The sequence below is a fragment of the Ruegeria sp. F5 genome, from assembly GCF_056533845.1.
Window position 1 is genome coordinate 1 of the sequence record NZ_JBQFOU010000008.1, and the last position, 113955, is coordinate 113955.

Annotated in this window: 109 protein-coding genes, 1 tRNA gene and 1 pseudogene (1 of these 111 only partly in view); 56 read left to right on the plus strand and 55 right to left on the minus strand. The window is 61.6% G+C overall.

The genetic code is table 11. The annotated features are described in order from the left end of the window. Window positions 1–355 precede the first annotated feature (355 nt). Entirely contained in the window at window positions 356–2557 is a 2202-nt protein-coding gene (gene katG / locus ACR0K1_RS13470; protein WP_480851040.1) for a catalase/peroxidase HPI, read from the minus strand. Between the two features lie 258 nt (window positions 2558–2815). Next, window positions 2816–3661, minus strand: a complete 846-nt coding sequence (locus ACR0K1_RS13475) for an SDR family oxidoreductase (protein ID WP_480617294.1) — start codon at window positions 3659–3661, stop codon at window positions 2816–2818. An 89-nt stretch (window positions 3662–3750) separates the two neighbouring features. Between ACR0K1_RS13475 and ACR0K1_RS13480 the strand changes: the two genes are divergently transcribed. Then, complete coding sequence (locus ACR0K1_RS13480; protein ID WP_480617295.1) at window positions 3751–4383, plus strand: class I SAM-dependent DNA methyltransferase; 633 nt, start codon at window positions 3751–3753, stop codon at window positions 4381–4383. Here the strand turns inward: ACR0K1_RS13480 and ACR0K1_RS13485 are convergent. Genes ACR0K1_RS13485 through ACR0K1_RS13495 form a run of 3 tightly spaced genes read right to left on the minus strand, consistent with a single transcriptional unit; the run spans window position 4380 to window position 8316 of the window. Further along, window positions 4380–5159, minus strand: coding sequence for a carnitinyl-CoA dehydratase (locus ACR0K1_RS13485; RefSeq protein ID WP_480617297.1), 780 nt, complete (start codon window positions 5157–5159; stop codon window positions 4380–4382). The genes ACR0K1_RS13480 and ACR0K1_RS13485 overlap by 4 nt on opposite strands. Beyond that, window positions 5156–7159 carry an acetate--CoA ligase family protein gene (locus ACR0K1_RS13490; protein ID WP_480851043.1) on the minus strand — a complete coding sequence of 668 codons (2004 nt, stop codon included), beginning with the start codon at window positions 7157–7159 and terminating at the stop codon, window positions 5156–5158. Before ACR0K1_RS13490 ends, ACR0K1_RS13485 begins: the two co-directional genes overlap by 4 nt. After that, window positions 7156–8316: an acyl-CoA dehydrogenase family protein gene (locus tag ACR0K1_RS13495; RefSeq protein WP_480617300.1), complete on the minus strand. Its 1161-nt coding sequence runs from the start codon at window positions 8314–8316 to the stop codon at window positions 7156–7158. The genes ACR0K1_RS13490 and ACR0K1_RS13495 overlap by 4 nt, the downstream gene beginning before the upstream one ends. A gap of 77 nt (window positions 8317–8393) precedes the next feature. On the opposite strand from ACR0K1_RS13495, the gene ACR0K1_RS13500 reads away from it, so the two are divergent. Beyond that, window positions 8394–9335, plus strand: coding sequence for a GlxA family transcriptional regulator (locus ACR0K1_RS13500; RefSeq protein WP_480851046.1), 942 nt, complete (start codon window positions 8394–8396; stop codon window positions 9333–9335). Here the strand turns inward: ACR0K1_RS13500 and ACR0K1_RS13505 are convergent. Together ACR0K1_RS13505 and ACR0K1_RS13510 are read right to left on the minus strand one after the other, a co-directional pair. Further along, window positions 9332–10321, minus strand: coding sequence for a sterol desaturase family protein (locus tag ACR0K1_RS13505; RefSeq protein WP_480617303.1), 990 nt, complete (start codon window positions 10319–10321; stop codon window positions 9332–9334). The two genes, ACR0K1_RS13500 and ACR0K1_RS13505, sit on opposite strands and share 4 nt — an antisense overlap. 23 nt (window positions 10322–10344) lie before the next feature. Next, window positions 10345–11100 (minus strand): class II aldolase and adducin N-terminal domain-containing protein, encoded by a 756-nt coding sequence (locus ACR0K1_RS13510; RefSeq protein ID WP_480851048.1) that lies wholly within the window; start codon window positions 11098–11100, stop codon window positions 10345–10347. A gap of 111 nt (window positions 11101–11211) precedes the next feature. Here ACR0K1_RS13510 and ACR0K1_RS13515 point away from each other — a divergent pair, with 111 nt between their 5' ends. From ACR0K1_RS13515 to msrA (ACR0K1_RS13550), 8 genes are all read left to right on the plus strand, one after another. Next, a complete protein-coding gene (locus ACR0K1_RS13515; protein ID WP_480851050.1) occupies window positions 11212–12081 on the plus strand; it encodes a LysR family transcriptional regulator in 870 nt (289 codons plus the stop codon). 174 nt (window positions 12082–12255) lie between these two features. Then, complete coding sequence (ade, locus tag ACR0K1_RS13520; protein WP_480851052.1) at window positions 12256–14058, plus strand: adenine deaminase; 1803 nt, start codon at window positions 12256–12258, stop codon at window positions 14056–14058. Beyond that, complete coding sequence (locus ACR0K1_RS13525; protein ID WP_480851054.1) at window positions 14055–15518, plus strand: AMP nucleosidase; 1464 nt, start codon at window positions 14055–14057, stop codon at window positions 15516–15518. Before ade ends, ACR0K1_RS13525 begins: the two co-directional genes overlap by 4 nt. A gap of 130 nt (window positions 15519–15648) precedes the next feature. Next, window positions 15649–15936 (plus strand): HU family DNA-binding protein, encoded by a 288-nt coding sequence (locus tag ACR0K1_RS13530; RefSeq protein ID WP_050605937.1) that lies wholly within the window; start codon window positions 15649–15651, stop codon window positions 15934–15936. A 210-nt stretch (window positions 15937–16146) separates the two neighbouring features. Next, on the plus strand, window positions 16147–16674 hold the full coding sequence (locus tag ACR0K1_RS13535; RefSeq protein WP_480851056.1) for a GNAT family N-acetyltransferase: 528 nt from the start codon (window positions 16147–16149) through the stop codon (window positions 16672–16674). A 213-nt stretch (window positions 16675–16887) separates the two neighbouring features. After that, window positions 16888–17766: a DMT family transporter gene (locus tag ACR0K1_RS13540; protein ID WP_480617309.1), complete on the plus strand. Its 879-nt coding sequence runs from the start codon at window positions 16888–16890 to the stop codon at window positions 17764–17766. Between the two features lie 95 nt (window positions 17767–17861). Further along, window positions 17862–18311: a peptide-methionine (R)-S-oxide reductase MsrB gene (msrB, locus tag ACR0K1_RS13545; protein WP_480617310.1), complete on the plus strand. Its 450-nt coding sequence runs from the start codon at window positions 17862–17864 to the stop codon at window positions 18309–18311. After that, window positions 18308–18817, plus strand: coding sequence for a peptide-methionine (S)-S-oxide reductase MsrA (gene msrA / locus ACR0K1_RS13550; RefSeq protein ID WP_480617312.1), 510 nt, complete (start codon window positions 18308–18310; stop codon window positions 18815–18817). The genes msrB and msrA (ACR0K1_RS13550) overlap by 4 nt, the downstream gene beginning before the upstream one ends. Window positions 18818–18854: 37 nt before the next feature. Here msrA (ACR0K1_RS13550) and ACR0K1_RS13555 read toward each other — a convergent pair whose 3' ends face one another. The 9 genes from ACR0K1_RS13555 to ACR0K1_RS13595 form a co-directional block, all read right to left on the minus strand. Continuing rightward, window positions 18855–19022, minus strand: a complete 168-nt coding sequence (locus ACR0K1_RS13555; protein ID WP_480851058.1) for a YegP family protein — start codon at window positions 19020–19022, stop codon at window positions 18855–18857. Between the two features lie 253 nt (window positions 19023–19275). Then, on the minus strand, window positions 19276–21279 hold the full coding sequence (locus ACR0K1_RS13560; protein ID WP_480851139.1) for a hydantoinase/oxoprolinase family protein: 2004 nt from the start codon (window positions 21277–21279) through the stop codon (window positions 19276–19278). Between the two features lie 71 nt (window positions 21280–21350). Further along, window positions 21351–22388, minus strand: coding sequence for a tRNA epoxyqueuosine(34) reductase QueG (gene queG / locus ACR0K1_RS13565; protein WP_480617314.1), 1038 nt, complete (start codon window positions 22386–22388; stop codon window positions 21351–21353). Between the two features lie 69 nt (window positions 22389–22457). Further along, a complete protein-coding gene (fzlA, locus tag ACR0K1_RS13570; RefSeq protein WP_480617316.1) occupies window positions 22458–23123 on the minus strand; it encodes an FtsZ-binding protein FzlA in 666 nt (221 codons plus the stop codon). Between the two features lie 58 nt (window positions 23124–23181). Beyond that, window positions 23182–23916, minus strand: a complete 735-nt coding sequence (gene mtgA, locus ACR0K1_RS13575) for a monofunctional biosynthetic peptidoglycan transglycosylase (protein ID WP_480617317.1) — start codon at window positions 23914–23916, stop codon at window positions 23182–23184. 39 nt (window positions 23917–23955) lie between these two features. Continuing rightward, a complete protein-coding gene (locus tag ACR0K1_RS13580; RefSeq protein ID WP_480617319.1) occupies window positions 23956–24918 on the minus strand; it encodes a Hint domain-containing protein in 963 nt (320 codons plus the stop codon). Window positions 24919–25103: 185 nt separating this feature from the next. Further along, window positions 25104–29636, minus strand: a complete 4533-nt coding sequence (gene gltB / locus ACR0K1_RS13585; RefSeq protein ID WP_480617321.1) for a glutamate synthase large subunit — start codon at window positions 29634–29636, stop codon at window positions 25104–25106. Next, window positions 29633–30067, minus strand: a complete 435-nt coding sequence (locus ACR0K1_RS13590; protein ID WP_480617322.1) for a GFA family protein — start codon at window positions 30065–30067, stop codon at window positions 29633–29635. Before ACR0K1_RS13590 ends, gltB begins: the two co-directional genes overlap by 4 nt. Window positions 30068–30090: 23 nt before the next feature. After that, window positions 30091–31524: an NAD(P)-dependent oxidoreductase gene (locus ACR0K1_RS13595; protein ID WP_480617323.1), complete on the minus strand. Its 1434-nt coding sequence runs from the start codon at window positions 31522–31524 to the stop codon at window positions 30091–30093. Between the two features lie 230 nt (window positions 31525–31754). Here ACR0K1_RS13595 and ACR0K1_RS13600 point away from each other — a divergent pair, with 230 nt between their 5' ends. Further along, window positions 31755–32558, plus strand: coding sequence for an undecaprenyl-diphosphate phosphatase (locus ACR0K1_RS13600; protein ID WP_480617324.1), 804 nt, complete (start codon window positions 31755–31757; stop codon window positions 32556–32558). Here ACR0K1_RS13600 and ACR0K1_RS13605 read toward each other — a convergent pair whose 3' ends face one another. Then, window positions 32559–33542 (minus strand): complex I NDUFA9 subunit family protein, encoded by a 984-nt coding sequence (locus tag ACR0K1_RS13605; protein WP_480617325.1) that lies wholly within the window; start codon window positions 33540–33542, stop codon window positions 32559–32561. It lies immediately after the preceding gene. 201 nt (window positions 33543–33743) lie between these two features. Between ACR0K1_RS13605 and ACR0K1_RS13610 the strand changes: the two genes are divergently transcribed. Then, window positions 33744–33830: transfer RNA gene (locus ACR0K1_RS13610), tRNA-Leu, on the plus strand. A gap of 94 nt (window positions 33831–33924) precedes the next feature. Here ACR0K1_RS13610 and ACR0K1_RS13615 read toward each other — a convergent pair. The 11 genes from ACR0K1_RS13615 to ACR0K1_RS13665 form a co-directional block, all read right to left on the minus strand. Further along, entirely contained in the window at window positions 33925–34377 is a 453-nt protein-coding gene (locus tag ACR0K1_RS13615; protein WP_480617483.1) for an SRPBCC family protein, read from the minus strand. Between the two features lie 107 nt (window positions 34378–34484). Further along, on the minus strand, window positions 34485–35291 hold the full coding sequence (locus tag ACR0K1_RS13620; RefSeq protein WP_480617485.1) for an XdhC family protein: 807 nt from the start codon (window positions 35289–35291) through the stop codon (window positions 34485–34487). Between the two features lie 12 nt (window positions 35292–35303). Then, complete coding sequence (locus tag ACR0K1_RS13625) at window positions 35304–36494, minus strand: vWA domain-containing protein (RefSeq protein WP_480851140.1); 1191 nt, start codon at window positions 36492–36494, stop codon at window positions 35304–35306. After that, window positions 36494–37360: an AAA family ATPase gene (locus ACR0K1_RS13630; RefSeq protein ID WP_480851063.1), complete on the minus strand. Its 867-nt coding sequence runs from the start codon at window positions 37358–37360 to the stop codon at window positions 36494–36496. The genes ACR0K1_RS13625 and ACR0K1_RS13630 overlap by 1 nt, the downstream gene beginning before the upstream one ends. A gap of 99 nt (window positions 37361–37459) precedes the next feature. Continuing rightward, entirely contained in the window at window positions 37460–39877 is a 2418-nt protein-coding gene (locus ACR0K1_RS13635; protein WP_480617488.1) for an aerobic carbon-monoxide dehydrogenase large subunit, read from the minus strand. After that, window positions 39874–40368, minus strand: coding sequence for a (2Fe-2S)-binding protein (locus ACR0K1_RS13640; RefSeq protein WP_480851065.1), 495 nt, complete (start codon window positions 40366–40368; stop codon window positions 39874–39876). Before ACR0K1_RS13640 ends, ACR0K1_RS13635 begins: the two co-directional genes overlap by 4 nt. Before the next feature lie 12 nt (window positions 40369–40380). Then, window positions 40381–41214, minus strand: a complete 834-nt coding sequence (locus tag ACR0K1_RS13645) for an FAD binding domain-containing protein (RefSeq protein ID WP_480617490.1) — start codon at window positions 41212–41214, stop codon at window positions 40381–40383. A 139-nt stretch (window positions 41215–41353) separates the two neighbouring features. Further along, entirely contained in the window at window positions 41354–42442 is a 1089-nt protein-coding gene (locus ACR0K1_RS13650) for an MHYT domain-containing protein (protein WP_480617492.1), read from the minus strand. 84 nt (window positions 42443–42526) lie between these two features. Further along, a complete protein-coding gene (locus ACR0K1_RS13655) occupies window positions 42527–44008 on the minus strand; it encodes a heme biosynthesis HemY N-terminal domain-containing protein (RefSeq protein ID WP_480617493.1) in 1482 nt (493 codons plus the stop codon). Window positions 44009–44018: 10 nt separating this feature from the next. Continuing rightward, complete coding sequence (locus ACR0K1_RS13660; protein WP_480851068.1) at window positions 44019–45311, minus strand: COG4223 family protein; 1293 nt, start codon at window positions 45309–45311, stop codon at window positions 44019–44021. Between the two features lie 54 nt (window positions 45312–45365). Continuing rightward, window positions 45366–46079 (minus strand): uroporphyrinogen-III synthase, encoded by a 714-nt coding sequence (locus tag ACR0K1_RS13665; protein ID WP_480611816.1) that lies wholly within the window; start codon window positions 46077–46079, stop codon window positions 45366–45368. Window positions 46080–46175: 96 nt separating this feature from the next. On the opposite strand from ACR0K1_RS13665, the gene tsaD reads away from it, so the two are divergent. The 5 genes from tsaD to ACR0K1_RS13690 all read left to right on the plus strand — a co-directional run bounded on the left by tsaD (window position 46176) and on the right by ACR0K1_RS13690 (window position 50371). Continuing rightward, window positions 46176–47273 (plus strand): tRNA (adenosine(37)-N6)-threonylcarbamoyltransferase complex transferase subunit TsaD, encoded by a 1098-nt coding sequence (gene tsaD, locus ACR0K1_RS13670; RefSeq protein WP_480851070.1) that lies wholly within the window; start codon window positions 46176–46178, stop codon window positions 47271–47273. Then, window positions 47270–48229: an NAD(P)H-dependent glycerol-3-phosphate dehydrogenase gene (locus ACR0K1_RS13675; RefSeq protein ID WP_480611817.1), complete on the plus strand. Its 960-nt coding sequence runs from the start codon at window positions 47270–47272 to the stop codon at window positions 48227–48229. The genes tsaD and ACR0K1_RS13675 overlap by 4 nt, the downstream gene beginning before the upstream one ends. Window position 48230: 1 nt before the next feature. Continuing rightward, window positions 48231–48500 carry a YciI family protein gene (locus tag ACR0K1_RS13680; protein WP_480611818.1) on the plus strand — a complete coding sequence of 90 codons (270 nt, stop codon included), beginning with the start codon at window positions 48231–48233 and terminating at the stop codon, window positions 48498–48500. Beyond that, window positions 48500–48922 carry an EVE domain-containing protein gene (locus tag ACR0K1_RS13685; RefSeq protein WP_480611819.1) on the plus strand — a complete coding sequence of 141 codons (423 nt, stop codon included), beginning with the start codon at window positions 48500–48502 and terminating at the stop codon, window positions 48920–48922. Before ACR0K1_RS13680 ends, ACR0K1_RS13685 begins: the two co-directional genes overlap by 1 nt. A 165-nt stretch (window positions 48923–49087) precedes the next feature. Further along, the gene (locus tag ACR0K1_RS13690; RefSeq protein ID WP_480851071.1) at window positions 49088–50371 is read left to right on the plus strand and encodes a hypothetical protein; all 1284 of its coding nucleotides are present in this window, start codon (window positions 49088–49090) and stop codon (window positions 50369–50371) included. Between the two features lie 214 nt (window positions 50372–50585). On the opposite strand, the gene ACR0K1_RS13695 is transcribed toward ACR0K1_RS13690, so the two are convergent. After that, window positions 50586–50927: a DUF2853 family protein gene (locus ACR0K1_RS13695; protein WP_480611821.1), complete on the minus strand. Its 342-nt coding sequence runs from the start codon at window positions 50925–50927 to the stop codon at window positions 50586–50588. 214 nt (window positions 50928–51141) lie between these two features. Between ACR0K1_RS13695 and ACR0K1_RS13700 the strand changes: the two are divergent. Next, window positions 51142–51789 (plus strand): annotated as a pseudogene (locus ACR0K1_RS13700) (DUF899 family protein). 7 nt (window positions 51790–51796) lie between these two features. On the opposite strand, the gene ACR0K1_RS13705 reads toward ACR0K1_RS13700, so the two are convergent. The 3 genes from ACR0K1_RS13705 to ACR0K1_RS13715 form a co-directional block, all read right to left on the minus strand. Further along, window positions 51797–52543: an extensin-like domain-containing protein gene (locus ACR0K1_RS13705; protein ID WP_480611823.1), complete on the minus strand. Its 747-nt coding sequence runs from the start codon at window positions 52541–52543 to the stop codon at window positions 51797–51799. Between the two features lie 13 nt (window positions 52544–52556). Beyond that, window positions 52557–53945, minus strand: coding sequence for an adenosylhomocysteinase (gene ahcY, locus ACR0K1_RS13710; protein WP_480612389.1), 1389 nt, complete (start codon window positions 53943–53945; stop codon window positions 52557–52559). A 104-nt stretch (window positions 53946–54049) separates the two neighbouring features. Further along, entirely contained in the window at window positions 54050–54364 is a 315-nt protein-coding gene (locus ACR0K1_RS13715; RefSeq protein WP_480611824.1) for a hypothetical protein, read from the minus strand. A gap of 208 nt (window positions 54365–54572) precedes the next feature. Between ACR0K1_RS13715 and ACR0K1_RS13720 the strand changes: the two genes are divergently transcribed. Together ACR0K1_RS13720 and ACR0K1_RS13725 are read left to right on the plus strand one after the other, a co-directional pair. Beyond that, window positions 54573–55166: an HD domain-containing protein gene (locus ACR0K1_RS13720; RefSeq protein WP_480611825.1), complete on the plus strand. Its 594-nt coding sequence runs from the start codon at window positions 54573–54575 to the stop codon at window positions 55164–55166. Between the two features lie 79 nt (window positions 55167–55245). Continuing rightward, window positions 55246–55788 carry a hypothetical protein gene (locus tag ACR0K1_RS13725; RefSeq protein WP_480851072.1) on the plus strand — a complete coding sequence of 181 codons (543 nt, stop codon included), beginning with the start codon at window positions 55246–55248 and terminating at the stop codon, window positions 55786–55788. 89 nt (window positions 55789–55877) lie between these two features. On the opposite strand, the gene ACR0K1_RS13730 is transcribed toward ACR0K1_RS13725, so the two are convergent. After that, window positions 55878–56432 carry an ActR/PrrA/RegA family redox response regulator transcription factor gene (locus ACR0K1_RS13730; RefSeq protein WP_050604676.1) on the minus strand — a complete coding sequence of 185 codons (555 nt, stop codon included), beginning with the start codon at window positions 56430–56432 and terminating at the stop codon, window positions 55878–55880. Window positions 56433–56517: 85 nt separating this feature from the next. Beyond that, window positions 56518–57135 (minus strand): SCO family protein, encoded by a 618-nt coding sequence (locus ACR0K1_RS13735; RefSeq protein ID WP_480851073.1) that lies wholly within the window; start codon window positions 57133–57135, stop codon window positions 56518–56520. Window positions 57136–57226: 91 nt separating this feature from the next. Between ACR0K1_RS13735 and regB the strand changes: the two genes are divergently transcribed. The 8 genes from regB (at window position 57227) to trxA (ending at window position 69041) form a co-directional block, all read left to right on the plus strand. Further along, the gene (gene regB / locus ACR0K1_RS13740) at window positions 57227–58624 is read left to right on the plus strand and encodes a sensor histidine kinase RegB (RefSeq protein ID WP_480611828.1); all 1398 of its coding nucleotides are present in this window, start codon (window positions 57227–57229) and stop codon (window positions 58622–58624) included. A 67-nt stretch (window positions 58625–58691) separates the two neighbouring features. After that, window positions 58692–60188 carry a PAS-domain containing protein gene (locus tag ACR0K1_RS13745; protein WP_480851074.1) on the plus strand — a complete coding sequence of 499 codons (1497 nt, stop codon included), beginning with the start codon at window positions 58692–58694 and terminating at the stop codon, window positions 60186–60188. Window positions 60189–60229: 41 nt separating this feature from the next. Next, window positions 60230–60703, plus strand: a complete 474-nt coding sequence (gene tsaE, locus ACR0K1_RS13750; protein ID WP_480611830.1) for a tRNA (adenosine(37)-N6)-threonylcarbamoyltransferase complex ATPase subunit type 1 TsaE — start codon at window positions 60230–60232, stop codon at window positions 60701–60703. Continuing rightward, a complete protein-coding gene (locus tag ACR0K1_RS13755; protein WP_480851075.1) occupies window positions 60700–61704 on the plus strand; it encodes an aminoglycoside phosphotransferase family protein in 1005 nt (334 codons plus the stop codon). Before tsaE ends, ACR0K1_RS13755 begins: the two co-directional genes overlap by 4 nt. Then, the gene (locus tag ACR0K1_RS13760; protein ID WP_480611832.1) at window positions 61701–62387 is read left to right on the plus strand and encodes a nucleotidyltransferase family protein; all 687 of its coding nucleotides are present in this window, start codon (window positions 61701–61703) and stop codon (window positions 62385–62387) included. Before ACR0K1_RS13755 ends, ACR0K1_RS13760 begins: the two co-directional genes overlap by 4 nt. Further along, window positions 62380–65304 carry a double-strand break repair protein AddB gene (addB, locus tag ACR0K1_RS13765; protein ID WP_480851076.1) on the plus strand — a complete coding sequence of 975 codons (2925 nt, stop codon included), beginning with the start codon at window positions 62380–62382 and terminating at the stop codon, window positions 65302–65304. The genes ACR0K1_RS13760 and addB overlap by 8 nt, the downstream gene beginning before the upstream one ends. Next, a complete protein-coding gene (addA, locus tag ACR0K1_RS13770; RefSeq protein ID WP_480851077.1) occupies window positions 65301–68660 on the plus strand; it encodes a double-strand break repair helicase AddA in 3360 nt (1119 codons plus the stop codon). The genes addB and addA overlap by 4 nt, the downstream gene beginning before the upstream one ends. A 60-nt stretch (window positions 68661–68720) precedes the next feature. Further along, the gene (gene trxA / locus ACR0K1_RS13775) at window positions 68721–69041 is read left to right on the plus strand and encodes a thioredoxin (RefSeq protein ID WP_480611835.1); all 321 of its coding nucleotides are present in this window, start codon (window positions 68721–68723) and stop codon (window positions 69039–69041) included. Window positions 69042–69123: 82 nt separating this feature from the next. Here trxA and ACR0K1_RS13780 read toward each other — a convergent pair whose 3' ends face one another. Beyond that, window positions 69124–69480 (minus strand): hypothetical protein, encoded by a 357-nt coding sequence (locus ACR0K1_RS13780; RefSeq protein WP_480851078.1) that lies wholly within the window; start codon window positions 69478–69480, stop codon window positions 69124–69126. Between the two features lie 192 nt (window positions 69481–69672). Between ACR0K1_RS13780 and ACR0K1_RS13785 the strand changes: the two genes are divergently transcribed. Then, complete coding sequence (locus tag ACR0K1_RS13785; protein WP_480851079.1) at window positions 69673–70023, plus strand: Lin0512 family protein; 351 nt, start codon at window positions 69673–69675, stop codon at window positions 70021–70023. Then, window positions 70020–70382: a Lin0512 family protein gene (locus ACR0K1_RS13790; protein WP_480851080.1), complete on the plus strand. Its 363-nt coding sequence runs from the start codon at window positions 70020–70022 to the stop codon at window positions 70380–70382. Before ACR0K1_RS13785 ends, ACR0K1_RS13790 begins: the two co-directional genes overlap by 4 nt. Window positions 70383–70442: 60 nt before the next feature. On the opposite strand, the gene ACR0K1_RS13795 is transcribed toward ACR0K1_RS13790, so the two are convergent. Then, window positions 70443–70637: a DUF1127 domain-containing protein gene (locus tag ACR0K1_RS13795; protein ID WP_480611839.1), complete on the minus strand. Its 195-nt coding sequence runs from the start codon at window positions 70635–70637 to the stop codon at window positions 70443–70445. Between the two features lie 197 nt (window positions 70638–70834). Here ACR0K1_RS13795 and hslV point away from each other — a divergent pair, with 197 nt between their 5' ends. Next, complete coding sequence (hslV, locus tag ACR0K1_RS13800) at window positions 70835–71386, plus strand: ATP-dependent protease subunit HslV (RefSeq protein ID WP_480851081.1); 552 nt, start codon at window positions 70835–70837, stop codon at window positions 71384–71386. Between the two features lie 96 nt (window positions 71387–71482). Here hslV and ACR0K1_RS13805 read toward each other — a convergent pair whose 3' ends face one another. Further along, complete coding sequence (locus ACR0K1_RS13805) at window positions 71483–72724, minus strand: MFS transporter (protein ID WP_480851082.1); 1242 nt, start codon at window positions 72722–72724, stop codon at window positions 71483–71485. A gap of 105 nt (window positions 72725–72829) precedes the next feature. Next, window positions 72830–73231: a DM13 domain-containing protein gene (locus ACR0K1_RS13810; protein WP_480851083.1), complete on the minus strand. Its 402-nt coding sequence runs from the start codon at window positions 73229–73231 to the stop codon at window positions 72830–72832. A gap of 198 nt (window positions 73232–73429) precedes the next feature. Here ACR0K1_RS13810 and hslU point away from each other — a divergent pair, with 198 nt between their 5' ends. The 3 genes from hslU to ACR0K1_RS13825 all read left to right on the plus strand — a co-directional run bounded on the left by hslU (window position 73430) and on the right by ACR0K1_RS13825 (window position 77155). Beyond that, window positions 73430–74737, plus strand: coding sequence for an ATP-dependent protease ATPase subunit HslU (gene hslU / locus ACR0K1_RS13815; protein WP_480611843.1), 1308 nt, complete (start codon window positions 73430–73432; stop codon window positions 74735–74737). A gap of 100 nt (window positions 74738–74837) precedes the next feature. Continuing rightward, window positions 74838–75938, plus strand: coding sequence for an alpha/beta hydrolase (locus ACR0K1_RS13820; protein WP_480611844.1), 1101 nt, complete (start codon window positions 74838–74840; stop codon window positions 75936–75938). Beyond that, complete coding sequence (locus ACR0K1_RS13825) at window positions 75935–77155, plus strand: MFS transporter (protein ID WP_480611845.1); 1221 nt, start codon at window positions 75935–75937, stop codon at window positions 77153–77155. The genes ACR0K1_RS13820 and ACR0K1_RS13825 overlap by 4 nt, the downstream gene beginning before the upstream one ends. Here the strand turns inward: ACR0K1_RS13825 and ACR0K1_RS13830 are convergent. From ACR0K1_RS13830 to ACR0K1_RS13840, 3 genes are read right to left on the minus strand one after another with little or no spacing between them, the layout of a single operon-like run. Next, window positions 77152–77739, minus strand: a complete 588-nt coding sequence (locus ACR0K1_RS13830; RefSeq protein ID WP_480611846.1) for a Smr/MutS family protein — start codon at window positions 77737–77739, stop codon at window positions 77152–77154. The genes ACR0K1_RS13825 and ACR0K1_RS13830 overlap by 4 nt on opposite strands. Further along, complete coding sequence (gene mltA / locus ACR0K1_RS13835) at window positions 77739–78779, minus strand: murein transglycosylase A (RefSeq protein ID WP_480611847.1); 1041 nt, start codon at window positions 78777–78779, stop codon at window positions 77739–77741. The genes ACR0K1_RS13830 and mltA overlap by 1 nt, the downstream gene beginning before the upstream one ends. Further along, a complete protein-coding gene (locus ACR0K1_RS13840) occupies window positions 78776–79435 on the minus strand; it encodes a Tim44/TimA family putative adaptor protein (RefSeq protein WP_480851084.1) in 660 nt (219 codons plus the stop codon). The genes mltA and ACR0K1_RS13840 overlap by 4 nt, the downstream gene beginning before the upstream one ends. A 108-nt stretch (window positions 79436–79543) precedes the next feature. On the opposite strand from ACR0K1_RS13840, the gene ACR0K1_RS13845 reads away from it, so the two are divergent. Both ACR0K1_RS13845 and secB read left to right on the plus strand, forming a co-directional pair. Then, a complete protein-coding gene (locus ACR0K1_RS13845; protein ID WP_480611849.1) occupies window positions 79544–80035 on the plus strand; it encodes an FxsA family protein in 492 nt (163 codons plus the stop codon). A gap of 64 nt (window positions 80036–80099) precedes the next feature. Next, complete coding sequence (gene secB / locus ACR0K1_RS13850) at window positions 80100–80600, plus strand: protein-export chaperone SecB (protein ID WP_480611850.1); 501 nt, start codon at window positions 80100–80102, stop codon at window positions 80598–80600. 24 nt (window positions 80601–80624) lie between these two features. Here the strand turns inward: secB and dnaQ are convergent, their stop codons facing one another. The 4 genes from dnaQ to ACR0K1_RS13870 are packed head-to-tail and all read right to left on the minus strand — an operon-like array spanning window position 80625 to window position 83359. Continuing rightward, on the minus strand, window positions 80625–81347 hold the full coding sequence (gene dnaQ / locus ACR0K1_RS13855) for a DNA polymerase III subunit epsilon (RefSeq protein ID WP_480611851.1): 723 nt from the start codon (window positions 81345–81347) through the stop codon (window positions 80625–80627). Further along, entirely contained in the window at window positions 81340–81933 is a 594-nt protein-coding gene (gene coaE / locus ACR0K1_RS13860) for a dephospho-CoA kinase (protein WP_480851085.1), read from the minus strand. The genes dnaQ and coaE overlap by 8 nt, the downstream gene beginning before the upstream one ends. Beyond that, entirely contained in the window at window positions 81930–82763 is an 834-nt protein-coding gene (locus ACR0K1_RS13865) for a shikimate dehydrogenase (protein WP_480851086.1), read from the minus strand. Before ACR0K1_RS13865 ends, coaE begins: the two co-directional genes overlap by 4 nt. Continuing rightward, window positions 82760–83359: a Maf family protein gene (locus ACR0K1_RS13870; RefSeq protein ID WP_480851087.1), complete on the minus strand. Its 600-nt coding sequence runs from the start codon at window positions 83357–83359 to the stop codon at window positions 82760–82762. The genes ACR0K1_RS13865 and ACR0K1_RS13870 overlap by 4 nt, the downstream gene beginning before the upstream one ends. Window positions 83360–83764: 405 nt before the next feature. Between ACR0K1_RS13870 and hemJ the strand changes: the two genes are divergently transcribed. The 7 genes from hemJ (at window position 83765) to ACR0K1_RS13905 (ending at window position 91135) form a co-directional block, all read left to right on the plus strand. Next, on the plus strand, window positions 83765–84214 hold the full coding sequence (gene hemJ / locus ACR0K1_RS13875) for a protoporphyrinogen oxidase HemJ (protein WP_480851088.1): 450 nt from the start codon (window positions 83765–83767) through the stop codon (window positions 84212–84214). Between the two features lie 120 nt (window positions 84215–84334). After that, on the plus strand, window positions 84335–85606 hold the full coding sequence (gene rho / locus ACR0K1_RS13880) for a transcription termination factor Rho (RefSeq protein WP_480611856.1): 1272 nt from the start codon (window positions 84335–84337) through the stop codon (window positions 85604–85606). Window positions 85607–85637: 31 nt separating this feature from the next. Beyond that, window positions 85638–86924 (plus strand): tRNA uridine-5-carboxymethylaminomethyl(34) synthesis GTPase MnmE, encoded by a 1287-nt coding sequence (gene mnmE / locus ACR0K1_RS13885; RefSeq protein ID WP_480611857.1) that lies wholly within the window; start codon window positions 85638–85640, stop codon window positions 86922–86924. 12 nt (window positions 86925–86936) lie between these two features. Then, window positions 86937–88805, plus strand: a complete 1869-nt coding sequence (mnmG, locus tag ACR0K1_RS13890; RefSeq protein WP_480851089.1) for a tRNA uridine-5-carboxymethylaminomethyl(34) synthesis enzyme MnmG — start codon at window positions 86937–86939, stop codon at window positions 88803–88805. Then, the gene (rsmG, locus tag ACR0K1_RS13895) at window positions 88802–89422 is read left to right on the plus strand and encodes a 16S rRNA (guanine(527)-N(7))-methyltransferase RsmG (protein ID WP_480851090.1); all 621 of its coding nucleotides are present in this window, start codon (window positions 88802–88804) and stop codon (window positions 89420–89422) included. Before mnmG ends, rsmG begins: the two co-directional genes overlap by 4 nt. Then, window positions 89415–90218, plus strand: coding sequence for a ParA family protein (locus tag ACR0K1_RS13900; RefSeq protein WP_480611860.1), 804 nt, complete (start codon window positions 89415–89417; stop codon window positions 90216–90218). The genes rsmG and ACR0K1_RS13900 overlap by 8 nt, the downstream gene beginning before the upstream one ends. 20 nt (window positions 90219–90238) lie before the next feature. Next, window positions 90239–91135, plus strand: a complete 897-nt coding sequence (locus ACR0K1_RS13905; RefSeq protein WP_480611861.1) for a ParB/RepB/Spo0J family partition protein — start codon at window positions 90239–90241, stop codon at window positions 91133–91135. On the opposite strand, the gene ACR0K1_RS13910 is transcribed toward ACR0K1_RS13905, so the two are convergent. From ACR0K1_RS13910 to rph, 4 genes are read right to left on the minus strand one after another with little or no spacing between them, the layout of a single operon-like run. Then, complete coding sequence (locus ACR0K1_RS13910; protein ID WP_480611862.1) at window positions 91125–91478, minus strand: YbaN family protein; 354 nt, start codon at window positions 91476–91478, stop codon at window positions 91125–91127. The genes ACR0K1_RS13905 and ACR0K1_RS13910 overlap by 11 nt on opposite strands. Window positions 91479–91481: 3 nt before the next feature. Next, window positions 91482–92636: a radical SAM family heme chaperone HemW gene (gene hemW, locus ACR0K1_RS13915; protein ID WP_480851091.1), complete on the minus strand. Its 1155-nt coding sequence runs from the start codon at window positions 92634–92636 to the stop codon at window positions 91482–91484. Then, window positions 92626–93240, minus strand: a complete 615-nt coding sequence (gene rdgB / locus ACR0K1_RS13920; RefSeq protein ID WP_480611864.1) for an RdgB/HAM1 family non-canonical purine NTP pyrophosphatase — start codon at window positions 93238–93240, stop codon at window positions 92626–92628. The genes hemW and rdgB overlap by 11 nt, the downstream gene beginning before the upstream one ends. Next, window positions 93237–93950 (minus strand): ribonuclease PH, encoded by a 714-nt coding sequence (gene rph, locus ACR0K1_RS13925; RefSeq protein ID WP_480611865.1) that lies wholly within the window; start codon window positions 93948–93950, stop codon window positions 93237–93239. The genes rdgB and rph overlap by 4 nt, the downstream gene beginning before the upstream one ends. Window positions 93951–94062: 112 nt before the next feature. On the opposite strand from rph, the gene hrcA reads away from it, so the two are divergent. Further along, window positions 94063–95127: a heat-inducible transcriptional repressor HrcA gene (hrcA, locus tag ACR0K1_RS13930; RefSeq protein ID WP_480611866.1), complete on the plus strand. Its 1065-nt coding sequence runs from the start codon at window positions 94063–94065 to the stop codon at window positions 95125–95127. Between the two features lie 10 nt (window positions 95128–95137). Beyond that, a complete protein-coding gene (locus tag ACR0K1_RS13935) occupies window positions 95138–95701 on the plus strand; it encodes a nucleotide exchange factor GrpE (RefSeq protein WP_480611867.1) in 564 nt (187 codons plus the stop codon). Between the two features lie 58 nt (window positions 95702–95759). Here the strand turns inward: ACR0K1_RS13935 and mutS are convergent, their stop codons facing one another. Further along, the gene (gene mutS / locus ACR0K1_RS13940) at window positions 95760–98372 is read right to left on the minus strand and encodes a DNA mismatch repair protein MutS (RefSeq protein WP_480612391.1); all 2613 of its coding nucleotides are present in this window, start codon (window positions 98370–98372) and stop codon (window positions 95760–95762) included. Window positions 98373–98533: 161 nt separating this feature from the next. Here mutS and ACR0K1_RS13945 point away from each other — a divergent pair, with 161 nt between their 5' ends. Together ACR0K1_RS13945 and ACR0K1_RS13950 are read left to right on the plus strand one after the other, a co-directional pair. Further along, complete coding sequence (locus tag ACR0K1_RS13945; protein WP_480612393.1) at window positions 98534–100789, plus strand: NADP-dependent malic enzyme; 2256 nt, start codon at window positions 98534–98536, stop codon at window positions 100787–100789. 3 nt (window positions 100790–100792) lie between these two features. Beyond that, window positions 100793–101665: a ribokinase gene (locus tag ACR0K1_RS13950; RefSeq protein WP_480611868.1), complete on the plus strand. Its 873-nt coding sequence runs from the start codon at window positions 100793–100795 to the stop codon at window positions 101663–101665. Here ACR0K1_RS13950 and msrA (ACR0K1_RS13955) read toward each other — a convergent pair. After that, the gene (gene msrA, locus ACR0K1_RS13955) at window positions 101662–102333 is read right to left on the minus strand and encodes a peptide-methionine (S)-S-oxide reductase MsrA (RefSeq protein WP_480611869.1); all 672 of its coding nucleotides are present in this window, start codon (window positions 102331–102333) and stop codon (window positions 101662–101664) included. The genes ACR0K1_RS13950 and msrA (ACR0K1_RS13955) overlap by 4 nt on opposite strands. A 177-nt stretch (window positions 102334–102510) precedes the next feature. Between msrA (ACR0K1_RS13955) and ACR0K1_RS13960 the strand changes: the two genes are divergently transcribed. The 6 genes from ACR0K1_RS13960 to ACR0K1_RS13985 all read left to right on the plus strand — a co-directional run bounded on the left by ACR0K1_RS13960 (window position 102511) and on the right by ACR0K1_RS13985 (window position 108757). After that, on the plus strand, window positions 102511–103518 hold the full coding sequence (locus tag ACR0K1_RS13960; protein ID WP_480851092.1) for a GlxA family transcriptional regulator: 1008 nt from the start codon (window positions 102511–102513) through the stop codon (window positions 103516–103518). A gap of 101 nt (window positions 103519–103619) precedes the next feature. Then, window positions 103620–104759: an aromatic ring-hydroxylating oxygenase subunit alpha gene (locus tag ACR0K1_RS13965; protein ID WP_480851093.1), complete on the plus strand. Its 1140-nt coding sequence runs from the start codon at window positions 103620–103622 to the stop codon at window positions 104757–104759. Beyond that, window positions 104756–106291 carry a choline-sulfatase gene (betC, locus tag ACR0K1_RS13970; RefSeq protein WP_480851094.1) on the plus strand — a complete coding sequence of 512 codons (1536 nt, stop codon included), beginning with the start codon at window positions 104756–104758 and terminating at the stop codon, window positions 106289–106291. Before ACR0K1_RS13965 ends, betC begins: the two co-directional genes overlap by 4 nt. Continuing rightward, window positions 106288–107079 (plus strand): SDR family NAD(P)-dependent oxidoreductase, encoded by a 792-nt coding sequence (locus ACR0K1_RS13975; RefSeq protein WP_480851095.1) that lies wholly within the window; start codon window positions 106288–106290, stop codon window positions 107077–107079. Before betC ends, ACR0K1_RS13975 begins: the two co-directional genes overlap by 4 nt. Further along, window positions 107076–107825: an SDR family NAD(P)-dependent oxidoreductase gene (locus ACR0K1_RS13980; protein WP_480611874.1), complete on the plus strand. Its 750-nt coding sequence runs from the start codon at window positions 107076–107078 to the stop codon at window positions 107823–107825. The genes ACR0K1_RS13975 and ACR0K1_RS13980 overlap by 4 nt, the downstream gene beginning before the upstream one ends. Then, entirely contained in the window at window positions 107825–108757 is a 933-nt protein-coding gene (locus tag ACR0K1_RS13985; RefSeq protein ID WP_480611875.1) for a 3-hydroxyacyl-CoA dehydrogenase NAD-binding domain-containing protein, read from the plus strand. The genes ACR0K1_RS13980 and ACR0K1_RS13985 overlap by 1 nt, the downstream gene beginning before the upstream one ends. Here the strand turns inward: ACR0K1_RS13985 and ACR0K1_RS13990 are convergent. The 3 genes from ACR0K1_RS13990 to ACR0K1_RS14000 all read right to left on the minus strand — a co-directional run bounded on the left by ACR0K1_RS13990 (window position 108754) and on the right by ACR0K1_RS14000 (window position 110768). Beyond that, entirely contained in the window at window positions 108754–109035 is a 282-nt protein-coding gene (locus ACR0K1_RS13990; RefSeq protein ID WP_480611876.1) for an SCP2 sterol-binding domain-containing protein, read from the minus strand. The two genes, ACR0K1_RS13985 and ACR0K1_RS13990, sit on opposite strands and share 4 nt — an antisense overlap. A gap of 75 nt (window positions 109036–109110) precedes the next feature. Beyond that, window positions 109111–109515: a DUF1810 domain-containing protein gene (locus ACR0K1_RS13995; RefSeq protein WP_480612395.1), complete on the minus strand. Its 405-nt coding sequence runs from the start codon at window positions 109513–109515 to the stop codon at window positions 109111–109113. 26 nt (window positions 109516–109541) lie between these two features. Next, window positions 109542–110768 (minus strand): argininosuccinate synthase, encoded by a 1227-nt coding sequence (locus ACR0K1_RS14000; protein ID WP_480611877.1) that lies wholly within the window; start codon window positions 110766–110768, stop codon window positions 109542–109544. Between the two features lie 137 nt (window positions 110769–110905). On the opposite strand from ACR0K1_RS14000, the gene ACR0K1_RS14005 reads away from it, so the two are divergent. After that, complete coding sequence (locus tag ACR0K1_RS14005) at window positions 110906–111676, plus strand: hypothetical protein (protein WP_480611878.1); 771 nt, start codon at window positions 110906–110908, stop codon at window positions 111674–111676. 59 nt (window positions 111677–111735) lie between these two features. Next, window positions 111736–112962 carry a threonine ammonia-lyase IlvA gene (gene ilvA, locus ACR0K1_RS14010; RefSeq protein WP_480851096.1) on the plus strand — a complete coding sequence of 409 codons (1227 nt, stop codon included), beginning with the start codon at window positions 111736–111738 and terminating at the stop codon, window positions 112960–112962. A gap of 75 nt (window positions 112963–113037) precedes the next feature. Here the strand turns inward: ilvA and ACR0K1_RS14015 are convergent, their stop codons facing one another. Then, a complete protein-coding gene (locus tag ACR0K1_RS14015) occupies window positions 113038–113388 on the minus strand; it encodes an Hpt domain-containing protein (RefSeq protein ID WP_480851097.1) in 351 nt (116 codons plus the stop codon). Between the two features lie 126 nt (window positions 113389–113514). Here ACR0K1_RS14015 and ACR0K1_RS14020 point away from each other — a divergent pair, with 126 nt between their 5' ends. Further along, window positions 113515–113955, plus strand: the 5' end (the start) of a protein-coding gene (locus ACR0K1_RS14020; RefSeq protein ID WP_480851098.1) for a PP2C family protein-serine/threonine phosphatase. It continues 852 nt past the right edge of the window; 441 of the gene's 1293 nt are visible here — the first part of the coding sequence; it begins with the start codon at window positions 113515–113517; the stop codon falls past the right edge of the window.

Consider the following 113955-nt stretch of genomic DNA (forward strand, 5'->3'; position numbering starts at 1 on the left):
CACCGTCTCTCCGATGTGTCCCGCCGTCTTTCCAGCGCGTCTCGCCGTCTCCAGCAACCCAGCAACCGCCTCAGCAGCGCCGGTGAAGGGGTATTTACGGATTAGGTTCGGGACCTGCAACCCCCATTTTGAAAAAACTTCACATTTCTCAGCGGAAACACACTCATGTTAATGAAAACAATAGGTTGGCTTAATAATTCCGGTCACCAAACCAGCCAAACATGGTTTCAGACAGGCAAATGAATGACCGTTCGGAGGAATCGCAGCCGGTCACGGCCACCCGTCCCGGACTCACCCAACAGAAAACGCCGCCCGAGGCCCCCGGGCGGCGTCGTTTCGTGAGTGGTAGGGGTGATTACTTCAGATCGAACCGGTCCGCGTTCATCACCTTGTTCCAGGCCGAGACAAAGTCGCAGACGAACTTGCCACCCGCATCTGCCTGCCCATAGACCTCGGCCAGCGCCCGCAGTTGCGAGTTCGAGCCGAAGACCAGATCGACGCGGGTACCGGTCCACTTGACATCACCGCTGGCGCGGTCGCGGCCTTCATAGACGCCATTGCCCGCTGGTTTCCAATCGGTGCCCATGTCCAGCAGGTTGGTGAAGAAGTCGGTGCTGAGCGTTCCGACGCGGTCAGTGAACACACCGTGCTTGCTGTCGCCGAAATTCGCGCCCAGAACCCGCAGGCCGCCGACCAGCGCCGTCATTTCGGGCGCAGAGAGCGTCAGCAGTTGCGCCCGATCTACCAGCAGTTCTTCGGGCGAGACGGTATAGTCGGTCTTCTGGTAGTTGCGGAACCCGTCGGCGATGGGCTCCATTACGGCGAAGCTACCCACATCCGTCTGGTCTTGGGACGCATCCGTGCGGCCCGGCGCAAACGGCACGTCGACATCATGACCGGCGGCTTCTGCCGCCTGCTCAACGCCGAGGCTACCTGCCAGAACGATCACATCGGCCAGCGACACTTTCTTGCCGCCCGACTGCGCGTCGTTGAACGCGGTTTGAACGCCCTCCAGCGCATCCAGCGCCTTGGACAGTTTCATCGGCTCGTTGACGTCCCAATCCTTTTGCGGCGCAAGACGGATGCGCGCGCCATTGGCACCGCCGCGCTTGTCCGACCCGCGATAGGTCGAGGCCGAGGCCCAGGCAGTCGAGACCAGTTCCGAGACCGACAGGCCGGTGGCTGCGATCCTGGCTTTCAGGTCAGCCACATCCGCGTCGTCCACCAGATCATGATCCACGGGCGGGACGTTGTCTTGCCAGATCAGCTCTTCGGTTGGGGCTTCCTCACCGATGTAGGCCGCGCGCGGACCCATATCGCGGTGGGTCAGTTTGAACCACGCGCGGGCGAAGGCATCGGCGAATTGGTCCGGGTTCTCGTGGAAGCGTTTCGAGATCGGGCCATAGATCGGGTCCATGCGCATCGCCATGTCGGCGGTAGTCATCATGGTCTTGACCTTTTTCGACGGATCATGCGCCGCCGGGGCCATGTCTTCTTCTTTCACGCCGATCGGCTCCCAAATCCACGCGCCCGAGGGGCTTTTGGTCAGGTTCCACTCGTATCCGAACAGCAGGTCAAAATAGCCGTTGTCCCATTTGATCGGGTTTGCGGTCCATGCGCCCTCAATGCCCGAGGTCGTGGTGTCGTCACCCTTGCCCGAGCCGAACTTGTTGATCCAGCCAAAGCCCATATCCTCGATCGGGGCGGCTTCGGGTTCCGGGCCGACCAGATCGGGATCGCCCGCGCCGTGGGCCTTGCCGAAGGTATGGCCGCCCGCGACCAGAGCAACGGTTTCCTCGTCGTTCATCGCCATCCGGCCGAAAGTGTCGCGAATGTCGCGGCCCGAGGCCAGAACGTTCGGTTCCCCATCCGGTCCTTCGGGGTTCACATAAATCAGACCCATCTGCACAGCGGCCAGCGGGTTTTCCAGATCGCGCTCGCCGGAATAGCGGCTGTGCGGGTTGTCGGTGGGGGCGAGCCATTCGGTCTCGGTGCCCCAATAGATGTCTTCTTCGGGCGCCCAGATGTCTTCACGGCCACCGGCAAAGCCAAAGGTCTTGCCGCCCATGGATTCAATGGCGCAGTTGCCCGCCAGAATATACAGGTCAGCCCAGGAAATCTGGTTGCCGTATTTCTGCTTGATCGGCCACAGCAGGCGGCGCGCCTTGTCGAGGTTGCCGTTATCCGGCCAGCTGTTCAGCGGCGCAAACCGCTGGTTCCCGGTCGAGGCGCCACCACGACCATCTGCCGTCCGGTACGTCCCGGCGCTGTGCCAGGCCATGCGGATGAACAACCCGCCATAGTGGCCGTAATCCGCAGGCCACCAGTCCTGCGAATCCGTCATCAGCGCGTACAGGTCTTGTTTCAGCGCCTTCATGTCCAGCGCCTGGAATGCCTCGGCATAGTTGAACTCGGCCCCCAGCGGGTTCGAGGCGGGCGCGTGCTGATGCAGGATCGACAGGTTCAGCTGGTTTGGCCACCAGTCCCGGTTCGACCGAGTGCCTGCACCATGCATGACAGGGCATCCGCCCGTGTTGGGGTTATCACTTCCGTCCATATCGATCTCCAATCCTGGCTCAGGTCTTGCCGTTTTGCGTGGTCAAATCTGTAACGAACAAGATCACAGCAAGATGTCGGTACAACCCTTGCCCGGATTAAAATCCCGAAAACAGGGATCTTGTGGCACCGGGCATTACCGATTCTGCCGTCTTTCGTCCCGCAAGACATAGCAAATCAAATTCATGCAAATAAGTTTTGTTTTCGGATCACAATCATAGGTTTTGATTATGATCAAGCCTGAACCGAAAATCCCACATCAACGCGTACTCATCAGCGCCTCGAGCCCGGCGCGGTAATTGGGGTAGAGCAGTTTCACCCCAAGCTCATCCTTGATCCGATCATTCCGCACCCGCTTGTTTTCATTGTAGAAACTGCGCGCCATCGGGGTCAGATCGGCGTCTTCGAAAGGTACGGCGGGCGGCAGAGGCAGGCCCTGCAGCTCGGCGGCGTAACCGATCACATCCTGTGGCGGCACCGGTTCGTCGTCACAGACATTGTAGACAGCGCCCGGATTAGGCGCGGCCATCGACGCGGCCAGCACCTGCGCGATGTCATCCACATGGATGCGCGAAAAGACCTGCCCCGACTTGATGATCCGCCGTAACCCGCCGCGTTTCAGCTTAGAAAACGGTCCCCGACCGGGACCATAAATGCCTGCCAGCCGGAAGATATGCACCGGCAGGCCGGGAATGGCCGACCATTGCTGCTCGGCCAGCATCCGCCAGCGGCCCCGTCTGGCGGTCGGCGCGGGTGGGGTGCTCTCATCCACCCAGCCGCCCTGATGATCGCCGTAAACCGCAGTGGTCGACAGATACCCCACCCATTTGAACTGCCCGGCGCGGTCGGCAATTTCGTTGCCCAGCGCGGCCAGCACCGGATCGCCCTCCGCCCCCGGAGCGGTCGAGACCAGAAGATGGCTCACCCCGTCCAGATCCACGGCCTCTCCCGGCCAGACCAGCGGATCGGCCCCCGAGGCCCGGACTGCGGCGGTGCCTTCGGCGTCGCGCGTGGTGCCGGTGATGTGCCAGCCTTTGGGTTTCAGAACCCGCGACAAAGCCTGCGCGGAATAGCCGTGGCCAAATGAAAACAACGTCTGTGTCATGCCCTTCTTGATGATCTGCGCAGGCCGGGGATGCAAGCGCCGGATGGACGCACTTGATTCGAATCCCCCGATGCGCCTTTCTTTGAAGTATGAGCCAGAAAACACCCGACCTGCACGCCGCCTATGCCCTGACCTCACCGGAAGAGAACAAACGTCTCTATGCCGAATGGGCCGGGGATTACGACGAAGGCTTTGCCGCGATCGAGGATTATCAGCTGCACATCCACACCGCCCGCGCCTTTGTCAGCGCCGGGGGGCAAGGCCCGGTTCTGGATGTTGGCGCGGGCACCGGGCTCTGCGGTGCCGTACTGGCGGGTCTGGGTGTCGGGCCGATTGACGCCACCGATATCAGCGCCGAGATGCTGGATCAGGCCATGCGCAAGGACATTTACCGGGATGCGATCGAGGCCGATCTGAACGCGGGCATCCCGGTGCCGGATGACAGCTACGCGGGCATCGTCTCATCCGGCACGTTCACCCATGGCCATCTGGGGCCCGATGCGCTTCCGGCTTTGCTGCGGATCGCCCGCCACGGGGCGCAGTTCGCACTGTCGATCAACGCACAGCATTACCGGAAACTGGGTTTCGCCGATGTGCTGCACCAGCTCGGCCACGATCAGATTCGCAACCTGAACCTGTCCGAGGTGCGAATCTACGGCGACCTCGCCGCAGGGCCGAACAAGGACGACACCGCGCTGATCGCCCTGTTTGAAAAGGCCTAGCGCCCCTTCCAGACCGGATCGCGCTTTTCCGCAAAGGCCCGCGCGCCTTCCAGATTGTCCTCGGATCCATACAGCACATCGACGGTGGTCAGCTGCCGCTTGGTGATCCGGTTCATGATGTCCTGAAACTTGGCATCCTCGGCTTCGCGCACAATCTCTTTGATGGCGGCGTAGACCAGCGGTGGGCCGCTGGCCAGCAGCCGCGCCAGCTCCCATGCCCGGTCCATCAACCGGTCAGCAGGCTTGATCTCGTTTATCAGACCCCAGCGATGGCCTTCTTCCGCATCGAACCAGCGCCCGGTCAGCAGCAGCTCCATCGCGATGTGATAGGGGATGCGCTTGGGCAGCCTGACGCTGGCGGCGTCAGCCACCGTGCCCGACCGGATCTCGGGCAGGGCAAAGGTTGCGTGGTCTGCCGCCAGAATCATGTCGGCGCTCAGCGCCAGTTCCAGCCCGCCGCCGCAGGCGATGCCGTTAACCGCAGCGATGACGGGTTTGTTGAGATCGCGCAACTCCTGCAAACCACCAAAACCGCCGACGCCATAATCGCCATCTACCACGTCGCCACCGGCTGCGGCTTTCAGGTCCCAGCCGGGGCAAAAGAATTTCTCGCCCGCGCCGGTCAGGATGGCCACACGCAGTTCGGGATCGTCGCGATAGCCGCGGAACACCTCGCCCATGATGCGGCTGGTGGCCAGATCGATGGCGTTGGCCTTGGGCCGGTCCAGGGTGACTTCGAGAATGGCACCGTCGCGGCGGGTTTTGATCGGACTCATAAGCTTGCCTTTCGGATCAGCGCATCCACTGCAACCGCCCCGTCGGCGGTGCAGATCAGCGGGTTAATCTCAACTTCTTCGACGGTTGCCGCGTTGGCAATCACATAGTTTTGCAATGCATCGACGGCATCAAGGATGGCGTTAATGTCTGCCGGGGGCTTGCCTCGATACCCCGCCATCAGCGGCGCGCAGGCCAGACAGTTCATCGCCCGGCGCATCGCCGTGCGGGGCGCAGGGATCAGGACCGAGACCGTGTCGCGCAGAATTTCGGTCAGGACACCGCCCGCGCTGATGGTCAGAACATAGCCATGCGCCGGGTCGCGGGTGGCGCCGATCAAAAGCTCGGCCACCGTGCCGGTGGCCATCTCCTCGATCAACACCTCATCGGTTCCGACCGATCGTACGGCCTCGGCCAGTTCAGAGGCTGGGACGCCAAGGCGCACCGCACCATGTTCAGATTTATGCGCCAGCCCGACGCCTTTTACAGCGAAGGGGCCGTTCAGGTCCCGAACCCCAGCCGTATCCGTGGGTCTGACCACAACGCGGCGAGGAACAGACAGCCCAAACCCGGCTAATTCCGCCTTGGCCTCCGCCTCGGTCAATATGCGATCTGCTGGCGCGGCTGACGGCAAAAGCACCGGCTCCGTTTCCTCGGGCAATGGTCGGGCTGCGGCCTCGACAGCCGCCAGCGCTTCGTGCAGTCCCGCAAAGGGCACCACGCCACCTTCCAGCAGGCGTTGCGCGACGGTCTCTGGCATCAATTCCGGCAAGGTCGCCGCCACCGCAAAGGGCCGACCGGTCTGTGCGGCGCAGTTCAAAGCGGCCTTTGTCGCGCAGTCCCAATCCGTCGGGTCTGTGTGCGGATAATCCACAATCGCCAGTGTCAGAGCCTTGTCCGGTCCCGTCATACCCGACCAGGCACGGGTCATCGCCTCCGTGTCGCGCCAGATGTAGGTGTGGTAATCCAGCGGGTTTGCCAACGCCACCATGGGGCCAAGGGCCGCGCGCAGATCGGCCTTTTGCGGGTCGGTCAATGGCGGGAAATGCAGGTCGCGATCCTCTGCCATATCCGCAGACAGGCTGGCCTCACCCCCCGAACAGCTGATCATACCCAGCCCATTGCCGTCCAGCCGTCCGGTGACATGCAGCAGTTTCAGACATTCCAGAAGGCTGGGGATGTCATCCAGCCGCGCAATACCCAACCGGTCGAGGAACGCCTGCGCGCCCGCATCCCCACCCGCCAGCGAGGCGGTATGCGAAATCGTCGCCGCCTGTGCGTGCTGCGACCGCCCCATTTTCAGCGCGATGATGGGGATGTTCCGGGCCCGCGCCTTGCGGGCTAGAGCCTCCCATTTGCGCAAATCGCCGAAGCCTTCGATATGAACGCCAATCGCGGTGATGCGGTCATCGTCCAGCAGGGCCGAGGCGATGTCGGCCTGATGCGTCTGCGCCTGATTCCCACAGGTCAGCATGAAAGCCAGCGGCAGCGCCCGGCGCTGCATGGTCATGTTGATCGCGATATTCGAGCTTTGCGTCAGGATCGCCACGCCGCGCTTTACGGGCCGCATGCCGTGCTGATCGGGCCAGACCGCCACCCTGTCCAGGGCGTTGACGAATCCATAGCAGTTGGGCCCGAGGATCGGCATGTTGCCCGCTGCCTCAACCAGTTGTGCTTGCAGATCGGCAGCGTGACCATCCTCGGCCCGCGCTTCGGTGAAGCCAGACGCAAAGCAAACCGCACCGCCCGCGCCTGCTGCTGATAACGCCGCGACCGCCGAAACGCTCGCATGCCGGTTGATCCCGACAAAGGCCACATCCGGCACGCCGGGCAGGTCTTCTATCGCGGCAAAAGCCTGTGCGCCACCAACCTGTTCGGCCTTGGGGTGAACCGGCCAGATGTCGCCCTCAAACCCGAACCTGCGGGCCTGATCGATCACGGCAGCGCACCACGCACCGCCGCCGATCACCGCCAGCGAAGTGGGGTTCAGAATGCGCCTCATGCGCCCAGCGCCCTCAGCAGATCACGGCTGATGATGTGGCGCTGAATCTCGCTGGTGCCGTCCCAGATACGCTCGACCCGCGCGTCGCGCCAGAACCGTTCCAGCGGATAATCGTCCATCAGGCCCATCCCGCCGTGAACCTGAATCGCCGCATCCGTCACCCGCGCCAGCATTTCCGAGGCATAGAGCTTGGCCGAGGCAATCTCGCGATTCGCGGGCAGACCCTGATCCAGACGATCCGCCGCGGCCAGCGTCAGCAGGTCGGCGGCGTCAATCTCGGTGATCATGTCGGCGATCTGGAAGGACACGCCCTGAAACTTGCCGATCTTCTGGCCGAACTGTTCCCGCGTGGCGGCATAGTCCAGCGCATAGTCAAACGCCCGCCGCGCCCGGCCCACGGACATGGCCGCAACCGTGATGCGCGTGGCGTAAAGCCAGGTGTTCATCACATCGACCCCGCCATCGACCGCACCCAGAACCTGCGCATCCGGCAGGCGGCAGTCGTCGAAATCCAGAACCATGTTCTTGTAGCCCCGATGGCTGACGGATTTATACCCGTCGCGAATGGTGAACCCGGGCGTGCCCCGGTCGACCAGAAAGGCGGTAATTCGCTTTTTAGGGCCTTTTTCTGTCTGATCCTCGCCGGTTGCGATAAAGACGATGATGAAATCCGCATGCTCAGCGCCCGAGATGAAATGTTTGGTCCCGTTGACCACCCAATCGCCACCATCGCGCACCGCCGCGCATTTCATGCCGCGCACATCCGAGCCCGCGCCGGGTTCGGTCATCGCCAGCGCGTCCATCCTTTCGCCCCGGACGGCGGGCATCAGATAGCGCTCGACCTGTTCGCCCTCGCAGGCCATCAGGATGTTCTGCGGTCGCCCGAAGAAATGGTTCAGCGCCATCGAACCCCGGCCCAACTCCCGCTCGACCAAAGCGAACTCCAGATGGTTCAGGCCCGCACAGCCGACACTTTCCGGGAAATTGCAGGCGTAGAATCCAAGCTCGATGGTCTTGCGCTTGATCTCGTCCGCAACCTCCTGCGGAACCTCGCCGGTGCGCTCGACAATCTCTTCAAAAGGGTAAATCTCGTTCTCGACAAAGCTGCGCACGGTCGAGGCGATCATCTCCTGCTCGTCGGACAGGCCATATTGCATCTGAAGTCTCCGCATCTGGATTTGCGCGCATCGTGATGCAGGTTGAATTTCCTATCATGCAGAAATAGACAGTTTTCATGCAGGATTGGATTAAATCCCCCGCCGCGCCGCAGCAAATCGGGGTTCTTCTGTTTGACGGGTTCTCGAACCACTGCCTTGCCAACACGGTCGAGCCGTTGCGGGCTGCAAACACCTTGTCCGGACGTGTTTTATATGACTGGCGTTTCCTGTCGCTGACGGCCGGATCGGTCACCTCGTCCTCGGGCTTGCAGGTCGCGCCGCATGGGGTGCTTCAGACCGCAGCCGGGGATACGTTGATGGTGATGCCATCCTACGGTTTCCGCGCCTATGGCGGCTGGCAGACGCAGGCGGGGCTCAGGTCGGCGGCGCAACGGTTTGAAACGCTGGTGGGTCTTGACACCGGCAGCTGGCTGCTGGCGCGCGCGGGCCTGCTGGATGGGCACCGCGCCACCATTCACTGGGAGGAACTGGTCGGATTCACCGAGCGTTTCCCCGAGGTCGAGGCCGTGCGCGAGCGATATGTGATCGATGGCAACCGCATCACCTGTTCCGGCGCCATGGCGGCCTTTGATCTGGTGCTGCACCTGATCGGGCGGGATCAGGGACAGGCGCTGGCGCTTGCGGTCTGCCAGTTGTTCATGACCCGCGATTCCGCGCGGTCGCATTCCGGCGGTGCAGGGGCGACCAGCAGCAGCGTCAATGCTGCACTGGCGCTGATGCAGGAACATCTGGAAACGCCCTTGCCAGTGGCCGAGATCGCCCGCCGGATCGGTCGGTCGCAAAAAACACTGTCGGTGCGGATGCAGGCGGAGCTTGGGGCCGGGCCAGCGCAGGTCTACCGGCGGCTGCGGCTGAATCTGGCCCGCAAACTGGTGTCCGAGACGGATCTGAGCATCCGCGAGGTTGCCCTGCGCGCCGGGTATGACGATCCCAGCGCGCTCACCCGGGCGTTCAGGGCCGAGTTTGGGGTGACCCCGCGCGCGCTGCGCACCTGTTAGGTGTACATCTGCTTCTTGAAGGCCCGCGTGCGCGTCGTCGCCTCGGCTGACCCGTCATGATAGGTGCCGAACCACTTGTCGAACGGGATTTCCGAGGTGCCGTAGTTGCATTCGAAATACCGGTGGTGAAGTTGGTGGAAGAAATCCCCGGCCCGCGCAGCCTCGGTCTCGCCTGCCTTCAGCTTTTCGAACCCGGAATGGGACAGGACCGGGCTGATCTGCTGGAAATAGCTGTGAAACAACAGATGCAGCGGGTGCGAGGGCACGATCAGGTGGATGAAATAGGTGGTGAAGTAGAGGATATTCTCGAACCAGTGGTTCGAAATCCCCGACCACGGGCCGATATTGACGTTGCGGTGATGCACGGCGTGGACGTGTTTGTAGAGCTTTGGGTGATGCTCCAGCCGGTGGACCCAGTAGAAATGCAGCCCGGACCACATCGGGATGAACAGCATCCAGATCACGAACCACACCGGCGCGCTGGCCCATGTGACCGTGGGCACATAGCCGTTGGCCATCGCCCAGTAGATAAACCACTGATAAACCGTCGCGACGGTCATGGCACTGCCCAGCGTCCACCAGATATTGTCCAGAACCTGATTGCGGAAGGTGAAGTTGCCGTTGTTGCGGGTCAGGTCGCGGCGGTCGAACTTTTTGTACATGCCCTGACCTTTGCGCATGTACAGCCACCAATGCAGGCTGCCGGCCACCATTATCTGCGGCACCATGTTCAGCAGCCAGATGCGGAACATCCAGCCCGGCGCGAAGGTCTGCACAGACTCTAATGAAGGAAAAAACAGCGCATAGGCGGCAATGGCCAGCAGCATGCATAACGTCAGTGCGGTGATTTGCAGCCACGCGCCACTATACCACCGCAACACGGCTGCCGGTCGTGGCGGCCAGTTGAACAGGGGATTCAATCCCACCGGCCCTTCGGGGTGGTAGTGCCAGCGGGCGGCTTCGGGGTCCTGAGTGGCGTCGGTCATGGCAGTCACCCTTTGGATTGCGGTCACGTCGCGTAGTCCGAGCCTTCGGCATCGAGCATCGCTTTGATCTCACGCAGATGCGCATCGTCCTGATCGGGGTATTCGTCCAGTTCCTGCGCGGTCTTCTCGGCAATCTCATCCGACAGCACCCGCAGGGGTTGGCCGGTCTGCAGCGCACGGATGTAGGTCTCGGCCGCGCGTTCGAAATAATAGAGCCTGTTAAAAGCATCCCCCGGATCACGGCCCAGAACCAGAACCCCGTGATTGCCCATGATCATGACCTTCTTCTTCGGATCCGACAGCATCGAGGCGCAGCGTTCGCCCTCGCTCTCGAATGCCAGACCGCCAAATTCTTCGTCGATCACGTAGCGGTTGAAGAAGGTCGCGGTGTTCTGGTCGATCGGCGGCAGCGTGCTGTCGGCCAGCGACGCCAGCACCGTGGCGAAGATTGAATGCACATGCATGACGCAACGCGCATGGGGGCAGTGGCGGTGGATCGACCCGTGCAAGCCCCAGGCCGTCGGGTCCGGCGCGCCGGGCTGGTTCATCACCGCCGGATCATTGGCATCCAGCAGCAACAGGTCCGAGGCGCGGATGCGCGCAAAGTGCATCTGATTGGGGTTCATCAGAAACTGCGTGCCGTCTTCGTTCACCGCAAGGCTGAAATGGTTGGCCACAGCCTCATGCATGTTCAGACGCGCGGTCCAGCGGAAGGTGGCCGCCAAATCCACACGCTCGGACCAATGGTCGATATTGGGGCGAAGGCTGGCGAGACTCATGGGGTGGCTCCTCTGACAGGTCTAAGGAAAAGCCTGCCTCCGCCCCGGCGATTTGACCAACGAAAAAAACGCACCTATTCCATTAGTGAAACTTATGCCGAGGTTATGAAGATGCAGAAACAACTGCCGCCGCTGGGATGGCTGCGCACGTTCGAGGCCGCGGCCCGCCATCTGTCCTTTACCGGTGCGGCGCGTGATCTGAACATGACGCAAAGCGCGGTCAGCCAGCAGATCAAGTCGCTGGAGGGGCATTTGGGCCAGCCCTTGTTCCTGCGGCGCCCCAAGGCGCTGGAACTGACCGAAGCGGGCATTACATACCTGCCCGTCGTGCGCGAAGCGTTCCGGACGCTGGTGCGCGGCACCCAGGCCGTCACCGGCGCGCAGCAGAACGCGGTGCAGGTGCAGTGCAACATCACTTTCGCGGTCAACTGGCTGGCCCCGCGCCTGCCTGCCTTTCGCGCCGCGCATCCGGATGTGCAACTGAACATCTTCACCGAATTGTGGGAGCCGCGCGAAATGGCCGAAGGGGCCGCGGTCGAGATCCGATTCTCTCTGCGGCCAGCGGACTCGGTCCGGACCGAACTGCTGCGCCGCGAATTCTACTATCCGGTCTGCGCGCCCGGCTATCCTGTGTCGCTGGATACGCTTCAGCAACAGCCTTTGTTCGATTGCTCGAACCTGCTGTCAAACTGGTCGAGCTGGGCGGAAGATCAGGCTCTGACATGGGGAAATCCGGCCATAACCTATACCACGACTTATCTGGTCTGCCTGTCCGCTGTAATGGCAGGCGGCGGGCTGTGTCTGGCGCATGATGCGATCACGGGCCGGCTGATCGAACAGGGTCTGCTGGCAGCCCCATTCTATCATCGCGTACCGATGCCCGAGGCGTATTACCTGCTGCTGTCCCCGCAGGCCGAAGAAACACCCGGCGCGGTGGCCTTTGCCAATTGGGTTCGGCGCGAGATCGGGGCAGAGGGGTAGCGCTCCCGCCCCGCGCCGATGCCCCTTGCGGGGCATCTTCCCGGGTTGGGCCGGGCAGCGCTGGCGCGCTGCGGGTGTGCCAAGCCGGACGGGCCGTGCACCGGCTGATGTGATGTTTTCATGATACCGAATAACCGGGGTTGCACCCGGCGGCGCATTCGGGAAAGTTGAGCCATGGACTACACTCCCTTCCCAAGCTGGCCCGATGTCGCCCCCCGTTTAATCGCCGTTGCAGCGGGGCGCGAGGCTGCGGATGTGGTTATTCGCGGCGGTATCTGGGTCAATGTGCACAGCCGGGAACTGCTGCCGGACCACTCCGTCGCAATTGCCGAAGGCCGGATCGCCTTTGTCGGGCCGGATGCGCAGCACTGCATCGGCCCGGACACGCAGATCATCGAAGCAGAGGGGCGTTATATCCTGCCCGGCCTGTGCGACGGGCATATGCATATCGAATCCGGCATGCTGACGCCCGCCGAATTTGCCCGCGCGGTGATCCCGCATGGCACGACCACGATGTTCACCGACCCGCATGAGATCGCCAATGTGCTGGGTCTTGAGGGCGTGCGCATGATGCATGACGAGGCGATGATGCAGCCGGTCAACATCTTCACCCAGATGCCCTCGTGCGCGCCTTCGGCCCCGGGGCTGGAAACGACCGGGTATGAAATCACCCCAGAAGATGTGGTCGAGGCGATGTCCTGGCCCGGGATCATCGGGTTGGGGGAAATGATGAATTTCCCCGGTGTGATCCATGGCGACCCGAAGATGCTGGCCGAGATCGCTGCCACGCAGCGGGCAGGTAAAACCGTTGGCGGGCACTATGCATCGCCGGATTTAGGGCCTGATTTCGCCGCTTATGTCGCGGGCGGCCCCGCCGACGATCACGAAGGCACCTGCGAAGCCGACGCCATCGCCCGCGTGCGGCAGGGGATGCGGTCGATGATGCGGCTGGGTTCGGCCTGGTACGATGTGGAAAGCCAAATCACTGCCGTGACCGAAAAAGGGCTGGACCCGCGCAACTTTATCCTCTGCACGGACGATTGCCATTCCGGCACCCTGGTCAATGACGGGCATATGAACCGGGTTGTGCGCCACGCGATTGCCTGCGGGTGCGAGCCGCTGGTTGCGTTGCAGATGGCCACCATAAATACGGCCACGCATTTCGGGCTGGAGCGTGAGATCGGCTCGGTCACGCCGGGGCGGCGGGCAGATATCATCGTCAGCTCGGACCTGACGGAATTACCCATCGAGATGGTGATTGCGCGCGGACAGATCGTGGCCGAGAACGGCGCAATCACGGTCGACTGCCCGCATCTGAACTGGCCCGACAAGGCCCGCAACACGGTGCATCTGGGGCATGCGCTGACCGGTGCTGACTTCGAGATCAAAGCCCCCGCAGGGGCCAACCGGGTGCGTGCCAATGTGATCGGAGTTGTGGAAAATCAGGCCCCGACCAAGGCGCTTAAGGCCGAATTGCCGATCATCGGCGGGCTGGTCGAAGGCGAGGGCGACGTCTGCCAGATCGCGCTTGTCGAACGGCACCGCGCCACGGGCGGGGTGACAAATGCGTTTGTGTCGGGCTTCGGGTATGAGGGGCCGATGGCCATGGCCTCGACCGTGGCGCATGACAGCCACCATATGATCGTTGTGGGCACCGACCGCGAACAGATGGCCCTGGCGGCCAACCGGCTGGCCGAGGTCGGCGGCGGCATCACCGTCTTCCGCGAAGGTCAGGAACTGGCGCTGGTGGAACTGCCCATCGCGGGCCTGATGTCGGACAGCCCCGCCTCTGACGTCGCAGCCAAAGCGGAAGAGATGGTGCAGGCGATGCAGGCCTGCGGCTGCACGCTCAACAACGCTTACATGCAGCATTCTCTGCTGGCGCTGGTGGTGATTCCGGAATTGCGGATATCGGACCTCGGGCTGGTGGACGTGCGCACATTCGAAAAGATCGACCTGCTGGAGCCCTTGGCATGACAATCATAAGAACACCTGACGCGCCTGCTCCGGAACAATTCACCGATCCCGCAGCGGCGGTGGCGCGGCTTGAACAGTTGTACGAACAGGCCACCCGCTTTCTGTGCGACAGTTTCGCCAGCGCGTTGGATGGCAGCACGCCTGCCGAGCGATTCAGAGCCTATTACCCGGAAATTCGCATCAAAACCCGCTCCTACGCGCAGGTGGACAGCCGGCTGAGCTTTGGCCATGTCTCGGAACCGGGCATCCACGCCACCACCGTCACGCGCCCCGATCTGTTCCGATCCTACCTGACCCAGCAGATTGCGCTGCTGATCAGGAACCACGACCAGCCGGTGACAATCGGTGCATCCGATACGCCGATCCCGGTGCATTTCGCGGTGGCCAACAACCCCGATCTGGTGGTGCCGCATCAGGGCGCCGCCGGGTTCACCCTGCGCGACGTGTTCGATGTGCCGGACCTGACGACCACCAATGACGATATCGTCAACGGCGTGTACGACCCCGAGGATGAGGTCGGCCCCCTGGCCCTGTTCACCGCGCAGCGCGTGGATTATTCGCTGGCCCGTCTGGCGCATTACACCGCGACCGACCCCAGCCATTTCCAGAACCATGTGCTGTTCACCAACTACCAGTTCTACGTCACCGAGTTCGAAAGCTACGCGCGCGCACAACTGGCGGATCCCGACAGCGGCTACACCAGCTTTGTCTCCACCGGAAACGCCGAAATCACCGAGCCCGAGGGCGTTCTGGACCAGCCGCTGAAACTGCCGCAGATGCCGACCTATCACCTGAAGCGCGAGGATGGCTCGGGCATTACCCTGGTCAATATCGGCGTCGGGCCGTCGAATGCCAAAACGGCCACTGATCACATCGCGGTGCTGCGCCCGCATGCCTGGCTGATGGTCGGCCATTGCGCCGGGCTGCGCAATACGCAGGCGCTGGGGGATTTCGTTCTGGCCCATGCCTATTTGCGCGAAGACAAGGTGTTGGACGATGACCTGCCCGTCTGGGTCCCCATCCCGCCACTGGCCGAGGTTCAGGTGGCACTGGAACGCGCCGTGGCCGAGGTCACCGAACTGGACGGGTATGAGTTGAAGCGCCTCATGCGCACCGGCACCGTCGCCTCGGTCGACAACCGCAACTGGGAGTTGCGCGATCAGTCCGGCCCGGTGCAGCGGCTCAGCCAGTCGCGAGCGATTGCGCTGGATATGGAAAGCGCCACCATCGCCGCCAATGGCTATCGGTTCCGGGTGCCATACGGCACATTGCTGTGCGTGTCGGACAAGCCGCTGCATGGGGAATTGAAGCTTCCCGGCATGGCGTCGTCCTTCTATACCACGCAGGTCAGCCGCCATCTGGCGATCGGAATCCGGGCGATGGAACACCTGCGCGGCATGCCGCTGGAGCGTTTGCACAGCCGGAAATTGCGTTCTTTTGACGAAACAGCCTTCCTCTGACGCAAAAAAGCAACGTTTTCCCCATATTTTTAGGGGTTTCAACGCTACTATTCGTTGTGTTCCTCCACAATATCCCGTTACAGTTACGCGGTGAGGCCCAAGACATCGGGCACGTTAAGGAGACCAAGAAATGGCAAAGCCTATGACAAAGACTCAGCTGGTTGCTGCTCTCGCTGAGGAAATGGGAACCGACAAGAAATCCGCGAATGCGGCGCTGGAGGCCGTGACCGGCCTGATCACCCGCGAAGTTTCGGCCGGTGGCGCAGTGACCCTGCCCGGCGTCGGCAAAATCTACTGCCGCGAACGCCCCGAGCGTCAGGTCCGCAACCCGGCCACCGGTGAGACCTTCACCAAAGAAGCCGACAAGGTTGTGAAAATGACCATCGCGAAGGCGCTCAAAGACAGCGTGAACGGCTGATTTCAGCCCTTCTCGGACAAAACGATTGAGGGTCGCCTTCGGGGGACCCTTTTTCTTTTTGCCGCGTTGGTTCGGTTGTGGCGAGTTTGGGTTTGAAAAAAAATGTCGATTGCCGGGCACTTGCACCGCAAAGCGTGGCCCGGATAGAAATCTTCATGCCCGGTCCGGCCCGCACGCCGCCCGACCCCCTGCCCAAGGAGACACATCAAAATGTCGCCTGCCATCGCCTTCAAGACGCCCCGGCTGACAGTCGAGGATTGGCGGTCCTGTGTGCGGTCAATTGATGGGAAACGGAATCTCGCAGAGCAGTTGAAACCTGTCCTGACCCCGCCCGTCCTGCGGCATATGCCGCCATCGTTTCGACTGGCCGGGGCTGAAAACGCGGTTGAGACGTGGATCGACGAAAGGTCCGCCGAAAGTGATGTTATGACAATCCGCGACGCGGGCGGGTCACTTCTGGGGCTGCTGATCCTTGCCCGGACACCCGGACCCGGACGTCCGGTGACCGTTCACATCGGATACCTCCTGTCCGAGGCCGCTTGGGGGAAAGGCTATGCCACGGAACTCATCGAGGGGCTTGTGAACTGGTATCGCGGTCAGGGCGACGCGGTGCAGCTGTTGGGTGGCGTTGCACCGGAAAATACCGGCTCTGAGCGGGTTCTGATCAAAAATGGATTCGCTCGGGACAATGCCCTGTCCGGGTTTGATGTGGATATGTACGGTTTGTATATAGCCTGAGATTGGCACCTGCTTCGGTCCGTTGTTGGCGTTGACCCCTCGCCCAACGGCATCAGGACCATGCCGACAGCGGGAACCGACCGCCGAAAGTTCCCAGCCTGTTGGCATTATGTGTCGGTACCCTCGTCGATCATCCCAACCCCCGGCCCTCTGGGCGCTTGCGAACCAGTAAAAAATCGGGAACAGTCCGCGCGGTGTGACAAGGGGGCCGAGATGGATTTGCGCGCCATTGCCATGGGGCTTGTGTTTGCCCTGATCTGGTCCTCGGCCTTTACCTCGGCCCGGATCATCGTGGCCGATGCGTCACCGCTGTTTTCACTGGCGCTGCGGTTTCTGATCTCGGGGCTGCTGGGCGTGGCAATTGCACGGGCGATGGGGCAAAGCTGGCACCTGACACCGGGCCAGTGGCGCGCCACGATCCTGTTCGGTATTTGCCAGAATGCCCTTTATTTGGGTCTGAATTTCTATGCGATGCAAACGGTCGAGGCCTCGGTCGCGGCGATCATCGCCTCGACCATGCCGCTGCTTGTGGCGCTGGCAGGGTGGCTGCTGCTGGGCGAACGGCTGCGCCCTCTGGGCATCCTCGGCCTGCTGGCTGGGTTTGCCGGGGTCGCCCTGATCTTGAGCAGCCGGATCAGCGCCGGCGTCGATCTGTTCGGCGTCCTGCTCTGCGGGATCGGCGCGCTGGCGCTGACCTTTGCCACGCTGGCGGTGCGGGGGGCGACCTCGGGCGGGAATTTCATGATGGTGGTGGGGCTGCAAATGCTGGTGGGCTCGGCGATCCTTTTCCTCGCCGCCCCTATCTTTGAGACGATCCATATCCAACTCACCCTGCCTTTCGCGCTGGCCTTTACCTATACCACCCTGTTCCCCGGCCTGCTGGCCACGCTGATCTGGTTCCTGCTGCTGGATCGCATCGGCCCGATCCGCGCCGCGACCTTCCACTTCCTCAACCCGGTCTTCGGCGTCGCCATCGCCGCCATCCTGCTGGGTGAGCAGCTTGGCCCGCTGGACCTGACGGGGGTTCTGATCACCACGCTGGGCATTCTGGCGGTGCAACTGTCGCGCCAACCTGCGCCAAAACCGGCCTGAACCGCCGCACGTCTGCGCGAGGTCATACAACAAGCCTTTGCTTTCGCCCGCCGAACCCCATCTACTGTGGCAAACCAAAAGGAATCGCAGGAGCCATGACCCGATACACCAAAAACCCCGAGGCCATCGCCGCCCTCTCACCCGAGGAATTCCGCGTCACCCAGCACAGCGGCACGGAACGCCCCGGCACCGGCAAGCATCTGAACAACAAGGAACCGGGTATCTATGTGGATATCGTCTCGGGCGAGCCGCTGTTCGCCTCGACCCACAAATACGAATCCGGTTGCGGCTGGCCCAGCTTCACCAAACCCATCATTCACGAACATGTGGAAGAGTTCCATGACACAACGCATGGTATGATCCGGACCGAGGTGCGGTCGAAGCACGGCGACAGCCATCTGGGCCACGTGTTCCCGGACGGTCCGCGTGAACATGGCGGGCTGCGCTACTGCATCAACTCTGCCGCGCTGCGGTTCATCCATCGCGACCAGATGGAGGCCGAAGGCTATGGCGAATACCTGATCCATGTGGAGGAGATCCAATGACCGAACATCGCGCCGTACTCGCAGGGGGCTGCTTTTGGGGCATGCAGGACCTGATCCGCAAGCTGCCCGGCGTCACCCGCACAAGCGTCGGCTATACCGGCGGGGATGTGCCCAACGCCACCTATCGCAACCACGGCACCCACGCCGAAGGGATCGAGATTTTCTTTGATCCCGCCAAGATCACCTATCGGGAACTGCTGGAGTTCTTCTTTCAGATCCACGACCCGACCACGGTGAATCGTCAGGGCAACGACATCGGGATGAGCTACCGCTCGGCCATTTATTATGTCGATGAGGCACAGAAACAGGTCGCTTTCGACACCATCGCCGATGTGGACGCCAGCGGGCTATGGCCCGGCAAGGTCGTGACCGAGGTCGAGCCCGTCGGCGATTTCTGGGAGGCCGAGCCGGAACATCAGGACTACCTTGAGCGCATCCCCAACGGCTATACCTGCCATTTCCCGCGCACCGGCTGGGTCCTGCCCAAGCGCAGCGCTGCGGAATAAAAAAAGGCGGCGCAAAAAACAGACGCCGCCCACTTTTCTACTCATAGACTGGCGCGTTGCCCGATCCTTTGACCAAACTTATTCCGTTGAGGGCGTCAGATTTGTTGCGATACCCTTCGCTAGAATCCGCAACTGTAAGATGGTTTGCGGCTTTCAACGTCCAACGCCAGTCATTGGAACGATCACGGTAAAGTTTAAAGTACATTGCAGTATACTCCTTTATGCGCAGCGAAGAGCCACGCGATCTGAAGAAGCTGCTTTGCGCTTGACCGACAATACCAGATCATGTGAATCTGACATTGTGTTTAGCGACACGATCCGTTGCGAAGCAGCGGTTAGCGCTCGGGAATCCCCGGGCGCTTTCATTTTATCCACAGCGCGCCTTGGAGTCGAATCTAAATTTTGAGATACGAACTACAGATAGTGCAACTGAAAGAAGTGACCGCCAGTGATAGTGCCTAGCCCGTCGCAACCCGGGGCCTGCCGCTGGCCTCGACCGTGATCATCGCTTCGACAAAAACGTCCTGCGCCTCGATCCGGGCGGTTCGGATATCGCGGTCCACGACAACCCGGATATCTGCCGCACCGGCCTGACGTACCTCACCTTCCGCCTCTTGCCGCAACACGGTTTCCAGCAGTCCCAGCGCCTCATCCGCCGATGTGAAATCCTGTGGCCCGTCCTCCAGATGCACGCGATAGCGCCCTTCAGCCGGTGAAGTGACGGTGCCGGTCCGGCGCAGTGTCAGCCGCCCGACGACGGCCCCGATGGCGTTGGCAACGCCTGCATGGTCCGGCAGCACCATCCGGCAATGCAGGCGTTCCCCGACAGCGGGGTAATAGCTGGGGGCGGAGGCACCCAAACCCACCACATCCACGTTCAGCGCGGCATCCAGCGCCAGCAATCCGCGATGCTTCGCCAGACTTTTTTGCGTCAGAACATGCCGGGCCAGGTCCGCGGCGGGAAGGCCAAATTCCTCAGCCTCTTCCGCAAAAGCAGTCTCTAACAAAATCAGGCTGGTCTGTTCGGTCAGCTGATCCACGATCATCTGCGCCAGATCCTCGGGCGTGCTGGCCAGCATATCGCCGGTTCCCACGCGCCGCCGCGCAATCAGTTCCAGCGCCTTGCGCGCCGCGTCTGCATCCCAGGCCTCCAGTCGGCCCAGCACATGGCTGGCATCCGATGGGGTAACGCCCGAGACCTGAACGATCCCCCGATCCACCAACCGCCCCAGCGCGCCGTTTTCCATCCGGGTCCGCAACAGGCTGCTCAGCGGCAGGACCTGATCGCCGAGCCGGTCCAGCAACGCCTCCTCTCGCGCGCCGATCCCATCGGTGCGAATGCCCGGAACCCGCCGGGCAAAGCGGGTGTCATGCTCCCCAACCGTCGTGGCGCGCAGCTGCTCATCCAGAACCGCATGCACCACTTCGGGCGCTTCCGAGGCGATCAGCGAGACTGGCAATACCCGCCGTGGGCCCAGAAACACACCGCCACCCAGACCTTCGGTTACGACATGGACCTGACTGTCGCCGCCCAGACCATGGGTGCGCATCGCCACGGCCTCAACCATGGTCCGAAAGCCACCAACCCGCGCGCCGGCGGGGTCAATCGCCGGTTTGCCATCGCGGATCAAAGCCACATCGGTGGTGGTTCCGCCGATATCCGACACCAGCGCCGTCTCGGCCCCGGTCAGCCAGCATGCGCCGACAATCGATGCCGCCGGGCCGCTGAGGATGGTTTCAATCGGCCGCTCGCGGGCCTGCTCGGCGCTCATCAACGCGCCGTCGCCGCGCACCACCATCATCGGCGCATCGATGCCAAGGTCGCGCAACGTATCCTGCGCGCGCCCGATCAGCCGGTCGATCATCCCGATCAATCGCGCATTCAGCACAGCCGTCACCGCCCGCTTCGGCCCATTCAGCTTGGCCGACAGATGATGCGAGCACGTCACCGGCGCGCCGGTCCTGTCATGGATGATCCGCGCCACCTCTAACTCATGGGCTGGGTTGCGGGTGGCGAACTGTGCGGCGACCGCAAAGCCGGAAATGCCTGTGTGAGAGTCCAAGAACGCCTCAAGCGCCGCCACATCCAGCGGTGTTTTTTCACCCCCGGCATGGGAATGCCCGCCAGCGATCACCAAAGCGGGGTCGCCTTTCAGGGCCTCCTTCAGCCCGTGCTTCTCCAGATCGCTGTCCTTGAACCCGACATAGATCAGCGCCACGCGCCCGCCCTGCCCCTCGACCAAGGCATTTGTGGCCAGGGTCGTCGACAGCGACGCCATCGAGATATCCTGCGCAAACACCCGCGCCTGATCCAGCACCGCCCGTATCGCCTTGCCCACCCCGACCGCCAGATCCGCACGCGTGGTCAGGGACTTGGCCGAGGCGATCACCTCACTCTCATCCCGGATCAGTACCGCGTCGGTATAGGTGCCGCCCGTATCCACCCCCAAAGCCAACGCCATCGGGTCCTCCATCTGTTCGCTGGACATGGGTGTAGCGGTTTCGACCAGCGCGTCCAGCCTGTTTGCGGCACTTAAGCCAGTCGTTTCACCGCCCAGCGCGCCGCATCCGCCACGGTTGGATCAGGATCATCGGTCAGCGATCGCGCAACGGGCTGCAACTCCGCCCGGCCCGAGTTGCCAATGCCATACAGCACATTGCGCACAAACCGATCCCGCCCGATCCGCTTGATCGGAGAGCCCGAGAATTTCGCCCGAAATTCCGCATCGTTCAGAACCGCCAGATCGGCCAGCAACGGCGCCTTCAGATCATCGCGCGCCGCGTATCGCATATCGCTGGCGGCAACCGCAAACTTGTTCCAGGGACAGGCGGCCAGACAATCGTCGCAGCCGTAGATCCGGTTGCCCAGCTTCCCCCGCAACTCTTCGTCTACCGGCCCTTTATGTTCGATGGTCAGATACGAAATACAGCGGCGCGCATCCAACTGGTACGGCGCCGGAAACGCATCTGTCGGGCAACTGTCCAGACAGGCACGGCACGACCCGCAATGATCCATCTCGGCCACATCCGTGGGCAAATCCAAAGTGGTAAAAACAGACCCTATGAAGGCCCAATTGCCCCAATCCCGGCTGACAAGATTGGTGTGTTTCCCCTGCCAGCCAAGCCCAGCGGCATGCCCCAACGCCTTTTCCGGCACCGGCGCGGTATCGACAAACACCTTCACCTCGCCCCCTGCCTCAGAAATCAGCCACCGCGCCAGCCGCTTCAGCCGTTTCTTGACCAGATCGTGATAATCCTTGTTCTGCGCATAGACCGAAATCGCCCCCCGCTCCGGGTGTGCCAATACCCCGGTCGGATCATGCTCGGGGGTATAGCTCTCGGCCAGCATGATCACCGATTGCGCCTCGGGCCAAAGCGCCGCCGGATCGCCCCGCCAATGGGTGCGTTCAGCCATCCATCCCATCTGCCCGTGATAGTCGGCCTGCAAAAACGCCTCCAGACGCGCCGGCACTTCGGGCACATCCCATGGACGACACACACGACAGGACACAAACCCCTCGGAAAGAGCCTGTTGCACAAGCCTTTCCTTCAACTCCGATCCGCTCTTCATCTGTCCACAAATATCCTCGGGGGGAATCGCGCCTGCGCGATCGGGGGCAGACAGCCCCCCTCTACCCTATCAGAAATCCAGATCGGCGTAATGGGGCGGGGGCCGGAAACCCGGCACCTGATCCGCCAGGATCGAGCGGAACGCAGGCCGCGACTTGATCTTGGCGTACCAATCCTTCACCGCCTGACTCCGGTTCCAGTCCACATCCGAGATGTAATCCAGCGCCGACAGATGCGCCGCAGCGGCAAAATCGGCCAGCGTCATCTGATCCCCCGCCAGCCAGCGCCGATGATCGAGCAGCCAGGCCATGTAATCCAGATGGTACTTGATCGCCCGCGCGCCTTCCTTGACGTTCTTGCTGTCCGGATACCCCTCACCCGTCACCTTCTTGTTGACCCGCTCATACAGCAGCTTCGAGGTTACCTCGTGATGGAACTTGTCGTCGAACCAGCCCACCAACCGGCGCACCTCAAACCGCGCCTCGGGGGTTTTCGGCATCAGGGGCGGTTCGGGGCGGGTTTCCTCGATATATTCACAAATGGCGGTGCTTTCCGACATCGTGTGCCCATCCAGCCGCAGCACCGGCACTTTGCCCGCCGGGTTGCGGCGCAGAAAATCCGGGTCCTGCTCCCAGTACCTTTCCTCGACCAGCTCAACCTCGATCTTCTTTTCCGCCAGCGACAGACGGACCTTGCGGCAGTAGGGAGAGAGGGGGACGTGAAACAGACGCGCCATGAGCTTCCAATCGAACCAATGAGTACTCTTCTGCTTTAGCCTTGGCGGGGCGGTGGTTTCAATCCTCGAAACAATCCGCGCGACCATCTGCGCGGATGGTGGCCGCCCCGTCCAGTATCGACGCGGCCCGCCGTCGGGTCCGGACCGACGGGTCCGTGACCGACCGATTGCGGGGCGAGGGCAGAATCGCCGCGATCCGCGCCGCCTGCACCGGGGTCAGCTTAGCCGCGCTGGTGTTGAAGTTCTTGCCCGCCGCAGCCTCGACCCCGAACAGCCCGGTGCCGGTCTCGGCCACGTTCAGATAGACCTCGAGGATACGCTGTTTGCTCCAGAAGATTTCGACAACCGGCGTGATCGAGGTTTCCAGCGCCTTGCGCACCCAGCTGCGGCCCTGCCAGAGGAACACGTTCTTCACCACCTGCTGCGTCAGGGTTGAAGCCCCGCGATTGCCGCCGTCCTCCAGCGCGTCCCGGATGGCTTCGACGTCAAAGCCCCAATGCAGGCAGAAATTAGCATCCTCGGCGGCCACAACCGACCGCGCCATGATCGGAGAGATCTGCTCGATCGGAACCCAATCGCGCTCGATCTTTCCTAGACGCCGCCATTCGGACCAGATGGTATGGGTGACCGGTGGGTTCACCACCGAATAGAGCAGCACAAGCGCCACGACAAAGGTCACCACGCCCAGAACGGCGCGCATCGCCCAGCGGCGAATGCGTTTCAGCACTGGGATTTTCCTGCCGGATGCCTTGTTTTTCTTACCGCTGGATTTGCGGGCTGCCTTCTTTGCCATGGTCCAGCTATACGACGCGCGGCGCGGGTTTGAAACGGCTTAAATCGCGATGGCGCGCGCCTCGCGCGGATGCACGACCGGGCGGGCGGTTTCCGGCAGGATCGGGTCGCGCGCGCGCAATTCGGGGAACAGCCGGAATATTTCGGCCTGCACTTCGCGCTCGGGCAGTGAAACCGCATGGCCCGGATAGTAGCTTTCGCTTTTTGCCCCGTTGGCGATGATGATTTCGTGCTGTGCAAACAGCAGATGGATGTAGTCAACCTCACCGCCTTCGACCCGCGTGACGGTGTCGCCGTTGACCAGGCAATGGGCGGCAATCAGCGCCTCGGCATGGCCGAAATGCAGCGCCGCGCGCCAATCCTCGATCAGCATCCGATGTTGCGGCGACACGATAAGGGGGCGTTCCAGCCCCAAAACACCGGCTTCGAACCGAACGGGGGCCAGTTTCCCCTCGGCGGCGACTGTGGTCTTGCCAACCCACAATATCGGTTGCGGCCCGTTATCGGCGGTCAGCACCAGATCGCCGGCTTTCAGCGCCTCAACCGGGCGCTCCCCATCCGGCGTGGCAATCAGGGTGCCGGGCGTAAAGCAGGGTGGTCCAAGATCGCCACCTGCAATATCGACCGAGCCGAAAGACCCCCCGGTATCGCTGGTATCGGTGAAGGACGAGGATACAAACGTACCGTCCTGAAGAACCTGAGTACCGGTAGGGGTAAATACCTCGCGCCCATCGGCCAGATAGAAGGTGACACCAGTATAGGTGACTTGCGATCCGTCGGCCAATTGGACCGTCACCATATCGTCGAAATAGGTTGCCGTGATGTCGGAGCCATCGACCGAGTCGCCCTGACCTGCCGGTCGAAGCCGGTTGATCAACCCGTCGTCATTCTGATCGACGATATCGAAATTCTGCACCGTCAGCGTCGAACCAACAACCGTCCCGTTCGCCCCCGGATTGGCCGGGTCGAGCACAAAAAACTGGTCCGTATAGGTTGTTGGCATCCGACAACTCCGTTTCACTCATATCCGCCGGACTGCAGGCTGGCTGCAATTCCTGAACAAACTATGACCAAAGCTAGGTGTTTTCTGTCGCAGCGGGCAAGAAGTGGGCGCCACCCATGCGATCAAAAGTAAGCCCTGCGTGTCATTTCAAACACGCAAGGCCGGGGTTTTGCCCGTGTCAGAGCCTATTCGGCAGGCACCGCCGCCGCCTCCGTCGTCAGAGGATGGCTGAGCTTGTTCAGCATCTCCTTCGGGCAGACCTGCAGGAAGTTGGATTTTTCAACATCCCAGTGCTGCAGAATGTCGGCGGCCTTGCGGCTGTGGGTTTCCTGCGCGTGGCGTTCGACCAGGGTTTTCAGCTGATCCATCCAGTGGTCCACCGTCACCGGGCAGGTGACAAGGGTTTCCATGTTCATCAGCGCCTCGGCCCGGCCTTCGGGGTCATAGAGATAGGCCATACCGCCGGTCATGCCCGCACCGAAATTGGCCCCGATATCGCCCAGAATGACAGCGACGCCGCCGGTCATGTATTCGCAGCCGTTGGAACCGCAGCCCTCGATCACCACTTGTGCGCCCGAGTTCCGCACCGCAAAACGCTCGCCCGCACGGCCTGCTGCGAACAGGTGGCCATCGGTGGCCCCGTACAGCACCGTGTTGCCGATGATCGTGTTGTCATCCGATTTCAGCGGGCTGACCTGCGGCGGACGTACGACGATCATGCCGCCGGACAGACCCTTGCCGACATAATCGTTGGCGTCACCCGAGACCTCCAGTTTCAGACCCGGCGCCGCAAAGGCCCCCAGCGACTGACCCGCCGAGCCCTGCAGTTTCACATGCAGATGATCGTCCTGGAACGTGTTCCGCATCCCGAAATTCTGCACAATATGGCTGGACACACGTGTGCCCACGGTCCGATGCGTGTTCTGGATCGCATAAGACAGCTGCATTTTCTCGCCGTCTTTCAGGAACCGGGCCGCGTCGCGCACAATCTCGGCGTCCAGCGTGTCGGGAACCACGTTGCGGTCCTTGTCACGGTTGTAGACGATGTCATGCGCGCCATCGACGGTGATCAGCAGCGGGTTCAGGTCCAGATCATCCAGATGCGCCGAGCCCCGGCTGACCTGAGCCAGCAGGTCGGCCCGGCCAATGATCTCTTCCACCGAGCGCGCGCCAAGGCTGGCCAGCAGCTCGCGCACTTCCTGCGCGTAGAAGGTGATCAGGTTGACGACCTTATCCGCATTGCCGGTGAATTTGGCGCGCAAGCTTTCGTCTTGCGTACACACACCAACCGGGCAGGTGTTCGACTGGCACTGACGCACCATGATGCAGCCCATGGCGATCAGGGCGGCGGTGCCGATGCCGTATTCCTCGGCCCCCATCATCGCGGCCATGACGATATCGCGCCCGGTGCGCAGGCCGCCATCGGTCCGCAGCGTCACCCGGTCGCGCAGGTTGTTCATCGCCAGAACCTGATGCGCTTCGGTCAGGCCCATCTCCCATGGCAGACCGGCATATTTGATGCTGGTCGCGGGCGACGCGCCCGTTCCGCCGTTGTGGCCCGAGATCAGGATCACATCGGCGCTTGCCTTGGCCACACCGGCGGCAATCGTGCCCACGCCCGAAGACGCGACCAGCTTCACCGTCACCTTGCAGCGCGGGTTGATCTGTTTCAGATCATAGATCAACTGCGCCAGATCCTCGATCGAGTAGATATCGTGGTGCGGCGGCGGTGAAATCAGGGTGACGCCCTTGGTCGAGTGACGCAGACGCGCGATCAGGTCGGTGACCTTCATGCCCGGAAGCTGCCCGCCCTCACCGGGTTTTGCACCCTGGGCCACTTTGATCTCTAGCTCTTCACACTGGTTCAGATATTCGGCGGTCACACCGAACCGGCCCGAGGCCACCTGTTTGATCTTGGCCGAGGGGTTGTCGCCATTGGGTTCCGGCACGAAATGCGCCGGATCTTCGCCACCTTCACCCGAGTCGGATTTCGCACCAATCCGGTTCATCGCCACGTTCAGCGTCTTATGCGCTTCAGGGCTTAGTGCGCCCAGCGACATGCCCGGCGTCACGAACCGTTTGCGGATCGAGGTGATCGATTCCACCTCTTCGATCGGCACCGGCTTGCCCAGCGGTTTGAAATCCATCAGGTCGCGCAGATGGATCGGCGGGTTCGACTGCATCTTGGCGGAATACTGCTTCCACAGCTCATATGAGGCTCTGTTACAGGCCATCTGCATCATATGCATCGAGGTCGCTTCCCACGCATGGGTCTCTCCCGATTTCCGCGCCTTGTAGAAGCCGCCGATGGGCAGCACGTCCAGACCGCTATCCCAGCCTTTGGCATGGATTTCCTCAGCCTTGGCCTGAATGCCGGTCACGCCGATACCCGAAATCCGGCTGGTCATGCCGGGGAAATACTCGGCCACCATAGCGCGGCTGAGGCCCACGGCCTCGAAATTCAAACCACCGCGATACGAGGAAATCACCGAAATCCCCATCTTGGCCATGATCTTGAGCAGGCCCTGATCAATCGCCTCACGATAGCGCGCGACGTTTTCGGTCAGCGTGCCGTCGAGCAACCCGCGATCAATACGGTCAGCCAGCGAATCCTCGGCCAGATAGGCGTTCACAACGGTCGCGCCACAGCCGATCAGGACCGCGAAATAATGTGGATCAACGCATTCCGCCGAGCGCACGTTCAGCGAACAGAAGGTCCGCAGCCCCTGCCGGGTCAGATGCGAATGCACCGCGCTGGTCGCCAGGATCATCGGCATCGCCACACGACCCGCACCCGAATTCATGTCGGACAGCACCAGATGCCCCGCGCCCGAGCGCACGGCCTCTTCCGCTTCGGCTCTGATACGGGACAATGCGGCGCTTAGCGCACTGCGGCCGGGTTCGAAACTACAGTCGATCTCGACCAGCGGCGCGTCGAAGTTTTCGACCAGCTTGTCCCATTGCGCATTGCCCACAAACGGGCTTTCCAGCACCACGATCTCGGTCTGGCTGCTGTCTTCGTCCAGCACGTTTTTCAGGTTGCCGAACCGGGTCTTCAGCGACATCACCCGGTATTCGCGCAGGCTGTCGATCGGCGGATTGGTGACCTGGCTGAAGTTCTGACGGAAGAAATGGCTGAGCGGGCGGTATTTCTTGGACAGAACCGCCGAGGGCGTATCGTCACCCATCGAGGCCAGCGCCTCTTTCCCGTCTTCGGCCATCGGGGCCAGAATCTGTTCGAGTTCCTCAATCGAATACCCGGCTGCAATCTGGCGCTTGCGCAGTTCTTCACCTGTGTAGATCGGCGTCTCGGTCACACCGGCAAGGGATTCATCCAGATCGTGAATCTTACCAACCCATTCACCAAAGGGCAGCGCGCGGGCCAGCTTGTCCTTGATCTGCTTGTCGCGGAACAGTTTGCCTTTTTTCATGTCGACGGCCAGCATCTGACCCGGACCCAGCGCGCCTTTTTCGGTCACCGTGGCCTCGTCAATCGGCACCATGCCCGCCTCGGATCCGGCGATCACCAGACCGTCGCCGGTGACGACATAGCGCATCGGGCGCAACCCGTTCCGGTCCAGCCCGGCGCAGACCCAGCGGCCATCGGTCATCGCCAGCGCGGCGGGGCCGTCCCACGGCTCCATCACCGAGTTGCAGTAGGAATACATGTCGCGCCAGGCCTGCGGCAATTCCACCGCCTGTTTCGACCAGCTTTCCGGCACCAGCATGGTTTTTGCCATGGGCGCGGACCGGCCCGCGCGCACGAGAACCTCGAAAACCGAGTCTAATGCGGCGGAATCCGACGATCCGCCTGCGATGATCGGCTTGATATCCTCGGCGTAATCGCCAAAGCTGGCCGAGGCCATGCGGATCTCATGGCTTTTCATCCAGTTGATATTGCCCTTGAGCGTGTTGATCTCGCCGTTATGGGCCAGCATGCGGAAGGGCTGCGCCAGCCACCATTGCGGGAAGGTGTTGGTCGAATAACGCTGGTGATAGATCGCAAAGGCCGACTCAAAACGCTCGTCCATCAGATCGGGGTAGAACACGGCGACCTGTTCGGCCAGCATCATGCCCTTGTAGATGATCGACCGGCACGACAGCGAGGCCAGATAGAGGCCGGAAATCCCGCCCGCCAGGGCGGCTTTTTCGATCCGGCGGCGGATGACGTAGAGTTCACGCTCGAACGTCTCTTCATCGACGCCCTTGGAATTCGAGATCAGGATCTGCTCGATCTCGGGCCGGGTGGCGTTGGCCTTGTCGCCCAGACAGGTCACATCGACCGGCACATGCCGCCAGCCGTAGATGTAATAGCCCATCCGCAGAACCTCGGTTTCCACGATGGTCCGGCATTGTTCCTGCGCGCCGAAATCGGTGCGCGGCAGAAAGACCTGTCCGACCGCGATCAGCTCGTCCATGTTCGGCTCGTGACCGGTGCGGCGGATCTGGTCATAGAAGAAGGGGGCCGGGATCTGCACATGAATGCCCGCGCCGTCGCCAGTCTTGCCGTCAGCGTCCACCGCGCCCCGGTGCCAGATCGCCTTGAGCGCATCGATCCCTGCATCCACAACCTTGCGGCTTTTCTTGCCATCAAGGGACACAACCAGACCCACGCCGCAGGAAGAATGCTCTTCTTCTTCGGAATAGAGACCGTTTTCGGCCATCCAGGCCCGCTTGGCTTCTTCGGCCCGGACCCAATCGGCATCGTATCTCGTCATTGGTTGTCTCCTTCTTGCGGCGCGGCGACCATGGCTTCGAATTCGGCTGTGGTCATCTGCCGATGCTTGCCTGCGAACGCGTATCCGCCCGGTTTTTTGTCGATAAAGAGTTCCAGTTCCAGCGCATGGCCTGTGTCATCAAACAGGCCCGCTGCGATATGTGTCTGCCCGTGCATCTCGCCGGGCAGCGTAAGCCGGTACCACAGCACCGAACCGCAATCGGCGCAAAAGGCGCGCTCGGCCCAGTCGGACGAGGTAAAGGTTTTCACCGGGCCCAGCGCGGCATATCCGGGTTCGGCCTGAAACGCGATAAACATGGAGCTGGTCCAGCGGCGGCACAGGTCGCAATGGCACGCGCCCAGTTCGTCTTGTGCCGGGGTGGCGGTCACGGTGACCGCGCCACACATGCATTGGCCTTGCAATTCGGGCATCACACGCCTCCTGATTGCTGGGGTTATTCGGCGGCTATGGCCGCCTTCGCATTGAACCGGTCGATGATTGCGTCGGCGCAGTCACGCCCGTCGCGGATCGCCCACACGACCAGAGAGGCCCCGCGTACGATATCGCCGATGGCATAGACGCCGTCCATCTCGGTCTCGCCGGTCTGGAACGCGGCCTTGACGGTGCCCCAGCGGGTCACGGGCAGGTCGGGCTGGCCGAACAGGGTGGGCAGGTCCTCGGGCTCGAAGCCCAGCGCCTTGATGACCAGATCGGCATCCTCGACATAGTCGGCGCCTTCTATCACCTCGGGCGCCTGACGGCCCGAGGCATCGGGCTGGCCCAGACGCATCTTCTGCACCATCACGCCCTGAACCTTGTTGTCGCCGGTGAACCCTTTGGGCGCGCTGAGCCATTCGAAGATCACGCCTTCTTCCTCGGCATTCTGCGTCTCGCGCTGCGAGCCGGGCATATTCGCCCGGTCCCGGCGGTACAGGCATTTGACCGAGGTCGCGCCCTGCCGGACCGAGGTGCGGACGCAATCCATGGCCGTGTCACCGCCACCGATCACCACCACCTTCTTGCCAGCGGCATTCAGACGGCCATTGTCGAAATCTTCAACCGCGTCGCCAAAGCTCTTGCGGTTCGAGGCGGTCAGGAAGTCGATAGCTTTTTCGATACCGTCCAGCCCGCTGCCGGGCATGGACAGGTCGCGCGATTTGTAAACGCCGGTGGCGATGATCACCGCATCGTGCTTGGCGCGGATCTCTTCGAACTTTTCCGCGTCCACGTCGCAATTCAGTTCAAACGTCACGCCGCCGTCCGCCAGCAGATCATTGCGGCGCTGCACGATGTCCTTTTCCAGCTTGAAACCGGGGATGCCGTACATCAGCAGACCTCCGGCGCGGTCGTACCGGTCATAGACCGTCACCTGAATGCCAGCACGGCGCAGCATATCCGCCGCCGCCAGGCCGCCGGGGCCGCCGCCGATGATACCAACGCTTTCGCTACGTTCCGCCGCCGGAACCACCGGTTTGATCCAGCCTTTGTCCCACGCGGTGTCGGTGATGTATTTTTCGATCGTGCCAATGGTCACGGTGCCGTGGCCGGATTGCTCGATCACGCAGTTGCCTTCGCACAGACGGTCCTGCGGGCAAATGCGGCCGCAGATTTCAGGGAAGGTGTTGGTGGCCTGACTGGTCTGATAGGCCTCTTCCAACCGGCCCGTCGCGGTCAGGTTCAGCCAGTCGGGGATGTTGTTGTGCAGCGGGCAGTGCGACTGACAATAAGGCACACCGCATTGGCTGCACCGGCTGGCCTGTTCTGCGGCTTTTTCGGCGGCGAACTCGGCATAGATTTCGTCAAAGTCTTCCTTGCGGTCATCTGCGGCACGCTTTTCAGGCATGACACGGTCGATCTGCACAAATTTCAGCATCGGTTGCTTGGCCACGGGTCAGACTCCATGAATTGGCTTGGTCGGACCTCTTTACGGGATGACTGTACGGATGAAAAGTCAACTATGCTGACCTAAATGGGAAAAATTATGCTGCGCAAGTCAAACGTCCGGAAAATTACCGTATTTTTAGTTCCGATCCGGACCTATCTACGCGCTTTCCTTTTCCCGGTCACACTTATACCCATTGAACACAAACAAAACGGGGCGGCAGCGCGGCAGGGCAGATGAGTCTCTTTCACTTGATTCTCGTGGCAATCATACAGGGAATTACCGAATTTTTGCCAATCTCATCCTCAGGTCATCTGATCCTGCTGCCCCGCCTGACCGGGATGCAGGATCAGGGGCAGGCGATCGACGTGGCCGTGCATGTGGGCACCCTTGGCGCGGTGGTTCTGTACTTCTGGTCCGACGTCAAACAAGCCATCGCCGGAACGCCGCGCGCCCTGACCGGGCGCACCGATACGCCGCAGGCGCGGCTGGCGCTGGGTCTGATCGTGGCCACCATTCCCGCCGTGATCGTCGGGCTTTTGCTGCATGTCACCGGTCTGGCCGTGGCCATGCGATCCATCGCGGTGATCGGCTGGGCAATGCTGGGCTTTGGCCTCCTGCTGTATTGGATGGACCAGAAAGGCCCCCAAACGAAAGAGGCACAGGATTGGGGCTTGCGCGATGCCGCCATCATGGGCCTGTGGCAGGTTCTGGCGCTGATCCCCGGTACTTCGCGGTCGGGCATCACGATCACCGGCGCGCGGCAATTGGGCTATACCCGCGAAGACGGCACGCGGATTGCCATGCTGATGTCGATCCCGACAATTCTGGCCTCGGGCGCGCTGCTGGCGCTGGATGTGATTGCCCAAGCCGACGCAGAACTGGCCAAGGACGGTGCGATTGCTGCGGGTTTTGCGTTTCTGTCTGCCCTGCTGGCGCTCAGCCTGATGATGCGGCTGTTGCGCAGCGTCAGCTTCACGCCTTACGTGATTTACCGGGTTGTTCTGGGCGCGATCCTGCTGGTGATCGCCTATAGCTGATCAGGTCCGCAGATTGTCGGCCGAGTTCTGAATGTCGTCATACTGACCAAAGGGGCGGAACTTCCACAGGTATTCGGGCAGCACCGATTCCAGCGTCGTGGGTTCGATCCCCAGATCGGCAAAGCCGCGGGTCCCTTCTGACACCACATTGTCCCGGCGCAGGTTCTTCAGCTGGTCGCGGGTCAGGATGTGGTTGGGAAAGAGCTGAAAGCTGACGAATTTCACAATGTCCAGAACGCCCGCCATGATCCGGGCGACCCCGAAGGGCATGCCGATAATGACGCGGCGGCGGTGGATCACGTCCAGCATTTGCTGCATCAGCGCGCGGAAGGATTTCACCTCGGGCCCGCCCAGTTCGTATACGCCAGGCTTTGCCTGCCCCAGAACGGCCAATTCGGCGGCCCGGGCCACATCATCCACGTAAACCGGCTGAAACTTCGTCTCTGCCCCGACCAGAGGCAGGAACGGCCCCATCCGGGTCATCCCCGCGAAGCGATTGAAGAACTGATCCTCGGTCCCGAAAATGACCGAGGGGCGCAGGATCACGGCATCCGGCATATGGGCCAGCACACCAGCCTCGCCCAGCGCTTTGGTCCGGGAATATTCGCTGTCCGAATCCGCATCCGCACCGATGGCCGACACATGAACCATACGCGCCACGCCATTTTCCGCCGCCAGCCGCGCGATCCGTTCGGCACCTTCGGCCTGCACCGCGTCAAAGGCGTTATTGCCCAGCTCATTCAGGACGCCGACGCAGTTCACGACCACATCCGCCCCCTGCATCACCAGCGAGACCGAAGCATCGTCGCGGATGTTGCACAGAACCGGTTCGACCTGCCCCACAACGCCGTAGGGTTTGACAAACATCGCCTCGTTCGGGCGGCGAACGGCCACCCGCACGCGCCACCCCTCATTCGCCATGCGCAGCGCGATGTAGCGACCGACAAAACCCGATCCACCGTAGATCGTGACCAGCTTGGACATGAGAAGGCTCCTGCGAACTGACTGCGCCCTAGGATTAGCGCCGGGACCGGCGGCAAACAAGGCGCTAATTCGCCGCGCAACGCTCTGATCCCGATGCCGGATCCAAGCCCGGTTGTGTGGGGTTCAAAAAACTTTCAAGAATCTTCCCGAATCCGGTTGACGCCCCCCGCCAGTCGGCTTAAACGCCCCTCCACGACACCTGCCCAGGTGGCGGAATTGGTAGACGCGCTAGCTTCAGGTGCTAGTGTCCGTATGGACGTGGAGGTTCGAGTCCTCTCCTGGGCACCAAATTCCCAAAACAAAAAAGCCCCCAGCGCCCCAGACTTGGCTTCTGCGCTAATCCGCAGCCGACACCTATTCCCCGTACGATTCTGCCTCCCGCTTACGACACGGATTGCTCCGACACAATCTCGCCGAACCGGGTGAAGAACTTACCCGAGAGTTTCTTGGCCGTGCCCGCGATCAGGCGGCTGCCCAGTTGGGCGATTTTGCCGCCGATATCGACCTTGGCGGTGTAGGCGAGAACGGTTTCGGCCCCGTCTTCGGTCAGCGTGACCTCGGCGCCGCCCTTGGCAAAACCGGCAGCGCCGCCCTTGCCTTCGCCCATCAAGGAAAACCCACCCGGCGCGTTGGACGTATCCAGCGTCACCTCGCCAGCAAATTTGGCTTTGACCGGTCCGATTTTCAGGACAACCTTGGCTTCCAGCTCTTCGGGTGAGGTCTGGGTCAGTTCTTCACAGCCCGGAATGCACTCGCGCAGCACATCCGGGTTGTTCAAGGCCTGATAGACCACGTCGCGCGGTGCGGCGATGCGGATTTCGTCATTTAGTTCCATTCAGGTTTTTCCTTTGTCAGCAACATCTTGGAAATACACGAAGCGCGGTCTCGGTCGCGTCCTCGGGTGTTTGTTCGGGGCGTCGGGACCAGAAGGCCGCCAACCGCTTACGCCAGCTTTTCATCATGGGACACCTCCGCGGACTTGTCACTGTTTCGCCACATCACGATCTCGGCCAGAATGGACACTGCGATTTCGTGCGGGTCTATGGCGCGGATATCCAGCCCGGCCGGGGATTTGAGCCGCGCAACCCGAAGCGGATCCATGCCTTTGGCGATCAGTTTTGCCATCAGTGTATCGGCCTTGCGGCGGCTGGCAACCATCGACACCCGCGCCGCATTGGTCTGCAGCGCGGCTTCCAGGGCCGCTGCATCGCCCTGCCCTTGCGAGGCGACCACAACGAAATCCCGCGCCTCGATCCCCAGATCGGCGATCTGATCCGGCGCGACCCGCGTATGCCTGCCGCCGCCGCTTTCGGTCACGCAGACGCGAAACCCGGCCAGCGCCGCATGATCCGCAAGGGCGGTTGCGATCGGCGACTCGCCGAATATCACCAGACGCGGGGCCTGCTGGTAAGGTTCCACCAGAAGATCGACGGTTCCCCCCGAAGGGCAGCCGCTTTTGAAGGTCTGAACGCCGTCCGGGTCGGTCATGTTCACCACCTTTTCCGAAGGTTTGACCCGGATCAGTTGCGGCATGCCGCTGGCCAAAGCCTCCTGCGCCGAGGTCCGGACCGCCCGTTGCACGCAAGCCCCGCCCAAGTGGCCGAGGATCTGCCCGTCCCGCGTCACCGCCGCCTTACCGCCCGCCTTGGCCGAGGTCGCATCCGCCGTGCGCAGAACGGTTGCGACGCAAAAGGCGTCTCCGGTCCGCCGCAGCTGATCTATGGTGTCGAAAATGTCGAAACTGGCCATGTCAGCCTCCTTTCACAGCTTGCGGAACTGCGGCTCAAGCGCCGCCAGCGCGTCCAGCGTGTTGGCGGGCAGATGTGCGTCCAGATAGGGTTCAGCGGCCTGTATCGCTGCTGCGATCGGCTGGTAGTTCTGCCAGCCTTTCAAGGGATTCAGCCAGACAATGCGCCGCGCCTTGCGCCGGATGCGGGCCAGAACATCGCCCAGCGCGTCCGGGTCGGAACTGCAATAGCCATCCGACAGGATCAGAACGATGGTGCGGCCATTCAGGGCGCGCGCGCCGTAGCCGTTCAGAAAGCGCTCCAGACTGCCCGAGATGTCGGTTCCGCCGCCGAACCCCTCGGCCATCAGAGACAGCCGCCCGGCAGCGCGGATCGAGTCATGATCGCGCAGCGCATCCGTCACCCGCATCAGGCGGGTATGAAACAGATAGGCATCCGCCTGTGCCCCGCTGCCGATCAGCCCCTTGAGAAAGGACAGGAACACCCGGGAATATACCGTCATCGACCCGCTGACATCACATAAGGCCACGATCCGCATCGGGCGCGGCGGGCGGGCACGGCGGAACAGGTCCATCGGCTCACCCCCACGGGCGAGGCTGGCGCGCTGAATGCGCCGCATGTCCAATGCCGGTCCTTTAAGCGACTGCTTTCGCCGGCGGGACCGGCGGTCGCGGATCGCGCGGGCCAAAGCCAAAGCCACCGTTTCCGCCTGTTTCAGGGTCTGTTCATCCATCACATCCCGCAGGTCCCGGCGCGACAGGTTGGCCGTTCGGGTCGCTATCAGCTTCCCGTCCATCCCTTCGGCCTCCCCGTCGCCCGGATCAGGAGTGGTGGCTGCCTGATCTGTATCCCCTTGCGTGTTTTCCCCGTCCTGATCCGACCCTTGCCAGATCATCGGCTTGGCGGATTGCACGCGGACAAAAGACGTCTGCGCCATCCCCGTGCGCTGCTTGCCCGCATTGAACCAATAGGCATCGAACAGCTCGTCAAACCGGCGCCAATCCTCGGCGTCTCCGGCCAACAGCGCGCACAAGGCCTGCCGCGCCTGATCCGCATCGGTCGCGTCCACGGCGGTCAGGGCCGCAAGCGCATCCCCGGTTTCCCGCGGACCCACGCGCAAGCCGTTCATGCGCAGATGCGCAATGAACCCGGACATCCGGTCAGCAAACCCCGCAGCCCGGGAGGGAAAGCGCGTCACCTGCATCACGCAACCTTTCCGATCAGGCGGTCCATCACCTCGGGCGGGGCGGCATCATAATCGGCGGCGGTCTTCAATAGGCAGACCAGCGTCGCCTGCACTTCGTCCCGCGATTTCGCCAGATCATTGACCCCCAGCCCCGACAGGGCGGCGGCCCAGTCCAGCATTTCGGCAATCCCCGGCGTTTTCTCAAGGTCCTCCCTGCGCAACGCCTGTACGACACTGACGATCTGCCGCGCCAAAAGCGCCTCGACTTCGGGCATCCGGGCCCGCAGGATCGACATCTCGGTCTCATTCGACGGGTAATCCAGAAAACTGTACAAACACCGCCGCCGCAACGCGTCCGACAGGTCCCGCGTCCCGTTGGCGGTCAGGATCACGATGGGCCGCGCTTTGGCCTCGACCGTCCCAAGTTCGGGGATGGTGATCTGAAAGTCCGACAGGATTTCCAGCAGATAGGCTTCGAACTCCTCATCGGCGCGATCAATCTCATCAATCAGCAAAATCGGAGGGCTGTCCTGCGAGATAGCCTCTAACAAAGGGCGTTTCAGCAGATAGTCGTCGGAAAACAACTGTGCCTCAGCAACCCCGCCCTGCGCCTCGCTGGCCCGAATGGCCAGCAACTGCCGCTGATAGTTCCACTCATAGATCGCATGGCTGGCATCCAGCCCTTCGTAACATTGCAACCGGATCAGTCGCGTCTCACGCCACGCCGCCATCGCCTTGGCCACTTCGGTTTTGCCAACCCCGGCAGGGCCTTCCAGCAGCAACGGCCGCCCCAAAGCCTGCGCCAGATACAGCGCCATCGCCAACCGATCATCGGCAACATAGCCCTGCGCGGCCAACCCGTTCTGCACGTCACTCAAACTCAAAACCAGGATCCAATCTTCATCTGTCCAAAAATATCCCGGGGGTCCAAGGGGGCAGAGCCCCCTTGCCTTGTCGGACCGGCAAAGCCGGTCCGAACCCATTCACCCATGCATCCCCAACCCATTGGCGATCTTCCAGATCCGCCAGTGATCATGCGGCATATGGCTCTGCACCAGGCCAAAAGGCCGGAACGCATCATGCACCGCGTTCGAGAAACAGGGCACGCCCCCAACATTCGGACTCTCACCCACGCCCTTCGCCCCAATCGGATGGTGCGGGGACGGCGTCACCGTGTAATCGGTGATGTAGTTCGGCGTCTCCCAGGCGGTCGGCAGGAAGAAATCCATCAGCGTGCCGGTCTTGACGTTGCCGATCTCGTCATAGGCGATCTCCTGACCCATCGCGATGGCCAGCGCCTCGGTCACGCCGCCATGAACCTGCCCGTCAATGATCATCGGGTTGATCCGCGTGCCGCAATCGTCCAGCGCATAGAACTTGCGCACGTCCCATTCGCCGGTATCCACGTCGATCTCCATGACACAGATATAGGCCCCGAACGGATAGGTCATGTTCGGCGGATCATAATAGCTGACCGCCTCCAGGCCCGGCTCCAACCCTGGGATCGCCTGATTATAGGCGGCGAAAGCGATTTCCTTCATGGTCTTGAACCGCTCGGGCGCGCCTTTGACGGCGAAGCGGTCTACATCCCATTCCACATCGTTGTCATGAACCTCCAGCAGATAGGCTGCGATCATCTGCGCCTTGGCGCGGATTTTGCGCGCGGCCATGGCGGTCGCGGCACCGGCAACCGGCGTTGACCGGGACCCATAGGTCCCCAGCCCGTAGGGCGCCGTATCGGTGTCGCCTTCCTCCAGCGTGATATCGTCGGCGGGCAGGCCGATCTCGCTGGCGATGATCTGGGCAAAGGTCGTGGCATGGCCCTGCCCCTGAGAGATCGTGCCCAGCCGCGCGATGGCGGACCCGGTCGGGTGGATGCGAATCTCGCAGCTGTCGAACATGCCCAGCCCAAGGATATCGCAGTTCTTCACCGGCCCGGCCCCGACGATTTCGGTGAAATGCGTCAGGCCGATGCCGATCAGCTTGCGGGTCTTGCCAGCCTTGAACTCCTCGACCCGCTGCGCCTGTTCGGCCCGCAGACCTTCGTAATCGACAGCCTTCAGCGCCTTGTCCCATGCGGTGTGATAATCGCCCGAGTCATATTCCCAGCCCAGCGCCGACTGATACGGGAACTGATCGGCGCTGATGAAGTTAATCCGCCGCAGCTCGGCCGCGTCCATGTTCAGCTTGATCGCCAACACCTCGATCATCCGTTCGATGAAATACGCCGCCTCGGTCACGCGGAAGGAGCAGCGATACGCCACCCCGCCCGGCGCCTTGTTGGTATAGACCCCATCAACAGCCAGATAAGCGGTCGGGATATCGTAGGACCCGGTGCAGATATTCATGAACCCCGCCGGGAACTTGGTCGGGTCGGCACAGGCGTCAAAGCCGCCATGGTCCGCCGTGGTATGACACCAGAGCCCGGTGATCTTGCCATCCTTGGTCGCGGCGATCTTGCCCTGCATCCAGTAGTCACGGGCAAAGGCGGTGGACATCAGGTTCTCCATCCGGTCCTCGACCCATTTCACCGGCTTGCCGGTGACGATCGAGGCCACGACCGAGCAGACATAGCCTGCATAGGCCCCGACCTTGTTGCCGAACCCGCCGCCGATATCGGGGCTGATCACGCGGATATTGTGTTCGGCCAGACCCGAGATCAGCGAGACAACCGTGCGGATCGCATGCGGGGCTTGGAACGTCCCATAAAGCGTCAGCTTGCCGGTCACCTTGTCCATGCTGGCCACACAGCCGCAGGTTTCCAGCGGACAGGGATGCGTGCGGTGGTAATAGACCATCTCCTCGGCGACCACATCGGCCTCGGCCAGCACCGCCTCGGTCGCGTCCTTGTCGCCCTGTTCCCAGGTGAAGATGTGGTTGTGATGTTTGCGCGGCCCATGCGCACCTTCGGTCTGACCCTCAAGGTCTTCGCGCAGGACCACCTCGGATTTCAGCGCCTCGAAGGGGTCGGTCAGGACGGGCAGTTCTTCGTACTCGACCTCGACCAGTTCCACCGCATCCGCCGCGATATATCGGTCCTCGGCGACGACATAGGCGACCTCCTGCCCCTGGAACAACACCTTGCCGTCGGCCAGTACCATCTGCTTGTCACCGGCCAGCGTCGGCATCCAGTGCAGACCCAGCGGCGACAGGTCCTCGGCGGTCAGCACGGCGATCACACCGGGCAGCGCCAGAGCGGCCTCTTTGTTCACGCTGACAACGCGGGCATGAGCGTAGGGAGAGCGCACGAAATCGCCGAACAACATCCCGTCCAGCTTGATGTCATCGACATAATTGCCCTTGCCCTGGGTAAAGCGCACGTCCTCGACGCGCTTGCGGGCGCAGCCCATGCCTTTGAGGTTGGCGGCGCGTTCTTCGGGGGTCAGAGTCTGATCGTTCATTCTGCCGCCTCCTTCTGTGCATTGAGCAGGTTAGCCGAGGCCGAGATCGCCTTGACGATGTTCTGATAGCCGGTGCAGCGGCATAGGTTCCCGGCCATGCCAAAGCGGATGTCTTCCTCGGTCGGGTTGGGGTTTTCCTGCAGCAGCCGATGCGCGCGGGTGATCATGCCCGGCGTGCAGAAACCGCATTGCAGCCCGTGATGTTCGCGGAACATTTCCTGCAACACCCCGAGGCTGCCATCGTCGTTGGTCAGGCCTTCGACAGTGGTGATATCGGCCCCGTTCACCTGCGCCACAAAGGTCGTGCAGGATTTTACGGATTTGCCATCGATATCCACGGTGCAGGCCCCGCAATGGCTGGTTTCGCAACCGATATGAGGACCGGTGATTTTCAGGTCTTCCCGCAGGAAGTGGATCAGCAACGTGCGCGGCTCGGCCAGACCTTCGACCTGTTTGCCGTTCACGGTGAGTTTGACGTGCATTTTCGACATTGATTCCCCTCCTCAACCCGCGCGGCTTTGCGCACGATCGATGGCGCGGCGCAGCATCACGGCGGCCACGTGTTTCTTGAACTCGACGGGGCCGCGATTGTCGGCCACCGGGTCGATCGCATCGAGCATCGCGGCGACGCAGCCATCGACATCCCCACCCGCCAACGCCGTGCTGGCCGTTTCGGACCAAACCGGTGTATCGGCCAGATTGGTCATCGCGACCGAGGCCGCACCATTGCCGACCATCACCGCCGCGGCGGCGGTGGCATAATCGCCGATCTTGCGCTTCTGTTTCTCGTAAGCCTGACCGACCCCCGCACCGGGAAAAGGGATCGAAATCCGGGTCAGGATTTCCTCATCCTCGCGGGCTGTGAAATACGCCGCCTCGTAGAAGTCACGCGCGGCCACGCTGCGCGATCCGTCCGGACCGGACAGCTCAAAGGTCGCGTTCAGGCATTGCATCAGCCCCGGCATGTCATTGCCCGGATCGCCATTGGCGACATTGCCGCCGACGGTGCCCATATAACGCACCTGCGGGTCGGCGATCTGCAAAGCGGCCTCGCGGATCAAAGGAATGGCTGCGGCCAGTCCGTCATGGGTGATGAGCTCGTGCTGGGTCACCATCGCGCCCAGCGAAACGGCATCCGCGCCGATCCCGATGCCCTTCAACTCGTCAATTGCCTGAAGATCGACCAGATGGCCCATCTCGGCCATGCGCAGCTTCATCATCGGGATCAGGCTATGCCCGCCCGCGATCACCCGCGCCTCGTCTCCGTGTTCCTGCAAGATGCCGATGGCCGAGGCGATATCGCCTGGCCGGTGATACTCAAAACCGGCTGGTATCATGTGTTTCCTCCCTGGGTCCGGGCGATGTGCCTTGGGGGACCTGAGGCAAGGAAAGGGCGCGGGGGTCAGCCGTTCCAGTCAAGGGAAACAGGGCGCGCAGCTTGTTTCACGAAATGCGAATGGGCTGCACGAGTTGCGATCAGAGGCCCAGCGCCTCGCGAACATCGATCAGGCGCGACCGGCTGACCGGGACTTTGGACAAGGCATCGACACCATCGAAGTAACAGGTGCCGTTGTCCTTGTGACGCTCGAACCCCGAGACATGTTTGGGATTGACCAGATAGCTGCGATGGGCACGCAAAAACCCGTCGGGTTTCAGGCGGGTTTCGGCCTCGGTAATCGACCACGGGCAGAACAATTTCTCGGCCCCCATGTACAGCACGGTGTAATGCCCCTCGGCACGGATTGCGGCGATGCGGGCGGGTTCGGCGAAAAAGGTCTGGCCCTCGCGCTCAAAGGGAACGCCCGCGCGCAGTTGTGCCGGTGGGGTGGGTTCCGGAATATCGGGCTGCGCCGTGTCCTTGGGGTCAATGAAAGTGATCCCTGTCAACAGAAACGCGCCGCAGATCAGAAAGACCGCGACGGTGACACCCATCGCCAGCACCCGGTTGTTCAGCGCCGGCCCGGCCCCTCCGGCAGTGTCGGTGGCGACAAAATCGGTCAGGCCGGTCGCCACGAAATGCATGGTGAACACGGCCAGGCCAAAACACGCGGTGCCCAGCAGGATATTGCGCTGGGTGCGGTTGTCATAGGCCACCCAGATCGCCAGCACCGACAACACGACCGAAGCCAGCGTCGAGAGTCCCACATCCCAAAGGGTGTAGACCGGGCGGCAGAGCTCCATCCCGGCCATGCCGACATAATGCATCACCACGATGCCAAGGCCCACGATCACCCCTGCACCGACGATGGTCTGCATGGTGCGGGGGCGGAAATGCAAAAGCAGCAGGGCCAGCCCCACCATCAGGATCGCCACCAGGGCCGAGATCAGGGTGATCAGCGCATCGTAATAAAACAGGATCGGCAGTTGCAGGCCCAGCATCGCCACGAAATGCATCGACCAGATGCCACCGCCCAGAATGACCGCCGCCAGCGCGACCACAAGCTTGCGGCGCTGGTCGTCCAGCCGGGACGCGCCATGGGTCAGGTAAAGGCCCGTAAACCCCGCCATCAGCGCCACGGCCAGCGACGCCGCCACAAGCCAGGCGTTATGAGAATAATCCAGCATTCAGGTTTGCACGCCCTCCCCGACGCGAGGCAGACCCTAGCAAACCGAATGGGGTGCGACAATCGCCTGTAGGGCCCGGGGGGATCAGGCCTGTTTCTCGGCCTGCTCGTCAACCGGTTGCGCGTCCAGCTCGATCACGTCCGGGTCGTCCCCGCTGTCCGCCGTGTCATCGTCTTCGGACTGATCCTCAAGCGCGCCGACGATCAGGGGCAGCATATGCACACCGGTGGCTGTGGCGATTTCCGGCGTCTGCGGGGTTTGCCAGCTGAGCGTATCGAAGCTGCCGCAATTGGGGCAAACCGGGGCCCATTCGGCCTGAATGTCATGGCAATTGTCACAGACCCATTGCGGACCGCGCGGCGCGTTCAGCGCCTTGGCCAGCCAGCCCTGCACCACCGCGTCCGAGGACCCTTCGCCCCGCTCGATGGCCGCCATCAGAGTGTAAGCGCGGGCATCGCCCTGTTCTTCGACCACATCACCCAATGCGCGGCGCGCTTCGGGGAAGTCTTCGGCGACGATATTCAGTTCGGCCAAGATCAGGCGGGTTTCCATGTTCTTGGGGTGAATGCGGGTCAGCGCAGTGAACCGTTTGATCCGGGCAACCGGGGTTTCGTCCGGCACTATCTCGGCAAAGGCATGGGCCAGATCGGGATGGGGCTGAACCTCCCACGCTTTTTTCAGGATCTTGGTCGCGGCGCGGGGTTTGCCCTTTTTGATATAGGCCCGTGCCGCCAGCGCGGCAGCGGGGACCAGATCGGGGGACAGGCGGTTGGCCTCGATCGCGTGTTCCTGCTGCTCGACCGTGGCGTCTTCGTCCAGAATGCCCTTCGCTTCGGACAGCGCCAGAACCGCGTCGCGGCGCTTGAACACGTCGCGCGGCAGGTGCCCGGCTTTCAGCTTCGATGTCAGCGTCGACCGCGCCCCGGCCCAGTCCTGCGTCTTGGTTTGCAGGCTCAACAGAACGTCCTGCGTTTCCTCGTGCCGCGGTTTCAGCGCCAGAGCCTTTTCCGCCAGCTTGCGCGCGGTTTCATCATCGCCTTCGGCCAGCTTCTGTTTCATGATGCCGCGCACACCGACGAAGCGGGTGGCGTTGTTCGTCACCAGTTTCTTGTAGGTCTCGGACGCTTTTCTGGTGTCGCCGGTCAGTTCCGCCGCCTGCGCCACCAGCAGATTGGTCAGTTCCGGCTTGTTCAGCAGTCTTTCGGCCTTGTGAGCCTTGGACATGGCCACGCGCCCCTCGCCCGAGGCCAGCGCCATGATCCCGTCCGCCAGCGCCTGATAGCCGCGTTTCTCGCGGCTGCGGTCGAAGTAACGCGACAGGGCGGTTTCATCGCCGTTGAGGAATTTCAGCGTCGCCACCAGCAGGCTAAGCAGCTTGAAGAACAGCCAGACCGCAAAGACAAGCACGCCCAGCGCGATCACCGATTGCAACGGGCCAAGCGTGTATTCGGTGCCCGCCACGGTGATCTGCACACCGCCGCTGGTCTGCATCAGGAACTGCGCGCCCAGGGCCAGCAGGCCGATAATCGCTACAAAAACAAGGATCTTAAACAATGACCACAGCATGGCAGGTCCTTCAGTTCGAGTTCAGGCTTGACGCAAGCGTCGTTGCGGCATCAACGGCAGCGATCCGGGTCTGGGCCGCCTGCATCCAGTCGGCCAATGCCGTCTGGGCTGCCTCGGGCAGAGATTGCAGATCGGTCAGTGCCTTGGACAGGTCGCCCTCGGATAGCGCCGCTTGCGCCCGTGACAGAACCGCATCGGGGCCGTCCCCATCCTGCGGTGTCACTGAACGCGCGCCGGTCTGGCGCTGCAGGAAGGCCACCAGCCCGGTGCCCTTGTCGGCATCCCGCGCATCGGCCAGCGCGCTGCGCGCTGCCGGATCAAAAGACGCCCGCAGCGAGGTCAGGGTTTCGACGCCTTTTTCCGAAGGCCCCGATAGCGCATCCGGCACATCCACACCGCCCGATTTCAACTCGGCCACCAGATCAGCATAGGGCTGACCCGCATCCAACTGGCCCTGCAGGCGCGACAGGGTAGCCGCATTGGTGGCAGCCTTGGACTCGGCCGCGGCTTTCGCCTCGAGCGCCTGCGCGTCCGAGACCATCTTTTCCACCTCGGCCCGCTGCGCCGTCAGGGATTCGCGCAATTTCTCCAGTTCCGCCTCAAAAGCGGCGGTGACTTCGGGTGAGACATTGGCCTCAATCGGCGCTTTCTCCAGCGCAGCGATCCGGTCCGACAAAGGCGTCACCTGCCCGGTCAGAGCCTCGACGCTGGTTTTCACCCCGGCCAGATCGCTTTCCACGGGGCTCAGTTTGTCCGACAGCGCCGTGATCTGATCCGACAGCCCCGAGGTATCGCCGCTATCCGCCACTGTCTGGGTCAGCTTGGCGATCTGGTCCGATTGATCCGCCAGCTTGCTTTCAAGCGCGGCAATCGCCGGATCGGGACCGGCGTCGTTGGACGGAAGCAAATCGCCGCGCCCGGCAAAAAACCCGATTGCCGCGGCGACGATGCCGCCAATCAGGGCCGGAATGAACCCGCCGCGTTTTTCGACGGTGCGTTCGATGATTTTCTCTTCCACCGGCGCGGGTTTCTGTTCTGCGGACTCGTCAGGCTGCTCAGCCAGTATTTCGGCTTCGGCTTCGGCTTCGGCTTCGGCTTCGGCTTCGGCTTCGGCTTCGGCTTCGGCTTCGGCTTCGGCTTCGGCTTCGGCTTCGGCTTCGGAAAGTGCCTCGTCTACAGGCTCTGCCGGGTCAAGAGCGGTTTCTGCCACATCAGGTTCCGAGACGTTCGTCACATCTTCGGCACCCTCATCGGTTTCGGGGGTTTCCACCGGTTCCTGATCGGATTTCTTCTTACCAGCCACCGCCACATTCCCCTTATCGATTCTAAAATCACCAGAACTACAGACCCGGCTAGGTTAATCCGCGCCTGTCTCACCCTCAACCCGCATCGCGTGTTTCACAAGCTTTTTGACGGCTTTACCCATTTTCTTCGGGGTCGGCTCTTTGGCGATCCTCAGGCGTTCATACCGCAAGGTTTTAAGGGGTTCCGCCGTTGCGTGGCTGATTGCGGCCAGCCACAGGGGCGCGGAACCGGTCCAGATATCGGCAAATTGTCGCGCCGTGCGGGGGGAAAATATCGGGGCCAGAACCGGCGCATTTCCGGTTGCCGCTTCGACCGCCTCGTCCGTTAGCGGCAACAGGCGCTGCTGATAGACCGGCAGTTCCATCGTGGTCAGCCCCGCTTCGGTCAGCCGTTCGGCAACCTCGCCCCGGCCATGCTCACCGCGCAGGTGCAGCAGCGGGCTTGGGGGTCTGAGTTGCAGCAGCGCGGCCACCAGTTCCTCGGCTGTTCCACCGACCATCTGCGCCTGCCACCCGGCCCCCTTGGCGGTGCCGGTCGTCGCCGGACCCACGCAATAGGCCGGCAGGCTGCGCGAAACCTGCAGCGACGCAGCCACATTGACCGCATTGGCCGAGGTGAAGATCAGGCCCCGCATCCCGTCGGTCAACACCTGCACGTCCAAAGGCCGGATATCCAGCAAGGGGGAATGTATCACCGTCAGCCGGGACCGGGTGCGGGTCGGCAGTTGCGCAACAAACCTCTCCGAGGCGGCGCGAGGACGGGTCATCAACAAATACAACGGGCGGCGCCTCGGCCTTGGTATTGTTTGCGTCTGCGCGGGGTGATACCCCGCTTGGCAGCGATGATGCAACGGATCAGGCCGATGGTGCAAACACTTACCGTGTTGGGGTTGGAAAGCAGCTGTGACGATACAGCCGCCGCAATCGTGCGCCAGACCGAGGGCGCGCGGGCCGACATCCTGTCCTCGGTCGTGCATGGCCAGACCGAATTGCACAGCGCCTTTGGCGGCGTGGTTCCCGAAATCGCCGCGCGGGCGCATGCGGAAAAGCTGGATGTCTGCGTGGGTCAGGCGCTGGAGGGCGCCGGTCTGGCGCTTGCCGATCTGGACGCCATCGCCGTCACCGCCGGACCGGGGCTGATCGGCGGCGTTCTGTCCGGCGTGATGTGCGCCAAAGGGTTAAGCGCCGCAACCGGGCTGCCACTGATCGGGGTGAACCACCTTGCGGGTCATGCCCTGACCCCGCGTCTGACCGACGGGATTGCGTTCCCCTACCTCATGCTGCTGATGTCGGGCGGGCATTGCCAGTACCTGATCGCCCATGGCCCCGAGCAGTTCACCCGGCTGGGCGGCACAATCGACGACGCCCCCGGCGAGGCTTTCGACAAGACCGCCCGCCTGCTGGGTCTGCCGCAACCCGGCGGCCCATCGGTCGAGGCCGAGGCCCGTTCCGGCGATGCCAAGCGCTTCCGCTTTCCGCGACCTCTGCTGGACCGTCCCGGCTGCGATCTGTCCTTTTCCGGTCTCAAGACCGCGCTGATGCGGATGCGCGATCAGATCGTGTCGGAAAAAGGCGGGCTTACCCGGCAGGACCGCGCCGATCTGTGCGCCGGGTTCCAGCAGGCCGTGGTCGACACGCTGGCCGAAAAATCTCGGCGCGCCATTGCGCTCTATCTGCAGGAACACCCGGCTGAACCGGTGATTGCCGTGGCCGGAGGGGTCGCGGCAAATACCGCAATTCGCCATGCGTTAGAGTCTGTTTGTGACGAAACGAACACCCGGTTCACCGCCCCGCCTCTGGCCTTGTGCACCGACAACGCAGCCATGATCGCCTATGCCGGGATGGAGCGGTTTCGCACCGGCGCGCAGGACGGTCTGGACCTGACCGCCCGGCCCCGCTGGCCCCTGGACCAGACCAGCCCGGCAATGCTGGGCAGCGGCAAAAAGGGGGCCAAGGCATGAGCGTTTCGGTTCTGGGGTCCGGTGCATTTGGCACTGCCTTGGCAATTTCTCTGGCGGGCAACGGGCCGGTCACGCTTTGGGCGCGGGATGCGGATCAGGCAGCGCATATGGCCGCAACGCGCGAAAACCCGCGCCTGCCGGGTGTGGCTTTGCCGCCCGGTATCTCCGTCACTGCCGACATTGCCCTTGCCGCGCAGGCGGACAAGCTGCTGCTGGCGGTTCCGATGCAGCAATTGCGGTCTGCCCTGTCCCGGCACGCCGACACACTGGCGGGCAAAACGCTGGTCGCCTGCTGCAAGGGGATCGAGCTTTCCACCGGCATGGGTCCGGTTGCCGTCATCACCCAGACCATCCCGGACGCGCAGCCCGCCTTGCTGACCGGCCCCAGTTTCGCCGACGATATCGCCCGAGGCCTGCCAACTGCGCTGACCCTGGCCTGCGCTGACTCGAATTTGGGCGAGGCCCTGCAAGCGGAACTGACGACCGCAAATCTGCGCCTCTACCGCACCACGGATACCGCGGGTGCGGAGCTGGGCGGTGCGTTGAAGAACGTGATGGCGATCGCCAGCGGTGCCAGCATCGGCGCAGGCCTCGGCGACAGTGCCCGCGCGGCGCTGATCACACGGGGTTTCGCCGAAATGCAGCGCTTTGCCGCCCTGCGCCGGGCGCAGCCAGAAACCCTGATGGGGCTGTCCGGCCTGGGCGATCTGGTGCTGACCTGTTCGTCGGAACTGTCGCGCAACTACCGCTATGGCCTGTCGCTGGGCCGCCAGCAAAGCTTTGACGCCAGCACCACGGTCGAAGGCGTCGCCACCGCCCGCGCCACGGCGGAGATCGCCGCAGCAGAAGGTCTGGACATGCCCATCTCTACAACAGTGGCGGAACTCAGCCATGGGGCCTACAGTGTGGCTCAGGCGATTCAATCGCTGCTGGGTCGCCCGCTCAAGGAGGAATAAGATGCTGATCGCCCTGATCGCCCGTGACAAGGACGGTGCCCTGCAAACCCGGCTGGACAACCGCGCCGCTCATCTGGCCTATATCGAGGAAACTGGCGTCGTTGCACAGGCCGGTCCACTGCTGGATGGCGAGACGATGATCGGCTCGCTGATCATTCTGGACGTCGAAGACCTTGCCGCCGCGCAGGGCTGGGCCGCGAACGATCCTTATGCGCTGGCCGGGTTGTTCGCTTCGGTCGAGTTGATCCCCTGGAAACGGGTGATCGGCTGATGGCGTATTGGTTGTTCAAATCTGAACCCTCGACCTGGAGCTGGGATCAGCAGGTGGCCAAGGGTGACGCGGGCGAAGAATGGGATGGCGTGCGCAACTATCAGGCGCGCAATTTCATGCGCCAGATGCAACTGGGCGACCGGGGGTTCTTTTATCACTCACAAAAGGACAAGGCGATTGTCGGAATTGTCGAGGTCTGCGCCGAGGCGCATCCCGACAGCACCACCGATGACGACCGCTGGGACTGCGTCGACATCAAAGCGGTGCGTCCATTCACGACTCCTGTAACGCTGGACCAGATCAAGGCGGATGAGCGGCTGGCCGAAATGGTGCTGGTCCGCAACTCGCGCCTGTCGGTGCAACCTGTGACCGAGGCCGAGTGGGCGCTGATCTGCAGGCTGGGCCAGACGGACCCCGGTTGAGGCGGCGTGTGCTGACGGGCACGAATCTTCTCAAATGAATATCAAAATGTTATAAATCCTGCGGCTACGCCATGTGGGGGCATGTCGGATGCGGATTTCGCACCTGCACACCTACCTGTTGGCGTTGTCCGAGTACAAGTTGGTCCTTTTTCGAAGTTCGAGCCCATGTCTGATGTTTCAGGCAGCAATGGGGCGTTCGAAGATACCGTTGCTGCGCAAGATGCAAGAAACTGGGAAGCGCGCCTGAAAGAGGCGCGGAAGCAACGCGCCGCTGCTCTGGCCGGGGCCAATGGACACGCGCCCAGGAAACCTGTGTCTGACCCCGCCTGGGATCAATCTCCGCCATCGCCGGAACAGACCACGCTTGAAAAGATCGTCGCGGAAGAACTGCGTCCCGAGCCCGAGGTGGAGTCCAAAGAGGAACCTGTCCGGAAAGCGCCGATCCGGGTCGGATATGCGGCCCTTGCGGCGGCTGTGTTCTGCGGCGCTGCCCTGCACTGGGCGGGTGCGAAGGTCGTGAGCAACTGGAACACCGCCGAAGATGTCGCGGACGCGGGGCAAGAGGCATCTGAAGCGGCGCCCGTTGACGATTTGCCCGTTCCTTTGGCTGTCGTGTCAGCTTCGCTGTCCGACCCCGAGGCGTCGGATCCGTTGGATGTGCCGTTGGCCAGCACGCAGGACACCGCCCTTTTGCCCGAGGCCGATGCGGCCTTGGACCCCTCGCCCGCAACGGCGCAGTCTGCATCCTCTGACACGGTTCCCACCCCGCCACCCACCGCCGAGCCGCAGCCGGACCAGATCGTCGCATTGGCGAATGCCCGGACCGTTCCGGAGCCAGCCTATTCTCGCAAACCGCCCACAGTTAGTGTTCCGGCATATTTCAGTGTTGTACCGGCGCCCCAAACACAGGACACTGTTGGGTTGCCGCCGCCTTCCCCGCAAAGCTCTGTCTCAATGGCAGCCCTCCCAACCGGCCCGAACGGCACCTCGCAAACCGATCCGACCGCGCTTGACCCGTTTCCCGGCGACAGCATGAAACCTCCCAGCCCGGCCTTTTCCGAGGTAAAGCCGCTTATACCCAAGGAACAGATCGAAGCGTTGGCAGTGTCCCTATTCGTACCGGCGAGAGTGTCCGAGGACGCCAGCAACAAGGCGCTGGCGGTTCTGACCGGAGAGCAGGCCGAAGTGGTCGCAACGGCGCGTGTGAATTTTAGGGTCAGAGAAACCCAGGTTCGGTTCTATCATCCCGACGATGCAAGGAACGCCGAACTGGCCGCAGCCGCGCTTGGCGGAATTTCCCGGGATTTCACCAACTCCGGCAGCAAAACCCGCCCCGGACATATTGAGGTTTATCTGGCGGGCAGCGGTGGCGCGGTACAAAGCAAGCCGCCCGAGAAACAGACAATGTTCGACCGGTTCCTAGCGCGGCTTCTGAACGATGGCGGATAAGAATTTGGGAAGGCTCTGACAGTGCAGAACCTTCCCTACCCCGCGTGCTCCCTACTCACCACACGCAGATGGAATCTCTTGGTTCTGACCGTCCTGGTCATGGGGAAAAGCTAGCCGCTCCTGCGGCTTGCTTCAAACGCCAAATACGTAAACTCTGTTTCAAATTGAAATCGCCCGCCGAGGGTCCGGCGGGCGCAAACACCTCAAAGCGGGTTTAGCTGTAAACAGACTCTTTGCCGAAATGCTTGGTCAGCATGTAATAGACAACCGCGCGGTATTTGTTCCGCTCGGACATGCCATAGGTTTCCATGGCTTTGTTGATCCCTTCCATCAGCTCGGGGCCATCCGACAGGCCCAGCTTTTTGATCAGGAAGTTGTTCTTGACGGTTTCCAGTTCGCTTTCCTGGCTTGCGGCAACCGTCGCTGCATCCGCATCGTAAATAGCCGGACCACATCCGATGGTGACACTGGTCAGCAAGTCCATATCGGGGTCCATGCCGCATTTGGTCTTCAAATCATCGGCGTATTTTGCGATCAGCTCGTCGCGTTTTCCCATTAACGTCTCTCCCTACAAGCAGTTCAGGCTGCGTTCACTCAAAATCCCTGAAAAAGGTTTGGGCAGGGTAATCAGTGGGGATTTTTTAACAAAGGGAAAAATTCCGCGCATTCCCCGTAAACCCGAGACTCGCCGATATGGTGGTTGATTTTCGATGCTCTGTTATTTAACATTTGTGTTAAATTGATTGTTAAACCCCTGTCAGGAGAGTCCCATGCCCGTTTCCTTGCCCAATGAAAGCCCCGAATATCGAACCGCCCGCAACCGATTGTTGGCCGCCGAGGCCGAACTGCGCGCGCAGGTGGAACAGGTCGCTGCCCTGCGCCGTACATTGCCGCAGGGCGGGACTGTTCCGCAGGATTATGCCTTTCAGGATCCGGACGGGGGTGCCGCGCCCTTGTCGTCGCTCTTCGGGTCGCATGACACGCTGGCCATCTATTCGCTGATGTACGGGCCGGATGCCGACCAGCCCTGCCCCATGTGTTCCGCCTTTCTGGACGGGCTGAACGGGCAGGTTGCGCATATTACGCGGACCATCGCCATATCCGTGGTGGCACAAAACACGCCCGAAAAACTGCGCGCGCTCAAAACCCGGATGGGATAGCAGGACCTGCCGCTCTATTCCGCGCTGGGCACAACGTATCAGCGCGATTATCTGGCCGAGAGCGAGGATGGCAGCCAGTTGCCCATTCTGAACGTCTTTCAGAAGGACGAGGCCGGTATCCGGCATTTCTGGAGCTCCGAGCTGTTCTTTGAACCCAGCGACTGGCACCCCCGCCATGTGGATGCGGCCTGGCCGCTGTGGAACATTCTGGACCTGACCCCAAACGGGCGCGGCGATTTTTTTCCGTCCCTGCGCTAAGCCGCGCCTATCGGCAATAGCCCCAGCCGGGGCCTTGCAGGTGAAAATGGTCGGCATGCAAGCGGTTGAAATCCGGCCCCAGAACCACGCGGAACCAGTCACAGGCCCCGCGCCAGATCTGGCGCAGGAACGCGCCTTCCGGCCCGTCCGCACCCCAATCAGACAGCAGGGTCAGGCTGCGCCCATCGGCGAATTGCACCCCTTTGATGTCAATCGCATCCGCCGTGGCGTGGCTGCTCCATCCGTTGTCCTGCCCCTGCGCCGAGCGCATCCGGCGGCAATTGTAGCTGCCCACATGCTGCAATCGGGTGGCGGACGTGCCCAGCAGGTTTTGTGCCGCAGGCTGGACCACGTGATGGTCCCACATGGCCAGCCGCAATGTGGTTGTGCAGCTGGTTTCGACCGGTTCTATACGCGAAGTCACCAGCCCGGACAGCAGACCCCGGCCCGTGATACCGCAGTTTTCATCCACGACCAGATCCTCCATCGCCGCGAAGGATACACCAGCCTCGGACAAGGTGGCCCGGCACTGCGCCTCATCCGCCAGCGCCCGGTTCAGCTGAAACCGGGTGACTGGCGTGACGGGTGCGGTCACTTTCAACTCGCGCAGCGGGTTCCAATGCGATGGCACCGGTGTTTTGGGATGCGCCAGCAGCAGATACCCAGCCGACCCAATAAGACATAGAAATACAATGATCGAAAAGAAAGACGCCGCCAGATGCAGAATCCGGCGGCGTCCAGACGTTTTGGTCATACCCGACCCGCGCTTAGTAGCGGTAATGTTCCGGCTTATACGGCCCTTCGGGCTTCACGCCGATATAGGCCGCCTGTTCGCTGTCCATCTGGGTCAGCTTCACGCCGATCCGGTCCAGATGCAGGCGGGCGACTTTCTCGTCCAGATGCTTGGGCAGGATGTAGACCTCGTTGTTGTACTGATCGCCCTTGGTGAACAGCTCGATCTGTGCCAGAACCTGGTTGGTGAAGGATGCCGACATCACGAACGAGGGGTGCCCGGTGGCGTTGCCGAGGTTCAGCAGGCGACCTTCGGACAGCAGGATGATGCGGTTGCCCGAAGGCATCTCGATCATATCCACCTGTTCCTTGATGTTGGTCCATTTGTGGTTCTTCAGGCTGGCCACCTGAATTTCGTTGTCGAAATGGCCGATATTGCCGACGATGGCCATGTCCTTCATCTCGCGCATATGCTCGATGCGGATCACGTCCTTGTTGCCGGTGGTGGTAATGAAGATATCAGCGCTGGCAACTTCGTCCTCCAGCAAGGTGACTTCGAACCCGTCCATCGCCGCCTGCAGGGCGCAGATCGGGTCAACTTCGGTGACCTTCACACGGGCCCCCGCACCGCGCAAGCTGGCAGCCGAGCCTTTGCCCACGTCGCCATAGCCGCAAACCACGGCAACCTTACCAGCCATCATGGTGTCGGTGGCGCGGCGGATGCCATCGACCAGCGATTCCTTGCAGCCGTATTTGTTGTCGAACTTCGACTTGGTGACGCTGTCGTTCACGTTGATCGCCGGGAACGGCAGGTGGCCATCTTTGACCAGCTGATACAGGCGGTTCACACCGGTGGTGGTTTCCTCGGACACGCCCTGAATTTGGTCGCGCATCTTGGTGAACCAGCCCGGCGATGCCGCCATGCGCTTGGCAATCTGCTTTTTGATCACCTCTTCTTCTTCCGAACCCGGTACTGGAATGATGTCCTCACCCGCTTCGGCCCGTGCACCCAGCAGGATGTACAGCGTCGCATCGCCGCCATCGTCCAGGATCATGTTCGGGCCGTCTGCAAACAGGAAGGATTTGTCCAGGTAATCCCAATGCTCTTCCAGCGTCTGACCCTTGATGGCAAAGACCGGAATGCCCGCCTCGGCAATCGCGGCCGCCGCGTGATCCTGGGTCGAGAAGATGTTGCACGACGCCCAGCGCACATCCGCGCCCAGCGCCACCAGCGTTTCGATCAGAACAGCAGTTTGGATGGTCATGTGAAGCGAGCCGACAATGCGCGCGCCGCTCAACGGTTTGCTTTCGCCGTATTCCGCACGCAAGGCCATCAGACCCGGCATTTCGGTTTCGGCAATGTCCAGTTCCTTGCGGCCGAACCCGGCCAGCGAAATGTCTTTAACGATATAGTCCCCGGCCATCAGGTGCTCCATTCACGGCAAATCACAGTTCGGGCTGCCCCTAGCATTCCTTGGGGCAGGTGGCAATGTGAATGACCGAAAACCGGATGTTTACACAGCCAAAATCAGCTGGGCGTACCCTCGACCTTGATCTTCGGGATCGCTTGGAAAAAATCGGTGCCAACGGCGACAATACAACTAATGCCGTTCGCGTGGGTCACAAGGACGGTGTAACTTCCCGTTTCCTCCGAGGTCCAGACCTCCATGACCGACTGCGCGCCGCGTGTTTTCTGCAAACCACCGAATGCCAGCTCTTCGGAATAGCTGTCTTTCAGTTTTGTGATCACATGCTCGCGCTCTGCACAATTCTGGGCAAAGGCGGGCGGGGCGGTAGCGGCCATCCCGAAGGTCATGGCGATTGCAAAGAGACGTTTGAACATAGCATGCTCCTTTCGATCCGTGGTTCAGGTTCGAGGAGGGCACACTGGGAGGAGTATGCGCCCCCCTCAGTCCTTTATGTCGGGATCGCAGCCTGCGCATTCAAAGCACGAATGCTCAAGAAAACGTTGGCAGCGAGTGACCCAGACAGGTACATCATAGCACTAAAAATACGATTAAAATGTGTCCAACTTCACAAGGCATGGCAGAATGGCAACACAACCCCGAGCGTGGCAGAGAATGCTGTCAGGCCGCAGGCTCGATCTGCTGGACCCGACGCCGGTTGATATCGAGATCGAAGATATCGCCCACGGACTGGCCTTTGTGGCGCGCTGGAACGGGCAAACGGGCGGCGATTTCGCCTATTCCGTGGCAGAACATTCCCTGCTGGTCGAAGAACTTTTTGGCCGGATCGCGCCAAAAGCCCCGGCCAAATGGCGGCTCGCGGCTTTGTTACATGACGCGCCGGAATATGTGATCGGAGATATGATTTCGCCGGTCAAATCCGCCGTCGGGCCGGATTACGGCACGCTGGACGACCGGCTGGCGGCGGCCATCCATATCAGGTTCGGCCTGCCTGCGGAGATTCCGAAAACGGTTAAACGGCAGATAAAGAAAGCCGACAAGATCAGCGCCTGGATGGAAGCCACGCAGATCGCGGGGTTTTCCGAGGCCGAAGCCACGAAGTTCTTCGGTCGCCCTGATAAGGTGGTGATGGAGGGGTTAGGGATTACTTTGCGCCCACCGGTTGAGGTGCGGCGGGCGTATATGGAGCGGCATGAGGTGCTGATAAAACTTCTATAGAAATCCAACTTCATCTAGTGGCGGCTGTGAGCCTTTCTTTGACATTGAGAATAGGTACTCAGCGTGCGATGCACGAAGCATGGACACGAATAACTTTCTTCGAGCACAAAGAGGCCAAGCTACTAAACGGCAGCGCTGGCAAGCTGGGGCGTTAGTTGAGATTCCAATAGCTGAAAACTGTTGGGCATATGGGCAACTTGGGGAAGAGTATTTCGTCGCGGTTTTTGAAGGATATTTCTCAGAACGCCCGGCAATCGAAGATTTGATTCACCTGCCGATATTGTTCAAGTCCTTTGTCTATCGTGACGTTATTAGTAGAGGTTTTTGGCTGAATGTTGGCCGGGTTGAGCCTCGAAGTGATGTGATGAACGAAGATTACCGTTTCAAGCAGGACAAAATTTCCGGGGCTCTTTCGCTTTATCATTCAGACTTTGCTGAGCAAGGCTGGGAACGGCCAGCGCTTCTGAGCGAGTGCCTTGAATTGGAATGCGTTGCTGTTTGGGAGGCAAGTCATGTTGAAGACCGGATCATCGCTGCGCGTATCGGCCACGAATGTAAATGGGTCAGTTCCTTGGCGATAGATGTGCCAAGAGTTCCCGCAAACCAGAACGACATTCATTGAGGATAGATGTCCGCTTAGTCCGCTTTGCAGACTAAAAGAATATCCTCTGAACAGAAGCCTGCTTCAGATCTTTGCTCGTTCAACGCTCATTACCGCGGGCTGCGCTTCGCCAAAATCCGCTGCAACGTCCGGCGGTGCATGTTCAGCCTCCGCGCGGTTTCCGAGACGTTCCGGTCGCACAGCTCATACACCCGCTGGATATGCTCCCAGCGCACGCGATCTGCGCTCATGGGGTTTTCCGGCGGCGGGGGCAACTCGTCGCCCTTGGCCAGCAGCGCGTTGGTGATGTCGGTGGCGTCGGCGGGTTTTGACAGGTAATCCGTCGCGCCGATCTTCACAGCGGCGACGGCGGTGGCAATCGCGCCGTATCCGGTCAGCACCACGACCCGGCTGTCGGGGCGCTTTTCGCGCAGCACTTCGACCACGTCCAGACCGTTGCCATCCTCAAGCCGCAGGTCCACCACGGCATAGGCAGGCGGGCGGGCGGTGGAAATGGCGCGGCCCGCGGCGACGGAACCGGCGGTTTCAACCTCGAACCCGCGCTTTTCCATGGCTTTGGCCAGACGTCTCAGAAACGGCTCATCATCATCTACCAGAAGCAGGGATTTGTCAGGGCCGATATCAAGCTGGGAACTGTCTGCCATATGTTGGGTCTTTCCGCTATTTCATGCCTTTGGCTTGAACATGAGTAATAGCAGCGCCATTTCAAACGTCAAACAGGCCGTCAAGTTACATCTGTTCAATAAAACAACCGACCTTGTCCGCCATCTGCTCGGCGGTGTCATCGCGCTTGAAGAATTCCAGAAACCCATCCTCGGGCGTGACGAGATAGGTGAAGGTGGAGTGATCCACCAGATAGTACTCGTCACTTTTGTCATGGGCCTTGTAGTAGGTCTTGTAGGCCTTGCTTGCGGCGTCGACCTGCTGGGGCGAGCCGGTCAGCGCGATCATGCGTTCGTGCAGGTTGAAGGCATAGTCGCCGATCACCTCGGGCGTGTCGCGATCCGGGTCGACCGAGATGAACAGCGGCGTGACCGACAGGCCGCGTTCGGCCAGAATGTCCACGGCCTCGGCGTTACGCGACATATCGAAGGGGCAGACATCCGGGCAGAAGGTGTAGCCGAAGTAAACCAGCGTTGGTTCGGTGATCACATCCTTGTCCGTGACGGTCTCGCCCGCGCCGTTCACCAGTTCGAAGGGCCCGCCGATGGCAGCCGTGCCGCCGGCGATCTGGCCGGTCCGGCACTGCGCGTACTTGTCGTCCGCGCCACGACCCGTCAGCAGCCACATCGCCCCAAGACCCACGGCCAGAACAACGGTTGCAAGTATGGCGTAAAGGCGGGTCATGGCGCGGGTCCCAAATTTTAGGGGTTGTTGAACGTTTCGACCGGGACACCTATCAAGATGAACAGCCGATGCAACAGGACATAATAGACCGATGGCAGATTCCAACCAGAGCTTTTGGCGCGGCCAGGGACGCAGCAGCTGGATTCGGTTACGCACCCTGATCCTGCTGCGATGGGTGGCCATTATCGGCCAGTTCACCGCCATCACCGTGGCCCAGCAATATTACCATGTGCAGCTTGAACTGGTGCTGTGCTATCTGGTGATCGGTGTTTCTGTCATGGGCAACCTGACCGCCATTCTGCTGTTTCCCCAGAACAAGCGCCTGTCCGAGTTCGAAAACTTCCTGATGGTGCTGTTCGACCTGCTGCAGCTTGCGATTCTTCTGTACCTGACCGGCGGGCTGAACAACCCTTTCGCCTTGCTGCTGCTGGGGCCGGTGACAATCTCGGCCAATGTCATGAGCACCCGGTCCACCCTGATCATCGGCGGTGTCGCGATCATCGTGACCTCATTGCTGGCCGAGTTTCACCTGCCGCTGCGGACCGATATGGGCCTTGTGCTGGATATCCCCGACATCCTGCTGTTCGGAAACTGGGCCGCGATCATCATCGCCATTGTGTTCATCGGCGCGTATTCCCACCGGGTCAGTTCCGAGGTGCAATCGATGTCCGAGGCGCTCTCGGCCACTCATATGGCGCTGGCGCGCGAGCAGAAGCTGACCGATCTGGGTGGCGTCGTCGCCGCCGCCGCGCATGAGCTGGGCACACCGCTGGCGACGATCAAGCTGACCAGTTCCGAACTGATCGAGGAACTGGACGACCGGCCCGACCTGAAAGAGGATGCCGCCCTGATCCGCGAACAGGCCGACCGTTGCCGCGATATCCTGCGCGACATGGGGCGGGCCGGCAAAGACGACCTGCATCTGCGGCAAGCCCCCCTGTCCACGGTTGTTCACGAAGCGGCTGAACCTCATATCGACCGGGGCAAGATGGTCCATTTTGCCGAAGGCCCCGCACAGGACGGTGATGTGCAGCAACCCTCGATCCTGCGCAAGCCCGAGATCATTCACGGGTTGCGCAACCTGATCCAGAACGCGGTGGATTTCGCCCGCGCCAATGTCTGGGTCGAAGCGGAATGGACGCTCGAGCGGATCACCGTCACCATCATGGATGACGGGCGCGGGTATCCGCCGCATCTGATCGGGCGGATCGGCGACCCGTTCGTGCGCCGCAGACGGGCCGAGACCGATCAGCCCACCCGCCCGGAATACGAAGGCATGGGTCTGGGTCTGTTCATCGCCAAAACGCTGCTGGAACGCAGCGGGGCGGAACTGGATTTTGCCAACGGCGCCGACCCTTATCAGAGACTGTCGGACCACCCCGACCGCAAGGGCGCGATCGTCAAGGTCGCGTGGCCGCGCAATCTGATCGACGCTCAGACGGGCGACACTCCGGTACCCTCCGGCCTCAATCAGCAGATCCGGATTTGAATTAAGACGCCGTTAACCAATTGAAGGTCATAGTCCCGTCCAGTCGAAAACAGGCTAGGAGGGTTCTATGGCCGACTGGATCATTCTGGCCACGATCAGCCTGATGTCCTGCGGTCTTGCGGTGCTGTGGCTGATGCCGCGCCCGCACCGGCGCGATGAAAGCTTTGGTCTGCTGACCGCACCTTTATCTGACGATGCGGTTTTCCTGTTTGACCGCGACCGGCTGATCAGCCATTCGGATATCGCGCTGGAAGGGTTTGAAACCGTCGGCAACTGGGATGATCTGCGGCGTCTGCTGCGCCGCGACTTCCCGGCCTTTCCCGAAACCCCCGAAACCGTGCGCGATCAGGGCAGGCTTTTGGTCTCGGCCATCGATTGCACGGTCGAGCGTGAGGTGCTGTGCGAATGGATCGACGGGGTTGTGCGCGTGCGGCTATGCGCGCTGGCCAATCCCACTGCCAACACCCGGCGCGACAGCGACGACCCGACCCGGCTGGCCATGGACCGGGCCCCGTATCCGGTCTGGCTGCTGGATGATGAGGCTCAGGTCCGCTGGTGCAATGCGGCCTATGTCGGTTTGGTCCGGAAAGTGCGGGGTCAGGACGCCGATCTGACGGACCCGCTGTTTCCCGATATCCGCGACGACGCGCGGCTCAGCGAAAAAACCCGCGTCGCGGCCCAGGTTGCGGGCAGCCCTCAAAAGCTCTGGTTCGATCTGACACAGGTTCATCATCAGGGCGGTCGCCTGTTCTACGCCGTCGATATCAACGCCATTGTCGAGGCCGAGACGGCGCAGCGCAAATTTGTCCAGACCATGACCAAGACCTTTGCGCAGCTCTCGATCGGCTTGGCCATTTTCGACCGCAACCGCCAGTTGGCGCTGTTCAACCCGGCCCTGATCGACCTGACCAGCCTGCCCCCCGACTTCCTAAGCTGCCGTCCCAGCCTGTCGGGCTTTTTCGACCGGTTGCGCGATCAGAACATGATGCCCGAGCCCAAGAATTACCGAAGCTGGCGCAATCAGATGAACGACCTGCTGGAAGCGGCGGAAGACGGCAATTATCAGGAAACATGGTCCCTGCCCTCGGGCTCGGTCTATTCGGTCAGCGGCAGGCCGCACCCGGACGGGGCCGTGGCCTTTCTGTTCGAGGATATCACCGCCGAGATCACCCTGACCCGCCGGTTCCGGTCCGAGATGGATCTGATGCAATCCATCCTCGACAAGCTGGCAGACGCGATTGCCGTATTTTCGGACGATGGCTCGCTGGCGCTGACCAACTATGCCTATCAGCAGCTCTGGGGGGACACGGATGAAACCGGGTTCGCGATGGACTCGGTGATCGATGTGACACGGAAATGGCAGGACCACTGCGTCGCCACCCCCATTCTGGGTGAGATTCGGGATTTCGTGGAAATGCGCGAAGACCGCGCGGAATGGTCTGCCGAAATCCGCATGCGCAGCGGGCAGACGCTGGACTGCACGGTGACACCGATGCAGAACGGCGCAACCATCGTGCGGTTTTCCGTCGACGAAAAAACCGGGATCCAACAGGTCCCGGCCTGAACCGGGTTGCAGCCGGTCAGGCGCGGGTACATTGTGGCGCCATGACGACGACGCCCCTGCCGATCACCCTGACTTCACCGGAGGAAACCGCCACCTTTGCGGCCCGGCTTGGGGCCTGCCTGCATCCCGGCGACACGCTGTTGCTAAGGGGCGCAATCGGCAGCGGTAAAACCCATTTCGCCCGCAGCCTGATCCAGTCGCTGATGCCGGTGCCCGAGGATGTGCCGTCACCCACATTCACGCTGGTACAGGCCTATGACATCCCCGCTGGGGAAATCTGGCATTGCGATCTCTACCGCCTGAGCGATGTGGACGAGATCGAGGAGCTGGGCCTGTCCGAGGCGTTTGACACCGCCCTGTGCCTTGTGGAATGGCCCGACAAGCTGGGCCCGCTGACGCCTGCCACCGCACTGACGCTGGATTTCGCAACTGACCCCGAAGCCATGGACACCCGCCATCTGACCCTGTCCTGGTCGGACCCGAAATGGGCCAAAAAGCTGGAGACTTCTTCATGACACATCGGTCAGCTCTGGCCGAGGCTCTGATCGCGCAAACGCAATGGGCCAATGCCACGCGCGCGCCGCTGGCCGGGGATGCCTCGAACCGGCGGTATGAACGGCTGACCGATCCGGCCACCGACCGGACCGCCGTTTTGATGGACGCCCCGCCGGACAGGGGCGAGGACGTGCGGCCCTTCGTGCGCGTCGCGAATTACCTGCGCAAGATCGGCCTGAGCGCGCCGGAAATCTACGCAGAAGACCCTAACAAAGGCTTTTTGCTGCTTGAAGACCTGGGCGACGACCTGTTCGCCCGTGTCCTTCAGCGCCACCCGGACAAAGAGCGCACGCTTTATGAAGCCGCGACAGACGTGCTGCTGCATCTGCACGATGCGCCCTCGCTGTCCCTGCCCTCATACGACCCGGCGCTGATGACCGAACTTGCCGGGCTGGCCTTTACCAAATATGCGCGCGGCATCCTCGGGCAGTATGATGAAGACGTGCTGGAGCGGTTCGGGAACCGGTTTTCCGATGTTCTGCACCGGGAAACATCCGGTGCGAAAGTGGTGATCCAACGCGATTACCACGCCGAAAACCTGATCTGGCTGCCAGACCGCGACGGCGTTCGGCGCGTTGGACTGCTGGATTTTCAAACCGCCATGCTGGGGCATCCGGCTTATGATCTGATGTCCCTGCTGCAGGATGTTCGCCGCGCGGTTCCGGCCGGGATCGAGATGCAGATGATCAACCGCTATATTGCGGCCTCGGGCATTGACGACCACGCGTTCCGCACCGCCTACAGCGTTCTGGGTGCGCAGCGGAACCTGCGTATCCTTGGCGGTTTCGCGCGGCTGGCGACCGAATACGGCAAGCCGGGCTACGTGGACCTGATCCCGGTCACATGGTCCCACCTGATGCGCGATCTGGAACATCCCGCGCTGGTGCCGGTGGCCGATATGCTGCGCGACACCCTGCCCGAACCGACGCCAGAAAACCTTGTGAAGCTGAGGGCCAAATGACCGCAAAACCCGAAGCCATCATGCTGTTTGCGGCGGGTTTCGGCACCCGCATGGGGGCGCTGACCAAGGACCGCCCCAAACCGCTGATCCCGGTTGCCGGAAAACCGCTGATCGACCACGCGCTGGCGCTGGTCGACGACCTTGCCCCCAAACGCGTAGTTGCCAACCTGCACTATCACGCCGACCAGCTTCAGGCGCATCTGTCGCCAAAGGGTGTTTTGCTGTCGCACGAACAGCCCGAGATACTGGAAACCGGCGGCGGGCTGCGCGCCGCCCTGCCCCTTTTGGGTGCCGACCCGGTGTTTACGCTGAACACCGATGCGATCTGGGCGGGTCCCAACCCTTTGACCTTGCTGCAATATGCATGGGACCCGGCGCGTATGGACGCGCTGTTGATGTGCATTCCCGTGCGCCAAACCATCGGATACACGGGCAGGGGCGATTTCACCGCCGATGCCGAAGGGCGGATCACCCGCGGGCCCGGCCTTGTCTATGGCGGCGTCCAGATTCTGAAGACCGATGGTCTGCGTGACTTTGCCGAACGCGCGTTCTCGTTGAACCTGCTCTGGAACCGGATGCACGACCAGGGCCGCCTGTTTGCCATCGAATATCCCGGTCGCTGGTGCGATGTCGGACGGCCCGAGGGCATCGCATTGGCCGAGGACCTGCTGGCCGATGTTTGAGCCCCAAACCCTGCCACGTGTCTTCGGCGTTCCACCGGGCGCGGACTTTCCCAAAGCGCTGGTGGACGGGCTGCGGCACCGATGCCAAGCCCCGCCCGAGGCGATGGCGCGGGTCCAGTTGGTGGTCAACACCCGCCGCATGGCGCGGCGCGTGCGCGACCTGTTCGATCAGGGCCTGCCTGGCTTGCTGCCGCGCCTCTCGCTGGTTACCGATCTGGGGGAAAGCGTCGATCTGGCGCATATTCCCCCGGCGATCCCGCCGCTGCGGCGCAGGCTGGAACTAACGCAGCTGATCGCGAAACTGCTCGACCAGCAACCGGATCTGGCGGCGCGATCGTCGCTGTTCGACCTGTCCGACAGCCTGGCCGCCCTGATTGATGAAATGCAGGGCGAAGGCGTTCACCCCAGCGCGATCCGGGGCCTTGATGTCAGCGACATGTCCGGCCACTGGGCGCGGGCGCAGGCCTTTATCGGCATCGCCGATCACTTCATCGGCGCCGGCACGCAGGCGATGGACGTGCAAGCCCGCCAGCGGCGCGTGGTGGAAAACCTGATTGCCCGCTGGCAGGCGGCACCCCCCAGCCATCCGGTCATTCTGGCCGGTTCGACCGGATCGCGCGGCACCACATTGATGCTGATGAACGCGGTGGCCCGGTTGCCGCAGGGCGCACTGGTGCTGCCGGGGTATGATTTCGACCAGCCCGAGGATGTGTGGACCCGGCTGGATGAGGCGCTGAGTTCAGAAGATCACCCGCAGTACCGGTTCCGCAAACTGATGCGCGCGCTGGACCTGACCCCGGATCAGATCGTCCGGTGGACTGATGCCCAAGCCCCGTCCCCTGCCCGTAACCGATTGGTTTCACTGGCCTTGCGCCCTGCCCCGATCACCGATGCCTGGATGACCGAAGGCCCGCGCCTGACCGATCTGGCCGAAGCCACCAAAGGCGTGACCCTGGTCGAGGCGCAATCCCCAAGGGCCGAAGCACTGGCCATCGCCCTGCGCCTGCTGCAAGCGGCTGAATCAGGCCAGACCGCTGCGCTGATCACGCCCGACCGAATGCTGACGCGGCAGGTCAGCGCCGCGCTGGATCGCTGGAATATCCTGCCCGATGACAGCGCGGGCCTGCCGCTACAACTGTCTCCACCCGGCCGGTTCCTGCGCCACGTGGCCGGTCTGTTTGCCCGCCGTCTGGATGGCGAGGCGCTGCTGACGCTGCTCAAACACCCGCTCTGCCATGACGGGGCCCAACGCGGCGACCATCTGCTGCACACCCGCGATCTGGAACTGGACCTGCGCCACCACGGCCCGCCCTTTCCCGACAGCGCCAGCCTGACCGCATTTGCGATCCGCAAAGAGGTGCCCGAGGGGTGGGTCAACTGGGTCACCACGCAGTTCTGCGACCAGCAGATTGAAGGGGAACGCCCACTGACCGAATGGGTGGACCGCCTGTTTTCTCTGGCGCAGGCGATATCGTCGGGCAGCACCGGCACCCAAGGAACCCTTTGGGACAAGAACGCGGGCCAGAAAGCGCTGACCGTCATGACCGCGCTGCGCGACGAGGCGCAGCATGGTGGCCCGATGACGGCGCATGATTTTGCCGACCTGCTGGGGGCTCTGCTGGCCGGGGAAGAGGTGCGGGACCGGGACAAGCCACATCCCCACATCATGATCTGGGGCACGCTCGAGGCGCGGGTGCAGGGGGCCGATCTGCTGATCCTCGGCGGGCTGAACGAAGGCAGCTGGCCCGAGGCCGCCACGCCGGACCCCTGGCTGAACCGTCAGATGCGCGATCAGGCCGGCTTGCTGCTGCCCGAGCGGCGCATCGGCTTGTCTGCCCATGACTTCCAGCAGGCCGTCGGCGCGCCCGAGGTCTGGCTGACCCGCGCAACCCGATCCGACGATGCCGAAACCGTGCCGTCGCGCTGGCTGAACCGGATGACCAACCTGTTGCAGGGCTTGCCGGGGCAGGGCGGTCACGACGCCCTGTCCGACATGCGGGCGCGCGGCCAGCAATGGTTGAACTGGTCCGAGACGCTGGAACAGGCCCCTCGGATCACGCCAGCACATCGCCCCTCACCCCGCCCGCCGGTTTCGGCCCGCCCGCGCCGCCTGAGCGTGACCGAGATCAAGCGGCTGATCCGCGATCCTTATGCGATCTACGCCAAACATGTGCTGCGCCTGAAACCGCTGGACCCGCTGGTGCAGGCCCCGGATGCGCTGCTGCGCGGTATCGTCATTCACGAAATCCTTGAACAATTCGTCAAGGACAGCGTGTTGGACACCGCCTTGCTGACCCGCGAGAACTTCCTGAAACGCGCGCAGGAGTTGCTGGACCAGCACGTTGCCTGGCCCACGGCCCGGCAACTTTGGCTGGCGCGGCTCGAGCGGATCGCAGATGACTTCCTGAGCGCCGAGGTCTCTCGCCGCGCCGATGGCGGGCCGGTCGCCTTTGAGGCGGCGATGAAACTGGCGCTGACGCCGCTGGACTTCACCATCGCCGGACGCGCGGACCGGATCGACCGCAACAGCCGCGGCGCGCTGCGGATCATCGACTATAAAACTGGCGCGCCGCCGACCGAAAGCCAGCAGGCAAAATTTGACAAGCAGCTGCTGATCGAAGCGGCCATGGCCGAGCAGGGGGCCATCGACGGGATTGACCCGATGGCGGTGGCCGAAGCGGTCTTTGTCGGCATGGGCGGCAGCTATAAAGAGGTGCCCGCGCCGCTGACCAAAGAACCCACAGACAAGGTGCTGGCCGAGTTGAAAGAGCTGATTTCAGCTTATTTAGAGCCTGATCAAGGCTTTTCCTCCCGCCGGATGCTGCATAAAGACACTGATATCGGCGACTATGATCACCTTGCCCGGTTCGGCGAATGGGACCGCACCGCCGAAACCAGCCCCGAGGATCTGACATGAGCCCGCGCAACGATGCCACCGAACGGCAGGTGCAGGCGGCGCGGCCAGATGCCTCGACCTGGTTGGCGGCCAATGCGGGGTCGGGCAAGACGCGGGTTCTGACCGACCGGGTGGCGCGCTTACTTCTGGGCGGGGTGCAGCCGCAGCACATCCTGTGCCTGACCTACACCAAGGCCGCCGCCAGCGAGATGCAGAACCGGTTGTTCAAACGGCTGGGCGAATGGGCGATGCTGGGGGACGATCCCTTGCAGCAGCAGTTGACCGATCTGGGCGTTGCCGGCGTCATCGACCCCGCGCAACTGGCGCAGGCCCGCACCCTGTTTGCCCGGGCGATTGAGACACCCGGCGGGTTGAAAATCCAGACCATCCATTCATTCTGCGCCGCGCTGCTGCGCCGCTTCCCGCTTGAGGCCGGTGTCAGCCCGCAATTTGCCGAGATGGAAGACCGCGCCGCCGCCCTGCTGCGCGAGGAGATTGTCGAGGATTTTGCCGAAGGTCCGCAGGCCGATTTGATCGAGGATGTCGCGCGGTTCGTCACCGATACAGGGTTCGACAAGCTGACCGCCGCCGTAGCGCAGAAACGAAACCTGTTTGCGCAAGGGTTGCACTGGGCTGACCTGCTGCGCCGTTTTGGCCTGCCCGACGGGTTTGACGAAAGCCGCCTGCTGGAACAGGTCTTTCTGGGGGGTGAGGTCGACCTGGTGCGCTCCATGTTGCCCGCGCTGACTGAAAGCGGGGGCAACAATGCCAAGGCCGCGGCGAAACTAATCGGGTTTGCCGAGGCGCGGGTGGGGCAACTGCCGGTTCTGGAAAGCGTCCTGCTGACCGGCAAAAGCGCCAAGGAACCGTTCACCGCGAAGGTGGGCAGCTTCCCGACCAAAGCGCTGCGCGAAGGGGCGTTGGCCGACCGGATGCCTCAGCTTGACGCGCTGATGCTGCGGGTCGAAGCCGCGCGGGAACAGCGTCTGGCCCTGGTCGCGGCGCAGAAAACTGCCGTGCTGCATCGCTTTGCCGCCGCCTTCCTGCCGGAATACGAACGGCGCAAACAGCTGCGGGGCTGGCTGGATTTCGACGACCTGATCCTGCGCGCGCGGCAGGTGCTGAACGATCCGGCAGCGGCGGAATGGGTGCTCTACCGGCTCGACGGTGGCATCGACCACATTCTGGTGGATGAGGCACAGGATACCAGCCCCGACCAATGGGATGTGGTCGAAAAACTGGCGCAGGAATTCACCAGCGGCGAGGGCGCCCGGTCGGGCGTCGAGCGCACGATCTTTGTGGTCGGTGACAAGAAACAGTCGATCTATTCCTTTCAGGGCGCCGACCCGCAGGCGTTCGACTGGATGCAGGCTGAGTTTGGGCGGAAACTGGCAGAATCAGGCTCTAAATTGGAGAGTTTGGAGCTTGAGTATTCCTTCCGCTCGTCCAGCGCGATCCTCTCCTTGGTCAATATTCTGTTCGAACATCATGCCGAAGCCGGGTTTCAGGACAAGGCATTGCACCAAGCCTTCAAGACCAACCTGCCGGGGCGCGTCGATCTGTGGCCGGTCGTGGAAAAGGTCGAAGAGGATGAGGATGCCGACTGGACCGATCCCGTCGACCGGCCCGGCGCGCGCCATCACACTGTGATTCTGGCCGAGCAGGTGGCATGCTCGATCAAGGCGATGATCGACCGGGGTGAAACCATTCCCAAGGATGGCGAAACGCCCGGTACGTTCGTGCGCCGCAAGGTGCAGCCGGGGGATTTTCTGATCCTCGTCCAGCGCCGCTCCGACCTGTTTGCCGAAATCATCCGCGCCTGCAAGGCCGCTGGCCTGCCCATCGCCGGGGCGGACCGTCTGAAGGTGGGGGCGGAACTGGCGGTGAAAGACCTTGCCGCGCTGCTCAGCTTTCTGGCCACGCCCGAAGACAGCCTGTCATTGGCAACCGTGCTGAAATCGCCCCTGTTCGGGTGGGGTGAGCAAGCCCTGTTCGATCTGGCCCATCGGCGGCAAGAAAGATTCCTCTGGGCCGCGTTGCGCACCCGCGCGGATGACTTCCCCGAAACGCTAGAGGTTCTGAACGATCTGCGCGGCCAGATCGACTTTCTGCGCCCTTATGACCTGATCGAACGCATCCTGACCCGCCATGACGGGCGGCGAAAGCTGCTGGGGCGTCTGGGGGCCGAGGCCGAGGATGGAATCAACGCGCTGCTGTCGCAGGCTTTGGCTTATGAACGCACGGATATCCCAAGCCTGACCGGCTTTCTGGTCTGGATGCAGACCGACGATCTGGAAATCAAGCGGCAGATGAGCGGCGTCGGCAATATGATCCGGGTGATGACCGTACATGGTTCAAAAGGGCTGGAAGCGCCCATCGTGATCCTGCCGGACACCGGAAAACGCCAGCCCCCGCGCGACGCCGAGATCATGACCACCGATGGCACACCGCTGTGGAAGGTTCCCGCCGACGCGTCGCCGCAGCTTGTCGCGCAAGCGCGGGACGAGGCGCGCCGCCGCGAGGAAAATGAGCGGCTGCGACTGCTCTATGTGGCTCTAACACGGGCGGAAAAGTGGCTGATCGTGGCGGCCGCGGGGGATGTCGGCAAGGACGGGAACAGCTGGTACCAGATGGTCGAAGCGGCGATGGAGCAGGCCGGGGCGACGCAACTGGACGGGTCCGGCACGCGCAGGCTGGCGCATGGGAACTGGGATGCGTTGCCCTTGGTCGACCCGGCACAACCGGTGCCTTCGGGCGACCCGTTGCCGGACCTGTTCCATCAGCCCGCGCCGCCCGCGCCCGAGGCGGCAGAAACGCTCAGCCCGTCGAATCTAGGCGGGACCAAAGCGCTGCCGGGGGATGCCGGGCAGGATGAGGAGGCCGCCAAGCTGCGTGGAACCCGCCTGCATCTGCTGCTGGAACATTTGCCCGACGCCGCGCAAGACATATGGCCGCAGCTTTGCGCCCGGCTTCTGCCCGATATGCAAAAAACAGACCGGCAAGACCTGTTGGCCGAAGCGGCACAGGTGTTGACCGCCGAGCACCTGAAACCCGTTTTTTCCGGGCAGGCCCTGGCCGAGGTTCCGGTCTCAGCCGACCTGAACGGGCGGCGGATGCATGGGGTGATCGACCGGCTGATCGTGTCGGATACGCAGGTTCAAGTGATTGATTTCAAATCGAACGCGACGGTGCCAGCAACGCCCGAAGCCTGCCCCGAAGGCCTGCTGAGGCAGATGGGGGCCTATGTGCATGCGCTGTCGCAGATCTATCCGGGCAGGGAAATTCGCACCGCGATCCTGTGGACCCGCACGGCGCAGCTTATGTGGCTGCCACACGATCTTGTGACGGATGCCCTGTCGCGCACCCAGATATCTTGACCTCCCCCCAAAGGCTACCTACTTTCACTGCCCAAGCGCATTCCATTCAGGAGACATAATATGTCGACCGTAGCCGTCACTGACGAAACCTTTGACGCCGAAGTTAAGAACTCGGACGTTCCCGTTGTTGTGGATTTCTGGGCCGAATGGTGCGGACCCTGTAAGCAGATCGGTCCCGCACTGGAAGAACTGGCCTCGGAATATGGCGGCAAGGTGAAAATCGCCAAGGTTGATGTGGACAGCAACCCCAACGCCGCCGCCGCCATGGGCGTACGCGGCATCCCGGCGCTGTTCATCTTCAAGGATGGTCAGGTGGTGTCGAACCGCGCGGGCGCAGCCCCGAAGGCCGCTTTGCAGAGCTGGATCGACGAATCGATCTGATCCGAACGGATCGAAAGGTTCAAAGGGCGCCCGGATCGGGCGCCTTTTTTCATTCCGGTCCGGGTAAATTGACAGCGCCGCGCTATTCGATCCGCCAGCTGACCGAAATACCGCTGCCGTCCCGATGGGCGAAGGTGACGGTATCGCCGTCGATCGAAACCGCCTGACAATCATGGGGCAGGGGCACATCGTCGATGACGATATCCCGGCAGTAATGCCCGTCTTTCCACTGCCAGGACCCGCTGATGTCGCCCGCCTCGGGGCCTTGGCCCTCGACCACGCCGTCCTTGAGGATCCTCACCCAGGCGTTTTCCTGAACCAGCTTCTTGCCCGCCACCAGGTCCAGAAACCTGGTTTTGCTCTTAATTTCCTCGGCCGAGGCCGATGTCATTGCAAAGCAAGACACCACCGCCATCGACATAAGTTGCAAGGTCTTCATCGCAGCAATCCTTTTTTTGGATGTCGCAGATTACCATTCCGATCTTAATTGAGTTTGGCGAAATAGAAACATGCGCCGTCTGCCCGCAGGCTTCGCTACGACAATGCCCGGTGGAACGCGCCTGAGAACTTTGGGACTTTCCTTTCGCCGCGACTCATGCTCGGTTTCGCAGGACGGATGACAGGAGGGGACATGACCAAGACACGCGTATTGGTAGAATTCGGCATGGGCACATCCCTGCGGCGGATGGACTATACCGAGGCGGCGCGGCGGGCGATCAAGGATGCGCTGTGGCACAACTCGGTCAATATAGCCGAACTGTTCGGATTTCCCAAAGAGGCGATGATCATCGACGCCGAAATTGGCGTGCAGCAGCCGGATCAGGTGGATGTGGCGGCGCTGGAATCGATCTTCCCCTATGGGCAGCCGAACATAATGGTCACGCAGGGCGGGCTGGATATCGACAAGCCGGATGACAGGGGCCGCACGGTCATTGCCAACGCGGCGGTCATCGCCTCATTCGACATGGAGCCGGCGCAATGAGCGAGAAACGTATCATTCTTGAGATGGGCACGGGCAATGACCTGTACGGGCAGGACTATACCAAAGCCGCCCGCCGCGCGGTGCAGGACGCGCTGCATCATTCCTCGATCACATTGTTCTCTGCGCTGGGGATCGACCATATGGACATGCGGGTCCAGGTGACAATCGGCGTGCAGCATCCCGAGGCGGTGGATTGCGATCTGGTCGCCGCCGATCTGCCGCGGGGCCGGGCCGAGGTGCGCGCGGTCAAAGGCGGGCTGGATGTCGTCGATGACGCAGCAGGCACGCGCCACGTGGTGGCAACCGCCGCGGTCGAGGCATTTGTGCCGGATCAGACCGGCAAGTTCGTGCTGCGCTGAAAAAGAAAAAGCCGCTCGGGGTTCCGGGCGGCTGTTTCGGGTCAGTGATCCGGGGTCAGATCAGATATTGGCGATGTCCGCGCGGACCAGACCGATATCTTCCAGCTGTGCGTCGCTGAGTTCCGACAGCAGATTGCGGGTTTTGCGGGCTTCGTTCCAGTCGGCGATTTTGCCGATGGTTGCCTTGATCGCGTCCACTACGTGCAGGATGGTAGCTGCTCCGAGCGGCGCATGGATGTTTGCAGTAGTTGCCATGTGCGCAGTCCTTTTGAATGAAACAGCCGACCCGGTGTCGGTTGTGAGGCTGATGTAGGACCAATGGCCGAAACCTACAATTGCTGCTTCAACAGCCCCGAATTGCGTTCCGTGCATATCTTTTGGGCAGTTTTAGAACGGGTTGCGCCGATCCCGCGCCCGGCCCATATATAACGCCGACAGATACGGAGGCCCCTATGGCAGACAGCGACTTTCCCGGTTGGCACGGCACAACGATCATTGGCGTCAAAAAGGGCGGGAAGGTCGTCATTGCCGGCGACGGACAGGTCAGCCTGGGCCAGACCGTGATCAAGGGCACCGCCCGCAAGGTGCGCCGCCTGTCGCCCGGCGGGTTTGAGGTTGTGGCAGGCTTTGCCGGATCGACCGCCGACGCCTTTACCCTGCTGGAACGGCTGGAGGCCAAGCTTGAGGCCACACCGGGGCAATTGGCCCGCGCCTCGGTCGAGCTGGCCAAGGACTGGCGCACCGACAAATATCTGCAAAAGCTCGAAGCGATGCTGATCGTCACCGATGGCAAGGACCTGCTGGTGATCACCGGCGCCGGGGATGTGCTTGAGCCGGAACATAACGTGGCGGCCATCGGCTCGGGCGGCAATTTCGCACTCGCCGCCGCGCGGGCGATGATGGATGGCGACAAACCCGCCGAACAGGTCGCGCGCGAGGCGATGGCGATTGCCGCTGACATCTGCGTCTATACCAACGGCAATCTGACGGTTGAGAGTATTTAAGACGTTCTGCGTTTAACTCAGAAAAGTGCATCGAAATGCGCGTTTGACCGAAGGGTGAGGCAGCGTATTTCGGTTCAAATCAAATGCAAAACTGTCTCAGGCTAGCAGCGCCTTGATCTCTTTGCCTTTCCAGCGCAGGTGCATTCCGATCAGACCCATGATCGCGGTTAGAATCACGATGTAATAGGGCAGGCGGATGTCGATGCTCATCAATCCGCCGCCGATCAGGGACATGATGCCGCCCGCAAGGCAGAACACCGCCGTGGTGACGCCCATGACCCAGCCCTGATCCGTCTCGCTGACCGAGGACGAGAACAGGCCCAACAGGGTCGGGTAGGACACACCGAAGAAGAAGTAGAAGAAGAACACCGGCACATAGCTGATCACGCCGCTGGGGCTGAAGGCAAAGCCAAAACCGCAGATCACCATCACTACCAGCGAGGTGTAGATGATCTGGTGTTTGCTGAACTTCTCTTGCGCGGGTTTCACAAGGAAGGTGCTGGAAAAGGCCAGCGCAAAGCCAATGACGACCATCGCCATGCTGCCGCCGATCACGCCATAGCCCCATGCGCTGGTCAGGAAATTGTCGACAAAGACGTAGAAGGTGACATTGGCAATCATGAACAGCGCATAGACGGGCAGAATTTTCAGAACCATCGGATGCCCGCGCACGGCAATCAGGCTGTCGGTGATGTCACGGGGACGAAAGACAAAAGGCGCACGCTCGGTCCGTGTGTCTTTGAAGAACGTGGTGACGAGGAAGATGGCGATCAGGACCAGAACAAAAGCGCCGTAGAACGGCGTTTTCAGCGTCGCAAACCCGCCCAGCAGCGCAGAATCGGACAGGACGGCTCCGATGATGGGTCCGCCGACCAAACCGAAACTGACGCCGGTGACGATATAGCCCATGTTGCGGTCACGGTCGGCGGCATCGGTGCTGCCATCGATCATCGCCGCCTGCGCGATGGGCTGGTTGCCAGCGGTGAACCCGGTGATCGACCGGCCTATGATCAGCAGCAGCAGGCTGTTCATGTAAAGCGCCGCGATGGTCAGGGCATAGCCCGCCAAAGCGCCGCCCAGACAGATCAGAAGGGCGTTTTTCCGGCCGATGGAATCCGACACTTTCGAGACGTAGACCACCCCCAGAAACCAGGACAGGAAAAAGCACCCGATCACCAGCCCGTAGTAGAAATGACGACGCCCCATCGGGGTGCTGTCCGGCAGGAACCCGGATTTCGTCTCCATGATCAACGAGTTGATGATGGGAAAGACCAGCCCCTGTCCGATCAGGTCGACAAACACCACGAACAGCAAGGTGATCTTGGCAATCTTGGTCATAAAAACGCCCCCGGTTCCAATGCCTTGGGGCAAGTGTAACAGACTGCTGCCCTGTTACCTAACGGCGTGTCAGAGGCCGGAAAACCCGGCCCCTGACCAATTCGATTACTTCAGCGACGCAACGCCCAGCGGCACGCCGGCGACCTCGCACCAGATGTAAACCTCGTTATAGCCGGACACATCCATGGTCGGCGGCACGGCGTAGGATTGCTTGCCCGTCAGGTGCAGCAACGCGCCCAGTTTGCTGTCGGGGGCGTATTTTCCATCCTTGCCGAAGGCCACGCGCGGATCGGGGCCGTTGTCCAGCGAGAAATCCTCGCCCAGTTCGACGATATAGCGGTCGCCATCCTTGACCAGATTCACCGAACCGGTGGTGATGTGGTTCGAGCGACCCTCGAACGAGCCTTTCTTTTTGGCGCCACCAGCCACGGCAGTTGTCGTGCCTGCCAGGGTCAGGGCCACGCCTGTGGCTGCGGCTTTTGCAAAAAGCGAACGACGAGTCATCATGATGAGGTATCTCCATAAATTGATGCGGACTGGGTGCCCGTCGCAAAAAGTTATGCCGCAGGTGCTGCGGGGATGGCGATTCACAACACCACGAAAACCCGTGTGCGATCCGTGAGTTATCGTGATCTTTCCGTGATCGGCTTGTGTTTTCGCGCCGTATGATTAGGTTCCGCTGCGAAACAGACGGATAGAACGCATATGACCGACCTGACCCCGCGCGAGATTGTCTCGGAACTGGATCGCTTTATCATCGGGCAGAAAGACGCCAAGCGCGCCGTAGCCGTGGCCCTGCGCAACCGCTGGCGGCGCAAGCAGTTGCCCGACGATATCCGGGATGAGGTGTATCCCAAGAACATCCTGATGATCGGCCCCACCGGTGTCGGCAAGACCGAGATCAGCCGCCGTCTGGCGAAACTGGCCCGCGCGCCCTTTATCAAGGTCGAGGCCACCAAGTTCACCGAGGTCGGCTATGTCGGCCGTGACGTGGAGCAGATCGTGCGCGATCTGGCCGACGCCGCCATCCTGCAGACCCGCGAGTTCATGCGCGAGGATGTGAAAGCCCGCGCCCATCAGGCCGCCGAGGATCGGGTGATTGCTGCCATCGCAGGCGAGGACGCCCGCGAAGGCACGCGCGAGATGTTTCGCAAGAAGCTGAAAGCCGGGGAACTGGACGATACCGAGATTGAACTGGAACTGTCCGATACCTCGAACCCGATGCCGATGTTTGACGTGCCCGGGCAGCCGGGCAGCCAGATGGGGATGATGAATCTGGGCGATATCTTCGGCAAGGCGTTCGGCGGACGCACCGTCAAGAAACGCATGACCGTCGCCGACAGCTATGAAGCCCTGATCGGGGAAGAGGCCGACAAGCTACTGGATGATGAAACCGTCAACCGGGTGGCGCTGGATTCGGTCGAACAGAACGGCATCGTGTTTCTGGATGAGATCGACAAGGTCTGCGCCCGCCAGGAAGCGCGCGGCGGCGATGTCAGCCGCGAAGGGGTGCAGCGCGACCTGCTGCCGCTGATCGAAGGCACCACCGTCAGCACCAAGCACGGCCCGGTGAAAACCGACCATATCCTGTTTATCGCCTCGGGCGCGTTCCACATCGCCAAACCCTCGGACCTGTTGCCGGAATTGCAGGGCCGCCTGCCGATCCGGGTCGAGCTGCGGGCGCTGACCGAAGAGGATTTCGTGCGCATCCTGACCGAAACCGACAACGCGCTGACCCTGCAATACACCGCGCTGATGGGCACCGAAGAGGTCACGGTCAGCTTCACCGAGGATGGTATCGCCGCACTGGCCAAGATCGCGGCGGATGTGAACCAAAACGTCGAGAATATCGGTGCCCGGCGGCTTTACACCGTGATGGAACGGGTGTTCGAGGAGCTTTCCTTTACCGCCCCCGATCAGGCCGGGGCGCAGATCACGGTGAATGCGCAGTTTGTCGACGACAATCTGGGCGAGCTGACCAAATCCGCGGATCTCAGCCGCTACGTTCTGTAGGCCCGAAAACCTGCCGATTGTGCACTCTGACCTGCAATGTCCGACTGGACGCGGGGTCAAAATGCGATAGCGTAGCCGCGAACCGTTTCGGGAACCCGCCGTGCTGCGCTATCTGATCCTTCTGCTTGCGTCCCTGTGCCTGTCCGCCTGCGTGGACCGGTCCGTGACCGAGACCGTGCCCTCGGCGCTGACCATCGGCACGCCGGAAACCGTGTTCGCGACCACCACCCGCGCCCGTGAAGCCGACGGGACATATGGGTTCCGGCGCGGCGACAGGCTGCAGTTTCTGGAAACCACCGTTTCGGTCCCGCCGACCCATACGCCGGGGACGTTGAAGTTTTCCTATGCCAATCCCAACCCGAAGAAAGAGTTCGTGCTGGCGGGCGTGACCGAATTCAGCGGGCCACAGGATTTCAGGGCCCGTCTGCGCGGGACCGAGGAAGTGACCATCTTTGTGCACGGCTACAACTCGACCCAGACCGAAACCCTGTTCCGCGCCGCGCAACTGACCCATGACATCGGCATTCCGGGTTCGATCCTGGTCTATTCCTGGCCCAGCCGCGCGACGGGCTATGGCTATGCTTACGATCTGGACAGCATGCTGTTTGCCCGCGACGGGCTGGAACAAACCATACGTGAGTTGAAATCCATGGGCGTTCGCCGGGTCCTGCTGGTGGCGCATTCCATGGGCAGCGCCTTGTCGATGGAGATGATGCGGCAGGCGGAACTTGCCGAACCGGGCTGGGCCAAACGAAATCTGGAAGGCGTGGTGCTGATATCGCCCGATCTGGATATCGACCTGTTCCGCTCGCAAATGGCGCGGATCGACAACCCGCCTGATCCGTTCATCGTGATGGTGTCGCAGAAAGACAAGATTCTGAACATCTCGGGCCGGTTGCGCGGCACCGCCGACAGCGAGAGGTTGGGCAATATCAGTTCCATTGATGAACTGGCCGAATTTCCGATCAGCGTGATCGACACGACCGCGTTCAGCGGCGATGCGGGATCGTCGCATTTCGTCGCAGCGACCTCTCCGGCGCTGCTGGCGATCCTCAGTTCGGTGCGCCGGGTCAGCAACACGTTCGGCCCGGATGACCGGCCCGGCATCGACATTCTGGTACCGCCGAGCCAGCGCAACCCCGACGGGGCCACCGAAATCGTTCTGACCGGGACAGGGCAGGCAGAGGTCAGCACCCCGTGACGCAGTTCAGCCTGCGCCGGTATCTGGCCCGGAATGCAAGCTGGCTGAGCGCGGGGGTTCTGCTGACCTTCCTGTCAAGCTTTGGGCAAACCTTTTTCATCTCGGTCTTCGCCGGTGAAATCCGCGCCGAATTCGGGCTGAGCCACGGCGTATGGGGCGGGCTCTATACGCTGGGCACCACCGCCGCCGCGATTGTGATGATCTGGGCGGGCGGGCTGACCGATATCTTCCGCGTCCGCGTTCTGGGCCCGGCGGTGTTGTCCGGGCTGGTGCTGGCCGCACTGGCCATGGCCCTGAACACATGGCTGATCCTGCTGCCGCTGGTGATCTTCCTGCTGCGCCTGTTCGGGCAGGGGATGAGCACCCATCTGGCGCAGGTCGCCATGGCCCGCTGGTTCACCGCAACACGCGGCAAGGCGCTTTCCATCGCTTCGGCCGGGTACGCGGTGGGCGAGGCTTTGTTGCCGCTGACCTTCGTCGCCCTGATGACGCTGCTGGACTGGCGCTGGCTGTGGGTTCTGGCGGCGGCCATCACCTTGCTGGGCATTCCTGTGCTGATGCGTCTGCTGCGTCAGGAACGGACGCCACAGGCCCTGTCGGACGCGCTTTCCGCCACGGGCATGCAAAACCGCCATTGGAGCCGCCGCGACGCCCTGCATAACCCGCTGTTCTGGTTCATGGCCCCGGCGGTTCTGGGACCGTCGGCCTTTATCACCGCGTTCTTCTTTCATCAGGTGCATCTGGCCGAGGTCAAAGGCTGGCAACATCTCCAACTGGTCGCCCTGTTTCCGGTCTTTACCGGCGTCTCGCTGCTGTCGATGTTCGCCGCCGGCTGGGCGCTGGATAAATGGGGCACGGCGCGGATGATGCCGTTTTACCAGCTTCCCATCGCGCTTGGCTTTGTCATCCTCGGAACCACAGGCTCGATCAGCGGGGCGCTGCTGGGGCTGGTGTTTCTGGGTCTGACCGTGGGGGCCAACAGCACCTTGCCAAGCGCCTTTTGGGCGGAATTCTACGGCACCCGCCACATTGGCGCGATCAAGGCAATGGCAACGGCGGTCATGGTGCTAGGCTCGGCCATCGGGCCGGGGCTGACCGGATTCCTGATCGATCGGGGCGTGTCGCTGGACACCCAGTTTCTGTGCATCGGAGGCTTTTTCGTGATGGTCTGTGCCCTGATTTGGACCGGCGTCTCCCGCGCCCTGCGCGCGTTTTAGCGGGTGCGCCGCAGATAGACGTAATAGGCCCCGTCGCCGCCATGGCTGATATGGGCGGGCGCGACCTGCATCACCGCCTGCACCAAAGGCGGGATCGACAACCAGTGCGGCACCTGATTGCGCAGCACCCCGCGGGGGGTTGGGATCGGGCCGGGCTCATCCCGGTCTTTGCCCTTGCCGGTGATCACCAGAACCAGCCGCTTGCCCTGCGCCTGCGCTGTCAGAATGAACCGGATCAAGGCGGGATGCGCGTTGTCCATCCGCATGCCATGCAGGTCCAGCTTGCCCTCGGGCTTGAGCTTGCCGCGTTTCATCCGGCCAAACGCCTTGGTGTCCATCTGCACCGGCATCGACCGCAGCGTATCCGTGACCGAGGGTTTCAGACTGTTGCCGCCGGGTTTCCCGGTCCCGGCCTGCCCAAGCTCAAACGCCTCGATCCGCGTTTTGGGCAGTTTTCTGGGCTTGGGTTTGGGCAGCGAGATCGGGTGGACCGTCTGCGGGATTTCGGGATGCAGCCGCTCGGTCTGTTTGGCGACCTTGCGCCACAGATCGATCTCATCACTGGTCAGTTTGCGCCGGCTCATCAGAACTCATCCGGCAACAGGGCATAGGCGCGCTGGATCGGCAGCAGGATCACCATCCTGCCCGGGTCCTTGAGTTTTCCGGCGGCCTCTCCGGCCTCATCTCCGGTACCGAAAAAGATATCGGCGCGCTGCGCGCCCTTGATGGCAGCCCCGGTGTCCTGCGCGATCATCAACCGGCGCAGCGGGGATTTACCGTCCTTTTCCACCCAGACCGGCGCGCCCAGCGGTGTAAAGGCCGGGTCGGCGGCAATACTGCGCATCGTGGTGACGGATCGGTTCATGGCCCCCAGCGGCCCAAGTTCCGGGGCAACCCGCGTCACCTCGCGAAAGAACACATAGGACGGGTTGTGAAACAGCAGTTCCGCCCCCGCCTCGGGGTTCTTACGCACCCAGGACCGGATCATCTGCGCGCTGACCTGATGCGCGCCCAGCGCGCCCTGCCGGATCAGTTCCGCACCGATTGAGCGATAGGGATGCCCGTTGGCCCCGCCATAGCCGACCCGCATGCCGGTGCCATCGGGCAGGCGGATGCGGCCCGAGCCCTGAATTTGCAGAAAGAACAGCTCGACCGGATCATCGACCCAGGCGATTTCCAAACCCCGACCCTGCATCGCGTCACCGGTCAGAATTTCCCTCCTGCTCAGCCATATGTCCGAAGCGCGCGCCTCGGGCGGCATTTTGTAGAGCGGGTATTTGAAACGCTCCGTGCGGGTTCTGGACCCGTCCAGTTCTGGCTCGAAATAGCCGGTGAACAGCGCATCTTTGCCGTCTTCGACCAGCACAGGGCGGAAGAACAGTTCAAAGAACGACCGCGCCGCGTCCGGCTCATAGGTCCGGGCCACGCCGCACAGCGCACGCCAGTCCGGGTTATCCAGATCGCCGCAGGTGTTCAGAAAAACCGAAAGGGCCGCGCCGTGATCATCCCCGGCCCAGCCCTGCAGGTCATCGAACGACAGAATGGATCGCGTCACCTCGGCTCCGGCGGCGCTGGAGGTGGTCATGACGCCCACCAGAAAAAGCGACCGGAGCGCGGCAATCATGCGTCCGTGGCAACAAGCAGCCAGTTCGGATCGTCCTTGCCCATGACACGGGCAAAGGTCCAGCTGTCCTTTTGGCGTTTGACGGTGTTGGGGTTGCCTTCGATGATGTCGCCGCCGCGATCCCGCACAACCGAGGTCAGTTCGCCGACGAAGCGCATGGTGATCTCGGCCTCGTTGCTGTCCTTGTCGAACCGCACATCGGACAGGGCGGTTTCGCGCACGCCGATGAATTCGGCTTCGATCGTCAGGCCCTTGTCTTCGCGGTCGGCCACGACGGATACGAATGTGTCAAACACCTCTTCCGACAGGAAGGGTTGGATTTCGTCAAGGTTGCCCTTTTCAAAGCCCATCACGATCATTTCATAAGCGTCGCGCGCGCCCTGCACAAATTCGCTGACCGAGAATCCGGGCTCGACCCGTTTCATCGCCGCAAGCGTCTGCGCCTGTTCGCTGTCCTCGGGGACATGGTCGGTGATGTCGTGATCCGGGCCGCCCTCGATCACTTCGAAATCGCGCCGCGCAGAGCTGGTATCGGGCTGTTGCGGCAGAGGCGGTTTTTCGAACCCCTCGCGCGTGCCCAATACGCTTTTCAGGCGCAGGATCAGGAAAACAGCTATGCCAAGAAGCACCAAAAGCTGGATCATGGGTGAGTTCATTTCATCCTCTTTTCAGAACCGAGACTTTGTGTACGCGGCCTCATGCCACTATGTAGGTGACAGGGGGCGGCAAGTCCACAGCCCGGCCTTATGGAAAGGATAGCGCAAATGTATCTGTTCTTGGCATTTTTATTGGTGCCGATCATCGAAATTGCCCTGTTCATTCAGGTCGGCGGCCTGATCGGCCTGTGGCCAACCCTTGCAATTGTCGTTCTGACAGCGGTTTTGGGGACCTTTTTGGTGCGGACACAAGGTCGCATGGCGCTGGGACAACTGCAGCGGTCCTTTGCCGAGCTGGACGACCCGACCGAACCGCTGGCCCATGGCGCAATGATCCTGCTGTCGGGCGCATTGCTGCTGACGCCGGGCTTTTTCACCGATGCCGTTGGTTTTGCCCTGCTTATTCCGGCCGTGCGCATGGGTGTATTCCGCTATCTGAAGTCCAAAGTCACCGTGGCCCAGTGCCAGATGGGGCCGGGGCCGGGCTTTCACAGCCGCGGCGCGGCGCAGGATCAGGGCGATATCATTGATGGCGAATTCACCGAAGTCCGCCCGCGCAGGGACCCGTCGAAACCTTCGAAATGGGTCGAAGGCCCGTGACCTGCATTGAGGTGCCGCGCCCAACTTGCTAAGCAGTGGCGAATTTCATTTTTGGAGTAGATCCATGGCCGAAGAAAACGCCGCAGAAAACACTGCGGCCCAAGCTGCCCCTCAGGTTCAGATGCGTGTTCTGGGACAGTTCATCCGTGACATGTCGTTTGAAAACGTGATGGCGCAAAAGGGTGTGTCGGGCGAAGTGCAGCCCGAAATTCAGGTTCAGGTGAACCTGGATGCCAAGAAGCGCCAGCAGGAGCATCAATTCGAGGTTTCGATCAAGCTGAACCTGAAATCCAAGGCCAAAGGCCTGGAAGACGTGCTGTTCCTGTGCGAGATCGACTATTGCGGCCTGTTCCACGTGGAAGGCGTTGCCGAAGATCAGATGCATCCGTTCCTGCTGATCGAATGCCCGCGCATGCTGTTCCCGTTCCTGCGCCGCATCGTCAGCGACATCACCCGCGATGGCGGCTACCCGCCGGTGAATCTGGACAATATCGATTTTGTGGCTCTGTACCGCAACGAATTGATGCGCCGTCAGGCCGAGCAGGCGCAAAAGACCGACGCCTGAGTGTCTGACCCGCGCCTGACCGGATCAGGCGCGGGTCCACAGGGCATTTTCGCCCAGTTTTTTCACAAACGCCTCATGCGCTGCGCGTTCTTCGTCGGTGATCCGCGACGGCAGTGCCGTTTCACGTGGCATCGGACGCCAGTCATCGCCGCCCCCGCTGCCCGAAGACGCCGAGGCAGACAGCCCGAAATTCGGCTGCCGCCCGCCGATCAGTTCCAGATAGACCTCGGCCAGAATCTCCGAGTCCAACAGCGCCCCGTGCAGCACCCGGTTCGAGTTGTCGATGTTGAACCGGCGACACAGCGCATCCAACGAGGCCGGAGAGCCCGGAAACCGTTTGCGCGCAATCGCCAGCGTATCCAGCGCCTGATCCGTCGGAATGGGCGGCAGGCCCATCCATTTGAGTTCCGCGTTCAGGAATTTCATGTCGAAGGACGCGTTGTGGATCACCAGTTTCGCATCGCCCACGAAATCGCGAAAGCCCTGACCGACTTTGGCAAAGACCGGCTTGTCCTTCAGCGTCACCTCGCCCTTTTCCGCTGGGCGCGGGGTTTCCAGCAGGTCCGGGCCGATGCCGTGCACGCCGAACGCTTCTTCGGGCATCGAGCGTTCGGGGTTGATATAGACATGGTAAGTCTCACCGGTCGCCACGTGGTTCCACAGCTCGACCGCGCCGATCTCGACAATCCGGTCGCCGCTTTCGGGGTCGAACCCGGTGGTTTCGGTATCCAGTACAATCTCACGCATCTGCCAGCCCCGCCCGTATCTGCCTGACCACATCCTGCACCTGCGCGCGGGCGTGGTCCAGCGTATCCGTCACGATCACATAATCCGACCGCGCGCATTTTTCGTCGTTGGGCATCTGTTTGGCACGGATCTGTTCGAACTGCGCCCCGGTCATCGTGCCGCGTTCCATCACCCGGCGCATTTGTTCCGCGGCAGGGATCGAGACACAGGCGACCGCATCCATCGCCACCTCGCCGCCGGTCTCGAACAGCAGGGGGATGTCGAAGACCAGAATATCCGCCCTGGCGGTTTCGCGAAACGCGGCCCGGTCTGCGGCCACCAAAGGGTGCACGATACCTTCGATCACCTGCAGCGCTGCCGGATCGTCGGCAATAATTCTTCTAAGCGCATCGCGGCTGACGGCACCGTCCCGAATGGCCGAAGGGAAAGCCGCGCCCATCGGCGCAAACGCCGCGCCGCCCGGCGCATAGAGCCGATGCACCGCCGCATCCGCATCCCACAACGCACACCCTTCGTCCACAAACATCCGCGCCGTGGTGCTTTTGCCCATGCCGATGGAGCCGGTCAGGCCAAGCGCGAAGCTCATGCCAGGACCGCCGCGCGTAGATCCTCATCCACTTCGGGCCGCACGCCGAACCAGCGTTCAAAACCGGGAATGGCCTGATAGAGCAGCATGCCGAGGCCATCCACGGTGGTGCACCCGGCCTCTTCCGCCTGCTGCAAAAGCCTTGTTTTCACGGGCGTATAGACCAGATCGGTGACAACTGCGCCCGGCTGCAGACCGTCCAGCGGCACCCGCAGGTCCGGCTGGCCCTGCATCCCCAGCGAGGTCGTGTTGACCACCAGTTCCGCGTTTTCGATGACATTGCCCGCCTGCACCCAGTCGATCACAGTGATGCGCTGGCCGAACTCCTCTTTCAGATGATCCGCCCGCGCGCGGGTGCGGTTGGTCAGCAGAATCTCGGGCACGCCGGCATCGGCTAGCGATTGCAGCACCGCCCGCGCGGCCCCACCCGCGCCGAACACCACGGCAGGCCCATCCTGCGCGTTCCAGTCAGGCGCACCGCTGCGCAGGTTTTCCATGAAGCCATAACCGTCGGTATTGTCGGCATGGATCGAGCCATCCTCGCGAAACACCAGCGTGTTCGCCGCCCCAATGACGGTCGCCCGGTCCGACACATGATCTGCGATGCGCAACGCCGCCTCTTTATGCGGAACGGTTACGTTGGTGCCGACAAACCCGGCCTTGGGCAGGGTACGCAGGACGGTTTCCAGATCGGCGGGGGCAACATCCATCGGAACATAATGCCCCGGCAGCCCATAGGTTTTCAGCCAGTGCCCGTGCAGCTTGGGCGACCGCGAATGCCCGATGGGATGCCCGATCACCCCGGCCAGAGGAACCCGGTAGTCCGTCATTGATCGATCACCCCTTTGACAGCCAGATAGTTGAGCAGTTCCAACAGGGGCATACCCAAAACGTTAAAGTAATCGCCGTCAATGGTCGCAAACAGCCGCACGCCTTCCTCCTCGAGTTTATACGCCCCCACCGCATGGCGAATACTGTCCCAGTTCCGCGCTACGTAATCGCGCAGATACGCATCCGAGCTGGCGCGCATCCGCAACCGCACCTGCCCGACATGCCGCCAGATCGGCTCACCGTCCTGATAGATCACCGCCGCCGACAGCAGCATATGCCGCTTACCCCGCATCGTCTTGAGCTGCGCCAGCGCCTGTTCCGGCGTTTCCGGCTTGGACAGCAGACGGCCTTCGAAATCCAGCACCTGATCACAGCCCAGAACCATCGCACCCGGCACCTTGTCGCTGATCTTGCGGGCCTTCATTTCCGCCAGAGCATCGGCAACATCCCGCGGTGGCGCGCCTTCGGCCTGCAGGTCGGCCTTTACCGCCTCTTCATCGACGCGCGCGACCTGAACGGAATACGGCACGCCCGCGTTTTCCAGCAACTGCGCGCGGATCGATGACCCCGAGGCCAGGATGATGGGGACAGACATGTGGACAACCCCGTGTGCAAATCATTGAGTGTTCCTGAACGGTTTGTATGGTTTTCCGGTTGACACGCAACCCCGGGATTTTCGCGCAAAACTTCCCCGAGTCGCCCGAACTCTGTCCATCCGGGACAAGGATAAGTTGCCCAGCCAGGATAACCGGGATTTCCGCAGATACCCCGTGAGTTATCCCCAAAACGAGATGGAAAATTGTAAGATAAGCGTATGAAATTAAATGATTTTCCAGAAAACCAACAGAATCGCCAGAAAATCCGGGAATTCTGTCCACTTGGGGAAAAGTGACGGGTAAAAAAATTATCCACGGAAATCCTGCACCCTACAAAACCATCATCCTTTTTCTTTTCTTATTTTTTTATTAGGGAGGGTTCCGAACAACACCCCGAGGCCGGAATGACCGATCTTCTTTTCTCGCTATACCCTTGGGTGAAGGCCTTTCACATCATGGCCGTAATCTCGTGGATGGCCGGTCTGTTCTATTTGCCCAGGCTGTTCGTCTATCACGTGGAACAGGCGCAAATGGTCGAAGGCGCTCAGACTATCTTCTTTGAAATGGAGGAGAAGTTACTGCGGGTGATCATGCGCCCGGCAATGATCGTCGCCTGGGTCTGCGGGCTGATTATGGTGTTCACGCCAGGCATCGTTGCCTGGGACTGGGCCTGGCCCTGGGTGAAGGGGGCTGCGGTCATCGGCATGACCTGGTTCCATCACTGGCTGATGGCCCGGCGCAAGGATTTCCTTGAGGGGCGAAACAAGCTCACTGGGCGGCAGTATCGCATGATGAATGAGGTTCCGACCGTTTTGATGGTTATCATCGTTCTGGCGGTCGTTCTGAAGTTCTGAGGGCTTGTTTGACTCCGCAGGCGGTCGCGCTTATGTAGGGATCAACACGCCCGTCCGGGCGGCGTATCTTCCGTACTGAAATTCCACTTCGTGCCGCAGCTAGCGGTGAAGGTATCTATCATGTCCACTGAATCCCTGAATCTGGCCGATCTGAAGGCCAAAAGCCCTAAAGACCTTCTGGCGATGGCCGAAGATCTGGAGATCGAAAACGCCTCGACCATGCGCAAGGGCGAGATGATGTTCCAGATCCTGCGCGAACGCGCGGATGAGGGCTGGACCGTTGGCGGCGATGGGGTGCTCGAGGTGCTGCAGGACGGGTTCGGCTTCCTGCGCTCGCCTGAGGCGAACTATCTGCCCGGTCCCGATGACATCTACGTGTCACCCGACATGATCCGTCTGCACTCGCTGCGGACCGGGGACACCGTCGAAGGTGAGATCAAGGCACCCGATGAGAATGAGCGCTATTTTGCGCTGACCAAGGTCACAAAGATCAACTTTGAAGACCCCGAGAAAGCCAAGCACAAGATCCTGTTCGACAACCTGACGCCTCTGTATCCCGACGAGCGTCTGAAGATGGAAATCGAAGACCCGACCATCAAGGACAAATCCGCCCGTGTGATCGACCTTGTCGCGCCCATCGGGAAAGGTCAGCGGTCGCTGATCGTGGCGCCGCCGCGGACCGGTAAAACCGTGATCCTGCAGAACATCGCCCATTCGATCGAACAGAACCACCCCGAGTGCTATCTGATCGTCCTGCTGATCGACGAACGCCCGGAAGAGGTGACGGATATGCAGCGCTCGGTGAAGGGTGAGGTTGTGTCCTCCACCTTCGACGAACCGGCAACACGCCACGTGGCCGTATCCGAGATGGTGATTGAAAAAGCCAAGCGTTTGGTCGAACACAAACGAGATGTTGTTATTCTTCTAGACTCGATAACAAGACTTGGTAGAGCGTTTAACACCGTCGTGCCATCCTCGGGCAAAGTTCTGACCGGTGGTGTGGACGCAAACGCCCTGCAACGGCCCAAGCGGTTCTTTGGTGCCGCGCGGAATATCGAAGAGGGCGGTTCGCTGACCATTATCGCCACCGCGCTGATCGACACCGGCAGCCGGATGGACGAGGTGATCTTCGAAGAATTCAAAGGCACCGGTAACTCGGAAATCGTGCTGGATCGCAAGATTGCAGACAAGCGCGTGTTCCCGGCCATCGACATCCTCAAGTCCGGCACAAGGAAAGAGGACCTGCTGGTCGACAAGGGCGATCTGGCCAAGACTTTTGTCCTGCGCCGCATCCTCAACCCGATGGGCACGACCGACGCGATCGAGTTCCTGCTGTCGAAGTTGAAACAGACCAAGACAAACGGTGAGTTCTTCGATTCGATGAACACCTGACACAGGTCTTGAACCCAAGCGAGGCCTTCGAATGGATACAATATTCGCCTTGGCCAGCGCGCAGGGCAAAGCTGGCGTTGCTGTTATCCGCCTGTCCGGACCGGATGCGCATGCGGCTGCGGCGGGTCTGACCGGCAGCGCCCTGCCGCCGCGCGGGCTGAACCTGCGCACCCTGCGGGACCGGGACGGATCGCGCCTGGACGACGGGCTGGTCCTGACATTTCAGGCTCCGGCCAGCTTTACGGGGGAAGATGTCGCCGAGCTGCAAATCCACGGCAGCACGGCTTCGGTCAATGCGGTCTTGCGCTGCCTGTCCGAGACCGAGGGCCTGCGGATGGCAGAGCCAGGCGAATTCACCCGGCGGGCGCTGGAAAACGGCAAGATGGACCTGACGCAGGTCGAAGGTCTGGCGGACCTCATCGACGCGGAAACCGAAGCACAACGCAAACAGGCGCAGACCATTCTGGCAGGCGGGTTGGGCACGTTGGCGGAACGGTGGCGGCGCGACCTGATCCGGGCAGCCTCGTTGTTGGAAGCCGTGATCGATTTCGCGGATGAGGATGTGCCCACGGATGTGACACCGGAAGCGCGCATGCTTGTCACCGGAGTGATTGCTGATCTCCAACGCGAGGCAGATGGCGTCAAAATCGCCGAACGGATTCGCACCGGATTCGAAGTCGCGATTGTCGGCCTGCCCAACGCGGGAAAATCCACCTTACTGAACGCGCTCGCCGGGCGCGAAGCTGCGATTACATCAGAATACGCGGGAACCACGCGGGACGTGATCGAAGTGCGGATGGATCTGGCGGGCCTTCCGGTGACCCTTTTGGACACGGCAGGCTTGCGGCAGACCGAGGATTATGTCGAAAATCTGGGGATCGAACTGGCCCGCAAACGCGCAGATCAGGCGGATCTTCGGGTGTTTTTGACCGACGCACCCGACCAGCTGGGTGTTGCGATGCAAGACGGGGACATTCAGGTTTTGCCGAAAGCGGACCTCCGGCCTGAGGCTTCTGGCGGGATTTCCGGAAGGACGGGGCAGGGGATTGACGCTCTGATTTCCCAGATTTCGTATGTCTTGAGTGAGAGATCCACCAGCTATGGTATTGCAACCCGCGAACGCCACCGCATTGCGATCATCAATGCGGCTGATGCACTGCAGGCGGCAATGACGGTTCTGGAATCAGGCCCGGACCTGTATGATATCGCTGCCGAAGAGCTTCGGACAGCTATTCGGGCGCTTGAATCACTGGTCGGTCGCATAGATGTCGAAAACCTGCTGGACGAAATATTCTCCAGTTTTTGCCTGGGTAAGTAAGGAGTGTTTCACGTGAAACATTCAAGATTTGATGTCGTCGTCATCGGAGCTGGCCATGCCGGGACCGAGGCCGCCCATGCCGCGGCCCGCATGGGGGCAACGACGGCTTTGGTCACCTTGTCAGCCAGCGACATTGGCGTCATGTCCTGCAACCCGGCCATAGGTGGCCTGGGCAAAGGGCATCTTGTGCGCGAGATTGATGCGCTGGACGGCGTCATGGGGCGCGTCGCGGACCGGGCGGGAATTCAGTTTCGGTTGCTGAACCGGCGCAAGGGACCTGCCGTTCAGGGGCCAAGAACGCAGGCGGATCGCGCCCTATACCGCGCGGCAATGCAGCAGGAAACTCAAAACCAGCCGAACTTTTCGGTACTTGTCGGTGAAGTTGTTGATTTCCTGATGGAAGGCGACCGTGTCGCCGGGGTAAAACTCGCGGATGGTTCGGAAGTCCCGGCGCGTTCGGTTATCCTGACCTCGGGCACCTTCTTGCGCGGCGTTATTCACATCGGCGATGTATCGCGGCCCGGTGGACGCATGGGCGATCGTCCGTCCGTCAAACTGGCGGAGCGTCTGGATAGCTACAACCTGCCCATGGCGCGTCTGAAAACCGGAACCCCGCCGCGTCTGGATGGGCGCACAATCGACTGGAGTGATCTGGAAAAGCAGCACGGGGACGAAGAACCCACCTTGTTTTCCTTTCTGTCCACCTCGGTCGTGGCGCCACAGATCTCTTGCGGCATTACCCATACCAATGCCCGAACGCATGAGATCATCGAACAGAACCTGTCCAAATCCGCGATGTATGGCGGCCATATCGAAGGGGTGGGCCCGCGATATTGCCCGTCGATCGAGGACAAGATCGTGCGTTTTGCGGACAAGGACTCCCATCAGGTGTTCTTGGAGCCCGAAGGTGTCGATGATCACACGATTTACCCGAACGGCATTTCGACCTCACTGCCGCAAGACGTTCAGCTGGATTATGTCCGGTCTATCAAGGGATTGGAGCAGGCTGACATTCTACAGCCCGGCTATGCCATTGAATATGACTACATTGATCCCAGAGTTTTGACGGCCTCGCTGTCTCTGCCGGATGCCCCGGGGTTATACCTCGCAGGACAGATCAACGGAACCACGGGATATGAGGAGGCTGCGGCGCAGGGTATGGTCGCTGGTCTGAACGCGGCTCTGGCCGTTCAGGGCCGCGATCCCATACATTTCACCCGCGCCGACAGCTATATCGGTGTGATGATCGACGACCTGACGACGCGGGGTGTGGCGGAACCCTATCGGATGTTCACGTCGCGCGCCGAATTCCGCCTGTCCCTGCGCGCGGATAACGCGGATCAGCGTTTGACGCCTGTTGGATTGCAGATTGGTTGCGTCGGCGACACCCGGCGGCGCCATTTTGAGGCAAAAACCGAGCAACTGGATGCAGCAAAGTCCAAGCTGACGGAGCGCACTTATACCCCGAAAGAGGTCCGCGCGGCGGGTATCAATGTTAATCAGGATGGAAATCGGCGGGACGGTATGGCGATCTTGGCGTTTCCGGATGTCTCATTCGAGGATTTGCTACCCCTGATACCGGATCTGGAAGATGTCGAACCCAATATCCGCCTGCAAGTCGAGCGTGACGCCCTTTATGCAAACTACATCGCCCGGCAACAGCGCGATGTTGAGGCGATGAAGCGGGATGAATCCTATGAAATCCCACGAGAATTCAACTATTTCGCGCTGGACGGGCTATCATCTGAAATGAAGCAAAAACTGTCTCAGGCCAAACCCGCCAACATTGCGCAGGCAAGCCGGGTTGAGGGTGTGACGCCGGCCGCCCTGACATTGGTTCTGGCAAAACTGCGGCGGGACCAGAAAGTCCGCAAGGCATGACAGTTGATTATGCCAGTTTTGAGCGGTTGGATGTTTCACGTGAAACATTCGCGCGTCTGGAGATGTATGTTGAGCAGGTCAAGCGCTGGAATCCCCGGATCAACCTGGTATCCCGCAATAGCCTGACCGACATTTGGACCCGGCATATCCTGGATTCCGTGCAGGTCTATCGGTGTGCCGAGGGGTTTGACACTTGGGCTGATCTGGGCAGCGGCGGCGGGTTTCCCGGTATGGTCTGCGCAATCATGGCGGTTGAGGACTCCCCCACATCGCAGTTCACCTTCGTCGAAAGCGATCAGCGTAAATCTGCTTTTCTGCGCACTGTCGCAAGGGAATGCGGCGTCTCCTGCAAGGTGGTATCCCGGCGCATCGAAGCTGTTGAACCCCTGACTGCGGATATCCTGAGCGCCCGTGCTCTGGCAGATTTACCTACGCTATTGTCCTTTTGTGACAGACATTTAAGCAAGACCGGCACCGCGTTGTTGCCGAAAGGCGCAAGCTGGAAAAAAGAACTGGCAGAGGCGCGCAAGGAATGGAATTTCCAAGCCGAGCCGATTACAAGTTTAACTGAACCTCAAGCCGTAATCCTTAAGATTAAAGGAGTATCACGTGGTTGATCTGTCTCGCCCCACCGGGCCCCGGATTATTGCGGTCGCCAATCAAAAGGGCGGAGTCGGAAAAACCACAACGGCGATCAATCTGGCAGCAGGGCTGGCCGAAGCCGGCTGTAAAGTCCTGGTGGTGGATCTGGATCCGCAGGGCAACGCATCGACAGGGCTGGGGGTCGAGGATCGGGATTGGACGACCTACGACCTGATCCTGGACGACGCGCCGCTGGAGGCGGTGGTGCAGGAGACCGAGATTGGCGGATTGTTTGTCGTTCCCGCCACTGTCGACCTGAGTTCAGCGGATATCGAGTTGATTTCCAATGAAAAACGCAGCTATCTGCTGCATGATGCGTTGCGCCAGACAGCGATTGACCAGTTTGATCTGGATTTTGTGCTGATCGACTGCCCGCCATCGCTGAATCTGCTGACCGTCAATGCAATGGTGGCTGCGCATTCCGTGCTTGTTCCGCTGCAAAGCGAGTTCTTTGCGCTGGAAGGTCTGTCGCAACTGATGCTGACGATCCGCGAGGTGCGCCAGACAGCGAATCCGGACCTGAGAATCGAAGGTGTTGTGTTGACCATGTATGACAACCGCAACAACTTGTCCCGTCAGGTCGAAAAGGATGCACGTGACAATCTGGGTGAGATGGTATTTAAAACCAAGATACCCAGAAATGTGCGGGTCAGCGAGGCGCCGTCTTATGCGCTGCCGGTCTTGCAGTATGACTCGGGGTCTTTGGGGGCGATGGCCTATCGGCACCTGGCCCGCGAGGTCATGCACAAAAACAATAAAGCCGCCGCATAAGTGGCACTAAGGAGAGTCACGTGAACTCCAAAAAAACAAAACCAAGAGGGCTGGGGCGCGGGTTGTCGGCGCTGATGGCCGATGTTACGCAGGACGTTGCAGAGCGATCCCCGACCGAGCCCCGGCGGCCCGATCTGAAGGTCCCGATCGAGAAGTTGCGCGCAAACCCGAACCAGCCGCGCCGGACATTTCTGCCCGAGCAGCTTGATGAACTGGCCGCATCGGTTAAGGAAAAAGGCATCATCCAGCCTCTGATCGTGCGCGAAATTGGCGGTGGGGACTATGAGATCGTTGCTGGCGAACGCCGCTGGCGGGCCGCGCAGATGGCGCAGCTGCACGATATTCCAGTGATTGTGCGGGATTTCGACGATACCGAAGTTCTTGAAGTCGCCATCATCGAAAATATCCAGCGCGCAGATCTGAACGCGGTGGAAGAGGCGGCGGGCTACAAGCAATTGATGGACCGTTTCGGCCACACACAGGAAAAACTGGCCGAGGCGCTGGGGAAAAGCCGCAGCCATATCGCGAATTTGCTGCGCCTGTTGTCCCTGCCGTTGGATGTGCAGGCGCTGGTCATCGAAGGGAAACTGTCCGCAGGCCATGCGCGGGCGTTGATTACTGCAGAGAACCCGTCAGACCTGGCAAAACTCATCGTCAAGGACGGGTTGTCGGTGCGCGCGACTGAAGCGCTGGTCAAAAAGCAACAGCAGGGCGACACCCCGCAGGCGGCCCCGCGATCCAGAAACCTAGATGCAGGTAAGGACGCGGATACGCGGGCGTTGGAAAAGGACCTTTCGGCGATTTTGGCGATGAAAGTGTCGATCAATCACAAGCCGGGATCCGAGACCGGGCAGGTGATCCTGACCTATGAAAACCTCGATCAGCTGGACGATCTGTGTGCCAAGCTCAGCCGTTAGGGCGGGTCCAGATAAACACCATGACCCCGCCCAGCACGATGGCCTGAATGATCAGCACGTGCGAGGGCAGGGCAAGCGCCAGAGACAAGGCAAAGACAGCGGCGACCGACAGGGTGGCCGCTTTTTTGGCTGCGGGCCGGATGGCTCCCGAGCTTTGCCAGTCGAGGATCATCGGCCCGAAGGTGCGGTGACTGACAAGCCAGTTGTGCAGGCGGGATGAGGACCGGGCGAAGAAGAACGCAGCCAGCAGCAGAAACGGGACGGTCGGCAGCAGGGGCAGAACCACGCCAATCATCGCAAGCGCGACGCAGAGCAATCCCAGAGTGGCCCAGACATAGTGCATGCTCTATCCCAACAGCTCCCGGATCACGGCGTTCAGGACCGCTCGCCCGTCCTTGGTTGCAAACAGTCGGTTGCCTTGCTGCGCGGTCATGCCGATCTCGGTCAGGTGGTCGATCTTGGGCTGCGGTAGCACCGTGCCTGAGAGTGCACCGTATCGATCAACATCTAGTCCTTCGCTTACTCTCATCCCCATCATAAGGTATTCACTTGCCTGATCTGAAGCGGACAACGCGCTGCGTTGCTTCTCGCCTGAACCGCCAAGGGCTGCCGTCAGCCATTTTTGCGGGGACAGATAAGTTTCAGTTGCAACTTTCTGACCCTTCACCGTAATCCGCCCGTGGGCGCCGGGCCCGATCCCGACATAGTCGCCGTAGCGCCAATAGATCAGGTTGTGCTGCGATTCCGCACCGGGGCGGGCGTGGTTCGAAATCTCGTAGGCGGGCAATCCATGCGCCTCGCAGATCTCTTGCGTGGCCAGATACATATCGGCGGCGTGGTCATCCTCGGGCAGGCCGCGCAGTTTGCCCACGGCATAGCGGTCGCCAAAGGCGGTGCCTTCTTCGATGGTCAGCTGATAGAGCGACAGGTGATCGACCGCCATCGACAGCGCCTCGGTCAGTTCCGCGCGCCATGCGTCCAGGGTTTGGTGCTGGCGGGCATAGATCAGGTCGAAACTGCCGCGCTCAAAGCAGGTGCGGGCAATGTCGAACGCGGCGCGGGCCTCGGCCACGGTGTGAATGCGGCCCAGACGGCGCAGGTCTTCGTCATTCAGCGCCTGAACACCCATGGAAATCCGGTTCACACCCGCGTCGCGATAGGCGGCGAAGCGTCCAGCCTCGACCGAGCCGGGATTGGCCTCGAGCGTGATTTCCATGTCATTGGCGGGATACCAAAGCGCGCGGGCCTCGTCGATCACCGCAGCCACGGTGTCAGGGTCCATAAGCGATGGCGTGCCGCCGCCAAAGAAGATCGTGTTCAGAACCCGGTCGGGCGTTTCGGTTGCCGAGCGGCGCAGTTCGGTAAGGTAAGCGGCAAGCCATTGTTTTTGATCAATATTACGCGACACATGGCTGTTGAAGTCGCAATAGGGGCACTTGGCCTCGCAAAAGGGCCAGTGCACGTACAGGCCAAAGCCCCCGTTGCGCCAATCATCCGCCAAAGCAGCCTTTCACGAACATCTCCACCGCGCGGCCGCGATGGCTGATCTTGTTCTTTTCCCAGCGATCCATCTGCGCAAAGGTAATGTCGTGACCGTCGGGGACAAACATCGGGTCATAGCCGAACCCGTCCTTGCCCCGGATCGGCCAGGTCAGATGGCCGGGGGCGATGCCTTCGAACACTTCGTCATGGCCATCGGGCCAGGCCAGAACCAGCGTGCAGCGGAACTGGGCCCTGCGCGGGTGGGCCGCCTCTTTCGCCTCAAGCTCATTATGCGCGCGGGTCATCGCCATCAGGAAATCGCGGCCATTGCCGGTTTCGGCCCAATCGGCGGTATAAACGCCGGGCGCGCCGTCCAGCGCGTCGATGGTTATGCCGGAATCGTCCGACAGGGCGGGCAGGCCGGTGGCTTGTGCGGCGGCATGGGCCTTGATCCGGGCATTGCCGACAAAGGTATCCTCGGTCTCTTCCGGTTCCGGCAGGTTCATCTCACCCGCGCCCACAACGCTCACGCCGAAGGGTTCGAGCAGATGTGCCATCTCCTCAAGCTTGCCTGTGTTGTGGGTGGCGACCAGCAGCCGGTCACCGGTGAATTTGCGGGTCATGCGGTGGCGGCCTTTTGCGCGGCGGCCAGTTCGCCGATGCCCTTTTCGGCCAGATCCATCAGTTGATCCATCTGGGCACGGCTGAACACGGAGCCCTCGGCTGACATCTGCACTTCGATCAGCTTGCCGGAACCGGTCATGATGAAATTGCCGTCGACCCCGGCCTCGCTGTCCTCGGGATAGTCCAGATCCAGCACCGGTTGGCCCGCGTAAATGCCACAGGACACGGCGGCAACAGGATCGACCAGCGGGTCAGAGATCACGTCGCCCGCTTTCATTAGCTTGTTCACCGCCAGACGCAGCGCCACCCAACCGCCGGTGATCGAGGCGCAGCGGGTGCCGCCATCGGCCTGGATCACGTCACAGTCGACGGTGATCTGGCGCTCACCCAGGGCGACCCGGTCGACCCCGGCGCGCAGGGCGCGGCCGATCAGGCGCTGGATTTCCACGGTGCGGCCGCCTTGCTTGCCCGAAGCAGCCTCGCGCCGCATCCGCGTATTCGTGGCGCGGGGCAGCATACCGTATTCGGCCGTGACCCAGCCTAGCCCGGACCCTTTGATGAAGGGCGGCACGCGATCTTCGATCGTGGCGGTGCACAGCACATGGGTGTCGCCCATCTTGATCAGGCAAGAGCCTTCGGCATGTTTGGTGAATCCCGTCTCGATTGAAACGGCGCGCATTTCGTTTAGATCACGTCCAGAGGGTCGCATGGAAATTCCTTTATCTGCTGGCTTGGGGATACCGTCCCGCAGCGATACGATGCAACCCCGATTGACCTTTCATTTGCCTGCGATTTAATGGCGTTTCAGCAGGGGACCGCCGATGAGCGAAGCGAGCAAAATTCTGGCTGAGATGAACGACCGGTCGCGTGAGGTGTTCCGGCTGATCGTCGAAAGCTATCTGGACAGCGGCGAGCCGGTCGGCAGCCGCACGCTGACCCGCACGCTGTCGGAAAAGGTCAGCGCCGCGACCGTGCGCAACGTGATGCAGGATCTGGAATTTCTGGGCCTGCTGGACAGCCCGCATGTCAGCGCCGGCCGCATTCCTACGCAGCAGGGGCTGCGGATGTTCGTGGACGGATTGCTGGAAGTCGGCGATCTGGGTGCTGATGACCGGCAGAAACTGGACGAGACATTAGGCTCTAACGCGGGCGATGTGGGCGGAATGCTGGACCGTGTGGGCTCGGCCCTGTCCCACGTGACACAAGGGGCCTCGCTGGTTTTGACACCCAAGCACGAAGCCGAGATCAAGCATATCGAGTTTGTCTCATTGGGCCATGACCGGGCTTTGGTGGTGCTGGTGTTCTCGGACGGGCATGTGGAAAACCGCCTGTTCACGCCGCCGCCGGGGCAGACGCCCAGTTCCATGCGCGAGGCGGCGAATTTCCTGAATGCGCTGATCGAGGGGCGGACGATCAGCGAAGTGCGCCGTCAGATGTTGTCTCAGATCGATGCGCGCAAGCAGGAGATTGACGTGCTGGCCCGGCAGATGGTGGACAGCGGCATTGCTGCGTGGGACGGCGATGACGGCGACTCGGCCCGTCTGATCGTGCGCGGACGGGCGAATCTGTTGAACGAACCGGGTCAGGCCGAAGAGCTTGACCGGATCCGTACCCTGTTTGATGACCTTGAACGCAAGCGCGACATCGCTGAATTCCTTGAATTGACCGAAGAAGGCGAAGGTGTGCGCATTTTTATCGGGTCTGAGAACAAACTTTTCTCACTTTCGGGTTCCTCTTTGGTGGTGTCTCCATATATGAACGCTGATCGTAAGATAATCGGTGCGGTCGGGGTCATCGGGCCCACACGTCTGAATTACGGACGGATCGTGCCGATCGTGGATTATACGGCGCAACTGGTCGGCAAGCTGATATCCGACCGGAGCTAGAGGGTAAGAGATGGCAAAGCCCAAGAACGAAGATTTTCTGGATGACATCGCAACCGCCGAGGCGGAAGAACTGGCCGAGGAGCTGATCGACATCAGCGAAGAGGCGTTGGAGCTTGACGCCCTGCGGGCCGAGCGGGACGATTACAAGGACAAGTTCATGCGCGCGCTGGCGGATGCTGAAAACGCGCGCAAACGGGGCGACAAGGCGCGCCGCGATGCTGAACAATATGGCGGCTCGAAACTGGCGCGCGACATGCTTCCGGTTTACGACAACATGAAACGCGCGCTTGAATCCGCGACCGATGAGCAGAAGGAGGTCGCCGCCGGACTGATCGAAGGGGTCGAACTGACCATGCGGGCGCTGAAGGACGTGTTCCAGAAGCACGGGATCGAGGTGATCACGCCCGAGGTCGGCGACCGGTTTGATCCGAACGTGCATGAGGCGATGTTTGAAGCGCCGGTGCCGGGGACCAAAGCGGGTGACATCATTCAGGTCTCTGCCGAAGGGTTCATGCTGCATGACCGGTTGCTGCGACCGGCGCAGGTTGGGGTGTCGTCGACGCCAGCGAACTGATTGGCCTCTGCGAGGCCAAGCCTTCGGCGAGAGTATTTTTGAAAAGATGAAGGGGCGGTCAGGGTTTGGCCGCCTCTTTCAGTTTGTAGATCAGGTCGAGCGCCTCGCGCGGGGTGAGCTCATCCGGCAGGATGTCGGTGAGCATCTCGGTGACGGGCGAGGTTTTTGGCGCGGGCGGCGGCGGTGGGGCGGCTGAGAACAGAGGCAGGTCGTCGATCAGCGCCTTTTGCTTGCCGCCCTCGCGCTCGGTTTTTTCCAGCTGGTCCAGCACGACGCGGGCGCGGTCCACGACCGAGGCGGGCAGGCCTGCCAGTTGCGCGACCTGCACGCCGTAAGAGCGGTCAGCGGCGCCTTTGTGAACCTCGTGCAGGAAGATGACTTCGCCTTCCCATTCCTTGACGGCGACGGTGGCGTTTTCGACGCCTTCGAGCTTGCCGGCCAGGGCGGTGAGTTCGTGGTAATGGGTGGCAAACAGCGCGCGGCATTGGTTGGCGGCGTGCAGATGTTCCAGCGTCGCCCAGGCGATGGAGAGGCCATCATAGGTGGCGGTGCCGCGACCAATCTCGTCCAGGATCACCAGCGCGCGGTCGTCGGCTTGGTTCAGGATGGCGGCGGTTTCGACCATTTCGACCATGAAGGTCGAGCGGCCCCTTGCCAGATCGTCCGAGGCACCGACGCGGCTGAATAGTTGGCTGACCACACCGATATGGGCCTGTTCCGCCGGGACATAGCTGCCCATCTGCGCCAGCAGGGCGATCAGGGCGTTCTGGCGCAGAAAAGTTGATTTACCAGCCATGTTGGGGCCGGTCAGCAGCCAGATCGCCGCGCCCTGATCGGCGCTGAGATCGCAGTCATTGGCGATGAAGGCGTCGCCGCTTTGCTGGCGCAGGGCGTGTTCGACGACCGGGTGGCGGCCTCCGGTCACGTTGAAGGCGCGTGAGGTATCGACTTGGGGGCGGCACCAGTTTTCGCCTCGCGCCAGATCGGCCAGCGCGGTGGTCAGGTCCAGTTCGGCCAGCCCCTGGGCGGCTTGATTCAGGCGGGCGGCGAGGGTGAGGATTTCGTCAGAAAGCCTTTGATAGAGCCGCTTTTCGACCTCCAGCGCTAGGTTTCCGGCGTTCAGGATGCGGGTTTCGATCTCGGACAGTTCGACGGTGGTGAACCGCACCTGATTGGCGGTGGTCTGACGGTGGATATAGGTTTCCGAAAACGGCGGGTTCAGCATTTTTTGGGCGTGGGTGGCCGTGGTCTCGATGAAATAACCCAGCACGTTGTTGTGCTTGATCTTCAGCGAGGCGATGCCGGTATGTTCCGCATATTTCTGCTGAAACCCGGCGATGACGGATCGGCCTTCGTCGCGCAGGGTGCGGGCCTCGTCGAGTTCGGTGTCGTAACCCTGCGCGATGAAACCGCCGTCGCGGGCCAGTAGCGGCGGTTCGGCGACAAGCGCTTCGTCCAGCAGGGTCAGCAGGTCGTCGAAGCCGGTCAGGTTTTGTACAGCGGTGGCGAGAAGGACGGGCAGGTCCTGACCGGCGCAGAGCTCGGCAATTGCCGCCGCCTGCGTCAACCCGTTACGGATGGCGGCCAGATCGCGGGGGCCGCCGCGCTCCAGCGACAGGCGCGACAGGGCGCGGTCCAGATCGGGGGTCTTGCGCAGCGCCTCGCGCAGGTCCGAGGCGATCAGGCTGTCCTCGGCGGCGAATGTCACCGCATCCAACCGCCCGTGGATCACGTCCAGATTGCGCGAGGGGCTGGAGAGCCGCTGTTCCAGCAACCGCGCGCCGCCGGGGGTGACGGTGCGGTCGACCACGGACAGCAGCGACCCGGCGCGGCCACCCGAGAGCGACCGGGTCAGTTCCAGATTGCGGCGGGTGGCGGCATCGATCTGGACGACGCGGTCCTCGGATTCCTTCAGCGGTGTTTGCAGCAGAGGCAGTTTGCCCTTCTGCGTGATCTCAAGATAGTCGATCAGCGCGCCCATGGCGGAAATCTCGGCCCGGCCAAAAGAGCCGAACGCATCCAAGGCGCCCACGTGAAACAGCCCGCAGATGCGTTTTTCCGCCGCCGTGCTGTCGAAACTGGCGCGTCCGATGGGGGTCAGCGAAATTCCCAGATCGCGGGCGGTTTCGTTCAACGCCGGTTCCATCCCGTCGCCCACGATCAGTTCCGACGGGGCCAGCCGCGCCAGTTCCGGGCTCAGCCGTGCGCCGGTCAAGGGCATCACGTGAAATGCACCGGTCGAGATATCGGCCCAGGCCAGTGCGGCCTGATCCCGAACCTCGGCATAGGCGGCCAGAAAGTTGTGGCGACGGGCTTCCAGCAGCGCGTCCTCGGTCAACGTGCCGGGAGTGACCAGACGCACAACATCGCGCTTTACGACTGATTTAGAGCCTCTTTTTTTCGCCTCGGCCGGGCTTTCCATCTGTTCGCAGACGGCGACGCGAAAGCCTTTGCGGATAAGCGTCAGCAGGTAGCCCTCGGCAGAATGCACCGGCACGCCGCACATTGGGATGTCATTGCCATTGTGCTTGCCGCGCTTGGTCAGGGCGATGTCCAGCGCCTCGGCGGCGTTCACCGCGTCCTCAAAAAACATCTCGTAGAAATCGCCCATGCGGTAAAACAGCAGGGCGTCGGCATGGGCCTGTTTGATTTCCAGATATTGCGCCATCATCGGCGTGACTGTGGACAAAAGCGGCCCCCTTCCGGCGTATTCCGGACGCGACCTTACAAACCCGGCACGGGCGGCGAAAGGCGAAAACGTATTGTCGTTGAGGCGTCGGCCCGCCTGCGCTATGAGGCGGAAGCCCCGAAGCCATGGAAACGACCGTCAAAATGCCCAAAGCCAAGATCACCAAAGAAGAGGCGCTGGCCTTTCACCTGGACCCGACCCCCGGCAAGTGGGAGGTGCAGGCCACCGTCCCCATGACCACGCAGCGCGATCTGTCGCTGGCCTACAGCCCCGGCGTGGCGGTCCCCTGCCAAGCCATCGCCGAAGCCCCCGAGACCGCCTATGACTATACCAACAAGGGCAATCTGGTCGCCGTGATCTCGAACGGGACGGCGGTTCTGGGTCTTGGCAATCTGGGCGCGCTGGGCTCGAAACCGGTGATGGAGGGGAAATCGGTCCTGTTCAAACGCTTTGCCGATGTGAACTCGATCGATATCGAACTGGATACCGAGGACCCGGACGAATTTTGCCGTGCCGTGCGCCTGATGGGGCCGACCTTTGGCGGCATCAATCTGGAAGACATCAAGGCGCCGGAATGTTTCATCATCGAACAGCGCCTGAAGGAAGAGATGGATATTCCCGTCTTCCATGACGACCAGCACGGCACGGCGGTGATCTGTGCGGCGGGTCTGATCAACGCGCTGCATATCTCGGGCAAGAAGATCGAGGATGTGAAGATCGTTCTGAACGGCGCGGGCGCTGCGGGGATTGCCTGTATCGAACTGCTCAAGGCGATGGGGGCCAAGCACGAGAACTGCATCGTTTGCGATACCAAGGGCGTGATCTATCAGGGCCGGACCGAGGGGATGAACCAGTGGAAGTCGGCCCACGCCATCACCACCGATCTGCGCACGCTGGACGAGGCGATGAAGGGTGCGGATGTGTTTCTGGGCGTATCCGTCAAGGGCGCGGTCACGCAGGATATGGTTGCCAGTATGGCGGACAATCCGGTGATCTTTGCCATGGCCAACCCCGACCCCGAGATTACCCCGGAAGAGGCGCATGAGGTGCGCGTCGATGCCATCGTGGCCACCGGGCGCAGCGATTATCCCAATCAGGTCAACAACGTGCTGGGCTTCCCCTACCTGTTCCGGGGCGCTTTGGACATCCATGCCCGGGCGATCAATGACGAGATGAAAATTGCCTGCGCCCACGCGCTGGCACGGCTGGCGCGCGAGGATGTACCAGACGAGGTGGCGCTGGCCTATGGCAAGACGCTGACCTTTGGCCGCGACTACATCATCCCGACCCCCTTTGATCCGCGTCTGATCCACCGTATCCCGCCCGCCGTGGCCCGGGCCGGGATGGACACCGGCGCGGCGCGGCGTCCGATCATCGACATGGACGCTTACGAGCTTAGCCTGAAATCCCGCATGGATCCGACCGCCAGTATCCTGCGTGGCTTGAACGCCCGTGCGCGGCAGGCGCAAAGCCGGATGATCTTTGCCGAGGGCGACGATCCCCGCGTGCTGCGCGCTGCGGTGATGTATCAGCGCTCGGGCTTTGGCAAGGCGCTGGTGGTCGGGCGGCCTGACGATGTGAAGGAAAAGCTCGAAGCCGCAGGTCTGGGCGACGCCGTGCGCGAGCTTGAGGTGGTGAACGCCGCCAACACCACGCATCTCGAAACCTACAAGGAATTCCTGTATCAGCGGTTGCAGCGCAAAGGGTTCGACCGCAAGGATATTCACCGGCTGGCGGCCCGCGACCGGCATGTCTTTTCGTCGCTGATGCTGGCGCATGGGCATGGGGACGGGCTGGTCACCGGCGCGACGCGGAAATCGGCGCATGTGCTGGACCGGATCAATCACGTGTTCGACGCGGATGCTGCGCATGGGGCGGTTGGCGTAACGGCGCTGTTGCACAAAGGCCGGATCGTGCTGATCGGGGATACGCTGGTGCATGAATGGCCGGATGAAAACGATCTGGCCAATATCGCCGAACGCTCGGTCGCTGTGGCCCGTCATATGGGGCTTGAGCCGCGCGTGGCGTTTGTCAGCTTTTCGACCTTCGGCTATCCGGTCTCGGAACGGGCGGACAAGATGCACCGTGCGCCTGCGGTTCTGGACAATCGCGGCGTCGATTTCGAATACGAAGGCGAAATGACCGTGGATGTCGCCCTGAACGTGGATCAGCAAGAGGCCTATCCCTTTTCACGCCTGACCGGCCCGGCCAATATCCTGATCGTGCCGGCGCGGCATTCGGCCAGTATCTCGACCAAGCTGATGCAGGAGATGGGCGGGGCGACCGTGATTGGCCCGATCCTGTCCGGCATCGACAAACCGGTGCAGATCTGTTCGACCGTGTCGACCGCGAACGATATCCTGAACATGGCCATTCTGGCCTCATGCGATATTAAGTAGCCCATGACGATCTGGAATCTCGGTTCGATCAACGCCGATATGGTCTATGACCTGCCGCATCTGCCTGCGGCGGGGGAAACGCTTGCTGCCAATGGTCTGGATCGGTTTCTGGGCGGCAAAGGGGCCAATATGTCGGTGGCGGCGGCCCGCGCCGGGTCGCGGGTCAGCCATATCGGCGCGGTTGGGTCGGACGGGCGCTGGGCCAAGGACCGGCTGACGGAATATGGTGTCGACACGCGGCACATTACCCAGGCCGATGTCGCCACCGGCCACGCGATCATTGCGGTGGATGCGCAGGGCGAGAACCTGATCGTGCTGTACCCCGGCGCAAACCACGCGCTTGAGGTCGGGCAGGTGGGGCAGGCGCTGGCCTCGGCCAATACAGGCGACATTCTGGTGATGCAGAATGAAACCAACGCGCAGGTCGAAGCCGCGCGGCTGGGTCACAGGCTGGGCCTGACGGTCTGCTATGCGGCAGCCCCGTTTCAGGCGCGGGCAGTGCAGGCGGTGCTGCCCTATCTGGATTTCCTGATCCTGAACGAGGTCGAGGCCGCGCAGTTGCAGCAGGAAACCGGTCTGGATGCAGCCGATCTGCCGGTCCGGCATGTGATTGTCACGCTGGGCTCAAAAGGCGCGCGATACCTGCAGCAGGGCTGTGACCCGGTGGAATTTGCGGCCCATAAGGTAAAGGCCGTAGACACGACCGGGGCGGGCGATACCTTTACCGGCTACGTGCTTGCGGGCATGGATCGCGGCATGCCGATGGAACAGGCTATCCTGCAGGCAAACCGCGCCGCGGCCATCATGGTTACGCGGCACGGCACGGCAGATGTCATCCCCGATTTGCGCGAGGTGCGCGACGCCCGGTTCGATTAGGACCCGGCGAAGGGCGCGTCTGTACCCCAAAGCTGCTTGACCCGAGCGTCGCGCCCGCAGGCCTTGCGGTAGGCTTTGTAAGCGTTCTTCTGGCGTTTGGGACCAAAGCGCGTGAACACCAGCTTGTCGCCCTTGTAGTAATCCTGATGATAGGCCTCGGCCGGATAGAAAGCCGATTGCTGCAGGATCGGCGTCACCACCTTTTGTCCCAGGGCGGATTGGGCTGCCGTTTTCGCCGCCTCAGCTTGCGCCTTTTCCCCCGCGTTAGAGACGAAAATCGCCGTGCGATAGCTGTCGCCCCGGTCACAGAACTGGCCGCCCGCATCGGTCGGATCGACCGAACGGAAGAACATGTTCAGCAATGTCGCACGTGAAACGCGGGCCGGGTCGAAGGTGATCTGAACCGCCTCGTAATGCCCGGTGCCGCCTTTTGTGACCTGATCATAGGTCGGGTTTGCCGCTGTGCCGCCGGTATATCCCGAAACCGCTCCGATCACGCCGGGCACGGATTCGAAATCGGATTCGACGCACCAGAAACACCCTCCGGCCACTGTCAGCGTCTCGGTTCCGGCGGCGGGGGCCGGCAGTGCGCGCAGCATCGCGGCCAGCGCGATCAGCGTGAACAGCAGGGCGGTTTTGACGGTATCGAGGCAGGCAGTCCGTGTCATGGCAGGTCTCCTTTTCAGGAAAGGGTGGCCAATGTCGCTGCGGGTTTCAATTGCCTGACATGGTTTATAACGCGCAGGTGAGCCGAGTTTATCGCCGTTGCTGTGCTGCAGCCGACTTGCGCGACGGGGCCAAAAAGCCTCTTGTGATGCAGGAGGGATATGCACATGGGGGACGGGATGGCACAGACCGCGCAGGCTGAAACACGGCTGGTGGTGATCGTTGCGCCCAACTTCAACATGGCCGCGACGATGGGTTTCATCGACCCGTTCCGGGCAGCCAACTATCTGGATGGCCGGTCTTATTTCAAATGGCAGATCGTGTCCGAGGGTGGCGGTTTTTGCGTGGCCAGCAATGGCGCTGGCATCGAAACCCGCCCGTTGACGACCGATGATGCCGATATTGTCATCGTGTCCGCAAGCTGGACGCCGGAAAAGCACCTGACGGCCAAGCTGGGCACTGCGCTGCGCCATTGGGCGCGCCGTGGGGCAACCCTGGGGGCGCTGGATACCGGGGCATTCATTCTGGCGCAGGCCGGGTTGCTGAAAGGGCGGCGGGCCACGGTGCACTATGAACATATCGATGCCTTTCAGGAGCTTTTTCCCGGCGTTGACGTGGTGGAAAACCTCTATGTGCTGGACGGCAACCGCATCACCTGTTGCGGCGGGTCGGCGGCGGCCGATTTCGGGCTGCAGATTGTTCAGGGCATCCACGGCAGCGCACTGGCAAACGCAGCGGCCCGCTATATCTTCCACGACCGGCTGCGCGGCCCCGCCGAGATGCAGCAGCCGGATACCAGCGAACCGCTGGGCTCGACGGTGCCCGTCAGGCTGAGAACTGCAATTCAGGTGATGGAGGCCAATCTGGAAGAGCCGGTCCCGATCCCCGAGATATGCCGGCAGGCGGGTCTGTCGCACCGTCAGCTGGACCGGCTGTTTGCCACCTATATCCACAAGACCCCGGCGCTGTATTACCGGGATATCCGGCTGGATCGGGCGCGTGGGCTGGTGACTCAGACCGAATTGCCGATTGCCGAGGTGGCGCTGGCCTCGGGCTTTTCCAGCCCGGTGCATTTCAGCCGGTCCTACAAGAACAGGTTTGGCCTGCCGCCCAGTCAGGACCGGATCGAGGGGCGCGTTCCGTTCGAATTTCGCGCCTGGCCGATGTATCGAACACGCCGGGACTAGAGCTTGGGTCCAAAATTATCAAAACAGCGGCCAATAGTGTTAAGTCAGAACGCGGCTTTCAGCAGATTATATGCGCCAGCGATCAACCACCCGAGTCGACCATGAGCCAGTTGCCCTCTGAATCCCAGTTCCAGCGTATCTCTGACGGGTACAGCCCCGACCCGTTCAACACCAGCTCGCTTAAGGCCGAGGCCTATGTCGATCCGGCATGGCATCAGGTCGATCTGAACGAGATCCTCGCCAAGACCTGGCAATGGGTCTGTCATGTCGAAAAGCTGCGCAATCCGGGGTCGTACATGACGGTCGAGATTGCGGGCCGGCCCATCGCAGTGGTGCGCGACCGTGAGGGGGTTTTGCGCGCCTTTTACAATGTCTGCAAACACCGTGCCCATCACCTGCTGTCGGGTGAGGGCGAAACCACCCGCATCATGTGCCCCTACCACGCCTGGACCTATAAGCTGGACGGCCAACTGGTCCGCGCGCCCGAGACGGAGAATCTGGCAGAGTTCAGCACCAGGGACATCTGTCTGGATCAGGTTCAGGTCGAAGAATTTGCGGGTTTCGTCTATGTCAATTTAGACCCTGATGCTGACCCTTTGCACAAGGTTTCGGGCAATCTGGAAACCGAAATCCGCCACTGGGCCCCGGATATCGAGAACCTGACCTTCGGCCACAGGTTGACCTATGACATAAGGTCGAACTGGAAGAACGTGGTTGATAATTTCCTGGAATGCTACCACTGCCCGACCGCGCATAAGGATTTCTGCGATCTGGTGGATATGGACACCTACAAGGTGACCACCTACGGCATCTACTCCAGCCACATGGCCGAGGCAGGCAAGGGTGCGAACACCGCCTATGACGTGTCAAACGCCACCGTGCGCACCCATGCGGTCTGGTGGCTGTGGCCGACGACCTGCCTGATGCGTTATCCGGGGCGGTCCTCGATGATCGTGCTGAACATCATTCCCCTGGGCCCCGACCGCACGCTCGAGACCTATGATTTCTTCCTCGAAACTCCCGAGCCGGATGAGGCAGAGCTGGAAGCCATCCGCTATCTCGACGAGGTTCTGCAACGCGAAGACATCGACATCGTCGAAAGCGTCCAGCGCGGGATGAGCACACCGGCCTTCACGCAAGGACGGATCGTGCATGACCCCAACGGCTCGGGCAAATCGGAACACGCCGTGCATCATTTCCACGGGCTGGTTCTGGACGCCTACGCACAGGCCGCGCCGTGAGGCGGCCCAACATCGTTGTGATCATGGCCGACCAGCTGGCGCCGCAGTTTTGCGGCGCTTACGGCCATCCAACGGTCAGGACCCCTCATATCGATGCGTTGGCCACAAGGGGGATGCGGTTTGATGCGGCCTATTGCAATTCGCCCCTTTGTGCGCCGTCGCGCTTTGCCTTCATGTCCGGGCAGTTGATCAGCCGGATTGCCGCCTATGACAATGCCAGTGAGTTTCGCGCCTCGGTCCCGACCTTTGCGCATTACCTGCAGACGCTGGGCTATCGCACCTGTCTGTCGGGCAAGATGCATTTCATCGGTCCCGACCAGAAACACGGGTTTCAGGATCGCGTGACCACCGATATCTACCCCGCCGATTTTGCCTGGACCCCGGATTGGGAAGCCCCGGACGAACGCATCGACAAGTGGTATCACAACATGCAGACGGTCAAGGAAAGCGGCGAGGCGATTGCCACTTTCCAGACCGATTACGATGATGAGGTCGAGTTCGCCGCCCGGCGCTGGCTGATCGACCGGGGCCGGGATCGCGCCGCCGGGGATGATGCCCCGTTCTGTCTGGTCGCCAGTTTCATTCACCCGCATGATCCTTATGTGGCCAAGCCGGAATGGTGGGCCCTTTATGCGGATGCGGACGTTCCGATGCCCGAGTTCACCCTGACGGCTGAAGAACAGGACCCGTTCTCGCGCCGGGTGATGGACGGGATCGAGGCCAGCTTCGTGCCCCTGAGCAACGCGGAAATCCTGCGCGCTCGCCGCGCCTATCTGGCCAATGTCAGTTACTTCGACAGTAAAGTGGGCGCGATGGTGAAGGCGCTGGAGGATATCGGCGAACTGGACAACACCATCGTCATTGTCACCGCCGATCATGGCGATATGCTGGGTGAGCGGGGGTTGTGGTACAAGATGAACTTCTTTGAACACTCGGCCCGCGTGCCCCTGATCATGGCGGGGCCCGGTGTTGCCCAAGGTTCAGCCTCGAACGCCTGTTCTCTGCTCGATCTGATGCCAACTTTTGTGGACATTGCCGGAGGGTCCGATGCGATCTACGGCGAACCGATTGACGGGCGCTCTCTGATGCCTCTGGCACGGGGTGAGGGCGATCCGGTGGACGAAGCCATCGGCGAATATTGCGCCGAGATGACGCCCTATCCGGTGTTCATGATCCGGCGCGGATCGCTCAAATACATCCATTGCGACGCGGACCCGCCGCAGCTGTATGATCTGGCCGCTGATCCGCTGGAACAAGTGAATCTGGCGGATGATCCGGCCTACGCAAATCCCGCCGCCGGTTTTGCCGCCGAGGTTGCGCGGCGATGGAACAGCGAACAACTCCGCGCCAACGTGATCGCCACCCAGAAATCCCGCCGCGCGCTGCATGCGGCGATGGAGGCGGGCGCGGGCGACCCCTGGGATTACACCCCGCCGCGCGATGCCACGCAGGAATATGTGCGCAACCATATGGACTGGACCGTTGCCGCAACCCGCTATCGCTATCCGCCATTGAAGGAGGGCAATGAATGATGCTGCAGGGCAAGACCGCCTTGGTGACAGGCGGGCGCGGCGGTATCGGGCGCGCCATCGTCTCGCGCTTTCTGCGCGAGGGCGCGCGGGTCTATGCCGCTGATCTGACGCCTGAAGGGTCTTTGGCGGCCCATGACGATGACGGCAGTATTTTCGTGAAACTGGATGTCACGCAGGAAGCAGATGCGATTGCCGCGATGGAACAGGTCGGGGCCGAGGCGGGCAAGCTGGACATTCTGGTCAATGCGGCGGGGATCGAGATCGAAAAGACCATCGAAGAGACCACGCTTGAGGAATGGAACCTGTCTTTTGCGGTCAATGTTACCGGCACGTTTCTGACCTCGAAACACGCGCTGCCGTTGATGCGCAAGGCTGCATCAGGGGGTACCGCCTCGATCATCAATTTCGGCAGCTATGACGGGTTCATCGCCGATCCCGGCCTTGCCGCCTATTGCGCTACCAAGGGCGCGGTGCACGCCCTGACCCGCGCTATGGCTTGCGATCACGGGCCAGAGGGCATCCGCGTCAACGCCATCTGCCCCGGCTATGTCGACACCCCCATGTTGCAAAGCTTTTTCACCGGAGATGGCTCGGGCGGCGGCGGCAAGAGTATCGACCAGTTGCAGCAAGCCGTGTGTGATGTGCACCCGATGCGCAGTTACGGCACGCCGGACGACATCGCCAATCTGGTCAACTGGCTGGCCTCGGACGAGGCGCGGTATGCCAGCGGCCAGCTTTGGGTACTGGACGGAGGGCTGAGCGCGCAGGTTCAGCAGATGAAGCTATGACGACGCTGCGGCTGGCAGGGAAACGGGCTTTGGTGACAGGCGGGCGGCAGGGCATCGGGCGGGGGATTGTCGAGGCGTTTGCTCGCGAAGGCGCAACGGTCACGACCTGCGGCCGGGGGTCACGGCCCGAGGGGCTGGATCAAAACGTCCGGTGGTATCAGCTGAATGTCACCGACGCGGCGGCGGTCGAAGACCTGGCCCAGATCACCGATGGCACAGACATCCTTGTAAACAACGCGGGCGTGCAGGTGGAAAAGACCGTCTCGGATAGCACGGACGCGGATTGGGAGGCGGTGATCGGCACCAATTGCCGGGGCGTTTTCAACCTGTGCCGTGCCCATATCCCCCGGATGTCCGATGGTGGATCGATCATCAATATAGGCTCTATTTCAGGGCAAAACGCCGATCCGTCCATGGCGCTTTACAACGCGTCCAAGGCGTTTGTGCACGGGCTGACCCGTTCCATTGCGGTTGATCATGGCCCCCGCATCCGCTGCAATGCGATCTGCCCCGGCTGGATCGAAACGGGTATGCTGGACGCCGGGTTCGACCTGGCCCAAGACCCTGATGCCGCGCGCCGGGATGCACTTGCCCGTCACGCCATGCGCCGGTTCGGCAGGCCCGGGGACATTGCCAGCATGGCGGTCTGGCTGGCCTCGGACGAGGCCGGGTTTGCCACCGGCCAGTTGTTCACCATCGATGGCGGCCTGACGGCGGCCTCACCGCTTAATCCGGGATTGTTCTGATGGAAACAAAACACACGGCCTGTCTGGGCGGCGGCGTTATCGGGGCCAGCTGGGCGGCGCTGTTTCTGGCGTCGGGGCGCTCGGTGGCCCTGTTTGACCCCGACCCCGGGGTCGAGCGAAAGGTGCGCCACTATGTCGAAACCGCATGGCCAACACTGGATGCGCTGGGCCTGACCGAAAATGGCACCCCGGACGCGATCAGTTTCCCTTCCAGCGCTGCGGACGCGGTGCAGGGTGCAGGGTTTGTGCAGGAAAACGTGCCCGAGCGCCTGCCGATCAAGCACGCAACCTTTGCCGAGATCGAGCCTGCACTGACCCCCGACGCCATCGTCGCCAGTTCCGCTTCGGGCCTGACGCTGGGCCAGATGCAACCGGGCTGGACCGATCCATCCCGTTTTGTGCTGGGGCACCCGTTCAACCCGCCACATCTGATCCCCTTGGTCGAGGTGATGGGGAATGACAAAACAGCCGATGAAGTGGTCGAGGCCGCGCAGGCCTTTTACGAAAGCGTCGGCAAGACCACGATCCGCGTGAACAAAGAGGTGCCCGGCCATGTGGCAAACCGGCTGCAGGCCGCGCTGTGGCGCGAGGCGATCCACCTTGTGGTCTCGGGCGTTGCCTCGGTCGAGGATGTGGACAAGGCGGTCTGGGCCGGGCCGGGGGTTCGATGGGCGGCGATGGGGCCGACCATGCTGTTCAACCTCGGGGCCGGCGAGGGCGGGCTGAAAGCGTTCTGCGACCACTTCACCGATACGTTCAACGGTTGGTGGGACGATCTGGGTCAGGTCTATCTGACCGATGATGTCGCGCAGCAGCTTGCAGACGGCATCGCGGCGCAGGCCAACGGAAAGACCCCGGCGGAATTGTCCGCGCAGCGGGACGCGCTGATCGTGGCGATGCAGAAATCCATCGCCGATCTGCGCCGGTCCTAACCCAGCAACTGCCCCAGCTTCATCGCAACGCCCATATTGCCTGAGATCTTGAGCTTGCCCAGCGCCACGCCGGTCATCGGGTTCAGCTTGCCGGTCAGCAGTTTGCTCAGATTGTCCTGCGAGATGCGGATGGTGCAGTCGGTGTCGCGGTCCTGCGTCGTGGCCTGATTGTCGGCCAGAACAATCACCCCGGCCGCACCGCAATCGAATTTCAGCGAGCCATCGAAGCTTTTGCCATTCAGCCCTTTTTGAATCCCGTCGGCCATGTCCTGAAGCATCCCAATCCCCCCTATGCCAGTGAAACATGGGTAACGGGTGGGCAGGCGCGTAATCAAGGATAACCCGACTGGAACCTAAGGCTCCCGCAAAATCGAGACCGTCCGCTCGCAGGGCTGACCGCCATAAAAAGCATCCAGAACGGCCTGAAATTCCACCGGCGCGTCCGGGACCGAAGAAAACAGCGTCATCGACGAGCGCAGCTTTTTCGCGTCAATCCCGCCCAGAACCTCGGTGGCGTCACGCCCCTTGTGCAGCAGCATCAGCCGGGCGGTTTCGGTCAGGCGGCGGCGCAGTTCCGGGTGGTTGAGATAGCTGGCAGCCTCGTCCAGATCCTCGATCCCGTAAAGCTGCGCCATGTGCGACTGGCCAAGCTCGGCCAGTTGCGGAAACACGAACCACATCCAGTGGCTGGTTTTCTGCCCTTGTTCCAGTTCGCGCAGGACATCGGCCCAAACCGTGTCCTGCGCCTCGATGAACATATCGAGTTCGTTGTCGTCCTCGTCGATCACTTGGACAAACGCTTGTCGCGGGCGGCCAGCAGTTTCAGGCGCAGGGCGTTCAACTGGATGAAGCCTGCCGCGTCGGTCTGATCATAGGCCCCGGCGTCTTCTTCAAAGGTCACATGCGCCTCGGAATACAGCGAGTGATCCGACCAGCGGCCCACGGTCGAGGCCAGACCCTTATATAGTTTCACCCGCACGGTGCCGGTGACATGTTCCTGGCTCTTGTCGATGGCCGCCTGCAGCATCTCGCGTTCGGGGCTGTACCAGAACCCGTTATAGATCAGTTCCGCATATTGCGGCATCAGCTGGTCTTTCAGATGCATCGCGCCACGGTCCATGGTGATGGATTCGATGCCGCGATGCGCTTCCAGCAGGATGGTGCCGCCGGGGGTTTCATAGATGCCGCGGGATTTCATGCCGACAAAGCGGCCTTCGACCAGATCGAGGCGTCCGATGCCGTGCTTGCCGCCATATTCGTTCAGCCTCGTCAGGATCGTCGCGGGGCTCATCGCCTCGCCATTGATGCTGACCGCGTCGCCTTTTTCAAAGCCGATTTCGATGAATTCGGGCTCGTTTGGCGCGTCCTCGGGGTGGACGGTGCGCTGATAGACGTAGTCGGGTGCCATATCGGCGGGATCTTCCAGAACTTTGCCCTCGGACGAGGTGTGCAGCAGGTTGGCATCGACCGAGAAGGGCGCCTCGCCGCGTTTGTCCTTGGCAATCGGGATCTGGTTGGCTTCGGCAAATTCCAGCAGCTTGGTGCGGCTGGTCAGGTCCCATTCACGCCACGGGGCGATCACCTTGATATCGGGGTTCAGCGCGTAAGCCGCCAGTTCGAACCGCACCTGATCATTGCCCTTGCCGGTTGCGCCGTGGGCGACAGCGTCAGCACCGGTTGCTGCCGCAATCTCGACCAGACGTTTCGAGATCAGCGGACGCGCGATGGATGTCCCCAGCAGATACAGACCTTCGTATTGCGCATTGGCGCGGAACATGGGGAAGACGAAATCGCGGACGAATTCCTCGCGGATATCCTCGATATAGATGTTCTCGGGCTTGATCCCCAGCAGCTCGGCCTTTTTTCGGGCGGGCTCCAGTTCCTCGCCCTGACCCAGATCGGCGGTGAAGGTCACGACCTCACAGCCATACTCGGTCTGCAGCCATTTCAGGATGATCGAGGTATCGAGGCCACCGGAATAGGCCAGAACAACTTTCTTGGGCGCGGACATCTGACTTCCCTTTATGCGTAGAACGCTTGGCCCCTAGCGGGTTTTGGACGCGGGGGCAAGTTATGTGCGTTGACCACAGGCGGGAATTGGGGTGAAACGGAACGAAAGAGAACAAGAACAGGTTGAGGACGGGTTAGATGCTGGGCTGGAAGATTGTCGTGCATTCGGTGCGGATGGTGTTCCGCAATCTGAAAGAGGCGTTGCAGATCGGTCTGGTGCCCAACGTCCTGGCGGCGCTGTTCAGCACCTTTGTGCTGCAAGCCGCCGCCCCGTCTTTGATCGCGGTAGAAGGCACGGAACTGGCACCTTCACCCGAAGGTTTGTTTGTGGGTTTGGGCGTTGGTCTGGTCAGTTTCATCGTGACCATATGGATCTGCGTGGCGTGGCACCGCTTTGTCTTGCTCGAGGAATATCCGACCGGATGGATTCCGTCTTTCCGGGCGGATCGCTTTTTTGACTATATTGGGTATTCGTTCCTACTGATCGCGATTTGTCTTGTCGCCGCTGTGTGCTTTTCAGTGCCGCTGGTGGTGATTGGTGCGGTGCTTTCGGCAATTCCGTTCTTTGGCGTGATCGCACAGGTCGTGCCGTTGTTTGTGCTGGTCCTTGTCTATCTGGTGTTTCTGAGATTGGGCGCTGTTCTGCCCGCAGCGGCGATTGGCACGCCCTTCGGGCTGAAAGCCGCCAAAGACGCGACTGCGGGGACCAATGGAATCCTGATTGTCACGGCCGCATTCATGCTGTTCGCGCAACTTGCCGTCGCGGTGCTTCTGATCATGGCGACACAATTTCTGCCGATCATCGGCATTGCCAGCCAGACGATTATCGGGCTGATCCTGTCGCTGGTGAATGTCAGCGTGTTGACCACAGTGTACGGTATCTATGTCGAAAAACGCCAGCTGGCCTGACCACCCGTACACATATGTATTCCTTGCCCTTTTGCTCAGGATAAGCCACTGACAGGCGCATGACCGATTTCCTGACCCGCGCCCGCGCTGCCGAACAGGCGATGCGCACTGTGTTTCCGGCAACGCCCCTGCAGCGCAATGCCCATCTGTCCGATCGCTACGGGGCCGATATCTGGCTCAAGCGAGAGGACCTCAGCCCGGTGCGGTCCTACAAGATCCGGGGCGCGTTCAACGCGATGCGCAAGCAGCAGGGGCAGGATCTGTTCGTCTGTGCCAGCGCGGGCAATCACGCGCAGGGCGTGGCGTTTATGTGCAAGCATCTGAACGTGCGCGGCGTGATCTTCATGCCGGTGACCACACCGCAGCAGAAAATCCAGAAAACCCGCATCTTTGGCGGTGACAATATCGAGATCCACCTGACCGGCGACTATTTTGACGACACGCTCGCCGCCGCGCAGGCGTGGTGTGCCGAGCAGGGCGGGCATTTTCTGTCGCCTTTCGATGATGAGGATGTGATCGAAGGGCAGGCCTCATTGGCGGTCGAGATCGAAGAGCAACTGGGCGGTCTGCCGGATCATGTGATCCTGCCGGTTGGGGGCGGTGGCATGTCCTCGGGCGTGGCGACCTGGTTCGGGGATCGCACCCATTGCCTGTTTGTCGAACCGAAAGGCGGGGCCTGTCTGCATGCGGCGATGGCGGCGGGGCATCCGGTGGCGCTGGATCATGTGGACAATTTCGTCGATGGCGCGGCGGTGGGCCGGATCGGCGCAAAGCCGTTTGAGTTGTTGAAGAACAGGCACCTGTCGGACGTGCTGGTCCTGTCCGAAGACCGCATCTGCACCACCATGATCGAGATGTTGAATGTCGAAGGCATCGTTCTGGAACCCGCCGGTGCGCTGGCGATTGAAGCCATTGCCGATGTGCAAAGCTTCATCCGGGGCAAGACCGTGGTTTGCGTGACGTCCGGCGGCAATTTCGATTTCGAACGCCTGCCCGAGGTCAAGGAACGCGCGCAACGGTATTCCGGCGTCAAGAAATACTTCATCCTGCGCCTGCCGCAACGCCCCGGCGCGCTGAAAGAGTTTCTGAACATTCTCGGCCCCGAGGACGACATCGCCCGGTTCGAATACATGAAGAAATCGGCGCGCAATTTCGGCTCGGTTCTGATCGGGATCGAGACCCGCAAGCCCGAGAACTTCATGCGCCTGTTCGCGCATCTGGACGAGGCCGGGTTTACCTATACCGACATCACCGAGGATGAGACACTGGCCCAGTTCGTGATCTAGAGCGTTGTGCATTTTTTCTGAGCCAGATTCATCGAAATGCGCGTTCGACCGAAGGCAGAGGCAGCGCAGTTCGATTTAAATCAAACGCACAGCGATCTTAAGCAGGTTCCGGGCCAGTTCGGCCTGAAAGACGGATTTCGATTCGTCATAGGCGGCAAGGATGGCTGGGATGTCCACATCCGCAGGCTTGCCTGCGGCGGCCCGGCGTTCGCCATCCTGACAGAGTTTCGAGAACCGGTCGAACCCGAGGCTGAGCGCGCTGCCCTTGAGGAAATGCAGGTTCTGTTCCAGATCGCGCCGCGCGGGGTCGTTTTGCAGGCGCACAATCACCTCCTGCACCTCATCCAGGAATATATCGACCACCTCGTCAAACTCTTCCGCGCCGACTTCGTACCGCAATTGTCTGACTCTGGGCCAGTGAATCATCGCCACCCCCTGCATCGGATTGTTCCTGCATCAAGCTAGCCCTGCGCCAGTAAACAGGCGGTTAAGCGCAGCCCTTCACCGGATGTTAAACCCACGGTCGCTAGGGTCGGGCTGGCGGATCAGGAAATGCAGCGCAGGGTTTTCACAGTGTCACAGACCTTTCCAAAGGATGTCAGGTCAGATCAGGATTTTGGCGCGATCCGCAAAGTTCTGGTCGTCGATGACAGCCGTCTGCAGCGGCGGATTCTGGTGGCATCCTTGAAGAAATGGGGGTTCGAGGTGCTGGAGGCCGACAATGGTGATGCCGCGCTTGCCTTGTGCAATGGCGATCCGCCGGACCTTGTGCTGAGCGACTGGATCATGCCGGGGATGAGCGGGCTGGAATTTTGCCGCGCGTTCCGGGCGTTGGGGACCGAACAATACAGCTATTTCATCCTGCTGACCTCAAAAAGCGAAAAGCAGGAGGTGGCAAAGGGGCTGGATGCGGGGGCTGACGATTTCCTGATCAAACCGCTCGAGGCGGACGAACTGCGCGCGCGTATCTCGGCCGGGGCCCGCATTCTGGAC

Coding starts and splice junctions, on each gene's coding strand:
- ACR0K1_RS13485 (WP_480617297.1), bottom strand. CDS start 5,159: ATGAGTCCGATCAAAACCCGCCGCGACGGTGCCATTCTCGAAGTCACC.
- ACR0K1_RS13965 (WP_480851093.1), top strand. CDS start 103,620: ATGAGCCAGTTGCCCTCTGAATCCCAGTTCCAGCGTATCTCTGACGGG.
- ACR0K1_RS13475 (WP_480617294.1), bottom strand. CDS start 3,661: ATGACACAGACGTTGTTTTCATTTGGCCACGGCTATTCCGCGCAGGCT.
- ACR0K1_RS13960 (WP_480851092.1), top strand. CDS start 102,511: ATGGCACAGACCGCGCAGGCTGAAACACGGCTGGTGGTGATCGTTGCG.
- ACR0K1_RS13615 (WP_480617483.1), bottom strand. CDS start 34,377: ATGGAACTAAATGACGAAATCCGCATCGCCGCACCGCGCGACGTGGTC.
- hslU (WP_480611843.1), top strand. CDS start 73,430: ATGACCGACCTGACCCCGCGCGAGATTGTCTCGGAACTGGATCGCTTT.
- ACR0K1_RS13515 (WP_480851050.1), top strand. CDS start 11,212: ATGCAGAAACAACTGCCGCCGCTGGGATGGCTGCGCACGTTCGAGGCC.
- ACR0K1_RS13625 (WP_480851140.1), bottom strand. CDS start 36,494: ATGCAGGTGACGCGCTTTCCCTCCCGGGCTGCGGGGTTTGCTGACCGG.
- ACR0K1_RS13715 (WP_480611824.1), bottom strand. CDS start 54,364: ATGTTCAAACGTCTCTTTGCAATCGCCATGACCTTCGGGATGGCCGCT.
- rdgB (WP_480611864.1), bottom strand. CDS start 93,240: ATGACCCGCAAATTCACCGGTGACCGGCTGCTGGTCGCCACCCACAAC.
- ACR0K1_RS13645 (WP_480617490.1), bottom strand. CDS start 41,214: ATGATACCAGCCGGTTTTGAGTATCACCGGCCAGGCGATATCGCCTCG.
- ACR0K1_RS13490 (WP_480851043.1), bottom strand. CDS start 7,159: ATGAGGCGCATTCTGAACCCCACTTCGCTGGCGGTGATCGGCGGCGGT.
- ACR0K1_RS13655 (WP_480617493.1), bottom strand. CDS start 44,008: ATGCTGTGGTCATTGTTTAAGATCCTTGTTTTTGTAGCGATTATCGGC.
- ACR0K1_RS13840 (WP_480851084.1), bottom strand. CDS start 79,435: ATGAACTCACCCATGATCCAGCTTTTGGTGCTTCTTGGCATAGCTGTT.
- msrA (WP_480617312.1), top strand. CDS start 18,308: ATGACCGAACATCGCGCCGTACTCGCAGGGGGCTGCTTTTGGGGCATG.
- ACR0K1_RS14005 (WP_480611878.1), top strand. CDS start 110,906: ATGCTGGGCTGGAAGATTGTCGTGCATTCGGTGCGGATGGTGTTCCGC.
- hrcA (WP_480611866.1), top strand. CDS start 94,063: ATGAGCGAAGCGAGCAAAATTCTGGCTGAGATGAACGACCGGTCGCGT.
- ACR0K1_RS13680 (WP_480611818.1), top strand. CDS start 48,231: ATGCTGATCGCCCTGATCGCCCGTGACAAGGACGGTGCCCTGCAAACC.
- ACR0K1_RS13745 (WP_480851074.1), top strand. CDS start 58,692: ATGGCCGACTGGATCATTCTGGCCACGATCAGCCTGATGTCCTGCGGT.
- addA (WP_480851077.1), top strand. CDS start 65,301: ATGAGCCCGCGCAACGATGCCACCGAACGGCAGGTGCAGGCGGCGCGG.
- ACR0K1_RS13730 (WP_050604676.1), bottom strand. CDS start 56,432: ATGGCAGACAGTTCCCAGCTTGATATCGGCCCTGACAAATCCCTGCTT.
- ACR0K1_RS13945 (WP_480612393.1), top strand. CDS start 98,534: ATGCCCAAAGCCAAGATCACCAAAGAAGAGGCGCTGGCCTTTCACCTG.
- ACR0K1_RS13780 (WP_480851078.1), bottom strand. CDS start 69,480: ATGAAGACCTTGCAACTTATGTCGATGGCGGTGGTGTCTTGCTTTGCA.
- ACR0K1_RS14015 (WP_480851097.1), bottom strand. CDS start 113,388: ATGATTCACTGGCCCAGAGTCAGACAATTGCGGTACGAAGTCGGCGCG.
- coaE (WP_480851085.1), bottom strand. CDS start 81,933: ATGAGCTTCGCGCTTGGCCTGACCGGCTCCATCGGCATGGGCAAAAGC.
- ACR0K1_RS13720 (WP_480611825.1), top strand. CDS start 54,573: ATGGCAACACAACCCCGAGCGTGGCAGAGAATGCTGTCAGGCCGCAGG.
- ACR0K1_RS13620 (WP_480617485.1), bottom strand. CDS start 35,291: ATGGCCAGTTTCGACATTTTCGACACCATAGATCAGCTGCGGCGGACC.
- msrB (WP_480617310.1), top strand. CDS start 17,862: ATGACCCGATACACCAAAAACCCCGAGGCCATCGCCGCCCTCTCACCC.
- ACR0K1_RS13555 (WP_480851058.1), bottom strand. CDS start 19,022: ATGTACTTTAAACTTTACCGTGATCGTTCCAATGACTGGCGTTGGACG.
- rho (WP_480611856.1), top strand. CDS start 84,335: ATGTCCACTGAATCCCTGAATCTGGCCGATCTGAAGGCCAAAAGCCCT.
- hemJ (WP_480851088.1), top strand. CDS start 83,765: ATGACCGATCTTCTTTTCTCGCTATACCCTTGGGTGAAGGCCTTTCAC.
- ACR0K1_RS13690 (WP_480851071.1), top strand. CDS start 49,088: ATGTCTGATGTTTCAGGCAGCAATGGGGCGTTCGAAGATACCGTTGCT.
- ACR0K1_RS13975 (WP_480851095.1), top strand. CDS start 106,288: ATGATGCTGCAGGGCAAGACCGCCTTGGTGACAGGCGGGCGCGGCGGT.
- ade (WP_480851052.1), top strand. CDS start 12,256: ATGGACTACACTCCCTTCCCAAGCTGGCCCGATGTCGCCCCCCGTTTA.
- ACR0K1_RS13755 (WP_480851075.1), top strand. CDS start 60,700: ATGACACATCGGTCAGCTCTGGCCGAGGCTCTGATCGCGCAAACGCAA.
- ACR0K1_RS13985 (WP_480611875.1), top strand. CDS start 107,825: ATGGAAACAAAACACACGGCCTGTCTGGGCGGCGGCGTTATCGGGGCC.
- gltB (WP_480617321.1), bottom strand. CDS start 29,636: ATGACGAGATACGATGCCGATTGGGTCCGGGCCGAAGAAGCCAAGCGG.
- ahcY (WP_480612389.1), bottom strand. CDS start 53,945: ATGGCCGGGGACTATATCGTTAAAGACATTTCGCTGGCCGGGTTCGGC.
- queG (WP_480617314.1), bottom strand. CDS start 22,388: ATGAAGAGCGGATCGGAGTTGAAGGAAAGGCTTGTGCAACAGGCTCTT.
- tsaD (WP_480851070.1), top strand. CDS start 46,176: ATGGTGCAAACACTTACCGTGTTGGGGTTGGAAAGCAGCTGTGACGAT.
- regB (WP_480611828.1), top strand. CDS start 57,227: ATGGCAGATTCCAACCAGAGCTTTTGGCGCGGCCAGGGACGCAGCAGC.
- hslV (WP_480851081.1), top strand. CDS start 70,835: ATGGCAGACAGCGACTTTCCCGGTTGGCACGGCACAACGATCATTGGC.
- ACR0K1_RS13650 (WP_480617492.1), bottom strand. CDS start 42,442: ATGCTGGATTATTCTCATAACGCCTGGCTTGTGGCGGCGTCGCTGGCC.
- ACR0K1_RS13830 (WP_480611846.1), bottom strand. CDS start 77,739: ATGAGCCGGCGCAAACTGACCAGTGATGAGATCGATCTGTGGCGCAAG.
- ACR0K1_RS14000 (WP_480611877.1), bottom strand. CDS start 110,768: ATGTCCGCGCCCAAGAAAGTTGTTCTGGCCTATTCCGGTGGCCTCGAT.
- mtgA (WP_480617317.1), bottom strand. CDS start 23,916: ATGGCAAAGAAGGCAGCCCGCAAATCCAGCGGTAAGAAAAACAAGGCA.
- ACR0K1_RS13785 (WP_480851079.1), top strand. CDS start 69,673: ATGACCAAGACACGCGTATTGGTAGAATTCGGCATGGGCACATCCCTG.
- ACR0K1_RS13560 (WP_480851139.1), bottom strand. CDS start 21,279: ATGGCGTTGGCTTTGGGGGTGGATACGGGCGGCACCTATACCGACGCG.
- ACR0K1_RS13995 (WP_480612395.1), bottom strand. CDS start 109,515: ATGTTCATCGAGGCGCAGGACACGGTTTGGGCCGATGTCCTGCGCGAA.
- ACR0K1_RS13675 (WP_480611817.1), top strand. CDS start 47,270: ATGAGCGTTTCGGTTCTGGGGTCCGGTGCATTTGGCACTGCCTTGGCA.
- ACR0K1_RS13605 (WP_480617325.1), bottom strand. CDS start 33,542: ATGTCCAAGCTGGTCACGATCTACGGTGGATCGGGTTTTGTCGGTCGC.
- trxA (WP_480611835.1), top strand. CDS start 68,721: ATGTCGACCGTAGCCGTCACTGACGAAACCTTTGACGCCGAAGTTAAG.
- ACR0K1_RS13725 (WP_480851072.1), top strand. CDS start 55,246: ATGGACACGAATAACTTTCTTCGAGCACAAAGAGGCCAAGCTACTAAA.
- ACR0K1_RS13950 (WP_480611868.1), top strand. CDS start 100,793: ATGACGATCTGGAATCTCGGTTCGATCAACGCCGATATGGTCTATGAC.
- ACR0K1_RS13805 (WP_480851082.1), bottom strand. CDS start 72,724: ATGACCAAGATTGCCAAGATCACCTTGCTGTTCGTGGTGTTTGTCGAC.
- ACR0K1_RS13525 (WP_480851054.1), top strand. CDS start 14,055: ATGACAATCATAAGAACACCTGACGCGCCTGCTCCGGAACAATTCACC.
- ACR0K1_RS13510 (WP_480851048.1), bottom strand. CDS start 11,100: ATGAGTCTCGCCAGCCTTCGCCCCAATATCGACCATTGGTCCGAGCGT.
- addB (WP_480851076.1), top strand. CDS start 62,380: ATGTTTGAGCCCCAAACCCTGCCACGTGTCTTCGGCGTTCCACCGGGC.
- ACR0K1_RS13845 (WP_480611849.1), top strand. CDS start 79,544: ATGTATCTGTTCTTGGCATTTTTATTGGTGCCGATCATCGAAATTGCC.
- ACR0K1_RS13990 (WP_480611876.1), bottom strand. CDS start 109,035: ATGCTTCAGGACATGGCCGACGGGATTCAAAAAGGGCTGAATGGCAAA.
- ACR0K1_RS13870 (WP_480851087.1), bottom strand. CDS start 83,359: ATGTCTGTCCCCATCATCCTGGCCTCGGGGTCATCGATCCGCGCGCAG.
- ACR0K1_RS13980 (WP_480611874.1), top strand. CDS start 107,076: ATGACGACGCTGCGGCTGGCAGGGAAACGGGCTTTGGTGACAGGCGGG.
- ACR0K1_RS13635 (WP_480617488.1), bottom strand. CDS start 39,877: ATGAACGATCAGACTCTGACCCCCGAAGAACGCGCCGCCAACCTCAAA.
- msrA (WP_480611869.1), bottom strand. CDS start 102,333: ATGACACGGACTGCCTGCCTCGATACCGTCAAAACCGCCCTGCTGTTC.
- ACR0K1_RS13590 (WP_480617322.1), bottom strand. CDS start 30,067: ATGCCCGAATTGCAAGGCCAATGCATGTGTGGCGCGGTCACCGTGACC.
- ACR0K1_RS13695 (WP_480611821.1), bottom strand. CDS start 50,927: ATGGGAAAACGCGACGAGCTGATCGCAAAATACGCCGATGATTTGAAG.
- ACR0K1_RS13735 (WP_480851073.1), bottom strand. CDS start 57,135: ATGACCCGCCTTTACGCCATACTTGCAACCGTTGTTCTGGCCGTGGGT.
- ACR0K1_RS13540 (WP_480617309.1), top strand. CDS start 16,888: ATGGATTTGCGCGCCATTGCCATGGGGCTTGTGTTTGCCCTGATCTGG.
- ACR0K1_RS13810 (WP_480851083.1), bottom strand. CDS start 73,231: ATGATGACTCGTCGTTCGCTTTTTGCAAAAGCCGCAGCCACAGGCGTG.
- ACR0K1_RS13790 (WP_480851080.1), top strand. CDS start 70,020: ATGAGCGAGAAACGTATCATTCTTGAGATGGGCACGGGCAATGACCTG.
- dnaQ (WP_480611851.1), bottom strand. CDS start 81,347: ATGCGTGAGATTGTACTGGATACCGAAACCACCGGGTTCGACCCCGAA.
- rsmG (WP_480851090.1), top strand. CDS start 88,802: ATGACAGTTGATTATGCCAGTTTTGAGCGGTTGGATGTTTCACGTGAA.
- ACR0K1_RS13535 (WP_480851056.1), top strand. CDS start 16,147: ATGTCGCCTGCCATCGCCTTCAAGACGCCCCGGCTGACAGTCGAGGAT.
- fzlA (WP_480617316.1), bottom strand. CDS start 23,123: ATGGCGCGTCTGTTTCACGTCCCCCTCTCTCCCTACTGCCGCAAGGTC.
- ACR0K1_RS13705 (WP_480611823.1), bottom strand. CDS start 52,543: ATGACCAAAACGTCTGGACGCCGCCGGATTCTGCATCTGGCGGCGTCT.
- ACR0K1_RS13910 (WP_480611862.1), bottom strand. CDS start 91,478: ATGCACTATGTCTGGGCCACTCTGGGATTGCTCTGCGTCGCGCTTGCG.
- ACR0K1_RS13580 (WP_480617319.1), bottom strand. CDS start 24,918: ATGCCAACAACCTATACGGACCAGTTTTTTGTGCTCGACCCGGCCAAT.
- ACR0K1_RS13505 (WP_480617303.1), bottom strand. CDS start 10,321: ATGACCGACGCCACTCAGGACCCCGAAGCCGCCCGCTGGCACTACCAC.
- ACR0K1_RS13665 (WP_480611816.1), bottom strand. CDS start 46,079: ATGACCCGTCCTCGCGCCGCCTCGGAGAGGTTTGTTGCGCAACTGCCG.
- ACR0K1_RS13500 (WP_480851046.1), top strand. CDS start 8,394: ATGCAGGATTGGATTAAATCCCCCGCCGCGCCGCAGCAAATCGGGGTT.
- rph (WP_480611865.1), bottom strand. CDS start 93,950: ATGCGACCCTCTGGACGTGATCTAAACGAAATGCGCGCCGTTTCAATC.
- ilvA (WP_480851096.1), top strand. CDS start 111,736: ATGACCGATTTCCTGACCCGCGCCCGCGCTGCCGAACAGGCGATGCGC.
- ACR0K1_RS13480 (WP_480617295.1), top strand. CDS start 3,751: ATGAGCCAGAAAACACCCGACCTGCACGCCGCCTATGCCCTGACCTCA.
- tsaE (WP_480611830.1), top strand. CDS start 60,230: ATGACGACGACGCCCCTGCCGATCACCCTGACTTCACCGGAGGAAACC.
- katG (WP_480851040.1), bottom strand. CDS start 2,557: ATGGACGGAAGTGATAACCCCAACACGGGCGGATGCCCTGTCATGCAT.
- mnmE (WP_480611857.1), top strand. CDS start 85,638: ATGGATACAATATTCGCCTTGGCCAGCGCGCAGGGCAAAGCTGGCGTT.
- ACR0K1_RS13795 (WP_480611839.1), bottom strand. CDS start 70,637: ATGGCAACTACTGCAAACATCCATGCGCCGCTCGGAGCAGCTACCATC.
- secB (WP_480611850.1), top strand. CDS start 80,100: ATGGCCGAAGAAAACGCCGCAGAAAACACTGCGGCCCAAGCTGCCCCT.
- mutS (WP_480612391.1), bottom strand. CDS start 98,372: ATGATGGCGCAATATCTGGAAATCAAACAGGCCCATGCCGACGCCCTG.
- ACR0K1_RS13600 (WP_480617324.1), top strand. CDS start 31,755: ATGAGTCTCTTTCACTTGATTCTCGTGGCAATCATACAGGGAATTACC.
- ACR0K1_RS13640 (WP_480851065.1), bottom strand. CDS start 40,368: ATGTCGAAAATGCACGTCAAACTCACCGTGAACGGCAAACAGGTCGAA.
- ACR0K1_RS13935 (WP_480611867.1), top strand. CDS start 95,138: ATGGCAAAGCCCAAGAACGAAGATTTTCTGGATGACATCGCAACCGCC.
- ACR0K1_RS13530 (WP_050605937.1), top strand. CDS start 15,649: ATGGCAAAGCCTATGACAAAGACTCAGCTGGTTGCTGCTCTCGCTGAG.
- ACR0K1_RS13685 (WP_480611819.1), top strand. CDS start 48,500: ATGGCGTATTGGTTGTTCAAATCTGAACCCTCGACCTGGAGCTGGGAT.
- ACR0K1_RS13760 (WP_480611832.1), top strand. CDS start 61,701: ATGACCGCAAAACCCGAAGCCATCATGCTGTTTGCGGCGGGTTTCGGC.
- ACR0K1_RS13865 (WP_480851086.1), bottom strand. CDS start 82,763: ATGACGGACTACCGGGTTCCTCTGGCCGGGGTGATCGGGCATCCCATC.
- ACR0K1_RS13495 (WP_480617300.1), bottom strand. CDS start 8,316: ATGCAATATGGCCTGTCCGACGAGCAGGAGATGATCGCCTCGACCGTG.
- mltA (WP_480611847.1), bottom strand. CDS start 78,779: ATGATTGCCGCGCTCCGGTCGCTTTTTCTGGTGGGCGTCATGACCACC.